Origin of the sequence: Streptococcus cuniculi (assembly GCF_001921845.1) — a bacterium.
Classification (GTDB): domain Bacteria; phylum Bacillota; class Bacilli; order Lactobacillales; family Streptococcaceae; genus Streptococcus; species Streptococcus cuniculi.
Genome location: NZ_MSJM01000006.1, coordinates 57,672 through 173,014, shown reverse-complemented (window position 1 = coordinate 173,014; position 115,343 = coordinate 57,672). Strand labels below are relative to the sequence as shown.

103 protein-coding genes, 1 tRNA gene, 2 other RNA genes and 3 pseudogenes (2 of these 109 cut by a window edge) are annotated in these 115,343 nt (G+C 44.0%); 22 read left to right on the top strand and 87 right to left on the bottom strand.

Translation table 11 applies throughout. The annotated features are described in order from the left end of the window. The 17 genes from BU202_RS07810 to BU202_RS07730 all read right to left on the bottom strand — a co-directional run. Positions 1–106, bottom strand: the start of a protein-coding gene (locus BU202_RS07810) for a hypothetical protein (RefSeq protein WP_075105233.1). 428 nt of this gene lie to the left of the window's left edge; only the first 106 of its 534 coding nucleotides appear in the window; its start codon is at positions 104–106; the stop codon falls past the left edge of the window. Between the two features lie 66 nt (positions 107–172). After that, complete coding sequence (locus tag BU202_RS07805; RefSeq protein ID WP_075105232.1) at positions 173–892, bottom strand: PASTA domain-containing protein; 720 nt, start codon at positions 890–892, stop codon at positions 173–175. Between the two features lie 35 nt (positions 893–927). Then, complete coding sequence (locus tag BU202_RS07800) at positions 928–1,233, bottom strand: PASTA domain-containing protein (RefSeq protein ID WP_075105231.1); 306 nt, start codon at positions 1,231–1,233, stop codon at positions 928–930. Between the two features lie 165 nt (positions 1,234–1,398). Continuing rightward, complete coding sequence (locus BU202_RS07795) at positions 1,399–2,067, bottom strand: fructose-6-phosphate aldolase (RefSeq protein ID WP_075105230.1); 669 nt, start codon at positions 2,065–2,067, stop codon at positions 1,399–1,401. A gap of 113 nt (positions 2,068–2,180) precedes the next feature. Then, entirely contained in the window at positions 2,181–2,546 is a 366-nt protein-coding gene (locus BU202_RS07790) for a PTS glucitol/sorbitol transporter subunit IIA (RefSeq protein ID WP_075105229.1), read from the bottom strand. Between the two features lie 81 nt (positions 2,547–2,627). Next, a complete protein-coding gene (gene srlE / locus BU202_RS07785; protein ID WP_075105228.1) occupies positions 2,628–3,620 on the bottom strand; it encodes a PTS glucitol/sorbitol transporter subunit IIB in 993 nt (330 codons plus the stop codon). Positions 3,621–3,637: 17 nt separating this feature from the next. Continuing rightward, entirely contained in the window at positions 3,638–4,180 is a 543-nt protein-coding gene (srlA, locus tag BU202_RS07780) for a PTS glucitol/sorbitol transporter subunit IIC (RefSeq protein ID WP_075105227.1), read from the bottom strand. 25 nt (positions 4,181–4,205) lie between these two features. After that, positions 4,206–4,682 carry a transcriptional regulator GutM gene (locus BU202_RS07775; protein ID WP_075105226.1) on the bottom strand — a complete coding sequence of 159 codons (477 nt, stop codon included), beginning with the start codon at positions 4,680–4,682 and terminating at the stop codon, positions 4,206–4,208. A 13-nt stretch (positions 4,683–4,695) separates the two neighbouring features. Continuing rightward, a complete protein-coding gene (locus tag BU202_RS07770) occupies positions 4,696–6,531 on the bottom strand; it encodes a BglG family transcription antiterminator (protein ID WP_075105225.1) in 1,836 nt (611 codons plus the stop codon). A gap of 10 nt (positions 6,532–6,541) precedes the next feature. Next, positions 6,542–7,342: an SDR family oxidoreductase gene (locus BU202_RS07765; protein ID WP_075105224.1), complete on the bottom strand. Its 801-nt coding sequence runs from the start codon at positions 7,340–7,342 to the stop codon at positions 6,542–6,544. 297 nt (positions 7,343–7,639) lie between these two features. Beyond that, a complete protein-coding gene (tkt, locus tag BU202_RS07760; RefSeq protein ID WP_075105223.1) occupies positions 7,640–9,610 on the bottom strand; it encodes a transketolase in 1,971 nt (656 codons plus the stop codon). A gap of 142 nt (positions 9,611–9,752) precedes the next feature. Then, positions 9,753–10,814 carry a zinc-binding dehydrogenase gene (locus tag BU202_RS07755; protein ID WP_075105222.1) on the bottom strand — a complete coding sequence of 354 codons (1,062 nt, stop codon included), beginning with the start codon at positions 10,812–10,814 and terminating at the stop codon, positions 9,753–9,755. Between the two features lie 10 nt (positions 10,815–10,824). Next, positions 10,825–11,877 (bottom strand): galactitol-1-phosphate 5-dehydrogenase, encoded by a 1,053-nt coding sequence (locus BU202_RS07750; protein ID WP_075105221.1) that lies wholly within the window; start codon positions 11,875–11,877, stop codon positions 10,825–10,827. 62 nt (positions 11,878–11,939) lie between these two features. Next, positions 11,940–13,217: a PTS galactitol transporter subunit IIC gene (locus BU202_RS07745; protein ID WP_075105220.1), complete on the bottom strand. Its 1,278-nt coding sequence runs from the start codon at positions 13,215–13,217 to the stop codon at positions 11,940–11,942. A gap of 28 nt (positions 13,218–13,245) precedes the next feature. Then, complete coding sequence (locus BU202_RS07740; protein WP_075105219.1) at positions 13,246–13,539, bottom strand: PTS sugar transporter subunit IIB; 294 nt, start codon at positions 13,537–13,539, stop codon at positions 13,246–13,248. Positions 13,540–13,559: 20 nt separating this feature from the next. Next, the gene (locus BU202_RS07735) at positions 13,560–14,036 is read right to left on the bottom strand and encodes a PTS sugar transporter subunit IIA (RefSeq protein ID WP_075105218.1); all 477 of its coding nucleotides are present in this window, start codon (positions 14,034–14,036) and stop codon (positions 13,560–13,562) included. Between the two features lie 26 nt (positions 14,037–14,062). After that, positions 14,063–15,991, bottom strand: a complete 1,929-nt coding sequence (locus tag BU202_RS07730; RefSeq protein WP_075105217.1) for a BglG family transcription antiterminator — start codon at positions 15,989–15,991, stop codon at positions 14,063–14,065. Between the two features lie 261 nt (positions 15,992–16,252). On the opposite strand from BU202_RS07730, the gene BU202_RS07725 reads away from it, so the two are divergent. After that, positions 16,253–18,631, top strand: a complete 2,379-nt coding sequence (locus BU202_RS07725; protein WP_075105216.1) for a phosphoketolase family protein — start codon at positions 16,253–16,255, stop codon at positions 18,629–18,631. Between the two features lie 213 nt (positions 18,632–18,844). On the opposite strand, the gene ulaG is transcribed toward BU202_RS07725, so the two are convergent. From ulaG to BU202_RS07670, 11 genes are all read right to left on the bottom strand, one after another. Further along, positions 18,845–19,936 carry an L-ascorbate 6-phosphate lactonase gene (gene ulaG / locus BU202_RS07720; RefSeq protein ID WP_075105215.1) on the bottom strand — a complete coding sequence of 364 codons (1,092 nt, stop codon included), beginning with the start codon at positions 19,934–19,936 and terminating at the stop codon, positions 18,845–18,847. Between the two features lie 151 nt (positions 19,937–20,087). Beyond that, positions 20,088–21,779, bottom strand: coding sequence for a BglG family transcription antiterminator (locus BU202_RS07715; RefSeq protein ID WP_075105214.1), 1,692 nt, complete (start codon positions 21,777–21,779; stop codon positions 20,088–20,090). Between the two features lie 136 nt (positions 21,780–21,915). Then, entirely contained in the window at positions 21,916–22,632 is a 717-nt protein-coding gene (locus BU202_RS07710) for an L-ribulose-5-phosphate 4-epimerase (RefSeq protein WP_075105213.1), read from the bottom strand. Next, on the bottom strand, positions 22,633–23,496 hold the full coding sequence (locus BU202_RS07705) for an L-ribulose-5-phosphate 3-epimerase (protein WP_075105212.1): 864 nt from the start codon (positions 23,494–23,496) through the stop codon (positions 22,633–22,635). Positions 23,497–23,499: 3 nt separating this feature from the next. Next, complete coding sequence (locus BU202_RS07700) at positions 23,500–24,165, bottom strand: 3-keto-L-gulonate-6-phosphate decarboxylase UlaD (RefSeq protein WP_075105211.1); 666 nt, start codon at positions 24,163–24,165, stop codon at positions 23,500–23,502. A gap of 416 nt (positions 24,166–24,581) precedes the next feature. Continuing rightward, entirely contained in the window at positions 24,582–25,067 is a 486-nt protein-coding gene (locus tag BU202_RS07695) for a PTS sugar transporter subunit IIA (RefSeq protein ID WP_075105210.1), read from the bottom strand. Between the two features lie 71 nt (positions 25,068–25,138). After that, entirely contained in the window at positions 25,139–25,417 is a 279-nt protein-coding gene (locus BU202_RS07690; RefSeq protein WP_075105209.1) for a PTS sugar transporter subunit IIB, read from the bottom strand. 121 nt (positions 25,418–25,538) lie between these two features. Next, entirely contained in the window at positions 25,539–26,990 is a 1,452-nt protein-coding gene (locus BU202_RS07685) for a PTS ascorbate transporter subunit IIC (RefSeq protein WP_075105208.1), read from the bottom strand. 315 nt (positions 26,991–27,305) lie between these two features. Further along, complete coding sequence (locus BU202_RS07680) at positions 27,306–27,827, bottom strand: YjbQ family protein (protein ID WP_075105207.1); 522 nt, start codon at positions 27,825–27,827, stop codon at positions 27,306–27,308. Continuing rightward, positions 27,824–28,522, bottom strand: coding sequence for a triose-phosphate isomerase (locus BU202_RS07675; protein ID WP_075105206.1), 699 nt, complete (start codon positions 28,520–28,522; stop codon positions 27,824–27,826). The genes BU202_RS07680 and BU202_RS07675 overlap by 4 nt, the downstream gene beginning before the upstream one ends. A 4-nt stretch (positions 28,523–28,526) precedes the next feature. After that, positions 28,527–29,366 (bottom strand): class II fructose-bisphosphate aldolase, encoded by an 840-nt coding sequence (locus tag BU202_RS07670; RefSeq protein WP_075105205.1) that lies wholly within the window; start codon positions 29,364–29,366, stop codon positions 28,527–28,529. A gap of 144 nt (positions 29,367–29,510) precedes the next feature. On the opposite strand from BU202_RS07670, the gene BU202_RS07665 reads away from it, so the two are divergent. Beyond that, a complete protein-coding gene (locus BU202_RS07665) occupies positions 29,511–30,452 on the top strand; it encodes a sugar-binding transcriptional regulator (protein WP_075105204.1) in 942 nt (313 codons plus the stop codon). A gap of 59 nt (positions 30,453–30,511) precedes the next feature. Here the strand turns inward: BU202_RS07665 and BU202_RS07660 are convergent, their stop codons facing one another. Continuing rightward, positions 30,512–31,861, bottom strand: a complete 1,350-nt coding sequence (locus tag BU202_RS07660; protein ID WP_075105203.1) for a glucose-6-phosphate isomerase — start codon at positions 31,859–31,861, stop codon at positions 30,512–30,514. Positions 31,862–32,151: 290 nt separating this feature from the next. Here BU202_RS07660 and BU202_RS07655 point away from each other — a divergent pair, with 290 nt between their 5' ends. Beyond that, on the top strand, positions 32,152–33,876 hold the full coding sequence (locus tag BU202_RS07655) for a G5 domain-containing protein (protein WP_075105202.1): 1,725 nt from the start codon (positions 32,152–32,154) through the stop codon (positions 33,874–33,876). A 624-nt stretch (positions 33,877–34,500) separates the two neighbouring features. On the opposite strand, the gene ffs is transcribed toward BU202_RS07655, so the two are convergent. From ffs to leuS, 7 genes are all read right to left on the bottom strand, one after another. Next, an RNA gene (gene ffs, locus BU202_RS07650) (signal recognition particle sRNA small type) lies at positions 34,501–34,590 on the bottom strand. Between the two features lie 35 nt (positions 34,591–34,625). Beyond that, on the bottom strand, positions 34,626–35,153 hold the full coding sequence (gene tadA / locus BU202_RS07645) for a tRNA adenosine(34) deaminase TadA (protein WP_075105201.1): 528 nt from the start codon (positions 35,151–35,153) through the stop codon (positions 34,626–34,628). Positions 35,154–35,199: 46 nt separating this feature from the next. Continuing rightward, complete coding sequence (locus tag BU202_RS07640) at positions 35,200–35,934, bottom strand: amino acid ABC transporter ATP-binding protein (protein ID WP_075105200.1); 735 nt, start codon at positions 35,932–35,934, stop codon at positions 35,200–35,202. A 9-nt stretch (positions 35,935–35,943) separates the two neighbouring features. Further along, on the bottom strand, positions 35,944–36,603 hold the full coding sequence (locus tag BU202_RS07635) for an amino acid ABC transporter permease (RefSeq protein WP_075105199.1): 660 nt from the start codon (positions 36,601–36,603) through the stop codon (positions 35,944–35,946). A gap of 8 nt (positions 36,604–36,611) precedes the next feature. Then, positions 36,612–37,418 (bottom strand): amino acid ABC transporter substrate-binding protein, encoded by an 807-nt coding sequence (locus BU202_RS07630; protein ID WP_075105198.1) that lies wholly within the window; start codon positions 37,416–37,418, stop codon positions 36,612–36,614. A gap of 13 nt (positions 37,419–37,431) precedes the next feature. After that, on the bottom strand, positions 37,432–38,571 hold the full coding sequence (locus tag BU202_RS07625; protein ID WP_075105197.1) for a trans-sulfuration enzyme family protein: 1,140 nt from the start codon (positions 38,569–38,571) through the stop codon (positions 37,432–37,434). Between the two features lie 395 nt (positions 38,572–38,966). Beyond that, positions 38,967–41,468 (bottom strand): leucine--tRNA ligase, encoded by a 2,502-nt coding sequence (leuS, locus tag BU202_RS07620; protein WP_075105196.1) that lies wholly within the window; start codon positions 41,466–41,468, stop codon positions 38,967–38,969. A 142-nt stretch (positions 41,469–41,610) separates the two neighbouring features. Between leuS and BU202_RS07615 the strand changes: the two genes are divergently transcribed. Continuing rightward, positions 41,611–41,973 (top strand): hypothetical protein, encoded by a 363-nt coding sequence (locus BU202_RS07615; RefSeq protein ID WP_075105195.1) that lies wholly within the window; start codon positions 41,611–41,613, stop codon positions 41,971–41,973. A gap of 25 nt (positions 41,974–41,998) precedes the next feature. On the opposite strand, the gene BU202_RS07610 is transcribed toward BU202_RS07615, so the two are convergent. The 8 genes from BU202_RS07610 to BU202_RS07575 all read right to left on the bottom strand — a co-directional run bounded on the left by BU202_RS07610 (position 41,999) and on the right by BU202_RS07575 (position 50,269). Beyond that, a complete protein-coding gene (locus tag BU202_RS07610) occupies positions 41,999–43,093 on the bottom strand; it encodes a glycerol dehydrogenase (RefSeq protein WP_075105194.1) in 1,095 nt (364 codons plus the stop codon). A 20-nt stretch (positions 43,094–43,113) separates the two neighbouring features. Then, entirely contained in the window at positions 43,114–43,782 is a 669-nt protein-coding gene (locus BU202_RS07605; protein ID WP_075105193.1) for a fructose-6-phosphate aldolase, read from the bottom strand. A 12-nt stretch (positions 43,783–43,794) separates the two neighbouring features. After that, a complete protein-coding gene (locus BU202_RS07600) occupies positions 43,795–46,236 on the bottom strand; it encodes a glycyl radical protein (RefSeq protein WP_075105192.1) in 2,442 nt (813 codons plus the stop codon). A 134-nt stretch (positions 46,237–46,370) separates the two neighbouring features. Further along, positions 46,371–47,672, bottom strand: a complete 1,302-nt coding sequence (locus BU202_RS07595; RefSeq protein WP_075105191.1) for a PTS sugar transporter subunit IIC — start codon at positions 47,670–47,672, stop codon at positions 46,371–46,373. A gap of 16 nt (positions 47,673–47,688) precedes the next feature. Then, complete coding sequence (locus BU202_RS07590) at positions 47,689–47,994, bottom strand: PTS sugar transporter subunit IIB (RefSeq protein ID WP_075105190.1); 306 nt, start codon at positions 47,992–47,994, stop codon at positions 47,689–47,691. A gap of 19 nt (positions 47,995–48,013) precedes the next feature. After that, complete coding sequence (locus tag BU202_RS07585) at positions 48,014–48,331, bottom strand: PTS lactose/cellobiose transporter subunit IIA (protein WP_075105189.1); 318 nt, start codon at positions 48,329–48,331, stop codon at positions 48,014–48,016. A gap of 187 nt (positions 48,332–48,518) precedes the next feature. Next, the gene (locus BU202_RS07580; RefSeq protein ID WP_075105188.1) at positions 48,519–49,508 is read right to left on the bottom strand and encodes a sugar-binding transcriptional regulator; all 990 of its coding nucleotides are present in this window, start codon (positions 49,506–49,508) and stop codon (positions 48,519–48,521) included. A gap of 14 nt (positions 49,509–49,522) precedes the next feature. Beyond that, a complete protein-coding gene (locus tag BU202_RS07575; RefSeq protein ID WP_075105187.1) occupies positions 49,523–50,269 on the bottom strand; it encodes a DeoR/GlpR family DNA-binding transcription regulator in 747 nt (248 codons plus the stop codon). A 120-nt stretch (positions 50,270–50,389) separates the two neighbouring features. Between BU202_RS07575 and BU202_RS07570 the strand changes: the two genes are divergently transcribed. Beyond that, entirely contained in the window at positions 50,390–51,166 is a 777-nt protein-coding gene (locus BU202_RS07570) for a glycyl-radical enzyme activating protein (protein ID WP_075105186.1), read from the top strand. Positions 51,167–51,419: 253 nt separating this feature from the next. Here BU202_RS07570 and BU202_RS07565 read toward each other — a convergent pair whose 3' ends face one another. Next, complete coding sequence (locus BU202_RS07565) at positions 51,420–53,312, bottom strand: M13-type metalloendopeptidase (protein WP_075105185.1); 1,893 nt, start codon at positions 53,310–53,312, stop codon at positions 51,420–51,422. 217 nt (positions 53,313–53,529) lie between these two features. Between BU202_RS07565 and BU202_RS07560 the strand changes: the two genes are divergently transcribed. From BU202_RS07560 to BU202_RS07545, 4 genes are all read left to right on the top strand, one after another. Next, positions 53,530–54,255, top strand: a complete 726-nt coding sequence (locus BU202_RS07560; protein ID WP_075105184.1) for a metal ABC transporter ATP-binding protein — start codon at positions 53,530–53,532, stop codon at positions 54,253–54,255. Next, positions 54,252–55,103, top strand: coding sequence for a metal ABC transporter permease (locus tag BU202_RS07555; RefSeq protein ID WP_075105183.1), 852 nt, complete (start codon positions 54,252–54,254; stop codon positions 55,101–55,103). The genes BU202_RS07560 and BU202_RS07555 overlap by 4 nt, the downstream gene beginning before the upstream one ends. A gap of 10 nt (positions 55,104–55,113) precedes the next feature. Then, positions 55,114–56,046 carry a metal ABC transporter substrate-binding protein gene (locus BU202_RS07550; protein WP_075105182.1) on the top strand — a complete coding sequence of 311 codons (933 nt, stop codon included), beginning with the start codon at positions 55,114–55,116 and terminating at the stop codon, positions 56,044–56,046. 287 nt (positions 56,047–56,333) lie between these two features. Next, entirely contained in the window at positions 56,334–56,990 is a 657-nt protein-coding gene (locus BU202_RS07545; protein WP_075105181.1) for a metal-dependent transcriptional regulator, read from the top strand. A gap of 41 nt (positions 56,991–57,031) precedes the next feature. Here the strand turns inward: BU202_RS07545 and dtd are convergent, their stop codons facing one another. Together dtd and BU202_RS07535 are read right to left on the bottom strand one after the other, a co-directional pair. Beyond that, positions 57,032–57,475, bottom strand: a complete 444-nt coding sequence (gene dtd, locus BU202_RS07540) for a D-aminoacyl-tRNA deacylase (protein WP_075105180.1) — start codon at positions 57,473–57,475, stop codon at positions 57,032–57,034. A gap of 8 nt (positions 57,476–57,483) precedes the next feature. Further along, positions 57,484–59,685: a RelA/SpoT family protein gene (locus BU202_RS07535; protein ID WP_075105179.1), complete on the bottom strand. Its 2,202-nt coding sequence runs from the start codon at positions 59,683–59,685 to the stop codon at positions 57,484–57,486. A 118-nt stretch (positions 59,686–59,803) separates the two neighbouring features. On the opposite strand from BU202_RS07535, the gene BU202_RS07530 reads away from it, so the two are divergent. After that, entirely contained in the window at positions 59,804–60,340 is a 537-nt protein-coding gene (locus BU202_RS07530) for an STM3941 family protein (protein ID WP_075105178.1), read from the top strand. Positions 60,341–60,362: 22 nt separating this feature from the next. Here the strand turns inward: BU202_RS07530 and BU202_RS07525 are convergent, their stop codons facing one another. From BU202_RS07525 to BU202_RS07505, 6 genes and pseudogenes are all read right to left on the bottom strand, one after another. Next, entirely contained in the window at positions 60,363–61,106 is a 744-nt protein-coding gene (locus BU202_RS07525; protein WP_075105177.1) for a 16S rRNA (uracil(1498)-N(3))-methyltransferase, read from the bottom strand. Next, positions 61,107–62,054 (bottom strand): 50S ribosomal protein L11 methyltransferase, encoded by a 948-nt coding sequence (gene prmA / locus BU202_RS07520; protein WP_075105176.1) that lies wholly within the window; start codon positions 62,052–62,054, stop codon positions 61,107–61,109. A 137-nt stretch (positions 62,055–62,191) separates the two neighbouring features. Then, positions 62,192–62,653: an NUDIX hydrolase gene (locus BU202_RS07515; protein WP_075105175.1), complete on the bottom strand. Its 462-nt coding sequence runs from the start codon at positions 62,651–62,653 to the stop codon at positions 62,192–62,194. Between the two features lie 137 nt (positions 62,654–62,790). Beyond that, positions 62,791–62,889 (bottom strand): annotated as a pseudogene (locus BU202_RS10475) (50S ribosomal protein L11 methyltransferase); the annotation flags it as partial. A 10-nt stretch (positions 62,890–62,899) separates the two neighbouring features. Beyond that, positions 62,900–63,808 (bottom strand): annotated as a pseudogene (locus tag BU202_RS07510) (GIY-YIG nuclease family protein). A gap of 2 nt (positions 63,809–63,810) precedes the next feature. After that, positions 63,811–64,281 (bottom strand): DUF3013 family protein, encoded by a 471-nt coding sequence (locus tag BU202_RS07505; RefSeq protein WP_075105174.1) that lies wholly within the window; start codon positions 64,279–64,281, stop codon positions 63,811–63,813. An 86-nt stretch (positions 64,282–64,367) separates the two neighbouring features. On the opposite strand from BU202_RS07505, the gene BU202_RS07500 reads away from it, so the two are divergent. The 3 genes from BU202_RS07500 to BU202_RS07490 all read left to right on the top strand — a co-directional run bounded on the left by BU202_RS07500 (position 64,368) and on the right by BU202_RS07490 (position 66,028). Next, positions 64,368–65,654, top strand: a complete 1,287-nt coding sequence (locus BU202_RS07500) for a replication-associated recombination protein A (protein WP_075105173.1) — start codon at positions 64,368–64,370, stop codon at positions 65,652–65,654. A gap of 100 nt (positions 65,655–65,754) precedes the next feature. After that, positions 65,755–65,950: non-coding RNA, 6S RNA (ssrS, locus tag BU202_RS07495), on the top strand. 5 nt (positions 65,951–65,955) lie between these two features. After that, a tRNA-Lys gene (locus BU202_RS07490) sits at positions 65,956–66,028 on the top strand. Between the two features lie 148 nt (positions 66,029–66,176). On the opposite strand, the gene BU202_RS07485 is transcribed toward BU202_RS07490, so the two are convergent. The 24 genes from BU202_RS07485 to argR all read right to left on the bottom strand — a co-directional run bounded on the left by BU202_RS07485 (position 66,177) and on the right by argR (position 89,884). After that, positions 66,177–67,256 (bottom strand): LPXTG cell wall anchor domain-containing protein, encoded by a 1,080-nt coding sequence (locus BU202_RS07485; RefSeq protein ID WP_075105172.1) that lies wholly within the window; start codon positions 67,254–67,256, stop codon positions 66,177–66,179. 132 nt (positions 67,257–67,388) lie between these two features. Continuing rightward, complete coding sequence (gene glf / locus BU202_RS07480; RefSeq protein ID WP_075105171.1) at positions 67,389–68,492, bottom strand: UDP-galactopyranose mutase; 1,104 nt, start codon at positions 68,490–68,492, stop codon at positions 67,389–67,391. A 98-nt stretch (positions 68,493–68,590) separates the two neighbouring features. Beyond that, on the bottom strand, positions 68,591–69,187 hold the full coding sequence (nrdG, locus tag BU202_RS07475; protein WP_075105170.1) for an anaerobic ribonucleoside-triphosphate reductase activating protein: 597 nt from the start codon (positions 69,185–69,187) through the stop codon (positions 68,591–68,593). Then, complete coding sequence (locus tag BU202_RS07470) at positions 69,184–69,687, bottom strand: GNAT family N-acetyltransferase (protein WP_075105169.1); 504 nt, start codon at positions 69,685–69,687, stop codon at positions 69,184–69,186. The genes nrdG and BU202_RS07470 overlap by 4 nt, the downstream gene beginning before the upstream one ends. Positions 69,688–69,776: 89 nt before the next feature. Continuing rightward, positions 69,777–69,914, bottom strand: a complete 138-nt coding sequence (locus BU202_RS10560; RefSeq protein WP_089503456.1) for a hypothetical protein — start codon at positions 69,912–69,914, stop codon at positions 69,777–69,779. Beyond that, positions 69,892–72,102 carry an anaerobic ribonucleoside-triphosphate reductase gene (nrdD, locus tag BU202_RS07465; protein ID WP_075105168.1) on the bottom strand — a complete coding sequence of 737 codons (2,211 nt, stop codon included), beginning with the start codon at positions 72,100–72,102 and terminating at the stop codon, positions 69,892–69,894. Before nrdD ends, BU202_RS10560 begins: the two co-directional genes overlap by 23 nt. A gap of 148 nt (positions 72,103–72,250) precedes the next feature. Then, a complete protein-coding gene (locus tag BU202_RS07460) occupies positions 72,251–73,795 on the bottom strand; it encodes a quinol oxidase (RefSeq protein WP_075105167.1) in 1,545 nt (514 codons plus the stop codon). Positions 73,796–74,056: 261 nt separating this feature from the next. Next, positions 74,057–75,307 (bottom strand): bifunctional folylpolyglutamate synthase/dihydrofolate synthase, encoded by a 1,251-nt coding sequence (locus BU202_RS07455; protein ID WP_075105166.1) that lies wholly within the window; start codon positions 75,305–75,307, stop codon positions 74,057–74,059. A gap of 284 nt (positions 75,308–75,591) precedes the next feature. Further along, positions 75,592–76,521 carry a helix-turn-helix domain-containing protein gene (locus BU202_RS07450; RefSeq protein ID WP_075105165.1) on the bottom strand — a complete coding sequence of 310 codons (930 nt, stop codon included), beginning with the start codon at positions 76,519–76,521 and terminating at the stop codon, positions 75,592–75,594. 599 nt (positions 76,522–77,120) lie between these two features. Next, positions 77,121–77,438 (bottom strand): DUF1292 domain-containing protein, encoded by a 318-nt coding sequence (locus BU202_RS07445; protein ID WP_075105164.1) that lies wholly within the window; start codon positions 77,436–77,438, stop codon positions 77,121–77,123. Between the two features lie 10 nt (positions 77,439–77,448). Then, positions 77,449–77,868, bottom strand: a complete 420-nt coding sequence (gene ruvX / locus BU202_RS07440) for a Holliday junction resolvase RuvX (protein WP_075105163.1) — start codon at positions 77,866–77,868, stop codon at positions 77,449–77,451. Further along, the gene (locus tag BU202_RS07435) at positions 77,868–78,134 is read right to left on the bottom strand and encodes an IreB family regulatory phosphoprotein (protein ID WP_075099514.1); all 267 of its coding nucleotides are present in this window, start codon (positions 78,132–78,134) and stop codon (positions 77,868–77,870) included. The genes ruvX and BU202_RS07435 overlap by 1 nt, the downstream gene beginning before the upstream one ends. Positions 78,135–78,312: 178 nt before the next feature. Next, on the bottom strand, positions 78,313–78,711 hold the full coding sequence (gene spx, locus BU202_RS07430) for a transcriptional regulator Spx (RefSeq protein ID WP_075105162.1): 399 nt from the start codon (positions 78,709–78,711) through the stop codon (positions 78,313–78,315). Positions 78,712–78,902: 191 nt separating this feature from the next. Further along, on the bottom strand, positions 78,903–80,048 hold the full coding sequence (gene recA / locus BU202_RS07425) for a recombinase RecA (protein ID WP_075105161.1): 1,146 nt from the start codon (positions 80,046–80,048) through the stop codon (positions 78,903–78,905). Between the two features lie 34 nt (positions 80,049–80,082). Next, positions 80,083–81,285 (bottom strand): competence/damage-inducible protein A, encoded by a 1,203-nt coding sequence (locus BU202_RS07420; RefSeq protein ID WP_075105160.1) that lies wholly within the window; start codon positions 81,283–81,285, stop codon positions 80,083–80,085. Positions 81,286–81,369: 84 nt separating this feature from the next. Next, complete coding sequence (locus BU202_RS07415) at positions 81,370–82,041, bottom strand: CPBP family intramembrane glutamic endopeptidase (RefSeq protein WP_075105159.1); 672 nt, start codon at positions 82,039–82,041, stop codon at positions 81,370–81,372. Beyond that, positions 82,014–82,412 carry a helix-turn-helix transcriptional regulator gene (locus tag BU202_RS07410; protein ID WP_075105158.1) on the bottom strand — a complete coding sequence of 133 codons (399 nt, stop codon included), beginning with the start codon at positions 82,410–82,412 and terminating at the stop codon, positions 82,014–82,016. Before BU202_RS07410 ends, BU202_RS07415 begins: the two co-directional genes overlap by 28 nt. 87 nt (positions 82,413–82,499) lie before the next feature. Continuing rightward, positions 82,500–83,051 carry a DNA-3-methyladenine glycosylase I gene (locus tag BU202_RS07405; RefSeq protein WP_075105157.1) on the bottom strand — a complete coding sequence of 184 codons (552 nt, stop codon included), beginning with the start codon at positions 83,049–83,051 and terminating at the stop codon, positions 82,500–82,502. 11 nt (positions 83,052–83,062) lie between these two features. Then, entirely contained in the window at positions 83,063–83,653 is a 591-nt protein-coding gene (gene ruvA / locus BU202_RS07400) for a Holliday junction branch migration protein RuvA (RefSeq protein ID WP_075105156.1), read from the bottom strand. 13 nt (positions 83,654–83,666) lie between these two features. Next, positions 83,667–85,595, bottom strand: a complete 1,929-nt coding sequence (gene mutL / locus BU202_RS07395; protein ID WP_075105155.1) for a DNA mismatch repair endonuclease MutL — start codon at positions 85,593–85,595, stop codon at positions 83,667–83,669. A gap of 281 nt (positions 85,596–85,876) precedes the next feature. Continuing rightward, positions 85,877–86,323: a DUF3021 domain-containing protein gene (locus BU202_RS07390; RefSeq protein WP_075105154.1), complete on the bottom strand. Its 447-nt coding sequence runs from the start codon at positions 86,321–86,323 to the stop codon at positions 85,877–85,879. Further along, positions 86,320–86,763, bottom strand: coding sequence for a LytTR family DNA-binding domain-containing protein (locus BU202_RS07385; RefSeq protein ID WP_075105153.1), 444 nt, complete (start codon positions 86,761–86,763; stop codon positions 86,320–86,322). The genes BU202_RS07390 and BU202_RS07385 overlap by 4 nt, the downstream gene beginning before the upstream one ends. 138 nt (positions 86,764–86,901) lie before the next feature. Then, positions 86,902–89,433, bottom strand: a complete 2,532-nt coding sequence (gene mutS / locus BU202_RS07380) for a DNA mismatch repair protein MutS (RefSeq protein ID WP_075105152.1) — start codon at positions 89,431–89,433, stop codon at positions 86,902–86,904. Positions 89,434–89,443: 10 nt separating this feature from the next. Then, positions 89,444–89,884, bottom strand: a complete 441-nt coding sequence (gene argR / locus BU202_RS07375) for an arginine repressor (RefSeq protein ID WP_075105151.1) — start codon at positions 89,882–89,884, stop codon at positions 89,444–89,446. A 111-nt stretch (positions 89,885–89,995) separates the two neighbouring features. Between argR and argS the strand changes: the two genes are divergently transcribed. Further along, the gene (gene argS / locus BU202_RS07370) at positions 89,996–91,684 is read left to right on the top strand and encodes an arginine--tRNA ligase (RefSeq protein ID WP_075105150.1); all 1,689 of its coding nucleotides are present in this window, start codon (positions 89,996–89,998) and stop codon (positions 91,682–91,684) included. A 39-nt stretch (positions 91,685–91,723) separates the two neighbouring features. Here argS and BU202_RS07365 read toward each other — a convergent pair whose 3' ends face one another. Further along, entirely contained in the window at positions 91,724–92,251 is a 528-nt protein-coding gene (locus tag BU202_RS07365) for an ABC transporter permease (RefSeq protein WP_075105149.1), read from the bottom strand. 117 nt (positions 92,252–92,368) lie between these two features. Then, complete coding sequence (gene malQ / locus BU202_RS07360; protein ID WP_279626018.1) at positions 92,369–93,892, bottom strand: 4-alpha-glucanotransferase; 1,524 nt, start codon at positions 93,890–93,892, stop codon at positions 92,369–92,371. Between the two features lie 280 nt (positions 93,893–94,172). Between malQ and BU202_RS07355 the strand changes: the two genes are divergently transcribed. From BU202_RS07355 to pulA, 6 genes are all read left to right on the top strand, one after another. Next, complete coding sequence (locus tag BU202_RS07355; RefSeq protein ID WP_075105147.1) at positions 94,173–95,426, top strand: extracellular solute-binding protein; 1,254 nt, start codon at positions 94,173–94,175, stop codon at positions 95,424–95,426. Positions 95,427–95,620: 194 nt separating this feature from the next. Next, positions 95,621–96,913, top strand: coding sequence for a carbohydrate ABC transporter permease (locus BU202_RS07350; protein ID WP_075105146.1), 1,293 nt, complete (start codon positions 95,621–95,623; stop codon positions 96,911–96,913). Between the two features lies 1 nt (position 96,914). Continuing rightward, complete coding sequence (locus tag BU202_RS07345; protein ID WP_075105145.1) at positions 96,915–97,757, top strand: sugar ABC transporter permease; 843 nt, start codon at positions 96,915–96,917, stop codon at positions 97,755–97,757. A 417-nt stretch (positions 97,758–98,174) separates the two neighbouring features. After that, complete coding sequence (locus BU202_RS07340; protein ID WP_075105144.1) at positions 98,175–98,957, top strand: DUF1189 family protein; 783 nt, start codon at positions 98,175–98,177, stop codon at positions 98,955–98,957. A gap of 9 nt (positions 98,958–98,966) precedes the next feature. Further along, the gene (locus BU202_RS07335) at positions 98,967–99,950 is read left to right on the top strand and encodes a LacI family DNA-binding transcriptional regulator (RefSeq protein ID WP_075105143.1); all 984 of its coding nucleotides are present in this window, start codon (positions 98,967–98,969) and stop codon (positions 99,948–99,950) included. Between the two features lie 18 nt (positions 99,951–99,968). Beyond that, positions 99,969–102,017 carry a type I pullulanase gene (gene pulA, locus BU202_RS07330; RefSeq protein WP_075105142.1) on the top strand — a complete coding sequence of 683 codons (2,049 nt, stop codon included), beginning with the start codon at positions 99,969–99,971 and terminating at the stop codon, positions 102,015–102,017. Positions 102,018–102,084: 67 nt separating this feature from the next. Here the strand turns inward: pulA and nrdI are convergent, their stop codons facing one another. The 8 genes and pseudogenes from nrdI to BU202_RS07290 form a co-directional block, all read right to left on the bottom strand. Next, positions 102,085–102,549: a class Ib ribonucleoside-diphosphate reductase assembly flavoprotein NrdI gene (gene nrdI, locus BU202_RS07325; RefSeq protein ID WP_075105141.1), complete on the bottom strand. Its 465-nt coding sequence runs from the start codon at positions 102,547–102,549 to the stop codon at positions 102,085–102,087. Between the two features lie 96 nt (positions 102,550–102,645). Then, positions 102,646–103,512 (bottom strand): annotated as a pseudogene (locus BU202_RS07320) (YitT family protein); the annotation flags it as partial. 61 nt (positions 103,513–103,573) lie between these two features. After that, positions 103,574–105,325, bottom strand: a complete 1,752-nt coding sequence (gene aspS / locus BU202_RS07315; protein ID WP_075105139.1) for an aspartate--tRNA ligase — start codon at positions 105,323–105,325, stop codon at positions 103,574–103,576. Between the two features lie 287 nt (positions 105,326–105,612). After that, positions 105,613–106,524, bottom strand: coding sequence for an aldo/keto reductase (locus BU202_RS07310; RefSeq protein ID WP_075105138.1), 912 nt, complete (start codon positions 106,522–106,524; stop codon positions 105,613–105,615). An 11-nt stretch (positions 106,525–106,535) separates the two neighbouring features. After that, the gene (locus BU202_RS07305; protein WP_075105137.1) at positions 106,536–107,549 is read right to left on the bottom strand and encodes a glycosyltransferase family 2 protein; all 1,014 of its coding nucleotides are present in this window, start codon (positions 107,547–107,549) and stop codon (positions 106,536–106,538) included. A 75-nt stretch (positions 107,550–107,624) separates the two neighbouring features. Next, on the bottom strand, positions 107,625–110,024 hold the full coding sequence (locus BU202_RS07300) for a glycoside hydrolase family 3 C-terminal domain-containing protein (RefSeq protein WP_075105136.1): 2,400 nt from the start codon (positions 110,022–110,024) through the stop codon (positions 107,625–107,627). Positions 110,025–110,275: 251 nt separating this feature from the next. Continuing rightward, positions 110,276–110,755 (bottom strand): GtrA family protein, encoded by a 480-nt coding sequence (locus BU202_RS07295; protein ID WP_075105135.1) that lies wholly within the window; start codon positions 110,753–110,755, stop codon positions 110,276–110,278. A gap of 53 nt (positions 110,756–110,808) precedes the next feature. Further along, on the bottom strand, positions 110,809–113,706 hold the full coding sequence (locus tag BU202_RS07290; protein WP_075105134.1) for a glycoside hydrolase family 3 protein: 2,898 nt from the start codon (positions 113,704–113,706) through the stop codon (positions 110,809–110,811). Between the two features lie 257 nt (positions 113,707–113,963). Between BU202_RS07290 and BU202_RS07285 the strand changes: the two genes are divergently transcribed. Both BU202_RS07285 and BU202_RS07280 read left to right on the top strand, forming a co-directional pair. Continuing rightward, complete coding sequence (locus tag BU202_RS07285) at positions 113,964–115,193, top strand: Fic family protein (RefSeq protein WP_075105133.1); 1,230 nt, start codon at positions 113,964–113,966, stop codon at positions 115,191–115,193. Between the two features lie 23 nt (positions 115,194–115,216). Continuing rightward, on the top strand, positions 115,217–115,343 hold the beginning of the coding sequence (locus tag BU202_RS07280) for a LytR/AlgR family response regulator transcription factor (protein WP_075105132.1). 587 nt of this gene lie beyond the right edge of the window; the window shows 127 of its 714 coding nt (coding positions 1–127); its start codon is at positions 115,217–115,219; its stop codon lies beyond the right edge, outside the window.

Below are 115,343 nucleotides of genomic sequence, written 5' to 3'. Positions count from 1 at the left end.
TAGAAGATGACGAGCTATCGCTTTCTGTAGCCTTATTCGTTGAACAAGCTGTTAAAGCTGTTACTGTCAACAGACCAACTAAAATAGGGAACAATTTCTTTTTCATGATAGCCTCCTTTGGCTTTTCTACTTCTATCCTGCCCTAATCTCACCAAATTGTCAAGAGTTACCCTTATTTTCTCTTCTTGAACGGAAAGAGTTTCGGAACTTGTTGGACAAAGGCGGGTACTTCAAGTTTTTTAGCCCGTGCTTGTTGAGCCTTGATGCGACTGTCTGCCAATCCTGACCCTGTCAGATAGTGCAATTTGACAAAACTGCCCTTGGGGACAGCTGATAGCAGGACATTCGGTTTAGGATACATGTCAAGGACAGTATTGACCTGCTGATGCGCATACCTAGCTTTTCCCTGTACGGCAAGCGCAACCGGCTTTAACCCTAGCGCTTTTAAATGTTCTTGCGCTTCTTCCAAGGGAAGCCCGACTAGATTTGGCAGGGAAATGGTGACATCACTCGCCACAATCACCTCTGGGGTCACATAGTAGAGTTTGACCAGAGTTCCTGGCTCCAGATTGCCTGATTTAGGAACCATTGCCACCACTTCGCCCGCCTGCTTGTTGGCATAGCGCTGATGGGGCTTGGCAAGAATCCGTGTGACCACAAAGCCTAGCTCCTCCAGATGGTTCTGGGCTTCTGCGATGTCCATGTCCACCATATTGGGCAGGCGCACGAGACGATTTTTCTTCTGGTAATTCTGCTCCAAGACCTTATCCACCAGCGGAACAACCGCATGAACTGCCTCACCAATCACCCGTGTTGTATCTGGAATCACATCAAAAATCTTTGCGACTTCCCCAATCATTTTTCCCTTGACTGGTAATTTCTTTTTCGCCATTTACTACCTCTTTTTCCTAGTCTATCTCGTCAGTATCAACGGTGGAAAAAGCCGATTTTCTTACTTTCTTCCACTACTTCCTTATCTACATAATAGAGCTTGACCAAACCTTTTTTCTCTACCCAGTAAGGAGCGTAATCGACCACTTCGCCATTGCGTTTCTTGGCGTATTTGCGCTCGGGCTTGACCAAGACCGCACTCACACGAAAGCCCATGTCCGTCAAGTGTTTCTTGGCTTCCGCCACATCCAACTCAAGGACATTTGGGACTTCTTTTTTACCGATATGGTCAATCCCATTTAAGATGGCACTTCCTGCCAGCCACAACCATGATTCCAGCATCGCTTTTCTCCTCATTCTTTCTCTATTATCATTATAAGGTTTTCAGACTAAACTTTCAAGAAAGAGCAAGTGGGATAGAACGTGCGTTTTCTTCGCCTAGTTCTACGTTCAAAAAAATGTGAAACAAAAAAGGTCGTGGCAACACTAGCCCGACCTATGGATTCATCAAACCTGTTTCCGCCCAAACGCTTCGTCCCAATCTCTTTCAAAATCCGCCACTGCCTTGTCAATGGAAGGGTGGGCGAGCAATTGATCCAAGACATCGGTGCCTAGAGTGACAAAGCCTGCTCCTGCATGGACAGCATCCAACACCTGTCCGACCTGCTTGAAGCTCGCAGCTAGAATTTGAGTGGAAGATTGAGTGCGCTCAATTTCCTGTTGAACATGGGCAATGAGTGAGGTGGCATCCCCATTTAAGACCGAAATACGATTGACATAGGGAGCTAGGAAATCTGCGCCGCTTTCAAGGGCTAAAAGAGCCTGCATTTCGGTGTAAATCGCCGTCGCAGTCACCCCTAACTTGGCTTTTTTAAGAGTTTGTATCACCTGTAGTCCAGCCTTCGTGACAGGCACCTTGATAAAGATTTGGTCATCAATGCCTTCAATAAGACGGTGGGCATCGGCCAACATTCCCTCATAATCTTGAGCAACGACTTGGACATGGAGGCTCCGCTCAAAACCAATCAACCGGCGGATACCTTTCATGTGTTCAAAAAAGTCCAGTTGCCCCTCTTTCTTGAGGATACTGGGATTGGTCGTCACACCTGACACAGGCAGATAGGTCAAATACTCTTTGATTTTTTCCTGATTAGCAGTATCTAATAGTAGTTTCATCGTTTTTTCCTTTCAAAATAACATAAAAAACAAGATAGAGGCTGGTACAATGTCCAGCCTTGTTATCTTTTGTGGTAGTGTTTGTGAGACATGCAGTAGGTGACGTTTGATGGCTAGGCCACCAATTCAATCACGCTGCCTTCTTTGAGCGCAGGGATTTCTCCAGCTTCCACATGGAGGGTACCTGGAAGAGAGCCTTCGCAAGAACCATCAAAGGCAATGGTAATGTGTCCTAGGGCTGACAAATTTTGCTCCACGACATTCCCCACTGCTGTGACGGGATAGACTGCGCCGTCAATGACCAAGCGCACACCTGGGACGATAGACCCTGACAAATCCTTGTTACTAATCTTGTAGCAGTAATCAGCCAAATCAGCTGGCGCTTCCATCCCGAATAAAATGAGCATATTTGCTTCTTCAATCATGTTTGGAGCCTGTTCTCCGATACTTACAATCTTTGTTTCAAAAATTTTTGTCATTCGTCTATCTTCCTATTCTAATTCTATTATTTGTCGTTCACTGTAAAGTCTATCTTCTATAAAGTCAAGTGCTGACGCGTATTAGCTATACAAACCAAAACTTGCCAACCAAGCTACAATCACACGTGGCACACCGTTCAAGAAACGAGAGTAGAGAACAGATGGTACCCCTACCTCAACGGTTTCTGCTTCTGCCTCTGATAAGCCAAGGGCAACCGGGATAAAGTCACAACCATTTTGCGTATTGATGGCAAAGAGCGCTGGAAGAGCCATTTGTGGAGGGATATTTCCTTTTCCAATTTCCACACCGATCAAGGTACCGATGATTTGGCTGATAACCGCACCAGGGCCTAAGAGTGGAGAGAGGAATGGAAGTGAGCAGATAAATCCGATAATCACCAAGCCCCAAACATTTCCTGCGAGTGGTACCATGAGTTTTGCAAGCCAATTTCCGACACCTGATCCTTGAATAATCCCGATTAAGAGAGATACAAAGGCCATGAATGGCAAGATGGTGTTGAGCATGGCTTGAATCGCTTCACGGGCTGCTTGGTTAAAGGTTGCAACGACCTTACCAGCTCCCATACCGATACGGGCGATAAAGCTCGATTCAGCACGTTGCTCGGTAATCTTTTTAGAGGTATCATAGCTAGGCTTTTTGACCTCAATTGCTTGAGGAGCTACTGCAACAGCTTCTGAACCGTCTGCCAAGCTAATCTGATCCACACCGACATTTGATACGTAGATGTCTTCGGTGATGTATTGGGCCAAAGGACCACTTTTTCCTGTTGGCACCACGTTGATGGTTGGAATACCTTTCTTTGGATAAATACCACAGCGAAGCGTTCCACCACAGTCAACAATCGCAAGGGCAATTTCTTCATCTGGAATCGATGTTTTAAAACCATTGACTGGCTCCATACCTGTCAATTCTGCAATCTTGTCCACAATGGCTGGCTTTTCACCGCCACCTGTAATGTAGATAAATTTGTGCTTTTCTTCTGTCGGGGTAATCACCAAGGGACCACCATAACCGCCACTACCTTTTACAACTTTAATGCTCTTGTATGTCATTGTCTCATCCTCTTTTCTTAGTCAAATGTCTTTTTAAGGGTAATTCCTTGTTGTTTTGCAACATAGGCAGTTGTAAAGTCTGTCACCCAACCACCGATAAAGTTCATCACCAAACCAACCAATAGATAGCGGATGGCTAATTCTGTCTGGTTGAGACCGAGCGTTTGGATACCTGTTGCAATGCCGAGATAGACAAACAATTCACCCGGATTGATATGAGGGAAGACCCCATTTGAGGTATGGCAGAATTGCATTTGCGCTGCGACAAAACCTGGTTTGTAGTATTCAGGCAAGAAGCGTCCCATGCTGATGGCCATTGGATTTCCAAGCATAAAAGCGGAAATAAATGGCAAAATCATGTAGCGAGTGACTGGATTTTTCGCAGAAACCTGTGCTAAGCGATGGACTTTTTCTTCCCCAAGAAGCGCAATCACCGTATTCATGGCTACCAAGAGCATGAGCACCACAGGAACAATTCCTGTCATCCAGCTAATGAAGGTCTCGCCACCCAATTGGAAGAGTTTGATAAACCCTTCAGCAAATTTTACAACATATTCCATAATAAACTCCTTTGTTTATTGATTATTATTTTTTTAATTGAAATTTGATTCGTGCCGAAAGCATTTTTAAGCGAGTGCCGAGGTCCATGACAGGGGCGAATTTTGGGACATCTCGATACTCACCCGCTTCAGACCGGACAAATACTTCCCGCGCATCTTCAATCGCGATTTGTAATAGTTTATTTTCTTTTCGCACAAGAGGGTTGTAGCTATCCAGATAATGAATGTCTTGCCCCACATAGTCTGGCATCTCCTTAAAACGAGCTGCAACCGTTACGCCCTGCATTCTACGAGCGTCAAGGACCTGCCCTTTTTGATCCACCGCCATCATGACAATGGTGCCTGCCTTGATACGACCGCTCCTACGACCGATGGCCACCCGTCCTTTTTTTCTCAGTTCTGAATAGGTCTGATTGAAGTGCTTGATTTGGCGCAAGCCAAAGATGATTTGGAAGATGTAAGCCGCAATCACAACTGCCCCTAAGATATACACACTATCCATTGTTATTCCTTTCTTACTTGCTCAAACGAATGGTGTCAGACGAATGAGACAATCCTAGCCGTTCCTTGATATGGGTTTCGCTACTCATGCGGAAGGTATTGTCAAAGATTTTAAAGAGTAAATCCTGATTAAAATCATCCAACTCCATCGGCACAAATAGAAGAATGAAATCCCGAATGCTCTGCCCGGCTCTGGTTTTCACTGAAAATGGAAAATCCGCTGCTACGACCACAATCAATTGATTCAGACTGGCGTCTGTCAGATGCGGAAAGGCATAGCCGTCTTCTGAAATGGCTGGATTTTTGGCTTCCTTGGCCTTCAATTTCTCAACTGCTTCGCTTGAGATAAGGCCTTGACTTTCCATCACTTTCAGTAAGTTCTCAATATTTTCCTCGTAGGTCACTTGCTCATCAAAGACAAGATTGATGACACGACTATACATCTCAATCTTCCGTCCCAAAACCGTCCGCTCCAAGGCCTCCCGCTCGGCTTGATTCTCCTTAGTCACAAGCGAAAGAGACAGGAAAGGCTGAAAGAGCGTTTGGCTGTACATCAGATTATCCGTGAAAATCAGGTCGTAGTGCTTGTTTAATTCTTCGTAGGGAAGATGGTTGACAAAGTCGAGAAAATCAAGTTGCACCGCCTCCCCAAAAATCTGACGAATCTGCGTTTCAACCAGATAATTGAAAGATTGTCCCGACTGCGTAATGACCGCAACCCGACCGATTAAGGGCTTGCTTTTGCGTGCCATGAGCAATTCCATCCAGGCTGCTAAGAGGACCACCTCTTTTTCGGAAACAGCCACTCCTGTTATCTCCACCACACGGTCGACAAAGAATTGAGACACGATTTTTGAAAATGAGCTTTGAATCAACTGTTCCCGCAAACTGACTTCTTCAAATCGCCATTTCATGACACTACGATTGAGCATGTAGACCAAATGCCGCTGCAAGACCTGACCGCTTTCACGAATATCCAGAGTGATGCCAAATTCCTGAACCGTCTGACGCAGGATGGTTTCTGCCATTTCAAGAATTTCAATTCGCGCAATTTCTGCTGGAAGCAGCCCCAACTGCATGGGAAAGGTCAAAAATATCTGCTCTGCCTTGGTCAATGGCCGCTCCATAAAGTACGATAAAATGTCGTAGAAAATAGCTGGCAAATCAAGGGATTGCTGGCTGGTAAACCAAGTAAAGTCCGCCTCGTCCAAGGGATGATGACGGCGTAACACCGTTAAAAGCAAGGTCGAATGAAAGGTTCGCTCGACATCAATGGGAAAACGATGATGCTGCACAAAGTCTGTATAGGTTTCCATGAGATCTTTGGGAAGCTCTAGCTTGGTTTCCAAATAATCCATGACCTCGTAGAGATAGAGCAAGCGCTTCGCCAGCTCCGACCCCACCAGCTGGATACCAACACCCGTCTTAGACACCAATTTCAACTGATAGGTTTCCAAGACCATTTTCATCCGGTTGATGTCGCGGCTTAGGCTGCGCCGACTGATACCGACTTCGTCTGCTATCGTATCTGCTGACACATAGCCATCTGCCTCTAAGAGAATCCGAAAGAAGATTGCCTGGCGTTTATGGAAAGAATTCAAATCTGTAGAAAGGAGCAAGTCCTCTGTGACCAAGACCTTAAAGGCCTCTTCATCATGAATCCTAAGCGATAGCTTACCCCCTACTTCTTGTATCGAAAAGATATGATCGTAGCTATATAATAGTGATTCAATCAGTAGTTTAAGGGTACGTCTAGAACATTGAAGACGGTCACTTAGCACCTCATAGCTAACACTTGCATGAGATGATAATTGATATAATAATGCCTTTTTATTTAATTCTAGACTCATAATCCCTCTTTTATCCTCTTGTTTTTCCGCCTGCTACGTTTGTGGTGACACCCGTGATATAGCTTGCACGATCAGATAAGTAATAGCATACCAAGTCTGCCACTTCGCTCAAGCGACCGCTGCGTCCCAATGGAATGGTACTGGTGTTGCTGTAACCTGCGCGTAATTCCTCAACCGTTTTTCCACGTGTATAGGCAAGAGCTTCTTCATAAGAAAGAGTACGCAGTCCAGTTGCTTCCATGATTCCTGGGGCAATACCCACCACACGAATACCGTGTTTGGCCAGTTCTTTTGCCCATGAACGAGTGAGAGAATAAACCGCACCCTTTGTCGCAGCATAGATACTCTGTCCTTCGCTACCTTCTAAACCTGCTTCTGAAGCCATGTTGATGATGACACCTGATTTTTTCGCTGCAAGGATACGGGCAACTTCTTGCGATACAAAGAACAAGCCCTTGAAGTTGATATTGACCATCTTGTCAAATTTTTCTTCATTTAGCTCATATTGTCCAGCTTCTTCAGCCACATCGACCAGGAGGCTTGGAATATTGATTCCTGCATTATTGACCAAACCATCTACGGTACCAAAATGTGCGACTACCTTAGCAACCGCTTCTTTGACCGCTTGATGACTGGTCACGTTAGTTTCCACAAACAACAAATTCTCATGGCTCACATCTGAGTCACGAATATCGAAGTTTGCGACCTTTGCCCCTTGTTCCAACAAGCCTTTGACAATCGCAAGCCCAATCCCTGAGCTTCCGCCTGTCACTATGTACACCTTGTCACGAATCGTTAACCAATCCGACATTTTTTCAACCTCCGTTATCTTTTATTCCCTTTGAAAATCCCGATCAGTCTTCGTTTACCTGTCTGATATTGATTTTCTTTGAGTATTGACTACACACTCATTATAAAACGGAAGCGCTTTAAACTTAAGGACACGATTTTTTGAACCGCTTGCAAGATATGTCCATAAGTTCAACCTGTCGGTCTGTTTTGAAATTATTTTCTTTTATTTTATCATGTCATGAAAGTTTTTTGATTCTTTGTGGTTAAAAAAAGACAGCCATTCGACTGTCTTTCATCTTATTTTGAATCGTATATCTTACAATCCTTTGACTGTTTTCACGACATTTTCAACGGTAAAGCCATATTCTTCAATGACTTTAGCTGCTGGTGCTGACGCTCCAAAGGTATCAATACCAAGCACCGCACCGTCTAGGCCGACATATTTGTACCAGCTTTGAGTGGCACCCATTTCAATGGCTACACGACGGCGAATAGCATTTGGTAAGATTTCTTCCTTGTAGGCTGCGTCTTGCGCATCAAAGAGTTCTGTTGACGGTACGCTGACCACACGAACCTTGATGCCTTCTGCTGCAAGCTGTTTAGCAGCTGTAACTGCCAAGTTGACTTCTGAACCTGATGCAAGAAGAATAGTGTCAAATCCTGCTTCTTCATAGACCACATACGCACCTTTTGCTACCTTATCAAAGTCTGTTCCTTCTTCCACAGTCAAGTTTTGACGGGTCAAGGCCAAGACAGATGGTGTAGATGGGCTTGTTAAAGCTAAATACCAAGCAGCTTGTGTCTCACGCGCATCTGCTGGGCGGAAGACATTCACGTTTGGCATCGCACGAAGTCCTGCCAAGTGCTCGATTGGTTCATGAGTTGGACCGTCTTCTCCAACTGCAATGGAGTCATGAGTAAAGACATAGGTCACTGGAAGTCCTTGAAGGGCTGACAAGCGAATCGCTGCCTTCACGTAATCAGAGAAGACCATGAAGGTACCACCATAGACACGAAGATTGCTGTGGAGCGCCATACCATTTAAGATAGCTCCCATCGCAAATTCACGCACACCAAATTGGATATTTCGATTCAATGGATGCGCCGCATCTTGCAAGCCTTCACCCTTGATGAAGGTCATATTTGAATGAGACAAGTCTGCAGAACCACCAAAGAAATGTGGGAGAACTGCCGCTGCTGCATTAATTGCATCTTGACTTGAATTACGGGTTGCTTGTGAGAAGCCTGTCTCTGGTGTCGGGAAATCACTTGGTTTCAATTCTACCGCATCACGACCTTCTAAGACAGCACTCACTTCTTCTGCTAACTCTGGATAAGCTGCTTTGTAGTCTGCGACCAATTTTTCCCATGCTGCATAAGACGCTTGACCACGATCCGTAACTTTTTCTTTGAAATCTGCATAAACTTCTGCTGGGACTTCAAATGGGGCATAGTTCCAGTCCAAGGCCTTGCGTGTTGCTTCTGCTTCTTCTGCTCCAAGTGGGGCACCGTGCACAGCATTTGTTCCTTGTTTATTTGGAGAACCATGTCCGATGACAGTTTTCACTTCGATAAGAGAAGGTTTACCAGCAGCTTTTGCAGACTGAATCGCTTGATCAATAGCAGCCACATCTGTTCCGTCAGCGACAAACTCTGTATGCCAACCATAGGCTTCGTAACGAGCACGAACGTCCTCTGTTAAGGCATCATCTGTCCCACCATCCAAACAGATATCATTTGAATCATACAAGACAATCAATTTATCCAACTGTTGCAGACCAGCATAGGAAGCTGCTTCAGCAGACACACCCTCCATCAAGTCTCCGTCTCCACAGATAACATAGGTATAGTGGTCAAAAATTGGATAGCCATCTTTGTTGTATTTTGCGGCCATGAAGCGTTCTGCTTGAGCCAAACCGACTGCGGTTGAAATCCCTTGACCAAGAGGACCGGTGGTAACATCTACACCAGCAGTATGGCCAAACTCAGGGTGACCTGGTGTTTTAGAACCCCATTGGCGGAAATTCTTGATTTCGTCCATGCTGACTTCTTCAAAACCTGATAGATGTAGAAGAGCATAAATCAACATAGAGCCATGACCAGTTGACAAGACAAAACGGTCACGGTTAACCCAGCGTGGATGGGCTGGATTGATGCGCATATGCTTGGTAAATAGGCTGTAGGCCATTGGAGCTTGTCCCATCACCGCTCCTGGGTGACCTGATTTCGATTTTTCAATGGCGTCAATACCAAGGAAACGAATCGCGTTGACTGATAAGTGTGACATATCTTCCTCCTCTTAAAAAAGTTATTCTAGTTCTATTATAGCATAAAGCGTTTTCTTTGTTACATATAAGTTCAATATTTGGACCAATTTTCAAATAAGAAGGGCGGAGAGCACACTTTGTCCCCCGCCTTAACACTTCTTTTTAAAACTCCCCAGGGTTTGATTCAATCATGACTTTGAATTCTTTTCCACCCATAACTGCTTCAAATGCTTGTCTCCATTCCTCTAATGGGAACTTTTGAGTAATCATTTTGTCAATATTGATGGCACCTTTGTTTAAGAGGTGGATCGCAATTGGCCAGTCAAATGGATTTTGTGAACGGCACCCTACGTATTCAATCTCACGTTGAATAATAGATTCTGTATCTAATTCAATGTACTTCTTCGCAAAAAGTCCTACTTGAACAAAACGACCACGTTTTTTGATGAGCGGCAATACCTGATTGACTGCTGGAGCAGCCCCTGAAGCATCGTAAGCCTTATCAACGCCATAACCGTCTGTATAGTGATGCACAATAGCCGCTAGATCTTCTTTTTGTGTATCTACGACTACGTCTGCTCCCAATTCTTTTGCAAAGGCTAGGCGTTCTGCATCTTGGGTAATACCAGTCATGATGACAAAGGCACCAATGTCTTTTGCAATTTGTAACAAGAACAAGCCGATTGGACCAGGTCCCATAATAATGATTTTATCATGCAAGCTGAGTTGGCTCTTTTGATACATGGCATGCACACAGCAAGCAAGAGGTTCGGTCATTGCCGCTCCCTCATAACTGAGCGAATCCGGTAAAATGTGAACGCTTTCTTCGCGGGTCAAAACATACTTGGCCATGGAACCATTCTGTTGAGTTCCAATCCCCTTACGCTTCATCGCCAAATTATACAGCTTATCATGTGTATAAATATCTGTACTTGTTTCAAAGGTTGTCTCACTAGTGACACGATCGCCTACCTTAACCTTGGTTACTTGATCGCCAACCGCTACAACCTGACCGGAAAATTCATGTCCAAGAACGACAGGCGTTGCAGGATTATTGTACTCTCCTTTAAATGTATGGATATCTGAACCACAGATTCCTGTAAAGGCTACTTTGATGAGAACCTTATCTCCTTCAGCCTTTGGAACATCTAATTCTAAGAAATCCATCTTATCATAGCCGGGTTCTGTTTTAAAGACCCCTTTCATTTTATCTGGAATGGTCATGTTCGCCTCCTTATTGATCCTCTTCAGGGAAAATCATTACTTTATTATAGGATTCTTCCCGATTCACTGTTAGGTTAAATGCTTTCTGAATCTCATCAAGTTTAAATCGGTGGGAAATCATCTCTTTCAGATTAATTTTACCTGCTTCAATAAACTCAACTGAGTGTGTCCACTCTTTACCAGGGAATGGCGCAGAGTAAGAATTCCAGAAGCCTTTTACTGTGTATTCTCTTCTAAAAATATTTTCAAAGGCACGCTGGCGCAATAAGACATCTGTATAAGCGATACCTTGGTAGCCAATCTGTCCACCTTTTCTGGTAATTAAGAGACACTGCTCTTCGGTTATCTTCGAGCCGGCACATTCTAAGGCAATGTCAACACCTAAGCCATTGGTCAATGTGGCAACTGCTTCCTCTAAGGATTCTTCTAAAGGATTAATCGTATCCGTGACACCATATTTTTTAGCTTCTTCTAATTTGTTCGGGTCAATATCGATACCAATAATCCGTTTAACCCCTGCTAGGCGAAGCCATTGAACACTCAAAATACCAATCGTACCTAATCCAAATACTGCTACTTGATCACCGACCTGTGGATCCAATCCCATGACCCCATGGGCTGCTACCGCAAGTGGTTCAATCATAGCAGCTTCTTCGTAAGAGATTTTTTCTCCAATATTCAAGACATTGGTCTCTGGTACTACCACGTATTCCTCAAAACCACCATAGTAGTGAGAACCAATCATTCGATAATCTTCACACAGTTGATATTTGCCCTCACGGCAATAGATACATTTATTGCAAGGTAAAAAAGGTACAATCGCTACACGATCTCCAACAGATACCTGCTCTACTTCGTCACCTACTGCTTCTACTTGGCCTGAGAATTCATGTCCCATGACCATGGGTAAGTCATATTTCCACTCGCTTTGCATTTTATGAATATCAGAGCCGCAGATTCCTGCGGCTTTGACTTTTACTAAAACTTCATGTGAATGTGGAGTCGGCTTATCCATTTCATGGATTTCAAAATGGTTTAATTCTGTCAGCAATGCTGCTTTCATCGTTTTCCGCCTTTCCCTTTTATCACAATACTCACAGTCGCATCATCGTCCTATTGACTAGATTACAAAGCTCCTGAGAATAATTGTGCCAATTTCAAGATGAGCCAGTTAAGGACGTTACCACCCATATCAAGACTTGATACAAGAGTCGCTCCTGCTGGGAATTCATACACACCACGCATCATTTCTGTATGTTCTGGCGCAAAGTTTGTTGCCATATAAAGTGCAAATGTAATAACGATAGCACCTGTAATCACAGATTGAATGATGTTACCTTTACGGCTAGCTACGATAAGTGATACGTAGAATGGGATTGTTGCCAAGTCACCAAATGGAAGAACCTTGTTTCCTGGCAAGATAATCGCAATCAACAAAGTGATTGGTACAAGCAACAAACCTGTTGCAAGGTTAGCAGGGTGACCAGTTGTAAGGGCAGCATCCATACCAAGGTAGATTGTGCGGTCGCTGTTACCGTTACGTTTTTGCAAGAAGTCACGAGCTGCTTCTGAAATTGGAATCAATCCTTCCATCAAGATTTTAACCATACGAGGCATCAAGAACATAACTGCTCCCATGTTGATCCCCATTGTGATGATACCGCCGACATCATATCCACCAAGAGCTGCAATAGCTGCACCGATAATGATACCCATCATCATTGGCTCACCAAAGATACCGAATTTTTCTTGGATAGTATCTGCACTAACATCCAGTTTATTTAGACCTGGGATTTTACCAACAAGGATTCCTACAGGAATACCAATCAAACCAAAGGCATCAGTAGAACCAGTTGGAAGGCTGACACCTTCTAATCCATAGAATTTTTCAACCATTGGAGCTGTCCAGTCTGCAATAAGCAAGCAGGCAATTTCATAAAGGACACCACACAAGATTGAGAACCACCAGTTACCACCTGTTACGATGTAACCGGTTGCAGCAGCGGCGATAAAATGCCAGTAGTTCCACAAGTCAATATCGAGCGTCTTAGTGGTCTTCGTGAACAACATAATCAAGTTCACAACCACACAGATAGGAATCATGATGGCAGAAACTGGAGCTGCCCATGCTGCTGCCGCCGCTGAAGGCCAACCAGTATCGATAATATTCAATGATACCCCAAAGTTTTCAACCATTGCTTGTGCCGCAGGGCCCAAGTTGCTAGACAGAACACCGATAACAAGGTTAATCCCAATGAAACCAATCCCTACTGTCAAACCTGACTTCAATGATTTTCCAAACGGTAGTCTGAAAATCAACCCTACAATCGTCAACATGATTGGAAGCATAACAGATGCTCCTAATCCAAGAATATACTGAACAACGTCGTTAATAGCACTCATTGTTTCATCTCCTTTTATTTTGTTATTTTTATCCTAAAATTGAACGTGCAGCTTCTAAGACTTGTTCGTCTACTTTATCTGCATTGATACCTGTTAAGTATCCCATCGCTTTGATGGCTGGAATACTAAATTCACCTGGTAGAAGAGTTGTTGTGATCAACATGTCTGCATCTGCTTCTCTTGCTTTTGCTTCTGCAATCTTGATTTGAATAATATCGACATCAATGTTGTTCGATTTAAACAAATCTTCTACACGTTTCATTACCACTGTTGATGTAGCGATTCCTGCACCACATGCAACCAATACTTTAAGTTTAGCCATAAGCTGTTCTCCTTTATATGTTATAAATTATTATTTTTTACGATAGTCAGTAGCTGCTCTGTTGTTTCAGCAGCTAAGAGTTGGGCTAATAAATCTGGATTTTGTAATAAGCCCATCAACGATTGAAGCATCTCTAACTGAGCATGAGGCTGGTTCAGGCCAAGCACAAATACGATATTGGCTGCAACTGTTTGACTCAAGTCCTCCATACTCTTGAACTCAACTGGCTCTGTGTTGGTGATGACTGCCACAAATTCCTTATGGACACATTCAGCATCCGTATGGGGAATCGCCACTCCAAAATTCTCCAATTGAATCCCCGTTGGAAACGTCTCTTCTCGCCGTTGTACACGCTCTAAGAAATCTTCTCGTACATACCCTTTTTCAAAAGCAACCGTTGAGACTTCTGTGAACAATTCCTTGTTAGAAGAATAGTGTTTCTGTGTAAAAACCAACGACTCATTCAGATAATCAGATAACTTAATAGCTTCCGTCATTGTTTCAATCTCCTTTGTTATATTTCCTACAGACAATCGATGAAATCAGCTTGATTTTCGATGGCATGCAAGGTATCAATGTAGTCTGTACTATCAATTTTTGAGTATAAACTAATCAATGCTTTCTTATATAATTCCTCATCTTTTTCTGCAATCGCTATCAGCACCACAACCTTAATCATATTTTGCCCCCATAAGATGGGTTTATCGAGGGTCATGATGACCAGTTGGGACTCTGCTACAAAAGCAGGATCAGCATGAGGTAAGGCAATTCCCGTATACACGCTGGTACTTCCCAGCTTTTCTCTCGCTAGGACTGATTCTAGGAAACGCTTGTTACGCTGATTTCGTAGCGATGTTTTTCCAACCATTTTCCGAATGCAGTCTTCCACAGATTGACAGGACTGATGAAGTAAAATATTGGTCTGTAACAAATCTCGAATCACTGATTTTGAGAAACTCGTGTTGTCGTGAATGGCAGACAACATGTTGCGGTTTCCCTTAGTCAAACTCGAGTAGGCGTGTTGGATAATCTCTAATTCCTCATCTGTCACAATTGGACTCACCTGGATATAGTCAATCGAAAATTGCTCTAAGTGGATGGAACTAATAATCAAATCCGCTTGCTGGAGCTTTTCTTCGGTCAATTCCCTCATATCCATGTTGACCAAATGATCAAAGTTGGAGATGGTACGACGCAAGGAACTCATAATCAATTCAGAAGTCGCTAGACCATGCGGACAAATCACATAGATGGTCAACGGTGTCGTCATCTTCTCCACTGAAATCTCAAAATAGATGGTGAGAAAGGCAATTTCTGCATCGAAGAACTCAACAGCATACTTTTCTGATAGAGATTTCGATGCGAGCCAGACAATATAATAGAGAGCACTGTATCTCGTCTTTATATTTTCTGTAATCTGATTTTTGATGTTGATGCCACTCTTCAGACGATAAATCATCGGCTGCGTATGATTGACCAACATTTGAAACAGGTGTTCATCCGATCGAAAATCAACACCGGATAGTTCAGATACTCTGGCAATAAACTGCTCAACCGTCTTTTTAAGATCCGATTGCTGAACCATTTCCGTTTCATACCCCACGGATAAAAGCGTGTAGCAAATGTTTCGAATCTCTGCATCTGTAATCAGATTCATGGCAATGCCCGTTGACTGACTAAGTAATTCTCCTGCGATGATGTAGACTTCGTATTGTTGAAGGTTTTCAACACCGACGCTCACATTCGACTCTACAATCGAATTTCCTTGAAGATAGCGCCTAGAACTGATGAGCAAATCCAAGACCAGATAGACTCGGTATTGTTCAGATGTTCTAAAATGATAGAAATTAGAAGATTTTTTGACACTTTCTACCACATTCCTAATCAGCTTAGCGGGGAAAAAGTGCGCTAGGCCTTCTTCATACTGCAAGCTACTCAAATCAAAATGTTGAATAATAAAATCTCGGAAAAATTTTCTAATATCCTCTTCTTGTCCAACCAGGGACACTCGACCACTCTTCTTCATAAGGGAGACGTGGTAAGTCTTTAAATACTGTTCCAGCCGTTCTAAGTCTCGGCGAATAGAGGCTTCGCTGATGAAATGACCGACAGACCAGTCCAGCACATCAATCGTGCCACTGCCCAGAATGAGTTCTTTTAATAAGTCGCATTCTCTATGAAATTGAGAATCTTCATCCATGCCATCGTGATTACTTTGTTCAACAAACTCCAAGATTTTTCTCTTATCATTTTGTCCAACCTGTAATCGAATGCCACGGCGTGGTGTTTTTTCTATCGTAACACCAAAAGATGACAGTTCCTCGTTAATAATCTGTAAGTCTGCATAAGCTGTTTTGGTTGAAACGGCATATTTAGATGATAAGTCCTGCGCTGTTACATAATCGTTCGCAGCCATGAGATCTCTCAGAATATTAATTTGTCTAGGATTCAAGTCAAACCTCCCCCTGTTACATGTATCATTATAATGTAAGCGTTTTTAGTATCAAAGTCAACTTACTTCCACATTAATCTGGAAGTAATGATATTATATCGGTTATTTTCAAAAACACAAATCTCAGGCCTTGATATTTCAACTTTTTCCTTTATTTTCTTTTTGTTTTCAAAAATATTTTCAGACTTTGACAGGGCTTACATAAGATGATATAGTTATCATGTGAAATAAAATACAATAATAGATAAAGGAGACTGAATCATGACACATTTATTTGATTCACCAGAATATCTTGCTAAAGTTGACGCTTGGTGGCGCGCTGCTAACTATATTTCAGCCGCTCAAATGTACTTAAAAGACAATCCTTTGCTCAAACGCGAAGTAGTCGAAAACGATTTGAAAGCTCACCCAATCGGACACTGGGGAACTGTTCCAGGTCAAAACTTCATTTATGCCCACCTCAATCGTGCAATCAATAAGTACGATTTAGATATGTTCTACATTGAAGGTCCTGGTCATGGTGGACAAGTCATGGTTGCAAATTCTTACCTTGATGGAAGTTATACAGAACTCAACCCTGATATTCCACAGACTGAAGAAGGCTTCCAAAAACTATGTAAGATTTTCTCATTCCCTGGAGGAATTGCCTCTCATGCGGCTCCTGAAACACCAGGTTCTATTCATGAGGGTGGAGAACTCGGCTATGCTCTCTCCCACGCTGCAGGAGCTGTTTTAGACAATCCAAACATTATCGCAGCAACTGTCATCGGAGATGGGGAAGCAGAAACAGGGCCATTGATGGCTGGATGGTTTGCAAATACCTTTATTAACCCAGTCAACGATGGTGCCGTTTTACCAATCCTTTATCTCAACGGTGGAAAAATCCACAATCCTACCATTTTAGAACGGAAAACAGATGAAGAATTGGCTCACTTCTTCAAAGGATTGGGTTGGAGTCCCATCTTTGTCGATGTGACAAGTTCAAACTTTGAAGCAGCCCATCAAGCGATGGCCAACACCATTGATAGCGCCGTTGAAATGATTCAAGCTCTGCAAGCAGAAGCACGCAAAGGAACTGCTGAAGAAGCAACGATGCCTGCTTGGCCAGTGATTGTTGCCCGTATTCCAAAAGGATGGACTGGTCCGAAAGCCTGGGAAGGTACTCCAATTGAGGGTGGATTCCGAGCTCACCAAGTACCAATTCCTGTAGATGCACACCATATGGAACATCTCGATGCCCTCCTTGACTGGTTGCATAGCTATCGACCTGAAGAATTGTTCGACGAAAACGGAAAATTACTCCCAGAAATTGCTGAAATCTCACCTAAAGGTGAGCGCCGCATGTCAATGAATCCAATCACCAACGCTGGTGTTATCAAACCGATGGATACTGCTGACTGGAAAAAACATGCCTTTGATATTGAAACACCAGGTGCAATCCTTGCGCAAGACATGATTGAATTTGGGAAATATGCTGCTGATTTAGTGGAAGCAAACCCTGATAATTTCCGCGTTTTCGGACCAGACGAAACAAAATCAAACCGTCTCAACGCTGTCTTTACTAAAACTAATCGTCAATGGCTTGGTCGTCGCAAAGAAAGCTATGATGAGTGGCTCAGCCCAGTTGGCCGTGTCATCGACTCTCAATTATCAGAGCACCAAGCTGAAGGACTTTTGGAAGGATATGTATTGACAGGTCGCCATGGATTCTTTGCTTCTTATGAATCATTCCTCCGTGTCGTCGATACCATGATTACGCAACATTTCAAATGGTTACGGAAATCCAAGACACACACAACCTGGCGTAAAAATTACCCTGCACTCAACTTGATTGCGACATCAACTGTATTCCAACAAGACCACAATGGCTACACCCACCAAGATCCAGGGATTCTCACTCACCTATCTGAAAAAACACCAGAATATATCCGTGAATATCTCCCTGCTGATACCAACAGCCTCTTGGCTGTCATGGACAAGGCCTTCAAAGATGAAGATGTCATCAACTTAGTCGTTACCTCAAAACATCCTCGCCCTCAATTCTACTCCGTAACAGAGGCAGAAGAATTGATTGAAAAAGGATATAAGGTCATCGACTGGGCATCAACAGTATCGGCAGATGAAGAGCCTGATGTGGTATTTGCTGCCGCAGGAACAGAACCAAACTTAGAAGCTCTCGCTGCTATTTCCATTCTCCACAAAGCCTTCCCTGACTTGAAGATTCGCTTCGTCAACGTTGTGGACATCTTGAAACTTCGCCATCCAGATCTCGATCCACGTGGCCTTTCAGATGAAGAATTCGATGCAGTCTTTACGACAGACAAGCCTGTCATCTTCGCCTTCCATGCTTACGAAGGAATGATCCGTGACATCTTCTTCAGACGTCACAACCACAATCTTCATGTTCATGGCTACCGCGAAAATGGTGACATCACAACTCCATTTGATATGCGTGTCATGTCTGAACTAGACCGCTTCCACTTGGCACAAGATGCTGCTCTTGCGACACTTGGCCAAGAAGCTCATGATTTTGCTGAAAAAATGGATCAAACCGTTGCCTACCACAAAGAATACATCCGTGAACACGGCGATGATATTCCTGAAGTACAAAACTGGAAATGGGAAAACATCAATCAATAGGATTCCCCAAAAACTCACTATGAATTAGTTTCTTCCTTATAAACAATCACCCCCCCTAGAAGGTGTTCTTCTAGGGGGGTGATTTGGTTACAAAACAGACAGCATTCAATGCCGCTCCATAGGCCGAGAATGCGTGGCCGTAGCTTAATCGTCTAAAAAACGAGTGAGGACAAGATTTTCCTCACTCGTTTCGTTCATAATGGAATTTACTCTTTATAGCAATGCCTTAAATTGGATATTAGAATCTTCTAAGAAGCAATCGTCAAATCCACGTGGGTGGTGGTATTCGATACGGTCTTGATCCATTGGATAGGTATATTTACCGCCCACTTCCCAGATAAATGGATGGAATTGGTATTGCAAGCGTTCTTTTCTCATCTTCCACAATTCTAAGATTTCATCTGTTGAAGCCATAAAGTTTGACCAGATGTCATAGTGGACAGGGATGATGACCTTGGCACGAAGATTTTCCGCCATCCGAAGCAGGTCAATGGATGTCATCTTATCTTGGATACCCAGTGGGTTTTCACCATAGTTATTCAAAGCAACATCAATCTTGAAGTCACGACCATGTTTGGCAAAGTAGTTTGAGAAATGAGAATCCGCACCGTGATAAACAGTTCCGCCCGGTGTTTCAAAGACATAGTTCACAGCCTTACGCGCCATTTCTTCGTCTGTTACCGCAAGTCCTGCCAATTCACCGTCTTGAGCGTCCGCCCCTTCTACTGGAAGGGTCACCAAGCAGGTACGGTCAAAGGATTCGACCGCATGAACTTTCATGTCCTTGATGTCAAAGCTATCGCCTGGTTTTACAATGATAATGCGCTCTTCTGGCACGCCCCATTTCTTCCAGATTTCCCCACATTCGTAAGGTCCGACAAATTTCACATGGTCCAATTTAGGATTGTTGACAATCGCTGCTGCTGTGTTGATGTCGATGTGGTCACTATGGAAGTGAGACACAAGGTAGTAGTCCAATTCATTGATGGCAAATGGGTCGATTACCATCGGTTGTACACGCAAGTTTGGTTGGAGTTTGCGAACCCCTGCCATATTGGCCATCTGGTGACCACGCACCATGTCTTTTACTTTTTTCGTTGACTTTCCACGCGCTGACCACAGGTCCATGACAATGTTTGCACCACCGGGTGTCTTGAGCCAGATACCGCAGTTTCCTAACCACCACATGGAGAAGTTGCCTTCTGGAACAACCTCTTCTTCAATTTCTTCATTGAGCCAAGTTCCCCACTCTGGGAAAGTGCTTAAAATCCATGATTCTCTTGTAATTTCATTGACTTTTGCCATGATATTTCCTCCTGATAGGCTTGTTTATAGCTTTAGTATAACGCTTTCATGTGTTCAAAAAAAGACCAAATAAAACACAGGCATGTGTTCAGTTTTGGACTGTCCATCATCGTTCTAATCTAAAAAAGCTGGGGCATTCCCCAGTTCTCTGTCAATATAAATCTTTTAAATGACTATCTTCAATCTTGGCGAGCAAAAGGTCATCCTGAATCAATTCTTGGATTTTTCCCGCGACTTCTTGAACATCTCGTTTCTTGGTCAGATAACGTGATAAGAGTTGTTCCAAATGCGGCCGAAACTGCTTGCTGCTTTCTTTCATGGTATGGTAGGTCAGAAAATGATTGATTTTCATCACATCCTCATAGGTCAAAATGGGCTGTACCTGTAAAACCGGAAAAGAAGCCCGCAGACTATCGCTGGTCGAAATCAATAAATCCATATCCAAAATATCTTCCACACTATGAAATTGTTCCGTGGTAAAGACTGCTTTGATACTATCTGGCGGCAGATAGGACTGGCATTGCTTATACAGCAACTTTTGAACCCCTACCCCTTCATCACAGACCAGATAAATTTCCTGAACCGTTGTCCCCTGTGTATGTTTATTTTTTAAGGCTCCGCCGATATGAATTGTAAAATAGGCAATATCGTCATCATTCATTCGGACTAACCATTCTTCTTCTAACGTATAGGAAGCCACCACCTTCACCGTCACAAACAAATCATTATATTTCTGTTTGATTTGCCTCGTCAATGGGTTGCGGGACAATATGCCATAGGTCTTCCGAAAGAGGAAGGCCTTGGCATGCATGACAAGATTGCGCATCAGGGTTTCCCGATGATCAATTTCAAAAGCTGAACAACGTAAAAATTCATCTACAAAACATTCTAAAGTTGCCTTAATTTCTGCAAAATCCTGACTATTGGTATGCAGATCCTTGTCCTTACGATACGACAAGAGGAGCATGGCAATTAGGGAAATCTCAATCTCATCGAGAACTACCTTAAAACGTTCCGCTAGTGATGCAGCGAGGTTTTGAGCAGCCTTATACTCAATCCGCTTACGAATCAAGCCAAATTCCCGCTTGATTTCTGCTTGTTCAGCCGGCTTCAAGGTCATGTTGCGATAGGCAAGGAGCAAGTAGGGCAAGACCTTTAACATAAACTCGATTTCATAATGATTGATTTTCTTCCCTAAATCCACCTCCAGTTGATTAACCTGCTCTGCCAGAAAAGCGACAATCTCTGGGCTAAACAACAACTCACAACCTTCAAAATACGGCACTTTTTCATTGAGAATGGTCAAAAATCCCTCATTAGGATTAGAAAAGACCTCGTAGAGCAGGGAGTGGATGTACTGAATTTTATTGAGCGGATGGCATTTGAAAAAATAACCCTCCGACTTGGTCGCATACAGATACACCTTGAATTGCTCCGTCTTCAACTGTGCCCGAATTTCGCTCAAATCATTCAAAACCGTGTTGCGTGAGACATCGGTCAGGGCCATCAGCTTTTCAATGGTCACGCGCTCGGAGGTAATAGCAATGTAAATGGTCATGAGCTGGATGCGCTCTTCCATGCTCATCGCATAACTATAAGAATCTACACTGTCTAGCAAATCTTGACAGGCCACCTTTTGCTCCTTGGTCAGTAAAATCCCCACCCTTGGAAAATTCACAATCGGCTCTATGGTAGCAGGAAGAGAGGTATTGATTTTTTCTAAATGATAATAGATTTTTCGTCTCGACTGCCCCATGGTGCGTGAAATCGCCATGACCGTCTCAGGATTTGTTAAATCCATTAAATAAGTCAGTAGTGCCACACTACTTTTATCAAGTAACATCTGCTCTCCTCTCCTTTATTTTATATGAATAGTGTACCATTTTTGTACTGCAAAATCCATCTGCTCTACATACTCTTTCTTAAAACCTACAAACAAAGAGAGGCAACCGATGACAATGATGATAGGTGACAAATTCTTAGTGTGCGTCGCCCTTTTGACCGTAGTAGGCATTTGGACCGTGCTTACGAAGGTAGTGCTTGTCCATGATGTACTTAGGAGCTGGCTCCACACGCGGGTTGATTTGCTCGGTAAAGCGATTCATTTTCGCCACTTCTTCTAGCACGACAGAATGGTAAACCGCCTGCGCTGGATCTTTGCCCCAAGTGAATGGACCGTGGTTGCGCACCACAATTCCTGGAACAGCGACTGGGTCAAGACCGCGCTTTTCAAAGGTTTCGATGATGACACTGCCTGTTTCTTTCTCATAGGCTGTATTGACCTCGTCAGCTGTGAGCGAGCGAGCACATGGGATTGGACCGTAGAAATAGTCCGCATGGGTCGTTCCGTAAAAAGGAATGTCACGACCAGCCTGCGCCCAGCCGACTGCTTCTGTCGAATGGGTATGAACCACCGCGCCGATTTCTGGCCAAGCCTTGTAAAGCGCCACATGGGTCGCAAGGTCTGAAGATGGATTGAGGGTCCCTTCTACGACATTGCCATCCAAGTCTGTCACGACCATATTTTCTGGACTGAGTTTATCATAGTCCACGCCAGACGGCTTGATGACAATCCGACCTAGCTCACGACAGACCTCTGACACATTGCCCCAGGTAAACTTGACCAAGCCGTGCTCTGGAAGAGCTACATTGGCCTCATAGACCCGCTGACGCATTTCTTCTAGTGATTTTGGCATTTACTTCAACCCCGCTTTCTCAATCAATGGGTAAAGGAAATCTTGAGCTTCTTTAATCGCAGCCCGTGTTTCTTCTACAGTTTCACAATTTTCAGACCACATTTCAATCAAGAATGGTCCTTGATAGTTGGTTTTCTTTAAAATAGCAAAGGTATTTTCCCAATCGACACAGCCCTGCCCAAAGGGCACATCACGAAATTGTCCCTTGGACGTCTCTGTCACAGCATAGGTATCCTTTAGATGAAGCGCTGCAATGGCTTGATGTCCGATGACAAATTCGCTATATAAATCATTGTGCCAAGCAGAAAGATTACCTGTATCTGGATAGACAAAGAGGTACGGCGAGTTGATTTCGTGCGCCACGGCCAAGTATTTTTCAATGCTGTTGATAAAGGGATCGTCCATGATTTCAATGGCCAGCATAACTTGAGCCTGCTCCGCCCAATCACAGGCCTTGCGCAGATTTCTCAAGAAACGCTCACGCGTCTCTGGTGATTTTTCCTCGTAGTAGACATCATAACCTGCCAGCTGAATGACCCGCACACCCAAGTCCTGCGCCAATTCAATACACTTTTGCATGGTTTCAAGGGATTTGGCTTCAAGGGCAGGGTCATTTGAGCCAAGCGGATAGCGACGATGGCCTGAGAAGCAGATTGTTGGAATGCGGATGCCTGTTTGGTACATCGCCTTGACAATCTCCAAGCGTTCTTCCTTGGTCCAGTCCAGACGAGCCAGACGGTCATCACTTTCATCTACCGACATTTCCACAAAGTCAAAACCTAGGTCTTTGGCAAACTCCAAACGCTCTAGCCACGTAAAGTGCTTGGGCGTCGCCTTTTCATAAATTCCAATCGGTCTAGCCATAGCCTACCCCCAAATGCGGCGGATTTCATCCTTGAAGGCACGCGCTGCCGCTGCTGGTTCTGCCGCTTCTGTAATTCCACGACCAGCGATAAAGGTGAAGACATCCACTCCTTCAAAGAGTTTCAAGGTATCCACATCAAGCCCACCTGTGACAGACACACGGAAGCCCATATCAATCAATTTTTTCACCTTGTTCAAGTCTTTTTCCCCCCACGTTTCACCTGCAAGCAGGGCGTCACGAGATTGGTGGTAAATCGCTTGAGAAATGCCTGCATCGAGCCACATTTGGGCATGTTCATAGGTCCAATCACCGTAGAGTTCCACTTGGATTTCTCCCTTGTCACCACGGACTTCTTGGATAGCTTTAAGAGCTGCTTTCATGGTTGGAATGGTCGCTGAACAGATACAGGTCATCCAGTCTGCACCACGCACGGCATTGTTTTTAGCAACCGTACCACCTGCATCTGCACACTTGGTATCTGCGACAATGATTTTATCTGGGAAGAGGCTCCGAAGCACTTCCACCAACTCGCTTCCCACTTGTAGCAAGCAGACGGTTCCTGCTTCAATCACATCCACCTCATGGCCAACAGATACCGCAGCCTTAATGGCACCTTGCAAATCGGAATGGTCAAGCGCAACCTGTAAATTTGGAATATGTTTTATCATACGAATCTCTTTTCTATATTTTTATTTTTTGATGGTTATAAACCGCAAACGACGTGAGCGATGTCTGATTTTTGACGCTCTTATATCATGTTATTTGAATGCGAGCTAAAATCTCGGAAAATAGACGAGCCTCCCTAGAAATACGATTTCTTCGGCCGTCTCCCTAATTTTCTATCGATTTTTTAACGCTCTTATATCATGCTATTTGAATGCGAGCTAAAATCTCGGAAAATAGACGAGCCCACCTAGAAATACGATTTCTTCGGCTGTCTCCCTAATTTTCTGTCGATTTTTTAACGCTCTTATATCATGTTATTTGAATGCGAGCTCAATCTCGGAAAATAGACGAGCCTCCCTAGAAATACGGTTTCTTCGGCCGTCTCCCTAATTTTCTGTCGATTTTTGACGCTCTTATATCATGATTCCAAATCAAGACCTTCTAGGTAGGGGCTATTCTTAGACTCTTCTACCATCGCAAGCACTTCTTCTTCTGACTGGCAATTGACCAAGCGCTCAATGGAATTTTCCAATTCAAAGAGGGCAATGATTTGCGGAATGGCAACAGAGGTATGAATATCGGAGCTTGTTGCAGCAAGGGTCAAAAGAACGCTGACTTCCTTACCATCTGGAAAGACAACAGGCTTGGTCAAGGTAATGAGAGAAAAAGCGTCTCGCATAACACCTGCTTCTGGACGTGCATGCGGCATCGCCATTCCCGGCATCAAGATATAGTAGGGACCGTATTCATTGGTGGATTCGATGATGGCGTGATAGTATTCTTCTTTCACCGCCCCGCTTTCAATCAAGGGATTTACGGCCAAGCGTACTGCTTCTTCCCATGTTTCTGCTGTCAAGCCAAGACGAATCGACTTATTTTCTGTAAAGGCTTTTTTCAAATTCATGTGTGTTCTCCTTCTCTTTTTCTATCAAAGAGGCTGGAAACCTACAGCCCCAGCCTCCAAGAATGGCTCATTTATAGAACTTCTTGCAATTTTGTCTTGATTTCGTTGTCGTCCATGAGGTTATCAAGACCAACTAATTTTCCATTGGTACGACCTTGCAATTCATCAATCAAGTGAACTGAAGCAATCACAATGTCATACCCTGCTGCAAGACCTTTTGCCTCACCGACACTACAAGAATTGACTGTGAAATCACTTTGTCCCAGATTACGAAGGGCATTTTCCACCTTCATTTTGATGACCATGGATGAACCCATGCCATTTCCACACGCTGTCAATACTTTTACCATTTTCTTTTCCTCCTGATGTTAGGGTTAATTTCTGAAAAATACAACTTATACTCTATACAATCATCGTCTGACCAAGCAAGGTGAGTTCACAAGGCCAGACGTGGATGTTTGACGAGTATCCTTATTCTTGAGCTTCCCCACGATAGTAGGCTTCCTTATCTTTTGCCTTAGCAAATTGAATCTGTGGAATAGCAAGGAAGAACAAGCAAACCAAGACATAGCCAATGATGCCAAGAGATTTGAAGAGATAGCCAAAGCCTAACCATGGGAATTCAAAGTCGATGTTTCCATGGTAACCGCCGTAGGCTGCCAAATCAAGCAGGGCAACGCAGGCAGCACCGAGCGCAACTTGAAGCACCCCTGAAATAAAGGATAGGATAACCGCTGCTTTCCAACCACCACGTTTATCCGCATAAACTGCAATCGCTGCATTATCAAAGAATACTGGAACGAAACCTGTGATAATCAAGACTGGATTTTTAAAGACAACCAAGAGAACAATTGTAATCAGCTGACCAATCAAACCACAAGCAAAACCTGAAAGCACCGCATTTGGAGAACCAAATCCGTAAGAAGCTGCCACGTCCACCGCTGGGAATGACCCTGGAAGGAGCTTGCTTGAAATCCCTTGGAAAGCGTTTGTCAATTCCGTTACGAACATCCGCACCCCTTGCATCAAGACAAAGAGGTAAACAGAGAAAGTAAAGGCTGTTTGAATGATATACATATAGAAGTCTTGTTTTGCTGGATTAAAAGGTGCACCTGAAGTAATGACTTCTTTATTTGCCATCACATCTGGACCCAAGACTAACAGAATCGCACCAAAGAACACCAACATCAAGGTTGCAGAAGCAACTACTGTATCATGGAAGATAGACAAGAATTTTGGTAATTTCAAATTGTCCAAATTTTCTTCTTTCTTACCAAGTTTTCCAGCAACTTTATCTACAAACCAAATAGCAAATTGCTGTTGGTGACCGATGGCAAATCCTCCACCACCTGTCAAACGTTGAGTGGCTTCAACGGTCATATTGGAGCTAACTGCCCAGTAAAGACCACAAATTACACCAATGGCCGTGATACCATAGCCATTTCTCAATTGAGGAATAAGGAAAAGTACCATGAGCGAGATTGTCGCTGCTTGTTGCACCATGATATGGCCTGTGATAAACAAGGTCCGGACTTTGGTGATTTTACGGAAAGCAACCAGCAAGATATTAACACCAAAACCAATCAAAAGCGCTGTTGTTGCTGCCTTGACAAAGTCTGGGAACATTTCCTGAATCTTGGTATTAGCTGCTGCCAATCCAAAGTAGGGGTCAATCACTGCCGCACCGATATTGAATTTGAAGTTGAGCGCTGCAAGGATCGGACGGAAGGTGGTAACCAAGCCCCCTGCTCCTACGTTCAAAATCATGTACCCGACAGTTGCTTTGACAAAGCCTGCAAAGATATCATGCCCTGGCTTTTTCAAGAGAGCATAACCGATAAGGACCAATAGTCCGACGAAGAAGGCTGGATTCTGCAAGATATTTTGCGAGAACCAATTGAGAATAGTATTCAAAATCTCCATTCTGAACTCCTCTTTTCTTTATTTTTTGTTTTTTCTACTTTCATTATAGCTTTTGTAAACGCATACAAAAAGACCAAATAAAACACAGGCTTGTGTTCACGTTTGGACTGTATCGGCTTATCTTTTTCTGGACACAAAAAAGAGGCTGGGACATAAGTACCCAACCTCCTTATTTTTATAATTTGAGCAGCTTGACGTATATATTAACAGTCCAGTGGACTGTTGATACCCGAGCCTAGAAACTAGAGAGCGAGGACTGCACAATCGATTTCTACAAAATCACGATTTCTGTCCCACTCCCCAACATACGATACCTTATTCCCCAAACACCGTGACCTGGCATTTACGCACACGTTCCCGCGTTTTATCGTAGTCGACAAAATAGAAATAACCTGTGCTACCGACCCCCAAATCACCTGCGGTTACATCGACCAATTGGCTAGAGCCAATCAAGGTTGCCTTGAGATGACTATCACCATTCCACAAGGCGCGACGGTCACCATCTGGTAAATATTCCGCCGCATTCGGCCAAGCCTCTACGCATTTATAATGCTCTTCCCCAGGATAGATATACGTGTCTGCACTCGTATGATCTGGAATAATTTTTTCCAATACATGATTCAAATCGACTTGCAAAAATTCATCACCCTCATCGGTATAATCATGGACAAATTCTTCAAAAAATATAGCGCAGGTCGTATGGGGCGAAATCATGGCTAGTAGCCCATTTTCAATCCCGCTTTTTTTGACAATATCTCTCAATTGTGGCGTAATATCGACATAAGTCGCTTTTCCCGCCTCTGTTTCTACTGTAAAGGTTTCTTTGTAAATCTTCATGCTTTTTCTCTCCATGCCTTGTCTGCAGCTTTCACCATATCTCGTAACATTTGATGGGGATTTTCTGCCTCTGTAATCCCACTCGTACAACCAGAACCATCTGCTCCTAATTCAATCACACGATAGATGTCCTCTGGTTTGCTGATTCCCGCTGCTTGCATGACGAGGGTCGTTGGCGAAATCGCCTTAATGGCTTCATTTGTTGCAGTAACGTAGGAAGCATCACTGGTATTGCCTGTCCCAATCAATTCTGTTGGTTCACAAAGGATAATGTCTGGCTCTAGGGTTGCAATGGCCTTTGCTTCCTGAAGCGAGTTGGCACAGACAATCGTCACCATGCCCAACTCATCTGCCCTCTCAACTGATTTAACCAATTCATCAAAACTCAAAGGGCGTTCTGCATGATTCAAAAAGGTGGCTCTTGCTCCTGCTGCATAGACCGAATCCGCTAACACATGCCCCATTCCACGACCTGGTTTGATTCCATCGATATGTTGAGCCGAGACAATCGCCTGATCTGTATGCGCTGCAACGCCACGAATATCTGCAAACGGACTCGTCATAAAGACCGAAACATCTGGGTATTCAAGGGCCAATTCTTCTGCAACCTTTGCAAAACCTTCCAACTCTTCCCCATAAAGGTAGGATTTGGGATTAAACATGAAAAATGGTGCTTTTACTGCTACTTTACTCATCTAGCTACTCCTTTACTGCTTTCGTACCAAATACATCATAATAGTGATCCAACATCGCTCCCATCGCCTGATCCGCAACCTGTTTTAGACCAATGTAATCCTGCGGTGCTTTATCTTGAATGGCTTCAAAGGCCGACACGATAAAGTCAGTATAGATGTTAATCTTCGTAATGCCCTCATGCGCACAGCGGCCAAGATTGTCATCACCTGATGAAGACCCCCCGTGCAGAACCAGCGGAACAGAGGTCAACTCCGCAATTTCATGCAAGCGCTCAAAATTGATCTTCGGTACCCCTTTATAAATACCATGAGCTGTCCCAATGGAAATGGCTAAGGAGTCCACATGTGTCTGATCCACAAAGTCTTGCACGTCTTTGACTTCTGTATAGACAGAGTCCGTTACCTGAGCGGCTTCTGACGTATCATTTGCCCCCACATGCCCCAATTCTGCTTCCACCACCACGCCCCGTGCATGGGCGTATTCGACCACTTCCTTGGTCAAGCGCACGTTTTCCTCAAATGACTGCTGCGACGCATCAATCATAACAGAAGTAAAGCCAAGCTCAATCGCGCGTTTGATAAAATCAATGTCTTCTCCGTGGTCCAAATGAAGGACAATCGGAACGCTGACCGATTCTGCCATACAATTTCCAATCGCTGCCGCCTCTTCTAAGGACAAGATAGACTGGTGAGACTGGGCATAGGCAAGCAGCAACGGCAGCCCCCTCTTTTCAGCCGTTTGAACAAAGGCTCTCGCCGAATTTAAGTCAATAAAATTGGCATGAGGAATAGCAAATCCCTGCTGCTTTGCCACTTGATACATCTGTTTCGAATTTGTTTTCATCTTACTCCTCCTCTATGACTAGAAGTTTTGCTTTCTTTTAGTATAGTCCCTATCTTTTCATTTGTAAAATTATATTTCGGAAAAACTTTACAATTGTAAAATCATGAGGTAAAATAAAAAGAGAAATCCTGGAGTAGTTTACATATGAAGAATCGTCACCAACTCATCTATCAAACAGCTTTATTGTATTATAAAGAACAAAAAAATCAGTCAGAGATTGCGAAACAATTGCAGCTGAGTCGCCCCACGGTTGCCCAACTGTTAAAAGAGGCCCTGCAACAGGGCATTGTGCAAATTACAATCTCTCCCAAAGCCAATCCTAATATCGAACTGAGCCAGCGACTCACCGAAAAATACAATCTTCAAACCGTGATTATCACCCCTACTAAAAGCTCTGAACACCATACCAAAGTCGCCTTAGGGGCTGCGGTCGCTGAATTTGTAGAGCAGTATGCCCACTCGCTATCGTCCATTGGTATCGGTTGGGGCTCTACCTTATATGAATTTGTACAGGCTGCTAAAAACATGCCCTATCCCCACCTCAATATTGTCCCTTTAATGGGCGGTGCCAATGTTGAATTACTCCACCTCCATTCCAATCACCTTTGTTTTCGACTAGCCGAAAAATATAGCGCTACCGCTAGCTATTACTATGCCCCTGCCATCGCAGACCACCCCCTCCTCAAAAAGGAACTCATGCGTTCTTCTCTCATCAAAGACGCACATAAAAAAGCGCTCGCAGTAGACCTTGCCATCGTCAGCATCGGCAATCCTCGCGAGTCCTCTACCTACCAACAACTCGGGGTGGTCACCCCAGAAGATGAGGCCGACATTATTGAAAAACAAGTGGTCGGTGATGCACTAGCGAGCTTCTATGACAAGGAAGGAACTATTTTAGAAACTAGCCTGACAAAACGAATGGTCGGCATCACGCTGGACGAGTTGGAAATGATGAACGAAGTTGCCATCATCGCATCTGACCTCATCAAAGCTCCCAGCTTATTCGCTCTCTTACGCAAGGGCTGTGTTGACCACCTGATTATTGACGAAAGTATTGCACACTATCTCGCAGAGCAAGACTATTAATGCCATTTATACAAGAAAAAACCAGCCGATTGGCTGGTTTTCATGTTACGATTTATTGATTACAAACGTGCGTTTAATGCGGCACCGAGTTCTTCAAAACCTGGTTTTCCAAGAAGGGCAAACATGTTCTTCTTGTAGGCTTCTACACCTGGTTGGTCAAATGGGTTCACCCCATTGAGGTAGCCTGAAAGGGCAATGGCCAATTCAAAGAAGTAGATGGTATAGCCTAGTGTAAACTCATCTTGTTGTGGAAGAGTAACAAACATATTTGGTACGCCACCATCGGTGTGGGCAAGAAGGACACCGTCAGTTGCTTTTTTGTTGACGAAATCTACATCTTTTCCTTGAAGGTAGCCAAGACCATCCAAGTCTTCTGCCATTTCTGGAATCAAGATATTTTTTCTTGGTTTGTCTACACGGATTACTGTTTCAAAGAGGTTACGGTAACCTTCTTGGATAAATTGACCAAGTGAGTGCAAGTCAGTTGAGAAATTCGCTGAAGTTGGGTAAATACCTTTTTGGTCTTTTCCTTCTGACTCACCAGCCAATTGTTTCCACCATTCGCTAAAGTATTGCAAAGATGGCTCATAGTTAGCCAAGATTTCTGTTACGTATCCTTTTCTGTAAAGGATATTGCGCACAACCGCATATTGGTAAGCCTCGTTTTCAGCAATCTTATCAGACGCATAGTCCTTACGAGCTGCATTTGCACCTTCCATAAGGGCTGTGATGTCTGCACCTGATGCTGCAATCGGCAACAAGCCTACAGCAGTCAAGACAGAGAAACGTCCTCCAACATTGTCTGGCACAACAAAGGTTTCCCAACCATTTGCATCTGCTTCCACTTTTACAGCTCCGCGCTCACGGTCAGTCGTTGCATAGATTCGTTTGTTTGCTTCTTCTTGACCGTATTTTTTCACGAGCAATTCTTTGAAGACGCGGAAGGCAATCGCTGGTTCAGTCGTTGTACCTGATTTTGAAATCACGTTGACAGAGAAATCCTTGTCTGCTACATAATCAACCAAATCAGCCAAGTAGCTAGATGAAATAGAATTTCCTGCGTATAGAATTTGTGGCGCTTTGCGCTCTTCCTTGCTTTGCAAGTTTACAAAAGAAGTATTCAAGAAATCAATGGCTGCTTTTGCACCGAGGTAAGAACCACCGATTCCGATCACAACGAGTACATCGCTATCTGATTGGATTTTGGCTGCCGCTTCTTTAATACGAGCAAACTCTTCTTTGTCATAGTTTTCTGGTAAATCAAGCCAGCCAAGCATTTCAGCTCCTGCTCCAGTCCCCTTACGCAAGTCTGCATCAAGCGCTGTGACTTGGCTTTGTAAAAAGTCCAATTCTGTTGGAGCAACGAATTGTCCCAAGACTTTTGAATAATCAAATTGGATATGTGCCATTATAAATCCTCCATTTTTTCTACATACTTAATGATAACGCTTTATTGGATTTTTTTCAAGGAAATTCTATATTTTCATCCATTTTCATAAAACGAAGCGAAGATTTTTCAAAAAAATGCGAAAAAATCACATATTGCCATTTCCTCCAACTCCCTCTTATTTTCCTAGGAACAGTCCAACTGTAAGCAAAAATATTTTCAAAGCATAAAAACATTGCCTATCTTAGAAATTGCTATTTTATTTTTCGACTGACATGTTAGAATAGAGATGTTGAAAGGGGTTACAAAAAGATGAAAAGTAGAATCATACTGGCTGCAACAGCCATTATCTGTAGTGCTTTAGGTAGAGAAGTCGTGTTGGCTGACGAGACGATTCCAGAAAAAGAAGGCTATGTGCTGGATTTCCACGATGAGTTTAACGGCGATTCACTGGATACCTCCAAATGGACCGACTATTACTTGCCACATTGGACTGCCAATCCTGAAAATGCCAAAGCCAACTATCGTTTTGAAGATGGAAAGCTCGTTCAGTTTATCGCAAAAGACCAGAAACCCTGGTCACCAGAGTTAGACGGAACCGTCAAATCAAGCGCCATCATGAGCTTTAATAAAAACTGGATTCACAACTTCAGCAATAGCCAGCAGATTTTAAGCGACCAGAAAGAATGGGTCGGCTATGCAACGACCTACGGTTATTTTGAACTACGGGCGAAATTTTCAAACGTGGGTGGCGGTGGCCACCAAGCCTGGTGGATGGTCGGCCTCCAAGATGATACAAACGATTGGTTCCAGTCCAAGCGGACAGGGGAAATCGATGTTATTGAGACCTTTTTCAGTCGATCAGATACCTGGCGAATTGCTTCCTTTGGTTGGAATGATCCTTTCTTTTCACCGCAATGGTATCTAGCAGAAGATCCTATCCCTCACGGTGATCAGACTGCTGAATACCACACCTATGGCTTGGATTGGTCACCTGATTCCTTGAAGTTTTACTATGACGGAACTCTCTATAAGGAAATCAAGCAGGCACCTGACTATCCAATGGGAACCATTTTAAACATCTATACCGATGCGGGATCTGGTAAGGGAAATGATGTCTATCCTAAAGAATGGGCCATCGATTATTTCAGGGTCTATAAAAAGAAAGAAGGCTATGAACTGCCAAAGAAAGCGATTATCAACCGAGATAGTCAAGCCTACTTTGCCATCGACAGTAAGGATGACAAGGTCTATGTCACGACAGATAGCAGCCAACAGACTGCATGGAAATTGATTCCCAAAGGGCCTTACTACCTCATCCAAAATACCAAAACAGGGGAATATCTCAATATCGAATCTGAAAAGCCCTATGTCGAACACTCTATCCTCCCAGAAACAGCCTATAGCGCGCAATGGTCATTGGAAGAAATAGATGGACATATCCGCTTTGTCAATCGTTGGAAACCGACCGTTGTGATTCATACTGAAAACCAACTGGGCTATTTAGAGGCTAGCGAAATGCAGCCAAATGCTTGGAGAAGCCAGTGGAAAATGGAAGACGAGGTGGCAGATGCACCGCTTCCGACACCTGTTATCACGACAAATGAAGAAGTGACCACAAGTCCGATTCCTTTCAAGGTCGTCCGGACTGCCAATCCTCACTTACCAGAAGGAGAAGAAAAGGTTCTTCGTCCAGGCAAGGAAGGACTACGCACGCTTGTTGAGCTGGTCACGTTGACAGATGGGGTAGAAACCAAGAGGGAAATCATGTCCGATACCGTCACAGCAGAGCCAATTGACCAACTAGTTGAATACGGTCCAAAGGCAGCTACTATCAGCACAGACAAAAACAAGCAGGAAACACCTGTCAATCCCCTCGCAAGCAGTGAAGACCCGACTCCCCCTGCACAACCGTCAACGCAAAGCCAAAAACGCATTCTCCCTCGTACAGGCGATACCCACCATTGGTTCCTTCCTGTCAGTTCTGCGATTTTCCTACTGGGTCTAATCCTAGCCAACTACAAACAGCAAAAATAGGGCAGCACTTCTACACCACTTGCCAGTCTCCTTGTGGACAATCTACTCCATTTTGTATCTTCCTCCAAACATCATGGCGAGCAAGGAGATTGACAAGAAGAGGTTGGGACAAAAGTCTCCCACACCCTTAAATTTTATAGCTTTAACAGTTTGACGTATATATTAACAGTCCAGTGGACTGTTGATACCTGAGCCTAAAAACTAGAGAGCGAGGCTTGTCTCTGGGTTTAATGCTCCAGTGGAGCATTGAAGAGAACAGAAAGTTGTGAGCAACTTATCCATGACGTTGATAAATCAACATTCTATTAGAAGAGGCTAGCGAATAATTCTTCGCTAGCCTTATTTCCAACCTTCCACAATTCTCAATTGTGGAAGCTAGTCAACTTGGGGATATCAACAGTCAGGGGAGTGACTGTTGATACCCGAGCCCAGAAACTAGAGAGCGAGGACTACAAAATCGATTTCTGTCCCACTCCCTCTTTTAAACTAGTGTCACATGATGGGTGTCACGACCTTACAGCAATAGAAACAAGGATGGCCGAGTTTCACTCCAGCCCAATGAATATCTTATATATGACAAAAGAAAAGCCATGAACATCATTGATTTCATAGGCTTTTTTATTGACTAACAAAAAGAGCACACACCCGACATCGCTTAGGGCTGCTGGATTCCTCCCCTGACCCGCTTCACGCACAGATGTTGCTCCATCTAGTATTCTATCATAAATCGAAACTTGGTGCAAGTATTCTCAGTCCCTCACAGTGGTCTGCGCCTGTTGAGCCTGCTTGAGTGCCTTCTTTTTCTCGCGTCCTTGACGAAAAAAGGTCTGCATGATACGGGCGCATTCCTCTTCTAAAATCCCTGTCTCAACCGCAACACGATGGTTGAGCCGCTCGTCCTGTAAGATATTATAAAGACTGCCTGCGGCTCCAAATTTCTGATTGGGCGCGCCGTAGATGACCTGCGGAATCCGTGCGAGACCGATTGCGCCACTACACATAACACAGGGCTCGATGGTCACAAACAGGGTCGTATCCAGCAGTCGCCAGTTTTCTTCCTGCTGATTGGCTTCTTGAATGGCCATGATTTCCGCATGTAGAATCGCCTGATTACGCTCCTCACGCGCATTGTGCCCCCGTCCGATAATGACGCCGTCTTTGACAATGACACATCCAATGGGAATCTCATCTTTTGCTAAGGAACGCTCTGCTTCTTTTAAGGCCTCCCGCATGAACTGCTCTTTTTCTTCCTGACTGTAGCTACATTTTGTTTCCATGTCAGTATTATAGCAAAAAAAGGCTCAAGCTCCAACTAGGGATAGGCTAGTGGTGAATCCGAGACAAAAATTGCCTGGTTCGTTCTTCTCTGGGAGAATCAAATATTTCTTCAGGACTTCCTTGCTCGACGATCTGACCGTTTTCCATAAAGACCACTCTATCTGCAACTTCACGGGCAAAACTCATCTCATGGGTCACCACAACCATGGTCATCCCCTCCTTAGCTAACTCGACCATGACCTGCAAGACTCCACCGATAAGTTCTGGATCAAGGGCCGAGGTCGGCTCATCAAAGTAGATAACCGCTGGGTTGCTGGCAACCGCCCGCGCAATTCCCACCCGTTGCTGTTGACCGCCTGACAGTTCACTCGGGTAGGCGTGATACTTGGCAGCAAGCCCTACCTTGTCAAGAGCTTTTCTACCGATTTGCTCTGCTTCCTCCTTGCCATAGCCATGGGCCATGATGAGGCCTTCGGTCACATTTTCCAAGGCTGTTTTATTGGCAAAGAGGTTATAATTTTGAAAGACAAAGCCCGTATGCTTGCGAATCTCGGCAATCTCTTTTTGACGAATATGAGCTAGGTCATAGGTCTCTTCGCCAAAGATCAACCGACCACTATCTGCCCGCTCTAAAAAATTCATACAGCGGAGCAAGGTCGTCTTTCCTGACCCTGACGGACCTAAAATGACCGTCACCGTGCCTTGTTCCACCTGTAAATCCACCTCCTGCAAGACCTTGGTGTCCCCAAAGGACATGCTTATCTTCTGTGCTTCTATCATCTTGCCCCCTTAATAAACTTTCAGTTTCTTTTCACCATAGGTTTGCAACTTGGTTAATACCGTTGAAAACAGCAAATAGATTAGCCCCACCTCGCAATACAAGGCAAAGGGTTCGTAGGTCCTTGCCGCAATTTGCTGGGTCGCCATAAACATCTCTAACACTGTGATGTTCGCAGCTAAGGATGTATCTTTGACCAAGCTGATTAAAGAATTGGACAGGGGAGGAAAGGCCACTCGAAAGGCCTGAGGCAAGACAATGCGCCGCATGGTTTGGGAGAAAGTCATCCCCACACAATATCCCGCTTCCAGTTGCCCTTTCGGAACCGACTCAATCGATGCCCGAATCGTTTCTGCCGCATAGGCTCCTGTGTTGACTGAAAAGACGAAAACAGCTGATGGAAAGGCATCTAATACCAGCCCCAAATTTGGCAAACCGTAGAAAATGACATAGAGTTGCACCAAAAGGGGTGTGCCGCGAATCAACCAAATATAAAACCGAGCGAGCTGTTTCAGCACCGGAATCTGGGCAATTTGCACCAGGGCTGTCAACACTGCAATCAGTAAGCCAAACACGAAAGAGAGGATTGTTAGTGGAATCGTCACTAACAACCCTGGTATCAGTATCTGGCTAAAAGAATCAAGAATAATTTGCCATAGTCTATCTGTCATAATGACCTCTATTTTTTCACTTGTGATACATCGTCACCGAAATATTTCTTGGATAATTCTGTCAGTACACCTTCATCTGCCAATTCTTTCAAGGCCTGATTGATTGCCGCAACCAAATCATCATTACCTTTAACAACTGGTAGAGCTGTCTCCTGCGCATCTTCTGATAGGGCCGCAACTTTGACAGGAGCATCTGGATGTTGCTTGATATAGTCCAGATAGGCGACATTATCATTGATGGTCACATCCACGCGTTTTGAAGCCAGCAATTCAATCGCTTGTTGGAAACCGTCGACACCGACAATTTCTGCACCGTTACTTTTGGCAACTTCCGCCCAGTTACTGGTCAAGCTGTTGGCTGATTTTTTCCCCTTGATATCACTAAAGGCTTTCGTTGTCGTATCGTCCTTGGACGTAATCAAGGCTCCGTAGATGTAGGTATAGGGCGTTGAAAAATCGTATTTTTCCTTGCGTTCATCGGTCACCCCAACCTGGTTGGCAATGATGTCAAAACGACCCGCATCAAGACCCGCAATAATTGAGTCCCACTCTGTTTCGACAAATTCTGCCTTGACACCGAGCTTTTCAGCCACTTTTTCAGCGACTTCGACATCGTAGCCGACTAACTTTCCGCTCTCATCATGGTAAGTATAAGGGGCATAGGTTCCTTCGGTTCCCACTTTCAACACCCCTTTTTCCTTGATTTGCTCAAGCAAGGAGCCTGCTGGAGCAGACTGTTTTTGTGAAGTTGAGCCACATGCGACAAGTGAGACCGTCGCTACAATCCCTGCAATCCATACTACTAGTCTTTTCATACCTGTTTCTCCTTTATTTTCTAGCCTTGTCAAAGGCGTGTGCTAAATCCTCTATCAAATCTTGACCTGCTTCAATTCCGACTGCCAAGCGTAGCAAATTTTGACGAATGCCGATGCGCTCTTGCAAGTCTGTACTGTAAGATTCATGCGTCATGGTTGCGGGGCGACAGATGAGAGATTCGACACCGCCCAAACTGACCGCAAACCCAAAGAGTGTCAAGGATTGGACAAATACTTCCAAATCATAAGTTTCCTCATCCAGTACAAACGACACAACCCCACCATGTCCACTTGCTTGTTGCTCTTGAATGGCATGCCCGGGATGGTGTGAAAGACCTGTGTAAAAGACTTCTACCCCCTCTTGTTGATCCAGATATTCTGCTACCAACTGGGCATTTTCTTGGTGCTTTTCTAACCGCAAAGGCAACGTCTTAATCCCTCTTGATAAGAGAAAGGCATCAAAGGGACTGAGAATGGCTCCTAATAATTTATGCGCTAGCTTGAGCTGGGGATAGAGATCCTCTCGATTGGTGACGACTAACCCTGCTAGAATATCCGAATGGCCTGCATAATACTTGGTCGCTGAATAGACGACAATATCTGCCCCAAAATCCAGCGGGCGTTGTAAATAAGAGGTCATAAAGGTATTGTCTACAATCACCAGCAAACCTTGTGCTTTGGCACGACCAATCACCTTTTCTAAGTCTGTCACCTGAAGAAGTGGATTGGTCGGCGTTTCTAGAAAGACCGCTTTTATATGGCTTGCCACCTGTGAAAAGTCATACTGGTTGAAATCCGCGACCAGTTCATAAGACAGATTGCGGCTTTCAAATAATTCATTGACAAACTGCCATGTCCCTCCATAGACCGTGTCTGAAATGAGAATGCCATCCCCACTCTGTAACAACTCAAAGGCAATGGCTGTTGCTGCCATCCCCGTTGCGGTTGCTAAGGCATAACGAGCACCTTCCAAATCAGCCACTTGTTGTTCCAAAGCAGTCCGTGTGGGATTGGCGCTCCTGCTGTAGACAAAATCTCCAAATTGCTGGACGCCTTCCTGTAAAAAGGTGGATGAAAGATAGACTGGATAGGTGACAGCACCTTTTCCTGTATCATCGACTTGACCGTGAATCGCCTTTGTACTGTATTCCATAACACCCTCCCTGTTGTTGATGGTTTTTATGATACCATGCTCCCTGCTTCTTGACCAATACATTTTTTCTATCACCGTGATTAGGGAATTTTATGATATAGTCAAATGAATGAACTTTCAGACAAGGAACGAAAGACGCAGACAGTACTGGAGTACGGCAAGTCGAAAGTGACGATGTATCAAAGTTCATTCAAAAGACTATAGCACCTAAAAATGCCGTCCTTACATCCTTTTTTCAAGACAGAAAAAAACTAGCCTCGCCATCAGACGAAAGACTAGTTTAATGCTTATTTTATCGTGGATTGAGAAAGGAATCGGACCAGACAAGGAGCCGCAGATAGAACTGCCCTTCATCAAAACGACTGAACGATGTCTTAACCTTTATTCAATTCACTTTATTTCACAACGATATTGACCAGTTTGTTTGGTACAGCAATGACTTTGACGATGTCTTTTCCAGCGATTTCTGCTTGGACTTTTTCATCAGCAAGCGCTGCTCTTTCCAAGTCCTCACGAGAAAGGTCCTTGGCAACGACCAGCTTGGCGCGAACCTTGCCCTTGATTTGGACAACGATTTCAATCTCGTCTTCAACCAAGAAGGACTCATCATAACTTGGCCATGACACGTAAGAAATGCCGTCTGTTGAGCCCGTCACGATTTGCCAGAGTTCTTCTGCCAAGTGTGGTGCAAATGGAGCCATCAGCTGGATAAAGCCTTTGGCATACTCGACATAGAGCACCTCTTCTTTATTGGCACTATTGACAAAAATCATGAGTTGGGCAATGGCCGTGTTGAACTTGAGCGTCTCAATCTGCTCGGTCACCGCCTTCACCGTTTCATGGTAGACCTTGTCCAAGTTGCCATTGTTTTCTGTGACGATTTCTTTTGAGGTAATCAAGCGATAAACACGGTCGAGGAATTTGCGGCTACCTTCTAGCCCTTCTTCGCTCCAAGCGATGGACGCATCAAGCGGCCCCATGAACATCTCATACACACGAAGGGTATCTGCACCGTACTGTTCAACGACATCATCTGGATTAACCACATTTTTCAGGGATTTAGACATCTTGGCGGGAGCTTGCTCCAGTTCTTCTCCTGTTTCAATGTTAAAGAAGGAACCGTCCCGTTTTTCCACCTTGTCTGTGGCCACGAGAGCGCCGCGACTATCCCGGTAACTTGTCCCCAAAATCATTCCTTGGTTAAAGAGCTTTTGGAAAGGCTCTTTGGTTGGCACCACGCCGATGTCATAGAGGAATTTATGCCAGAAACGTGCGTAGAGCAGGTGAAGTACCGCATGCTCCGCCCCACCGATATAAATATCCACAGGCAACCAAGCCTTGAGCAAGTCTTCGTCTGCCAGTTTTTCTGCATTGTGTGGGTCAATGTAGCGGAGGTAATACCAGCTTGACCCCGCCCATTGTGGCATGGTATTGGTCTCACGGCGACCCTTGACACCATCTTCACGAGTGACTTCTAGCCAGTCCGTCAAGTTAGCAAGCGGGCTTTCTCCTGTGCCAGACGGCTTGATGTCGCTTGTTTTTGGTAAGACCAGTGGCAAGTCACTTTCTGGAACAGCTGTTGAGGTCCCGTCTTCCCAATGGATAATCGGAATTGGCTCCCCCCAGTAACGTTGACGGCTGAACAGCCAGTCGCGTAAGCGATAGGTCACTTTCTCCTCGCCGACACCGTGCTCTGTAAGCCAAGCAATCATCTTTTCAATCGCATCTGCCTTGTTCAAGCCATCGAGGAAGTCAGAGTTGATGTGTAGACCGTCCTCTGTATAGGCTTCCTTGTCCACATCGCCCCCTTCGATGACGGCCACAATCGGCAAGTCAAAGGTTTTGGCAAATTCCCAGTCGCGGCCATCATGGGCAGGAACCGCCATAACCGCACCAGTTCCGTAGCTGGCTAGCACATAATCCGCAATCCAAATCGGAATTTCCTGACCATTGACAGGATTGATGGCATAAGCACCTGTCCAGACCCCTGTTTTTTCCTTGGCAAGGTCAGTCCGTGCCAGGTCTGATTTGAGGCTGGCTTGGTGCTTGTAGTCTGCTACCGCTTCAGCCTGTTCAGCCGTTGTAATCGCATCGACCAACTCATGCTCAGGCGCAAGCACCGCAAAACTTGCTCCAAAAAGAGTATCTGGACGCGTTGTAAAGACGGTGAACGTTTTATCGCTTCCCTTGATGGCAAAGGTGACATTAGCGCCACGTGATTTACCAATCCAGTTGCGCTGCATGTCCTTGATAGACTCTGGCCAGTCTAAGTCTTCCAAGTCATTGAGCAGACGCTCCGCATAAGCCGTGATTTTCAGCATCCATTGGCGCATCGGTTTTCTGACAACAGGATAGCCCCCACGTTCAGAAGTGCCGTCAGGCAAGACTTCTTCATTGGCAATGGCTGTTCCCAGCTCTTCGACCCAGTTCACTGGAACTTCCGCTTCATAAGCCAAGCCTTTTTCATATAATTTCGTGAAAATCCACTGGGTCCACTTGTAGTAATTCGGATCGGTCGTGTTGACCTCACGGTCCCAATCATAAGAAAATCCAAGCGCATTGATTTGGCGTTTGAAATTGGCAATGTTTTGCGCCGTAAACTCCGCTGGATCATTTCCCGTATCCATTGCATACTGCTCCGCAGGCAGACCAAAAGCGTCCCAGCCCATTGGATGAAGGACATTGTAGCCCTGCGCACGCTTGTACCGGCTCAAAATATCTGTCGCTGTATAGCCTTCAGGGTGGCCAACGTGAAGCCCTGCCCCACTTGGATAAGGGAACATATCAAGGGCATAGAAGTTTGGTTTTTCTTTATCCGTACCTGTTTTGAAGGTGTGATGTTCTGCCCAGTATTTTTGCCACTTAGGCTCAATCACTCCATGGTTATAAAAGGTCATAGCTATTTCTCTCCCATTTTGTATGATAGGTCTATTATATCATGTTATCAAGCATTTGCGGCAGGAGATGGGATAGAAAATACAGGAATTTCTTGATTTCTCTTTTTGAAAGCGTTATACTAAAATAAAAAGGAGACAGCGGATGAAAAAAGAATTGTTTTACTATTGGGAAAATTTTTGCCGGCTTAATGCTCTCCTCTTCGCACTAACCGCTCTCACCCTGCTCTTGTTTCCACCACTAAATCCACCCCTACACTTCTCTAACTTCGCCAATCTTTTTACCTTTCCTCTTGTCGTCAATAGAAAAATGAAAACCAAACTCCGCTATCGATTTTTAATAGCTATTGGTCTAGTTTTCATTCTTGGTTTCATTCTTGAACCGATTTGGGAAAAGATTCCAGCAAAATCGCTTCATCCAACCCCACTCTTCTACTTCCTAGCCAGTCTCGTACTAGGCGCATTGGCGCTGGGGAATTATGTCTATCAAAAACGCAAAAAGGGCTAATGCCCTTTTTTGTATATCCTAACGATTACTTGTCCAAGTTTTTCACATATTGGTCCACCGCAAGGATTGCCTGAGCGATATCCTCTGCTGAAATAGCAAATGGCATTTGATGAATGGTCTCTCCTTCAATTGTCGCCTGTTGCCCAACCCGAAGTAAATCATCATAACTCGCATTTTCTAAATGCAATTCTGCCAAGGTAGTCGGCATTTCAATGGCTTGATAGAAACGAATATAGCGATTTAATTCCTCAACGGGCCGCTGTTCAAGAAAGAGTTGTACCAAGGTTCCGTAGGCCACTTTTTCCCCATGTGTCAAATGGTGGATGTCGCCTGTCAGCGCCGTAAAACCATTATGAATGGCATGGGCTGCTGCTAGGCCAGCGCTCTCAAAGCCAAGCCCGCTAAGTAGCGTATTGGCCTCAATGACACTTTCTAAAGCAGGGGTAACTACCTGTTGTTCACAGGATTTCATGGCTTCTAGTCCGCAGGCAAACAAGGTCTGCTCACATTGTCTAGCAATCGCAAGTCCTGCTAAACTCTGGCCTTCCCCCAACATCGTTTTTCCACCTGCTTGCTGAACCGCACGCGCCTCAACCCAAGTCGCTAGACCATCTGCAATACCTGAAGCGAGCAAGCGTTTAGGAGCGCCTGCAATCACTGTTGAATCAACCAAAACAAGGTCGGGATTCTTCGCATAGAACATGTATTTCTCAAAGGCTCCCTCATCTGTATAAATGACAGATAAGGCAGACGTTGGCGCATCTGTGGAAGCAATGGTTGGGGCAATCACAACAGGCAACTCTAGGATATCCGCAATCGCCTTAGCACTATCGATGGTCTTGCCACCCCCTAGACCGATAATCATGTCTGCTTGATGTTCCTCTGCAAGCGTCACAACGCGCTTGATTTCATTTTCAGAAGCCTCTCCGTTGAATGCTGTATGAAAGACACGCATGCCATAACAAGCTAGATACGAAATAAATCTCTTTCCTACTAACTCTAAGACAAGAGTGTCACACAACAACAACGGTCTACTCCCTAATTCGAGTATATGTTTCGCATTTTCAAAGAGAGCATTTTCTCCTTGAATATACCGCGATGGGCTTGCAAATAGTTTCATACAACATCACCTCTTTCATCTCAAATGTGATTCCGTCCCTGTGCAACCTGCCAATCGTTCGCAAAATCATCTACCGCCTTAGCAATGGAAGGCATTGCAAAAGCAGCCTCAAATACATCACAACCTGCCGTAATCGCTTGTACCCCACAAGCAAAGGCGCGGTTTACCTGCGCAACATTTTTAAAAGATGCTGCTAAAATCTTACTAGAAGATCCTGACTGATCAATGGCTTGTGCCAATTGACATAAGACTTCTTCCGGATCAATATTTAGATTTTCCATTCGGTTATAGTAAGGCGCAAGATAATCTGCTCCAGCCTCTATGGCTAGCAATCCTTGAAACGTGGTGTAGATAGCCGTGGCAGTAATCCGCACCCCCTCTTCTTTCAAGACCTTCATCGCCGCAAGTCCGTCTGTCGTGACAGGGATTTTGACATAGATGTCATCGCCAGCCTCCTGCCGAATCTTGCGTGCGTCACAAAGAATTCCCTCATAATCTTTTGCTACGACTTGAACATGAATAGAAGCTGAGGGACCAATCACTTCTCGTATCTCTTGAATGCGTTTAAAAAAGTTGAGCTGCCCTTCTTTTTTTACAATGGTGGGATTCGAAGTCACCCCCGCAAGCGGGAGGACCTTCGCCCATTTTTTGATGTCATCAAGATTTACTGTGTCCAGCATAAATTCCATATAAAACCTCTTTTACAATGTATGTTCCGTCCGTCCAATAATATCATCTTGTGTCGCTTTGGAAAGCACATTGAAGAAGGCTGAATATCCTGCTACACGTACAATCAAATCCCGATGTTTTTCTGGATGTTTTTGCGCATCTATCAACGTTTCACGCGATACAACATTATATTGAATATGATAGCCATGAAGACGATTAAAGAATGTACGAAGAAGGGCAATCAATTTTTGCTTATCTTCTTCTTTCGCTAATGTCTGTGGGTTTACCTTTTGATTGAGGAGAACCCCACCTACAATTTCATCAGTTGGTAATTTTGAAACAGATTTCAAGACAGAAGTCGGACCTTTTTTGTCCATATTATGAGACGGCGAGCAACCTTCAGCTAATGGTGTTCCTGCATTTCGACCATCTGGAGTAGCCAGCGTTCCACGACCTTGGCCGACATTTGCTGAAATGGACGATGTTCCAGAATAGCGGATGCCTCCGATGGGACCACGACCATAACGGGTATTTGGATATTTCGCAATCTCATCTACATAGATGTCATAAGCATCACAGATTAACTGATCCGCGTAATCATCGTCATTTCCGTATTTAGGAGCTTCATAAATCAGCATGTCTTGGATTTCTTTACCGCGTTCACCTGCATAATCTGTCTCTAAAGCATGCCAAAGTTCTGCTGGTGTTAAGCGTTGTTCTTCAAAGACAAGTTTCTTAATGGCAGCCAATGAATCTGATAGATTCGCAATCCCAACTTGCAATCCTGAAATGTAATCATAGATAGCGCCACCTTCTTTTAGATGCTTGCCTCGTCCGATACAATCGTCTGTCAAAGCAGAGCAAAGAATATCTGGCACTTCTCGCTCTAGTGAAAGATCAATAGCATTTTCCACCACCACACTCATCCGAGTCAAATGGCGAAGTGTTTGATCCCAAGCTGCTTGCAATTCATCAAAACTCTTCATGTCTTGGAAATGTCCAAAGCCTGGTGCAAAACGTTTCCCCGAAGCTGGATCGATTCCATCATTCATCGTGATGAGGAGCACCTTCGGAAAGTTCATATAGCTCATACCTGTACAGCGATAGCCCCATTTCCCAGGAACAGCTGTCTCAACACAGCCAATCGCACTATAATCGTAAGCATCTTCTTCTAATACTCCCTTTTCAATAAAGGAAGGAATGATAATCTCATCATTATTAAAAGCTGGCATCCCAAAACCAAGTTTCATCACTTCGATACACTCATTCATAAAACGGGCATCGAGACCAGCATGATAGCGAACGGTTAAATTTGGTTGTGGCAAGTGCGTTTGAGCTACTGATTTTAACACCAAATAAGATAAGGGATTCACAGCATCTTTCTTATCCCGTGTCTGACCACCAATGGTCACATTTTGATACAAGGGACTACCTGCTGATGAGAATGTGTGGGCTTGGCTACGTACTTTATTAATCGTAATCGTTTTGATCCAGAGATTTGTCAGACGCTCCACGATACTATCTTGCGTTTCACGACCAGATTCCAAGTCAGCTTTTACATACGGGTACATATATTGATCAAAACGACCATAGGATAGCGAGTGCCCATTTGATTCGATTTGGAGAATACATTGGATAAACCAAACCGACTGGACTGCTTCTGCAAATGTAGTCGCTGGCTCATACGGTACTTTTGAACAAATAGCAGCAATTTCAAGCAACTCTTTTTTCCGTTTCGGACTTGCTGTTTCAGCTAATTGCTGAGCCAGTTTGACAAAGCGTTCTGCGTATGTTTTAACCGCGTCAACGACAATAAAAATCGAGTCATAAAAATGATATTTGTCAATACTTGCTGGATCGGTCAAATCCAAGGCTGCTTTTGCTGCCTTTGCCTTTTCTTCAAAGCCCTTCAAACCATACTCCAGCAATTTTTGGTAATTGACCGCTAAGTGGGCATCTCCAGAGTTCATCTTGCCTTCCATGCCAAAGAAGCCTGTTTCCATATAAACCTGCGTCTCCTCAGGAAGCAATACTCCAGCTCTCGAACGCAAATTATTCTTTTCCCAGAAAGGAGCAATACTGCGTAGCTGTTCTTTTGTTTCTTCTGTGATGTAAAACACATCGCCATCCCGCTTTTCAAATAAGTCTAGCTCATTTAAAACGAATTCTAAGGTATACTCAGGGAAAATAGGAGCATCTTTGTTGGAAGAGGCCTGATTCCCAACAATCATCGTTTCATCTTCGATATAAAGCGTCATATTTTCCAAAATTTCCTTTAGCATATAGGCACGCTTTAAGACATTTGGTTTCTCTTTATGCTCCTGATAGGCTTTTGTGGCTAAAACAGCCCGTTCTGCATCAATATAAGGATTTTTATTGAGAACATCCTCCCGATACTTGTTCATTCGTTCTGTTAGGCTGCCAAAATACTCCGTTTTGATGCTAGTGCTAGCAACTTCTACCCTTGTTTTCATGATACTTTCCTTTCTTTCGAAAATATTTTTATTTCGTTTGTAAGTAAATTGTACTTTGTTAGCCTCTTTTTTGTCAATAAAGAAGAGGTAAGTCAGAAAAACACACTCAAATCTGCACATCTGTGCAGTAGTTTTTAGGCAGAAATCCCCTGTTCATTCTTATAAGCAATCGTATCTTGTACTTTAAAGAATGGAAAATAAACAATGGTAGACACCAACAGAATCAGCAACTGAACGACTGCTCCCTGCCAGCCAGCAACCATGAAACCAGAAATAATGGCCGGAGTGCTCCAAGGTAAGGTTACTCCAGAAAATGGAGCCATAAATCCAATGGCAATCGCACTATAGACAATTACTGCTGCTAAAATAGGAACCGCTAAAAACGGAACAAACATGACAGGATTCATCACGATTGGAAAACCAAAAACAACTGGTTCATTCACGTTGAATAAGGCTGGAAATACTGCAACCTTACCCAAGGCCTTGTACTGTTTTGACTTTGCAGCAAACAACATGGCTACTACAATACCAAATGTAATCCCAGAACCCGACATGATTAAAAAACTATCTAAAAATTGTTGAGTGACAATATGGGCTCCATCTTTTACGGATAAAGTACCCGCAGCGAGCATGGCTTTGTTGGCATCTAAATTAGATAGCAATAGGGCTGTGACAACACCATTGACAACCGATTGTCCATGGACACCGAACCACCATAAGAAGGAGATGAAAAAGGCGATTCCAATCGCTCCATAAAGAGAGCCTGTCAAGCCTTGAAGCGGCACTTGTAGCACATCATAAATCATCTCAATAAAGGTTCCGCCACCGGTCACTAACTTCGAGATGATATATACAATCATTGAAAGCAAGAAAATCACAAATGCAGGAATCATAGCTTCAAATTGCTTGGAAATAGCCTGGGGTACTTGTTCAGGCATCTTGATGACAATATGACGTTGAATAAACATCGTATAAATCGCGCCTACCACTAAGCCAATGATAATGGCACCGATAATCCCCTGACCTCCAAACCACACTTTTGTAATCGCATCTCCAATTGCCTCTCCTTGTTCAGGAACATAAGAGGATCTCAACAAAATGAAAAATGCAGACAAGGACAACACCCCAGCTGGCAATGGTTCTACACCACTGTTTTTTGCATAGGAATAACCGATGGAAAAACAAGAAATCAAGCCCATAATAGCAAACGTTCCGCTATAAACCTGCATAAAAGGCTCCGTCCATTCTGGACCGAATACGCCTGCGATAGCTTGGTTTAAACCTTCAAAGGGAAGCTGCCCCATAATCAGAAAGATACTCCCAACTACCGTCAGCGGCAATATCGCTAGCATCCCATCTTTCAGAGCAATAATCCCTCGCATATTGACAAACTTCATAATCGGACCAATGATTTTTGTCGTATCAAATTTAGCCATGACACACCTCTTTTCTTTATTTCATCAGATCTAGTGCTAATTGCAGCACCTTTTTCCCATCAAACATTCCATAGTCCGCCATTGGAATCACAGCGATTGGAACGTGATGAAGATCACAAATTGCTTTGGATTTCTCTAGCGTATAAGCAACCTGAGGTCCAAGCAAGGCAACATCTAATTGAGGAACATGGTCTGCCATCTTCGCTTGTGAAAATGCTTCTATTTCTGCATCAACACCAGCCTCTTTTGCTGCTATTTTCATATTATTGACAAGCATCCCTGTTGAAAATCCTGCTGCACAAAACAATCCAATTTTTACCATTTTCTATTTCTCCTAACGCTTAACTTGCTAATTCTTTTCTCAATTCAATAATTTCCTTAATCAGATTAATCTCTGTAATACTGGTCATGAGATGATCCTGAGAGTGCACAAACAAAGCTGTAATTTCTGTTTTTGTTCCACCCGCTTCCTGAGCCAAAAACTGGGTCTGCATATTATGGGCTTCTAGCAGAGCTGTATCAGCTAGCGCCATCTCATTTTCACTTTCTGCAAATCTCCCGTGTTTTGCATGGTTCAAGGCCTGATAAATGTGCTGTTTGGCATCTCCTGCATTGAGAATCAAGCCCATAATAATGTGATCAGGTACAATAACTTCCATTTCCTTACCTCTTCTTGTTTTTTCTTTTAAAACGCTTTCATTTATACTATATCACCAAGACAAAACCTCGTCAATACATTTGTGCTTATTTATATTTATTGCGACTTTTGTGCAAAATAAACCAAATAAAAACTGCATCTAAAGAACCAGACAGCAAATGCCTACTGCTTCAGATACAGTCTTTTTATTATTCTATTTCATTGGAGAACGTAAAATCTCCATCCAATTCTAAAATCTGTAAAATCGTACGATAATCGGTCACGAGATGGTTGATATATCCCTGGCGCAGTACGGCAAGAATCCCACCTGCCTTATGATCTCCATACGCAATCGCGACAGAATTGGGCACTTTACAAAGCTCCTTGAGGGAAATGGCTATGGTGCGATCAGCCATTTCATCCGCAATTTCTCTTCCTTGCTCATCTAAAAATCGACAACACGTTTCCCCGACTGCTCCACTTTGATCAATCCGTTTAAAATCTTCATCTGTAAGCATATCTAACCATTGCCTGTTGTCTTTATCTGCTCGACCTCCTATGCCTACAATTGCAATATCTAAAGTTTTCCAGTTGTCAATAATCTCTTCGAAATACTTAGAAGTTCGAATCCCTGCTGCTAACTCCTTACTTTCTTGCACAATTGTCGCATTGACAAATGAGCAATCCCCATGAAATTTATGAGTCAACTCATACATCAATGTATTGACATGGTAGCGAGCATTGATATGACTAGGTCCACCAGCTAAAGGATAGAAGTGCACCCCTTTCATCTGGCGCGGCACCATTTTAGCCACAACATTACTGAGCGTTTTCCCCCAGGAGATTCCCACTTTACTGTGGTTTTTGAGAAGACTCCGTATCATAGAGGCCCCCGCTATAGCAATCATATCCTCTAACGATTTTTCAGAAGAAGCAACGCTGGATACAATCTCAACATTTTTAAGGTGGTATTTTTCTTTTACATAATGTTCTAAGTGAAAGAGGTCCGTGTCAAATTCGCGAATTTCAATCGTGACAACCGCCTCTTCTCGAGCTTTCGTTAACATGCGGCTAATCGTTGTTCGATAAATGCCTAATTCTTTTGCGATTTCCGCTTGATTTTTTCCTTCAATATAGTATAGATATGCTACTTTCGCTAACTGTTTTCTGCTGTTTTCTGCTATCCCTCTTCTACCCATCTGTCTTCCTCCAGCTACCTTACTTTTTCAACTCGAACTCCTTGTTGTTGTAGTAGTTCCTCTTTCTCAATCGGTATCTGATCGTCTGTAATGACAAGGCCCACTTCTGCCGTACTAAACTGACTCACCGTCCCTCGTTTACTAAATTTGGTTGAATCGGTCAAAATAACCACTTCCTCAGCTACACGAGCCATCTCTTTGACCACCTCAGTTCGCATCAAATCTTTTCCAGTAAAGCCTTCTTCATCTGCAAACCCATCTGTCCCAATAAAGGCCTTTTTGACATGAAAAAAAGAAATCATTTCTTTTAAAAGAGGACCAACTGTCACCTGAGAATTCTTTTGATATTCGCCTCCCAGTAGCATGACATTACAGGAATCATAGGAACGAATATAGTCCGCAATGAAATACGAATTCGTAATAATCGTGACGTTTCGTTTTTGTTGGCAAATTTGTTCCGCTAACAGAGCACAGGTAGAGCCTGATTCAATCATAATGGTCTCGTTATCCTGTATTAACTCCACTGCTTTTTGGGCAATTTTTCGTTTCTTGTCATGGTGAAACGATAAGCGGACATTCAAATCATCTCCACTGTTTAAAACCGCATAGCCATGCTCACGATGCAGCAAGCCTTTGCTTTCTAATTTATCTAAATCTTTGCGAATCGTCACTTTTGAAACCTTCAACAGTTCCGATAAGGTATTGACATCTATTTTCTCATGTGTTGATACAAGTTTTATAATGTGGTCTAATCGTTCCATAGCTTCACCCCCGTTCTATTTTAACAAATTTTATCCAATAAACAAAATAAAATAAACTTACGTTCGTAATTGATTTAATTTCGTTTTGTTGTTATAATGAAAAAGAAAAGAGGAATTGCGATGAATACGACTAAAGGCATTATTTTTAATATTCAACATTTTTCTATCCATGATGGTCCTGGGATTCGAACAACTGTGTTTCTAAAAGGTTGCCCCCTACGCTGCCCATGGTGCTCAAATCCTGAATCGCAACGGCGGCGACCAGAACCAATGCTTGATGCAACCACCAAACTTCCGATGACAATGGGGGAGGAAAAAACGGTTGATGAAATCATTCAAGAAGTCTTAAAAGACCGAGAATTCTATGAAGAATCAGGAGGTGGCATGACCTTATCTGGAGGAGAAATATTTGCTCAATTTCACTTTGCAAAAGCAATTTTACAGGCTGCAAAAGCAAAAGGGATTCATACGGCTATTGAAACAACTGCCTTTGTTGATCACAAAAAATTCGTGGATCTTATCCAATATGTTGATTTTATCTATACCGACCTCAAACACTATCACACCATCAAACATCGAACTGTTACAGGTGTTGAAAACCAGCTTATCATCAAAAACATTCATTATGCCTTCTCAATAGGAAAAGAAATTGTCTTACGAATCCCAGTCATTCCTAATTTTAATGACTCCTTAGAAGATGCAGAGCAGTTTGCCAGTCTATTCAATGAACTCCACATTGATCAAGTCCAGTTACTGCCCTTTCATCAGTTTGGCGAAAACAAATATCAGCTACTCAATAGAACCTACGAGATGAGCCATGTAAAAGCCCTCCACCCAGAAGACCTCTATGACTACCAACAGGTCTTTCTCAATCATCATATCCATTGTTATTTCTAAACAGCACATTAAAAAAGGGGGCTATCCCCCCTTTTTTATAGTCTTTTAAATGAACTTTAATACATCATCACTTTCAACTTGCCGTACTCATACTCAATGAAAATCAACAGCAGACTAGGCGACGCCGATGCAGATAGAGCCGAAGCTCATCAAATCAAGTCAACAAGGTCTGCTTTTTGATTTTTGAAGAGTATCAAGTACGTCCGCGTCCCAGTTCCTTTTCTGAAAGTTCATTCATTTGACTATAGTTTACTTACCAAATCACCACGCGGTCTTCGGGCTTGCGCCACATGCCGTCTTCTTCTGTGACCTCAAAGGTTTCAAAGAATTCTGCAAAGTTTGGCACTTGGAGGTTGACACGGAGTTTGGCTGGTCCGTGGACATCTACACTTGCCAAGAGCTGCATGTACTCTGTCCGTGCTTTCATGCGCCAGATACGACCCCAGTTGGTGAAGAATTGTTCTGCTGAGAAATCTTCATCTCGTTTTGCCGCCTCAAGCGCTGCTGCAAGACCGCCTAGGTCAGCGACGTTTTCAGAGACAGTCAACTTGCCGTTGACCTTGGCACCATAAGAATCTTGCCCCTCGAAAAGATCCACCACTTTTTGCGTTTTTTCCTGAAAGGCAGCGTAATCTTCTTCTGTCCACCAGTTTTTGAGGCTACCATTTTCATCAAAGGAAGCTCCGTTGGTGTCAAAGGCATGGGAGATTTCATGGGCAATCACAGCTCCAATACCCCCATAGTTTTCAGACGATGTCTGCTCAAGTGAGTAAAATGGTGCTTGCAAAATCGCCGCTGGGAATACGATTTTGTTCTGTTGTGGGTTGTAGTAGGCATTGACCATGTGCGCTGGCATGCCCCACTCGCTATCATCCACCGGTTGATTCCACTGGCTCCACGAATGCTTGATAGAGAGTTCTTTCAAGAACTGAGCATTTTCAAGCAGAGACTTACTCTCATCAATGACCTTGTCATAGTAGCGCTCTGGCAATTTTTCAGGGTAGCCAATATAAGGCTTGATAACACCCAATTTAACAATAGCCTGCTTCTTGGTTTCTTCTGTCAACCAATCATTCGCTGCTAGACGCTCTTTATACACCTCAATCATGGTCGCAATTTTTTGCTCGACATCTGCTTTTGCTTCAGGCGAGAATTTCTCCCCTGCATACCACAAGCCCAAGGCTTGGTTAAATGGTCCTTCAGCCAGATAAAAGGCTGCTTTTTCCTTGCTTTGTGCTTCTGGAGTGCCTGACAAAGCGCGACCATAGGCTCCTGACAAGACACGAATCTCATCGGTCAAGTAAGAAGCGACAGAAGCAACTGCACTCACAATCAAGTTAGCCTTCAAATACTCCCAATTTTCTTCGCAGTAAAATTCTTTTGCTGCCTCCCAGAAACGAGGATTTTCAACGATAATCTTGTCTGGGACTTGTCCGATGACTTGTGTAAAGAAATGTTCCAGAGGAAGGGTCGGAACGAGGGCTGCAAACTCCTTGAAATCATAAGGATGATAGAGTTTGAAATACTCTGACTTGTCTTCGTTAGAAAGAACAATTTTTGCCTCACGCGCATCCTGGTCTTCTATTTTATCCAACAAATCAGTGATTTCCTCGTCTGAAAAGTCAAACTTGCGGAGCAAATCGGTCTTAGATTTCCGCCAAAGGGCTAAGAGCTCTGCTTTTTGCGGATGGTCTTCGGCATAATAGGTCGTATCTGGCAAGATAGTGCTTGGCTCTCCTGCCCAGAGGACATTGGTTTTAGCATCCATGAAGTCTGGGGCAATGCCAAACGGCATGCTATTTGGTTTTCCTGCCAATTCAAAGGCTGCCATTTTTTCAGTAAAATCTGCAAAAGACTGGAGATTCTTGTATTCTTCAATCAAAGGAAGGGCTGGTGCGATACCCGCTGCTTCTCTTTTTTCATGGTTAGCTGCGAGACGGTGGTATTTGACAAAGTTTTGAAGTACACTCTCTTCAGGCATTTCTTCTCCTTTCAACCACTTGTCTGTCGTTGAAAGCATCAAGTCTTCAATCTCATCACGCAAATCAATAAAACCACCTGTCACCGGTTTATCGCTTGGAATGACAGCCGTTTCTGCCCATTTTCCATTGATTGCTTCATAAAAATCATCTTGTAAACGTACCATAAGGGACCTCTTTTCTAAATTTCTATCTACATGATAGCAAAAAGAATCAGAATTTGCAGACATTTAAATAGCTTTTCCTTGATTTTTAAGAAAAAGAGCGTAACAGCTTACATGTCTACCCTCTTTGCAATTTCAAAGCGAGAAATTTTTATTTTTTACAAAATTAACTTGACTTAATTTTTAAATTAAGGTATATTAAAAATCGAGGAGTGTAAAGATGATTGAAATAAAAAATCTAAGCGTCAGCTATCACAACGTGCTAGCCTTAGACGCAGTTCAGTTAACCATTCAAGGTCCTACTATTACAGGTATTCTGGGACCAAACGGAGCAGGTAAATCTACTCTGTTAAAAGCGATGCTTCATATTATTGACCATGAGGGTCAAACGATTCTTGACGGCAAGGACATCCGCAAACAGCGGGGCAAGATTGCCTACGTCGAGCAGAAAGCCGCGATTGACTTTAACTTCCCGATTAAGGTGAAAGAATGTGTCTCCTTAGGACTTTATCCTAAAATCAGCCTATTTCAACGTTTCAAAGAACAGGACTGGTCCAAGGTCGCACGGGCCCTTGAAATTGTCGGAATGTTAGAGTACGCTGACAAGCAAATCAGCGAACTCTCAGGTGGTCAATTCCAGCGAGTGCTAATTGCCCGTTGCTTGGTTCAAGAAGCCGACTACATCTTTTTAGATGAACCGTTTGTGGGCATTGACTCGGTCAGCGAAACGATTATCATGACCACGCTGCGCAATCTCAAAAAATTAGGAAAAACGATTCTAATCGTCCATCATGATTTGAGCAAGGTCACTACCTATTTTGACCAAGTGCTCTTACTCAATCGTCAGGTCGTAGCCTTTGGAGAAACGGACCAAACCTTTACCAAAGACCATCTCAAAGCGACCTACGGCGACCATTTGATACTCATGGAGGATAAGAAGAAATGATTCAAGAATTTATCGAGGGATTGCAAAGTTTTCACTTTCTGCAAAATGCGGTGGTAACCGCCATTGTCATCGGTATTGTCGCTGGCGCAGTTGGCTGTTTTATTATCTTGCGGGGCTTGTCCCTCATGGGAGATGCGATTTCCCATGCGGTATTACCAGGCGTTGCCCTCTCTTATATTTTAGGCATTAACTTTTTTATCGGTGCGATTGCCTTTGGCTTACTCGCATCGGTCATGATTACCTACATCAAAGGAAACAGTATCATCAAGAGCGATACTGCGATTGGTATTACCTTTTCTGCCTTTTTGGCCTTAGGGGTCATTCTCATCGGTGTCGCAAATAGCTCGACCGATTTGTTCCACATTTTGTTCGGAAATATCCTTGCGGTACAAGATATGGATAAGTGGATTACGATTGGCGTTGCTGTCGTCGTACTCTTCTTGATTTTCCTCTTCTTCAAACCGCTCTTGATTACCTCCTTTGATCCCTTACTTGCAAAATCTATGGGCATGCCTGTTAATGCATACCACTACCTACTCATGATTTTGCTGACCTTGGTTTCGGTCACAGCTATGCAAAGTGTCGGAACCATTCTCATTGTTGCCATGCTGATTACCCCAGCCGCTACTGCCTATCTCTATGCTAGCAGTCTGAAAACCATGATTTTCCTATCGTCCACTTTGGGAGCTCTTGCTTCTATCGTAGGACTTTTCCTAGGATATAGTTTTAACATTGCTGCAGGATCTAGTATCGTGCTGACATCAGCCACCTTCTTTTTGATTAGCTTCCTCTTTGCCCCCAAACAAGGCATCTTGATGCGCTATTTCAAAAAGCCGTCTCATACATAAGGAGAAATTGATGAAGAAACTTTCTACCCTAGCGGTTGCTTTGCTTGCAATCGTAGGCCTTGCAGCCTGCTCGAGTCCTTCAAAGGACACTAAATCAGACACTTCCAAATTATCCGTTGTCACCACTAACTCCATTATTGCCGATATGACCAAAAATATCGCAGGGGACAAGATTGATTTGCACAGTATCGTTCCCGTTGGGCAAGACCCGCACGAATACGAGCCCCTACCTGAAGATGTGAAAAAGACATCAAATGCAGACCTCATTTTCTACAATGGGATTAACCTTGAAACTGGCGGAAATGCTTGGTTTACAAAATTGGTCAAAAATGCCAATAAAGTAGCCGACAAGGATTACTTCGCTGTCAGCGACGGTGTTGAAATCATCTATCTGGAAGGAGAAGATGAAAAAGGCAAGGAAGACCCACATGCCTGGCTCAACCTCGAAAACGGGATGATTTATGCCCAAAACATCGCCAAACAATTGATTGCAAAAGATCCTAAGAACAAAGAAACCTACGAGAAAAACTTGGCTATCTACCTTGAAAAACTCGCAACTCTGGACAAGGAAGCCAAAGAAAAATTCAACAATATCCCTGCTGAGAAAAAAATGATTGTCACCAGCGAAGGCTGTTTCAAATACTTTTCAAAAGCCTATCAGGTTCCATCTGCCTATATCTGGGAAATTAACACCGAAGAAGAAGGAACACCTGACCAAATCAAACACTTGGTTGAAAAATTACGCGAGACCAAGGTGTCAGCCCTCTTTGTCGAAAGTAGTGTCGATGATCGTCCGATGAAAACTGTCTCAAAAGACACCAATATCCCAATCTATGCTAAAATCTTCACCGATTCTGTCGCTGAAGAAGGCGAAGAAGGAGACAGCTACTACGCTATGATGAAATGGAATTTGGATAAAATCGCTGAAGGCTTAGCTAAATAGTTTATGGGATGAATTCGACGGAGGGAACATCATCAAAGACCCTACCTATTGATACGATTCTACTTGCTAGAACATCAGCCTATAGACACCTTTATATCTTCTCTCTTTGGTGAATGATTCGTGTCCGTTGGAACCATCCATATATTTTTATCAAACTCCTAGTGCTATAGCTACCGATTAGCCAACTAGGGGTTTGATTTTTTTATGAGCTTACAGAAAAATTCATAACGTTTACTTTTCTTTCAGATTTTTGTTATACTAGATGAAGAAAAAGAGAGGACACCCCGATGACACCTAATAAAGAAGATTATTTAAAATGTATCTATGAAATTAGCACGCGCACGGAGAAAATCACCAACAAGGAAATTGCCGAGCGGATGCAAGTGTCCCCACCTGCTGTCACCGAAATGGCCAAGCGCATGATTGAAGAAGAATTGATTCAAAAAGATAAGAAAGCAGGCTACCTCCTCACTCCTCTCGGTCAAAAAATGGTCGCACGGCTTTATCGCAAACACCGCTTGATTGAGGTCTTCCTTCTTGAACACCTCGGCTATACCAGCAACCAATTGCACGAAGAAGCCGAAGTCCTAGAGCATACCGTATCAGACTATTTCATCGACCAGCTCGATCATTTTCTCGGCTCTCCCAAGACCTGTCCGCACGGGGGTACCATTCCTCCCAAGGACCAACTCTTAGAAGAGCAATACCAAGACACCCTAGAAAAAGTCACAAGTCCCGGAAATTACCGATTGGTGCGTATCAACGACTCCTTTCCCCTACTCCAGTTTCTGGAGCACATCAACCTCACGCTAAATGACAGCTTTGCCGTAAAGCAAATCGATACCTTTACCCAGAGTATCCTCATTCAATGCAAAGAAAAAACGATTACGATTCCGTTTGCCATTGCAAATGAGCTGTATGTCGTCGCAATAAAAGACCTGTAACCTCTTGTTCAGAAAGAGGCTTCAGGTCTTTTTCTTATGTTTTATTTATTCTTTGTATCTAACACAATGGTCACTGGCCCGTCATTGGTAAGGGAAACCTGCATGTCTGCGCCAAAGATACCTGTCTCAACAGGAACAAAGGCACGCAGGGCTTGGTTCAGCTCCTCATAGAGGGCCTTAGCAAGGTCTGGCGCAGCGGCTCCTGTAAAGGCTGGACGGTTGCCCTTTTTCGTATCCGCAAACAAGGTAAACTGCGAAATCGAGAGAATCTGCCCTGAAACATCTTGAACAGAGCGATTCATCTTCCCCTCTTCATCTGAAAAAATCCGCATATTGGCTATTTTCCTTACGGCATAGTCCACATCTTCCTTACCATCATCAGGTCCGACACCGACCAAGAGGAGCAAACCTTGTTGAATTTGACCGTAAAGCTCTTGCTCAATTATGACAGACGCTTCTCTTACCCGTTGAATGACTATTTTCATCTACACACCTACCCATTTGTTCGTTTGACCGAGTATACTTCTGGTACAGACTTGATTTTATCGACCACGCTGGTCAAGGTTGCCAGATTGGGAATCCCAAAAGAGACGTGAATAGTCGCAAATTTCATGTCCTTGGTCGGCTGGGCATTGACAGAGGAGATATTCTTACTGGAGTTGGTCAAGACCTTCAAGACATCGTTGAGAAGACCTGAGCGGTTGAGACCATAAATATCGATATTGGCCATGTATTCCTTGCTGGACGGCTCATCTTCCCAAGACACATCAATCAAGCGCACTTCGTAATTTTCCTGACTTTTCAGGTTCATACAATCTGCGCGGTGAACCGCTACACCACGTCCCTTGGTAATGTAGCCTGTAATCGCATCTCCAGGGACTGGATTACAACATTTGGCCAGGCGAATCAAGAGACCAGATGCTCCTTCGATGACAACACCGCCCTCGTGGCGAATTTTTAAGCTGTCCTTATTGTCCTGCTTGACCTCACCACCGTTGACCAATTCGTCCGCAACAGCTTTTGCCTTGGCCCGCTCTGCCTCCCGCCGCTCTTTTTCTGTCAGGCGATTGAAGATAGACATGGCTGAAATTTCTCCAAAACCAACAGCCGCAAAAAGCGCCTCATCGGTCTTGTAGCTCGTTTTTTGTAATACATCGTCTAAGTGCTTGCGGTCCAGATATTGGTTGGCCACATAGCCATTTTCCTGTAGGAGGTTCTGAATTAGCTCACGCCCCTTGGTAATCGACAATTCCTTGTCTTGATTTTTGAAAAACTGACGAATCTTATTGCGGGCTTTGTGGGTTTTCACCAGATTGATCCAGTCACGGCTCGGACCAAAGGAATTGGCGCTCGTGATAATTTCAACTTGGTCGCCTGTTTTCAACTTGGTCGTCAAGGGTACCATCCGACCGTTGACCTTGGCACCTGTCGCTTTTTCTCCGACCTTGGTGTGGATTTCATAGGCGAAGTCAATCGGCACCGAATCCTTAGGCAATTCTCTGACCGAACCGTCGGGTGTGAACACGTAAATCCGCTCGGTGAAAATATCATCCTTGACAGAGTCCACAAAGGTCTGCGCATCACCAGCATCCGCCTGCAACTCAATCAAGTTATTGATCCATTTGAGCTCTTGCTGACTAGCTGTCGCCTTGCCACCACGCTTGTAGGCCCAGTGCGCTGCCACCCCGTATTCTGCCACTTGGTGCATTTCTGCGGTCCGAATCTGAAATTCAATCGGTCCTTTTGGACCATATACCGTCGTGTGAATCGACTGATAGCCATTGGCCTTGGGATTGGCAATATAATCCTTAAATCGACCGGGCATGGGACGCCACAGCTCATGGATATAGCCCAACATAGCGTAGACATCGCTCGGAGTTTCCATGATGCAGCGAATGGCAATCAAGTCATAGAGCTGGTCAAAACGCTTCTTCTTGTCGTGCATTTTCCGATAAATCGAATAAATATGCTTGGGACGACCATAGATATGCCCGTGGAGATGGTGTTCGCTCGCAAATTCACGAATCTTATCGACCACCTCATTGACTAGGGCTTCCCGTTCCCTGCGCTTTTCGGTCATGAGGTGCGTAATCTTGTAGAACTCCGTCTCGTTCAAATAGCGAAAGGCCATGTCTTCCAATTCCCACTTGATAGAAGAAATCCCCAAACGGTGGGCTAGCGGCGCATAGATTTCCATGGTTTCACGTGAAATCCGCTCCTGCTTGTCCTTACGCAAATGCTTCAAGGTCCGCATATTGTGCAGGCGGTCCGCCAATTTGACCAAGATTACCCGCATATCCTTGGACATGGCAATCAACATCTTACGATGATTTTCTGCCAACTGCTCTTCGTGGGATTTGTATTCGACCTTCCCCAGTTTGGTCACTCCATCCACAATCATCCGCACGTCAGAGCCAAACTCTGCTTCCATCTCATCGAGCGTCACATCGGTATCTTCTACCACATCATGAAGAAAGCCACAGGCAACCGTTACCGCATCCAGCTGCAATCCTGCCAAAATCCCAGCCACCTGAATGGGGTGGATAATGTAAGGCTCGCCTGATTTGCGGAACTGCTGACTATGCGCTTCTACAGCATACTCCAACGCCTTGCGTACAAAGGCCACATCTTCTTCTGGCATATACTGGGCCGTCAGAGCAATGACATCTTCTCCTGTTAGATTGATTTCTTTCATATTCTCTTCCTTTTCCTGCCGTCTATTGTTCCTATTTTACCATTTTAGCTAAAAAAGAAAAAGGCTCAAACCCTATCTTTATGCTATAATAAATAAAAATACTCTAAGGGAGAAAGTCATGAACCAACCAATCATTGTGACAAGTAAGAAAAGCCGCTATGGCGTATTGAGTATCCTTTCCTTATTTATGACCTTGATATCAGGCCTCTGTATCTTTGCCTATTCTAGTGAGCTACACATTCCCATTCTGTCCTTGATGTTCATTTTGGTCGGTGTGATGGGAGTTGCTTTTTTCGGCTGGTCCTTTGTATTTTATACAAAATGTATCTTTGCTAAACAGCTCCCTCCCATTCTCACCGTTGATGATAAGGGCATAACAGACAAGTCTTCTGCCATTTCAATCGGCTTTATTCCGTGGGAGGATATCTCCTATATCCACCTCCAACCCCACCTCAATCAGACCTACATCTCTGTTACCCTAACAGACAACGATAAGTATTTGGCTAAGATGAATGCTTTTCAAAAATATAGTTCTAAGGCAAACCTCAAAATGGGTTTTCCCTTGGTCAACATCGTTTTGACAACTAGCAGCCAAACTCCTCAACAGGTTTACTATGCGATTCTTCATCAATATGGGGATAAGTTTATACAATAAAAACTTGCATATGCAAGTTTTTTTATTGTTGCATTTCTAAAGCAAAGCTCACCACTGATAGAGCATAGAGAGGAGCGGTCTCTGCCCGCATAATCCGTGGACCAAGCCCGACCTTGTGGGCACCCTTTGTTTCAAATTGTGCGACTTCATCAGGCGACAATCCACCTTCAGGACCAAAGATAAAGAGTATCTGATCACCATTTGAACTCTTTGAAAGAGCCTCGACCAAAGTAGCCCGCTCTCCTGCCTTGGCAGATTCCTCATAGGCGATGAGAATCGTATCAAACTGATTAAGCATCGCTAGAAATTCCGCCTTACTTGCAAACAAGTTCACCTCAGGTACTCGATTGCGCTTGCTCTGCTCTGCTGCTCCCAAGGCGATTTTCTGCAATTTTTCAACTTTCTTTGCAATCTTCTTGCTGTCCCATTTGACCACCGACCAGTCTGCTGGAAAGGCCCAAAGTTGACTAGCCCCTAGCTCTGTTGTCTTTTGAGCGAGAAATTCTAATTTATCTCCCTTGGGAAATCCGCAAGCAATGGTCACATTTACTGGCAATTCAACCTGATCTGGCAATTCCTCGATTAGTTCAAAGCGATGGTCATTTTCATCAGCCACACGCGCCAAGCGCTTGATGCCGTCATCAAAGACAAGTACCACTTGGTCATCTTTTGCCAGCCGCATGACCTGAAACATGTGTTTGACGGTATCCTTATCCTCGATGACGACACTTGATTTGGCCTCACCTTTTACAAAATACTGTTGCATCTAGCCTCCTATGACACCTGAAATATCATGCGTTTTTTTCAATACAAGGGCATTCCATTCTCCTTGAATCATCTGAGTTTCAAGGAAGAATCCTGCACGATAAGCTGCTTCTAAGACCATATCCAACTTGTCCGCAATAATCCCGCTCATGATGAGATACCCCTCGTCTTTGAGTAAGCGATAAGCATCCTCTGTCAAATGCACCAGGATATCAGCCAAGATATTGGCCACAATGACATCTACCTCCAGCTCTACACCACGAAGCAAATCCCCTGTCTGCACCGTGATATTGTCCGTATGCGCATTGAGATCAATGTTTTCCTGCGCGACGCGCACCGCCACTTCATCAAGGTCATAGGCATAGATTTCACCTGCACCTAAAAGAGAACTCGCAATCGAAAGCACACCGCTTCCTGTTCCCACATCAAGCACTCGCTCGCCTCCCCGCAAGACCTGCTCAAGGGCAAACAAGCTCATCTTGGTGGTCGGATGCGTACCTGTCCCAAAGGCCATACCAGGATCTAAGCGAATAACCTTCTCACCCGCTGTTGCCTCATAATCGGTCCAAGACGGCACAATGGTCAAATCGTGGGTAATCCGTGCTGGTTCGTAATATTTCTTCCAATTGTCCGCCCAATCTTCTTCGGCCAATTCTTTTGAATCAAGAACATAATCGCCCAATGTCACTCCAGATTTAGCCAGTCTTTCAAGACCAGCTTGAAGGTTCTCCGTAACTTCAGATAAGTCTATAGTATCAGGGTAATAGGCCGTGATTGCAATCATATCGGACTGCTCCACTTCGGGATAAAGTTCACCAAAGCGATCCTCCTGACCAATATAATCAGCAGAGTCCGCAATCGCAACCCCCTGACTGCCAGTTTCAATAAGGAGGTTAGAAACCGCCTCCTCAGCCTCACGCAAAATGTGAATGGTAAGTTCGTTCCACATATAAGATACAAAGGGACGCTCGCGTCTAGGCAGTTTTATCTTTTTTCCTAGAAAATTAGTCCCGTGTTCAGTTTAACCCTTTATATTAAACTGAACTCTCCTTTCTATTTCATTTTTGCCTTATAAAAATCTTGTCCTTAGATCTCGTCTATCATTTTGTCTCGTTTAGATTCTTGACTCATCCAATCCCTCAATCGTCCTTTCAAACTCTCGTAGACTTGATCATCTGACAGGAAATATTCAATCGGCATCATCTTCCATCCCTGTCCTTCATCCCCAAAAACAATCTTGTCGATTTGGTCTTGAGAAATCTCTCCCACCATAAAAACGGAGTCTTTGGTCAAATCAATCAGACCTGGATAGGCCTTTACCCAGCCGATACTTTCTTTAGAAATCGTGATACCCAATTCTTCAAAAACTTCACGTTGAACACATTCAAAAGGAGTTTCATTGCCTTCTCGTCCACCACCAGGTAAATCCCATGTATTTGGATAAGGAATCGTAGGAATATCATCACGTAAGACAGTCAAAATCTGGTCATCTTTCAGCAAAGCAATCTTTGAACCCGAAAAATTAAAACGCTTATCAAGTAAATTCATCCATAACCTTCAATTCTATGCCAATGGCACCGTATTTTTTAATTTGCTCAGGAGAGTAATCGCTAATGAAGCATACACTTTCCCTTGTTCTTTTGGGTAAATAGCTACACTTGCTAACCAGCCTTCTTTTTGAATTAGTCGGCAATCGCAACGCCCTGCGCGCCCAGCTCAATCAAGAGATTCGACACCATCTCCTCGCCTTCTCGCTCAAGCTCTACCCGTAATTCCTGCCACATAGTTTCTCCTTTACTCGTTTATTTCTTGCTCTTCTAGTTCTTTTAAAGTTACACCCACCTGATTTTTCCACTCTGTCCGCCCGTTTGCGCTCATTCCCAAAACAAACATAGCTGCTGTTGAAGCACTATTAAACAGCTGATTTTGCTGCAATATACCTTCTTGAATGACACCTTTCTTTGCCAGCTCTTCTCTTAGCTCTTGCACGGATTGAGAAAGATGCGGGGCAGCAATCAGATCCACCATACTCCCTTTTAAAACCACAAAGCCTTCTGCAGTTCGTTTGCAAGTTGCTCTCATTTCCTGCTTAGATTTCTTTGTCTTTCGTCTGAGATAGAGTAGCTGGGCATCATCTTGAATGTTCTCAGAATGAACAATCTCTGGCTGGATAATGGGCACAAATAGTTTGTAGCCTAACGTACCGATAATCATGAGTGCATATTCAATGATTTCATCTAATTCTGCCTGCTTTTCCTCGGTTACATGACCTGGATTGGGTTCGTTGCCATTTTTGACCACAAAACGTCACGCTTCCTTTGCAAGATTGGTGAATGAATTTTCCAAATAGCTAATCTCTGTCGGCCCAAAAGAGTTATTTTGTGTCGTCAAAATAATCACATCGTTGAAATAATCTGCATGGGAATCTCTGGTATGCTCCTGCACACGCAACAGAACACCCTCTCCATTTTTTCGAGTGGTTGCTTGGCCAATATAGGTAATGTCCTTCTGGGTCTCATCATCCTTACCAAACAGAAAATAAATCCCACTCTGCTTGAGTTCGTCACGCTCCTTTAGACTAGCAAGTTGAATGCGAGGAATTTTATACAAGACTCCTGTCCAGTTGGACAAGGTGCACTTCATGCGTCCTGTGACATCTCCATCCATCAGAAAAATATTGATATTTTTACTCCGATGAGCCATGGCTAATACCTCGGATACGGGTGAAAATCGCTTTCCTCAAGAGCTGCTCTGCCATTTTCAAAGGCTTCCTGATCCCAAGAAATCGCAAATTCTTCTGTCTCATCATCTCCTAAAAAGTCCATGAGGTCATCCAATCCTTTTTCTGCTGTCTCTGCTAAAAACTGGACAAAATAGGCGATAAACTCGCTGGACAAGCCTTTTTTCTGCTCATAGGGAATACTCACCAAGTAGTCCTCCTCCTTGACCCTTGACTTCAAGGGATTGTAAAACAAGACCGCTTCTTCAAAGAAAATGTCGTCTGTCGTCGCATTTCCCTCATCATCGACCGTTTCAATGCCAGCGCTGTTTTCTACTTCCAGCAAAAAAGCGACCTCGACCGCATGGTTTTTCTTGTCCCAATTGATTTCAAAATCATAGGGAAACTGTTGCTCCATAGTCTTATCCAATACATCTAAAAATCCGTACTTGCTCATCTTGCCTCACTTTGCGTTATTTATGATAGAATATATAGATAAGTGTACCATAAAACCAGCTAAAAAGATAGAAAGGATGAAGCCACATGATCGATAACCTCGCTCTTAACATGCGCCCCAAAACGATTGATCAAATCATCGGACAGCGCCACTTGGTCGGAGAAGGAAAAATCATCCGCCGCATGGTGGAAGCTAAACGCCTGTCTTCCATGATTTTGTACGGCCCACCAGGGATTGGAAAGACCAGTATCGCAAGCGCCATTGCAGGAACCTCCAAGTATGCCTTTCGCACCTTCAATGCCACTGTTGACACCAAAAAACGCCTCCAAGAAATCGCTGAAGAAGCCAAATTTTCAGGAGGATTGATTCTACTTCTGGACGAGATTCATCGCCTAGACAAGACCAAACAAGATTTTTTACTGCCTTTGTTGGAAAATGGCAATCTCATCATGATTGGAGCCACCACAGAAAATCCTTTCTTTTCCGTGACACCTGCTATCCGCAGTCGCGTTCAGATTTTTGAGCTGGAACCTCTCTCCAATGAGGACATCAAGACAGCCGTTCAGACTGCCCTGTCAGATTCCGAGCGTGGATTTGACTTTCCGGTTAGCCTAGACGGTGATGCGCTGGATTTCATCGCCACCAGCACCAACGGAGACCTGCGTTCAGCCTTTAATTCCCTCGAATTAGCCGTTCTTTCAACACCCGAAAACAAGGATGGCATTCGCCATATCACCCTTGACACGATGGAAAATAGCCTGCAAAAAAGCTATATCACCATGGATCGAAACGGAGATGGACATTACGATGTCCTCTCTGCCCTGCAAAAATCCATTCGCGGAAGTGATGTCAATGCCAGTCTCCACTATGCCGCGCGTTTGATTGAAGCTGGAGATTTGCCCAGCCTTGCCAGACGGCTCATGGTCATTGCTTACGAGGATATTGGACTTGCCAATCCTGATGCCCAGATTCACACGGTGACCGCCCTTGAAGCAGCTCAAAAAATCGGCTTCCCCGAAGCCCGTATTCCCATTGCCAATATCGTGATTGACCTCGCCCTATCCCCCAAGTCCAATTCTGCCTATCTTGCCATGGATCAGGCTCTTGCGGATCTCAGGAAAAACGGCCACCTCCCCATTCCGCGCCACCTCCGCGATGGGCATTACAAGGGCAGTCAAGAATTGGGCAACGCCCAAGACTATCTCTATCCCCACAATTTCCCCGAAAAGTGGGTAAACCAACAATATTTGCCAGATAAACTCGTCCATCAGCACTATTTTGAGCCAAACGAGACTGGAAAATACGAGCGAGCCCTCAAATTGACCCAGGAAAAAATCACCGAACTAAAAAATCGAAAAGCCCAAAACCCTTGATAGAGTAGGCAAAAACCCCGCTCGCTATGATAACGCTTTCTTTTTTGCGAATTTTCTCTTGATTTTTTTTCAAAATATGATAAGATAAATACATAGATAAGAACTGCTGTGGTATACGAATTCATACCTATGTGTTGACCGACTATTTTTGTATTACTAGGGAAACAAGTGTTTTCTAACAGTATGCAGGCCGTCTCACACGGAAGCGACTGAAGTTAGAAACGAGTTACCCACCTGCTACTTACTGTGCGGGATCAATACAATTCATGAATCACCGGTACCAATACAGCGTTTTTCTTTTCCTTCCTTAGCTCAGCTGGCAGAGCAGCGGACTCTTAATCCGTGGGTCGTAGGTTCGATCCCTACAGGGAGGATGTTCGCATATCTCCGAAAGCCTTGTACTGCAAGGCTTTTTTGGTATTTTCCTCTCAAACGATCATAAAAAAGAAGGACCTAAGTCCTTCTCACACCTACTTCTCTTTGACTTAAATCGAAATACCAATACCATTCTATATTCAGCCATTAACACTCAACTTTTTTAGACTTTCTATTTTTTGCAATGACAACTAAGAGACTAGATAAGGTCAACGTCACCATTCCATATATTGCAAGAGTGGTTGCTTTCTCACCTGTACGCGGTAAAATACGTGTAGCTACTGGCTTTCCTTCTGCCGTCTGGTTAGGAGCTGAAAACGATGTTGAGGATGTTGACTGATCCGGTAAGACTGAAGTAGCTGTACTGGTGCTATTACTTGTGCCAGTACTAGTAGAAGAAGGCATTGTATTTGATGATTGAACAGTCGAATTAGTTGAAGTCGTTACTCCTGTAGAAGGAGTAGAAGTATTGTGCCCTTCAAGTGCAGCTAAACGTTTCTCGACTTCCTCCAACAGAGGAGTAATATCTGGTACAAAGCCTGTACCTATACTGTAGCCGTAGCGCTGAGATGCCGTCAAAATATCTTGTTCCGATTTATTCGGATCCTTCAAAATCGCCTCATACTCAGCCATTTGCTCTGCATCTCTAACCTTTTTAGCTTTCATGTACTTATCATTACGCTCTTTTTTCTCCACTAAGAATTCCTTTATCTTGGTCAAAATAAACTTTTCTTGATCTGGAGATAGCGTCTCATCCATATTATCATCGGTATCCGTTACACCGTATCTATCCAATATGGCTTGAGCTTCTTGTAACGTATCTTTCGTCAATAAAGGAAAATCTGCAGTCACTTGCCATGCACCTGTACTGGCCCCTTGGGCCAATTGTTGAACGAAACGTTTCTGCAACTTATCAGATTCTGAAATGCTAGGATTTTCTTTCACAAGCTCATAATCTTCTTTTGCTTTCTGGGCCTCTGCTCCAAATCCTTCAGCAATTTCTTTCAGAAATTCACCATAAAACACATGATAGTCCTTCACCAATTGAGCCTGTATAATCTCTGACAACTCTTGTTCTGTTAAATTTGTATATCCACCAGAACTTATATGGAAATCTGCCATTTGCATTGATCTAGTTGTAGGAGCACCTGCCTCCGCAAAAACAGTCTGAGTCACACCGATGCTAAATATTCCCAGACACGCTAATAAGGTAACATATCGCTTCATTATAATTTTCTCCTGATTTATGTAATGCCTAGATTTCATTATAATATATCCTGCCTAAAATAACAAGCCTACTATTCATATTGAACACAAAAACACCAGACCGCTCAACAACCAGTCTAGTGTTTTTTCTACTTATTCCCCAAACTCCGCTTCTACAACTTCAAGCGCGCGCTCGATGACTAGATGCATATCGTAATACTTGTAATCTGCCAAACGACCGCAGAAAATGACCTTGTCCTTCAGGCTTTCTGCTTCTTTGGCATAGTTGGCAAAAATGGCATTGTTTGCTGCATCGTTGATAGGATAGTAGGGTTCATCCCCTTTTTTCCAATCGGCTGGATATTCCTTGGTGACGACCGTCTTTTCTTGGGTTCCAAATTCAAAGTGCTTGTGCTCAATGATCCGAGTATAGGGTACTGCTCTTTCTGTGTAGTTGACCACAGCATTTCCTTGAAAATTATCTGTGTCCAGCACCTCGTGTTCAAAGCGAAGCCCGCGGTAGTCCAACTCCCCATGCTTGTAGTCAAAATACTGGTCAATCATGCCCGTAAAGACCACCTTGTTCGCCTGCGCCTCCCATGCTGACCTCTCTTCAAAGAAATCCACCCCAAGCTCCAACTCAATTCCCTCTAGCATTTTTTCGATGATGACATTATAACCACCCTCTGGAATCCCTTGGTAGCGATCATTGAAGTAGTTATTATCAAAGGTAAAGCGAACTGGTAGACGTTTGATGATAAAGGGTGGCAAATCTGTCGCAGAACGTCCCCACTGCTTTTCTGTGTAGCCCTTAATCAGGATTTCATAGACATCTTTTCCAATCAATTTCAGGGCCTGCTCCTCTAAATTCCGAGGCTCTGTATCCTGTAAATGCTGGGTTTGCTCCGCAATTTTCTCCTTGACCTCTTGAGGTGTTTTCGTACCCCACATGGCATAAAAGGTATTCATATTGAAGGGCAGATTATACAACTTCCCTTGATAATTGGCAACAGGAGCATTGATATAGTGGTTAAAGGTCGCAAATTGATGGACATAGTCCCAGATTCGTTTATTGGATGTATGGAAAATATGCGCCCCATATTTATGGACATTGATGCCCTCTATCAACTCACAATAGATATTGCCTCCGATATGGTCTCGCTTGTCAATCACTTTTACTTTTTTTCCACGCTTGGTCGCTTCATAGGCAAATACTGCTCCAGACAAACCTGCTCCAACAATCAGATAATCGTACATCTCTTCACTCTCTTCCCTAGTCTAAGCATTCTACTCGTCAAAAAATCCTCTGCCATTTTCTTCGAGCATAATGGTACCATTATATCATAATTTGGAGACTATGGTTCATCCCGTTTGATTTGTTCATACTGATTCGTTCCGTCCTGCAATTTCTCCCAAATCACGACTTGATTTTGGGCTAAAGATTTCTGCACATCGATGATGCGCTGGTTGGACGATCCCCGAAATTGCAACATGAGATTGCGTTTTGTGCGGTCGTAACGTCCATCGACTAGGATGTCAATATGGCGCAGCAATTCCAACTTATCCGGCGTCTCCAGCATCATTTCCTCCCAGGTATAGCCCGTCCAAGACCAAATGTCCTTATCAGGCAACTCTCTTCGAATCCGCTTGACCAAGGGAAGCAAAATTCCCGTATTCAAAAACGGCTCACCACCTAGCAGGGTCAGCCCCTGTACATAAGGATGAGCAAGGTCTTGCATGATTTGCTCCTCCAGCTCCTTGGTGTAAGGAATGCCTGCCTTAAAAGACCAAGTGGCCACATTATAACAGCCCTCACAATGAAACATACAACCTGCGACATAAAGGGAATTGCGCACCCCTTCGCCATCCACAAAGTTAAAGGCCTTGTAGTCAATAATCCTTCCCTGACTCAATTCTTCACTTTTCCACTCTTGTGGTTTGGGATTATTCATAACTCCTCCAAGTCAATCCAGTACCGCTCCGTCTCCCCAACTTGATTTTCCAACTGTCCACCTTGGGAGAGAATGGTTCTGCGACTGGCTTCATTATCCACATGGCAGGTCAAAAGCACCCGAGAAATATTTTTTCTCTTTGCTTCCAACAATCCTAGACGCAACTGCTCCTTGGCATACCCCTTTCCTCGCTCGCTAGGACGGATACTATAGCCAAGGTGACCGCCGTGATTAAGCAAGTGTTCATTGAGTCGCAAGCGCAGATTGACAAACCCCAGCGCTCTGCCTGTATCATCGAAGGAGACATACTGGATAAAAGGCACAAATCCAGCTGAAAGTCCCAAGCCCATCTCAGCAGCAGCGTTGGTTTCAAGCCACTCTTCATACTCAAACTTCTCTCCACCAAAAAAGCCATCCGTGGCACTCTTAGCCGTACGAAATTCTTCCACCATCTCTAGAATCGCCACTTTATCCGCCAAAGTCGGTCGTCTCAATTCCATAGCCTACTCCTTACTTATGATGTAAAGGCTGGGACAAAATCCCCAGCCTCATTCATGTTGATCGTTCAGACAGGTTGAGCTGTCCCATCTTATTTCCCTTGTTTTTTTAAAAATTGTTCCCGCAACTGGGCAATCTTGTCTGTTTTCTTGAGGCCACCTTTGGAATGTTTCTCGTGGTAGCGTGTTACAAGGGCTTTGCCCTTATCATCTAGTTGATACTTTCCCATTTTCATCTCCTTTTATATATATTGTTGAACCGTTCATGTGTTTGACACGCGCAGCAATTTCCTTGTGACGGCCATTGACCATAGGTCTAGCCTGTGGATTGCCCAAATAGCCACAGGTCCGCTTGACCACATCGACAGTCTTTGGATCCGTATTGCCACAGTTTGGACACTTAAAGCCCCGTTCAGTCGGTGTAAAGTCCCCCTCAAAATGGCATTCATAACAGCGATCAATCGGAGTATTGGTTCCCAAATACCCCACACGGTCATAGGCAAAGTCCCAGACAGCTTCCAAGGCCTTAGGATTTTGCTGCAAAACAGGATATTCACAATAATGGATAAATCCACCTGTCGCACCCGCTTCTGGATACTCTTTTTCAAATTCTAATTTTTCAAACGGAGTTGGATTCTTGCTCACATTATAATGGAAGGAATTGGTATAGTATTCCTTATCCGTAATATCCTTGACCAACCCAAACTTTTCTCGGTCTAAACGGCAGAAACGGTCTGTCAGACTTTCAGATGGTGTTGAATAAATCGAAAAATGCACATCATACTCATCTGACCAAGCCCCGACACGCTCTTTCATCATCCGAACAATGTCCAAGGTAAACTCTTTGGCTGCTGGATTGGTCTCCCAATCGCTACCATAAAAGACAGTTGCGACTTCATAGAGACCAATGTAGCCGAGAGAAATCGTCGCACGGCGGTTGGTGAAAAGTTGCCCTACCTCATCGTCCTTGCCCAAGCGCTTGCCAAAAGCACCATACTGGTACAGAATCGGTGCATTGGCTGGACGTGCCTCCATGACACGGTGCATGCGATAAACCAAGGCGTCCTTGGCAATCCCCATCCGTTCCTCAAAAAGATCCCAAAACTTGAGCATATCTCCGCCAGATTCCATGGCAATCCGCGGAAGATTGAGGGTCACGACACCGAGATTCATTCGGCCAGAATTGACTTCTTCGCCATTTTCATCCAACCAGCCCTGTAAGAAAGAGCGACAACCCATCGGTGCTTTAAAAGAGCCCGTCAAATCAATAATCTTATCATAGGACAAGACATCAGGATACATCCGCTTAGTCGCACATTCCAAGGCCAGCTGCTTGATGTCGTAGTTAGGACTACCTTCTTCCAGATTCAAGCCTCGTTTGAGGGTGAAAATCAATTTTGGAAAAATAGCCGTCCGCTCTTCACTCCCCAAGCCCTTGATCCGAATCCGTAAAATCGCTTTTTGAATCTCCCGCTCAAACCATGATGTTCCTAGACCAAATCCTAAGGAAGTAAAAGGTGTCTGACCATTTGAGGTAAATAAGGTGTTAATCTCATACTCCAAGGACTGCATGGCATCATAGATGTCTTTTTGGGTCTTTTCACGGGCATACTCTTCCTGCTTTTCAGGCAAGACCCACTCTCTTGCGTCCTTCAAGTGCTTTTGATAATTCAACTCGGCATAAGGTGCCAGCAACTCATCTACACGGTCTGCCGTACAACCTCCATATTGGCTGGAGGCAACATTGGCAATGATTTGTGAAATCTGCGCCGTCGCTGTCTGAATCGACTTAGGACTTTCTACCTCGGCATTCCCAATCTTAAAGCCATTGGCCAGCATCCCCTTGAAATCAATCAAGCAGCAATTAGTCATGGGCGTATAGGGACTGTAATCCAAGTCATGGAAATGAAGATCCCCTTTCTGGTGGGCGTTTGCCACATGGGCTGGCAGGAGCTTGAGCCCAATAGATTTGCCTACGATACCTGCCGTCAAATCCCGCTGGGTATTAAAGACATCACTATCCTTGTTGGCATTTTCATTGACCACCGTCTGATCTTTGGTCAAGAGCTTTTCAATCGTAAAATTGATGTCCATGGCTTGATGGCGCTCAAAATCCCGCTTGGTGCGATACTGAATATACAGTTCTGCTAATTCATACAAGTGGGCTTTCAACAATTCCTGCTCGACAATGGTCTGGATTTCATAAATCTGAATATCCTGATGAAAACGCCGACCAATCTCCGCTAGCACTGCCTGAGTCACTTGATCAAGGGCCGCTTGCGAACAAGGGTGTGCCATCTCATCATTGGCCCGACCAAGCGCCGCCAAAATCTTCTCCGCCTCAAAGGCTACTGTCCGCCCGTCTCGTTTTAATACTAAAATTTCTGGTACAATAACCCGTTCTGTTTGTACTACCATTTCACATTCTCTCCTTTCTCTGTCTTTCTATAGTGTATCACTTCGCTATCATAAAATCAACATCTAGTAGCAAAATTGTAATTTTTTAAAAAAACACACAATATATAGATTGTTTTATAATAAAAAATGACTGCTTACACAATCATTTTCATTCTTTTTTCTCGTATAAAGTCAACTGACTAGTTCCCAAATCTACTTTTTCGTAATTGCTTTCTATGTTCGATTTTACTCTATCCAACAGAGCCACCTGCGTATTCACAACGATATACCGCGCCTTGTTCTTGTTCAAATCAAAGGTCAGACCATCCTGATTGGCTTTGGAATCTAGGTAAGGCGTAGCTGTCAAAATTTCTCCTGCTGAAAGACGCTCGCTCTGGAGATAGATCTGAGCGCTATCATCCCATGCATAGATTGTATCTGAACTTTCAGAGTTCTCCTTAATATAGCGAGACACTTCTTGACGTTCCTGCATCACATCGTTCGTCATAACATAGGTAACAACTGGCTTCACTACTAAGAGGAGCAGCACAGCAAGTAATGGTAGATAGATGTGAGATTGGAGGTAGGAATAATGCGCCATCTTTTTCGCTAAAAATTCTTCATTGGAAACGCTAGAAGATAGCTCAATCAAGCCCATGATAAAGCCGTAGGGCAAGAGGATAACCAAATGGCTCAACTCAAAGTGTCCATCTGCTATTAAAAATAGGAGCTGGACTGCAAAAGCCATCACAACAAGGACCTTGAAATACACCCATTTCCCCTGTCCCATTGACACGAATAGCTGCAAGAGATTCTTTAAAAATCCTGATAGGAGCAAGAACAAAAAGATTTGAGCCAGCGTCCAAAGGATACCGCTATATGAAATATTCAAGGCAAACTCATAGAAGAAAGTCTGTTGAATAGCCGCTCCCAACACTTGCTCTACAAAGGTGTAATACCCCACAGAATAAACGATTAGAAGAAAACCAAAGATTGTCGCTAAGGCCTGATAGACACCCCTTGCGAACTGTCGCTGGTTCGTATTATAAATGGTCAATACAAGGCTGGAAACTACCCACAACAAGATGCTCTTAGGATAGATTAAAAAAGCAATCGCGCCGTATACTCCATATAAAATGAACCCTTCATCCCGAGTTGCTCGTTCAAAATACCGTAACAAAAACCATAGACCTGCTATTACAAACGGTAAGGCAAACAAGCTGGCTTGGACACCGCCAACGCTCAAGGCTAGGATAAACAAGTAAAACCAGGTTTGTAATCTCGAGCTGACACGGCTTGATTGGCTGAAGTAACTGCAGATTTTATAAAAATAAATCCCTGCTGCTGAAAGCACAAGCCAGTGCAAGACAACCAGCCCAAGTGTTGTCCCAAATGAAGAACCAACATATACTAATAAATAATAGAGCACTCCACTCGTACCAAAAAATTGACCGTAGGGACTCTGACCTGCGTGCATCGCGAATCCTGCATACAAATCCTGTGATTGCATGTTTGTCGCAAAGGAGGTCAACAAGGGATTGGCAACACTAAGCAAACTCAAAACTAAGCTCCACAACAAAGAAGGCATCACCTTGGTCTTTGGCATATGGTGCTGAAATTCTTCATTAAATAGTGGTTGTCTACTCTGGCGAACACGACGACCGCGTCTTGAATAGCTCTCTGAACGACTGTATGTCACTTCTGTCTCTGTCATTGGATTCTCCTTACACAATTCATTTTATTATAACAAAAAGTATACCGTCTGTCATTTCTTATTTCGCTGGTTTACGATTCGAGCATACTGCTCTAATTCCCGAAAACGATGATAGGCTTGCCGTTGGAACTCCTCTAAAAAGATAGCTATTTCTTGATCTGTCATACCTATCTATTCGTAAAAGAATTCTCTCATGCGAAGCCAAACACTTTCCAGTCCTTTAAATGTGTGTGGTTATCCTAACAACAGTACCCACTTTTTCTAACTGGCGAAAACGTCTTTCCACTGACGCCGAACCTCTGAAATAAAATAGAGCGACCCTGTAATAAACAGTACCTCGTCTGATGAAGCAGTTTCTTCCCATTCTTTGATAAATTGCCTATAATCTGCCTCGTAATGCAGTTCTTCGGGACAATCCATCTCATTGATACCACCGTCATAGGCAAAGCCTGTTAGTACCAATCTAGCCTGTGGCACATTTTTTTCGAGATACTCCAACATTTCTCGAAAATCTTTTCGTTTCAAAGCTGAAAAAAGAATCGTTACTCGTTCCGCTGAAAGAGACTGGATAAATGCTACCAATCGTTCAATGGCAGGAAGATTATGGGCTCCATCCAAATAGATTTGTCCCTGCTGTCCCACTTTTTCTAAACGCCCTGCCCACGTCGTTGTCTCTAGTGCCCGACGCACCATCTCCATGTCGATTGAAACGTTTCGCTGTTCCATCAGGAGAAAAAAGGCCTGTAAAGCAAGAGCTGCATTTTCTTCCTGATGCTGCCCAACCAAGCCTAGCCTTAGTCTCTCAAGCCTTTGTGTCGCATTGGTAAAGAGGCCATTCTGGAGGGAAAAATCCACCCCCTCACAGTAGATTGGCGCTTCTTGTAGCCTAGCCTGCCTACGGCAAATCTCTACCGCAGAAGATGGCAATGGGCCAATGAGTACAGGAACGCCTGGCTTTATAATACCTGCTTTTTGCTCCGCAATCGCTTCTAAACGATGACCGAGCAAGTCCTGATGATCCAAACCAATAGAGGTAATCAAGGTCGCTAAGGGCTCCACTACATTGGTCGTATCCAGCAATCCACCGATTCCAACTTCAACCAAAGCAAAGTCCAACCCCTGGTCCTTAAAATAAAGAAGCATGATGAGGGTCATCACTTCAAAATAGCGAAAGGGTTCATAGACCCGCTCCACCTCTTGTTCCAAAGCAAAAATCTGCTCCGCCAATTTCTGGAAGAGGGCTTCTGGAATCGGCCGACCGTTGATACAAATCCGGTCATAAATCGTGACCATATGTGGAGAAACAAATGTTCCAACCCGAAAGCCTTGAGCGAGCAACAAACTGTTTAAAAAGGCTATGGTGGAGCCTTTTCCATTGGTACCTGCCACATGAACGACGGGCAAGCCTTTCTCGGGATGACCCAGCAAATCAAGAGCATATTGGACTTTCTCCATCTTATAGCGGTAAACTTTTCCCTGCTTAGTTTGTAACCATTTCTCTAGTCTCGTCATCTTTACCTCCATCAACGCTTTCTCTATATAGTCTTTTGAATGAACTTTGATACATCGTCACTTTCGACTTGCCGTACTTCAGTACTGTCTGCGTCTTAAGTTCCTTGTCTGAAAGTCCATTCATTTGACTATAGTATCAACTTTAACCTAAAAAATCAAAAAAGAATGGCGGGTTATTTCACCCACCAATCAGACCAATCGACTGCGACACTATAATGAACTGTCTTCAAGATTCTTACCTCCTTTTCCTTTGATGATCTTAGTATAATAGACCATCAAAAGAATCAACAGGACAAAAATGTCATAAATTCACTGGTATCGCGTCGCCACTGTGCATGCAGTTGCTCCATCAAGTGTAGATTTCCCATCAATTTAGCAAATACCATCGCTTCTTTACAGTAGCTAGAGGCTCGGTTGACATCGCGGTGAACCAAGAGTTCATATTTCCAACGAAGCATACTAAAAATCGGATATTTTTGAAAATCTTGTGTAATCTGCATAATCTGATCAAGCCCCTGAAACAAGGCTGGAATAGGGTCACAGATTTCCTTGGCTCCCAGCACACGAATCGTTGCAAACATGACATTTCTAAGGACAAAGAGATCCTCTGGCTCCATCAGCATGACTTGTTTGGGCAACTCTGCCACCAGCTTTAAAAACATCTTCCTGCTATCAGACTTCTTCCTCAGATTGGACAGATAGGCATGCTCCATAAAAAGATGGATAACCAATAAATCATTCACATCATATTTTCGTTTACGTTCAATCCGCGGGATATGTTTCTTGACAATCTCCCTGCCGAATATGTCTGACTTGGTCTCTAATACATCAATGGTTGACTGCAAGGCATCAATGGCAACCCGTTCTATATCTGGTAATTGGTCATAAAATCGGTCATAAATTTGTTTCAGCTTGCCATTTCGCTTGTCAATTAAATCTGCCCGATTATATGTAGGAGTACGTAAAATATCGTATTTGAGCTTCACGTACTGATCTGGCAAATCAATATAATCAGGCATCAGCTCAAACAAAGATAAACCCAATCGATGCGCAATAAAAAATATTTTAGTCAAAGTGGGCTTCGATATCCCATGTTCAATCCGTGTCAACTGGCGTACGGTCAACTCCCGCTCGTCATCGCAAAACTGCTCTCTGGTCCAGCCACGTTCCTCTCTCAATCTCCGAACTTTCTCTCCAAATCCTTCCTTCTTCATACTTCATCACACTCCTAGAAATATCTATATATTATACCAAAAATAATAAAGCATGACAATTTTCATCTCCGACTGGTAACAGGCAACCTTGGGACAAAAAAATCTACGATTGGAATATCCAATCGCAGATATGGGTTGCTATTCATCAAGCAGATTTTTCTAGAGCAGAGCTAAAAACATCCACCGGAATACTCGCTCTTTCTAGTTTCTTGGAGCGAGGCTAAAAACGTCCCCTCTGGTTTACCTGTCCTTTCGAATTTCTGGGGACAGGGCTAAAAACATCCACTGGAATACTCACTCTTTCGAATTTCTTGGAGCGAGGCTAAAAACGTCCACCGGAATACTCGCTCTTTCGAATTTCTAGGAGCGAGGCTAAAAACGTCCCCTCTGGTTTACCTGTCCTTTCGAATTTCTGGGGACAGGGCTAAAAACATCCACTGGAATACTCGCTCTTTCTAGTTTCTTAGAGCGAGGCTAAAAACGTCCACTATGGTTAACCTGTCCTTTCGAATTTCTGGGGACAGGGCTAAAAACATCCACTGGAATACTCGCTATTTCTAGTTTCTTAGAGCGAGGCTAAAAACGTCCCCCGGACGTTTTTACTCCTCCATAAAGCTGTTGAAGACTTCTTCAATCATATCCCACTCAGCAGTTGCGTCTTCTGGGATTGGTTGGAGGTCACCTTCGGTGCCGTTTTCGTTTTCAATGTATGAGTAGGCTTGGATTTCTACCTCACCGTTTTCATCTTCTTCTGCGCTGGCAGGAATCAAGAGAACGTAATTTTTACCAAACTCTTCTTGTCCGTCAATGGTCAAAAGAATTTCAAACAAGGTCTCATTTCCATTATCGTCTACTAGGGTGATAAACTCGCGTTCATCGTGGTTATGATCATGATCATGTTCGTGGTTGTGTGCCATGTGTTACTCCTTAAAATGTTCTATCTAAATAATTTTGTAAAATGAGTTGTGCAGCTAACTTATCAATCACTTTCTTGCGTTTGCCGCGACTGATATCTGCCTGCTCAATTAACATGCGCTCTGCGGCGACCGTTGTCAGCCGTTCATCCTGATACTTGACTGGCAAACCGTATCGTTCTACCAAACGGTCACCATAGGCTTGACTAGCCTCAACGCGTGGCCCGCTGGTATTGTTCATATTTTTCGGTAGACCGACAACGAATGTGTCCACCTTATATTCTTGGACCAGCTCTGTCAAGCGTTCAAATCCAAATTCGCCCTTCTCCTCGTCAATCGGAATAATTTCCAATCCTTGCGCTGTAAAACCAAGAGGATCCGAAATCGCTACTCCAACCGTTTTGGAACCTACATCTAATCCCATTATTCTCATCAGAGGTCAATCCCATTTCCCTTCAAATAAAAACGGACCAATTCTTCTACGATTTCATCGCGTTCATACTTACGAATCCGGTTCCGCGCATCATTGTAACGAGGGATATAAGCTGGATCTCCACTCAATACATAGCCTACAATTTGGTTAATTGGATTGTAACCTTTCTCATCGAGAGAACGGTAGACATTTGTCAAGGTTTCGCTAATTTCTTGTTTATTGACATCATCCAAACGAAAACGAACAGTTTCTTCTGTGAATCCCATACTTACACCTTCTTTCCTTATTCTATTACCTTTATTATACCATATTTAGTCTATACTATCAATGATTCGACCTTATATTACCGGCTTTTGCAGGCTCGATGTTATCCGCAACAAATTCCATTATCTGCGACAAAAAAAGTTTGACCAAAAAATCAAACTTTTCTCTCTAGTGTGTACCTTATAGAGCTGCACGCAGACGAGCTTGCGCATTCTCTACATTGCGTACAGAACGGGGTAGAAAAGCACGGATGTCGTCTTCTTTATAGCCTACCTGGAGGCGTTTCTCATCGATTAGGATGGGGCTTTTTAAAATACGTGGATTTTCCGTAATCAATTCAATCACTTCATTGACACTCAAATCCTCAATATCGCAGTCGAGATTTTTAGCATAGCGATTTTTAGAGGATACAATACTTGCAATCCCGTTTTCAGTCTTCGTCAGAATATTTAAAATCTCTTCTTTGCTGATAGCTTCTTTTCCTAAATTATGCTCGTTGTATGATAACTGGTGAGCATTGAGCCAGTTTTTCGCTTTTTTACAACTTGTACAGCTGGAAACTGTATAAATTTTAATCATGTAGTCTCTCCTTTGCTACATTTTCTTAAACACATTATACTCCATTATACCATAGAAAGGCTTCAGTCTAAAGACCTATTTTTCACTTTTTACCTCATTATTTTGTAAAATTTGATAAAAATATTCGTAAAACGGGGTGTTTTTATACAAAAAAGGCGAGAACAAATCTCCACCTCTTTCTCTTTATGCTTTTAATCTTCTAACTCAATCCCGCCGTCCAAATCAAGAACAACATCTTGAATGTCTGCTGGAACTTCTGTCTTTTCAGCAACTGCTGCAGACTCTGTATCTTCAATCAAGCCATAGTGAACGCGGATCTTGCGATCGATTTCGGCAAATACTTCTGGATTCTCTTCCAAGTATTTCTTAGCGTTTTCTGAACCTTGGCCGATTTTCTCATCGTTGTAGGAATACCAAGCACCGGCTTTTTTAATGATGCCAAGATTGCTACCGATCTCAATCAATTCACCCGTTTGTGAAATTCCATGACCATACATGATTTCGACAACTGCTTCCTTGAAAGGAGGAGCGACCTTGTTTTTAACGATTTTAACCTTGGTCTCTTTTCCGACATTGGTATCTTTTTGATCACCACTACCCTTAATTTGAGTATTTCCACGAACATCCATACGGACAGATGCATAGAATTTCAGCGCACGTCCACCAGGCGTTGTCTCAGGATTTCCAAACATCACACCAACTTTTTCACGCAATTGGTTGATGAAAATCGCAATCGTTTTGGTCTTGTTAATTGAAGCGGACAACTTACGCATAGCTTGGCTCATCATACGCGCCTGCAAACCAACGTGGCTATCCCCAATCTCACCATCAATCTCCGCACGAGGTACAAGGGCTGCAACCGAGTCAACAACCACGAGGTCAACGGCACCTGAATCAATCAACTTACCAGCAATTTCAAGTCCTTGCTCACCAGAGTCTGGTTGAGATAAGAGCAACTCGTCAATATTCACACCAAGCGCTTGGGCATAGGCCGGGTCAAGTGCATGCTCCGCATCGATAAAGGCTGCAATACCACCTTCTTTTTGTGCTTGGGCAACTGCATGAAGAGCCACTGTCGTCTTACCTGAACTTTCAGGACCGTAGATTTCGATAATCCGTCCCTTTGGATAACCACCAGCACCCAAGGCAATATCGATGGATAAACTTCCTGAACTCATGACTTGTACTTTTTGTTCTGCCCGCTCTCCGAGGCGCATAATCGCACCTTTACCAAAATCTTTTTCAATCGTTTTTAGAGCGTCATCTAAGGCTTTCTTACGTTCATCACCAAATTTTTTGGTAATATCTTCTAATTTTTTACTTGGTTTCTTTGCCAATTTTCCTTCTCCTCTAGTTGTCGTTATTTGTTCATTATAGCAAATTTTTATGGTTTAACAAAATGTTACGCATGGTATTCAGGGCATGTAAACATGCAATATGGCGCATGTGTTGCTCCGTATAGCCACCTAAGTCTACCTCGGTGACAGTTAGCTGGCCATGTACCGATACAGCGATGTAGTAGGTCGCCATCACATTATCTGCCTGTGATTCTGGCTTTAGTTCTCCTAGCAAAGCAAGTCCCACATCTGCCTTGGAATCTTCACAGATAAAGGCTGCCAATTCTTGAGCCTTCTGAACATCCACCCTTTCATCACTCACTACTAGACCTCCCTTAAAGAGTTGACGATTCTGTAAAGAAAGTGTCAGGTCTGCTTGGAGTAAGCCAGCGGTTAGGTTTTCCACCATGGCAAAACGAAGACCTTGCTCTTCTAGTTCACGGGCCACAATCTTAGAAAGGCTATTGTCATCTCCATAGCCATAGAGACAGGTAGCAAGATGGTCTCGGGCTAGGATTTCTTGCTCTAAGCAATCGAGTTTCTGTTTGGCTGTTTCTTCATCTTCTGCCTTTGTAGACAAGCGCAAGGTGACTTCACCTGTCTTGGCATAGGGTGCCAGAGTTGGATCCGATTGATTTTCAATCACATCCGCCAAAATCGTCACCAACTGACTTTCGCCAATCCCAAAGAAGCGTAGCACACGCGAGTACAACTTTTGGTTTGAATGAAGCAATAAGGGCTGTAAACTTTCTGTAAACATGGCTTTCAACTCGCTGGGTGGGCCAGGTAGCACGACGTAGGTCACTTGATTTTCTTCTATCAAAGCTCCAACTGCTAAACCTGCTGGATTTTGAAGTGCCCTACTTCCTTCGACCAGCTGCGCTTGGCGCTCGTTATTGGGAGTACGCACGCGTCCTTTTCTACTGGCAAAAAAGCGGTCTAACTTGGCCAAAGCGGTGGAATCAAAGACCAAATTTTTACCTAGAAACTTAGCTAATGTTTGCTTGGTCAGGTCATCTTCGGTCGGCCCTAGCCCTCCGCAAAGAACGATCAAATCACTGCGCTTACTCGCAATATCTAGGACAGACAAGAGACGCTTTTCGTTGTCACCAACTGCGGTATGAAAAAAGACATCGATGCCTAACTCGGCGAATTTTTCTGATAAAAATTGAGCATTGGTGTTGACGATTTGCCCCGTCAGAATCTCCGTTCCAACTGCAATCAACTCTGCTTTCATATAAACCTCCTCATCTTATTATTCGTAAAATATTTTCTTGATTATAACATAAAAAGAACCGGATTGGTTCTTTGATATTTATTCTCATAGCAAGAATGCCGTAACATTATTAAAGATGTGTAAACAGGAACTAAAATAAATATTTTTATTCGTTCGTAAGAAAAGAATTCCCCAGATAATTCCAGCTGGTAGATGCAACAAAACCGTCAGTAATTCAGAAGTTTGTAAACGTTGGGCATGGTTGAGTACAAATAAGACAGCAGACACCACTATAGCAACTGTTTTTGAACATTTTTCTGACAATCTACCTACTAAAAATTGTCTAAAGAAAAATTCTTCCACCAAGGGACCTGCTACTCCCAGTATTAGAATACTGATGATAGGAGAAAAATGATTAAACACAAAAGCAACAGTATTAGGGTTAGTAGAAATCAATTCTAAATTGAAAACTGAAGTCAACGTCACGACCAGCAGTGAAAAGAGCGTATCAGCTAAACTTGTTACGATAAAACCAAGCACTAGGATTCCTAAAGATTTGGTTTTATGTGTCCTAATCCATTGCCACTTCTGCCGTAATTCTTCCCTGTAGGCAACGATTCCTAGCCAGCATAAAAGGATATAGAGAACAAATTGAAAGAAGATACGTTGTTCTGAAGTGAGAGAAAACAAACTGCCAATGACTCGATTTCCTCCCATCACAAACATCACACCATATAAAACCGTAAAAACTACAACCGACTTTCTCTGTTTTTCCATAAGGACACCTTTTTCTTGATGAATCTTGAAATATCCAATAGAAAAAGGATGAAAATAGCGCCCGCAATCACATAAGCATAAAAGTTGCTATCATGACTGAATAAGAGCAGTAGCACGAGAATGAGGCTGAGCAGGGCATATTTGAGAAGTAAGGTCTTCTTGGAATGACTTGGCGCTTCAAGCCCAATCAAGGCATCAAAGGACATACCATAGAGCTGACTCAGTTCTTTTAGGTAATCAGCCGCTGGAAGGGTGCGCGCATTTTCCCAATTGGAGATGGTTTGACGGCTGACCCCGAGTTGCTCTGCTAGATATTCCTGAGAATGACCTGCTTCTAGTCGCTTGTTTTTTATCACTTGACCTATTGTCATATTTCCTCCTCAGTTTACAGTAGCAAGTGAAGCCTGTCGAGACCAAATCCTTTTACAAGGCACGTCAAAATGCTTTTCCGTGGGACTTTAATGGTACTCACAATCCACTTCATGATCATTTACAAGTCCTGTAGCCTGCATATAGGAATAGGCGCAGACGGGACCAACAAAGGTAAAGCCACGTTTTTTCAAATCTTTGGACAGTTGTTCCGACAAGTTCGTCTTGCTAGGCGCTTCTCGATAGTTCTTTACATGATTGTCAACTGGTGTAAAGTTAACCCAAGACCAGAGATAGTCTGCAAAGGTGCCGTATTCTTCCCGAACCTTGAGAAAGGCTTGCGCATTTTGTCGCGTAGCAAAAATCTTAGCCCTGTGCCGGACGATGGCTGGATTCTCCAACAGGCTTTCCAGTTCACTGTCTGACATCTGGGCAACTGCGAGTACATCATAATCATGAAAGGCTTGGCGAAAACCTGTCCGTTTATTGAGAATGGTTTCCCATGATAGTCCCGCTTGGTAGCTTTCTAGGCATAGGAGTTCAAAGAGAACCTGATCTTCTTTGACAGGTCGTCCCCACTCTTCATCATGGTAGGCTACATATAAGGGGTTATTTTCTTTGACCCAACCGCATCGTTTCATGGACGTTGCTCCTATTTCATTAACATCTTGAGGGCCGACTTGATATAATTTTCAGCAGTATCCGTTGTTCCTTCAAAGAATTTCTTGATTTTCTTCAATTCTGCTGGACGATAGCCCAAGGCCTCCATGGCTTCCATGGCTTCATCAAGCGCAGTATTGTCAGATTCCTCAACAGCTAGGCTTGGCACTTCAGCCTGCTCTGACAAGACAAACTTGCCTTCCAAATCGAGCACCATTTGCTGGGCGGTCTTTTTCCCGATTTTGGGAAACTTGGTCAAGTAGGTAATGTTTTTCTGCTCAATCGCCCGCACCAAGCCATCATTATCATCGACTGCAATAATGGCAAGCGCTGTTGTCGGACCAATCCCTGACACAGAAATTAGGCTCAAAAAGACGGACTTTTCTGCCTCTGTCCGAAAACCGTACAAGAGATGCGCATCTTCTCGAATGACCTGGTGGGTATAGACCGTCACCTGCTGATTCATGGCGCCTGAGTAGGCATAGGGATTGGCCACTTGCAAGATGAAGCCAACACCTCCAACCTCAACCACAATATATTTTGCGGTGATTTTTGTTAGGATTCCTTTGATATAATCGTACATATTCTCTTTCTCTCTAATATTTACCCAACTCACGTAGGCTGGTATGATTTTCTTGAATGCGACGGAACATTTTTTCCATATCGGATGTCGTAAAATGAACCAAGACTGGCCGCCCATGCGGACAATTATAGGGATTTTTACAGGTCGCTAATTGCCGTAACAGATGGCGGGCCGAATTATCATCCAGCGAATGATTGGCTTTAATCGACCGTTTACAAGACATCATAATAGCCAGTTCTGCTCGGTAACGCTTGATGGATACCTCATCTGTCAACAAGAGCATGTCGCACATCTCATAGACGGCAGATTCAATCTCGTCTTCTTTCATCCAAATCGGATGTTCGCGCAGAATGAATTGGTTGACACCATACTCTTCTAAGTTGACACCGACTTGACACAAGGAATCTAATTTCTGCTTGAGCGACAGGGCATCATTTGCAGGGAAGTCAAAGATATAGGGCACTAAAAGTTGCTGGGAAGAATTGTCGACATTGCCAATGCTGTCACGGTATTCTTCATATTTGACCCGTTCTTGGGCTGCATGCTGGTCAATAATATAAAGACCTGATTTTCCTTGTGCAAACAGATACGTGCCGTGCATTTGTCCGAAATATTCTAACTCTGGGAAGGTTGAGCTTTCTTCGTTTTCTAGGCGATCGGCTAATTTTGCCAACTCTTTTTTTCCAAGATTTGGATGTTCTTGATCATCAGAGACCATCTCTTCTCGCTGGGCAAATTTGATATTGACAGGTTTGTCAACTTCCTTGTCAACTGGTTTGACAGGCTCAAATTCCTTGATTTCCTCAGCAACTGTTTCTGGTTTGACAAAGAAATCCTGCCGAACGGTATCGTAATAAAGATTGGTTTCTTTTAATGGTAGGGTGACTTGCTCCGTCTTGACCTTGGTTCTAGTGCTTGATTTGGCTAAATTCTCCAACGCATCTGGAATTAAATCCTGCTCCTTGAGTGCTGATGAAATTGCCTCACGAATGAGGGTCATCAATTCCTTTTCTTTCGAAATCCGCACTTCCTGCTTAGTCGGATGAACATTGACGTCCGCCAAATAGGGATCAATCTGAATGTCAATCACCGCAAGCGGAAAACGACCAACCATCAGTTTGCTGCCATAACCATCTAAAATCGCACGGTTGAGCAAGAAATTCTTGATATAACGACCGTTGATGAAAATGCTGATATAATTGCGATTGGCCCGTGTCAGCTCTGGTAACGAGACGTAGCCAGACACCTGAAAATCCAAGTCCTCCGCTGCAATCTCAACCATTTTTTTAGCGGACGCAATCCCGTAAACACCTGAAATGGCTTGGCGGAGATTCCCCGTCCCAGCCGTTTGAATTAATTCGCGCCCTTCATTTACCAAGCTAAAGGCAATCTCGGGATGGGCAAGACTCAAGCGATTGACCACATCCACAATGTGAGACAATTCTGCCTGCTGACTTTTGACATATTTGAGCCGTGCAGGTGTGTTGTAGAAGAGATCTTCTACAGAGATTCGAGTACCGATAGGTCGGCTCATGACTTCTTCCCTGGTCACCTGCCCTGCTTCAGCTTCTAAAACAAGCCCGTGAGGTGCCACTTCTGTGGCGGTCTCCACTCGAATCCGACTGACAGAGGCGATGGAGGGTAGAGCCTCCCCACGAAAGCCTAGTGTCCGAATGCGGAACAAGTCTGCCTGACTTTTGATTTTACTGGTTGCATGACGGCGCAAAGCAAGAGACACCTCGCTTGGTGCAATTCCTTCGCCGTTGTCGCTTATTTCAATTTTTTTTAATCCTGATTCTTCGATACTGATGCTAATTTGACTAGCTCCTGCATCGATAGAATTTTCCACCAATTCTTTGACCACACTAGCAGGACGCTCAATCACCTCTCCTGCTGCAATCTGATTGGCAAGGACTTCTGGTAGTTCAATAATTGTTGCCATACTGTATCCCTGTCTTTCTAATGACCCTATTATACCATAAAGGGAAACAAAAAAGCAGGTAGAGGAAATCTACTCTGCTATTTACTAAGATTGATCTTTATCATCAAAACACGCTATTTTCTGGACTTTTTGGTAAATCGAATGACAAGATAAGAAAGAAATAGTGTTGTTGCCCGCTGCAATCAAAACTCTGAAAAGAGCGCATGATTTTCTTATCCATATTCCTCTCCTTTTGTTAAATTATTTTTATTATAGCGAGGTTTTAATAGAATGGCAAACTGCTATTTCCCCAAGCCTTGATTGATGGCTGTGATGTGTTTTTTCATGGATTGATAATTGATCCAAAAGATTAGGGCATAGATGATGACAAAGATACTTTCAAAAAATAGAATCCAGATGAGATTGATTGGAAACCAGCCTGCAAGAAGACCCAGAGAGGTGAAACCAACTGCGGTTAGAAGAAAATGCACAAACGTCATCTTAGCCAAACTCCACTCCTGTTTGAAAATGCGATCTGCTATCTGAAACAGTAAACCAATCGCAGCCCAGATAAGAACGGAAATCACCATAACCTCCACAAGGTTGAAATGGCTAAGATAGTAGCGACCCATAGTGGATAGGGGATTGAGCGGAAGATAGGTCCCGTGTCCAAAACAGGCGGACATGATGAGTGAAATGATTAGCCCAATGCTAATGCCGAGACTAGCGGAATAAAGATAGTGTTTCATAGGTGTAGAGCCTCCTTTATGTTTTTTAGATAACGACGGGATGAATAGGTCACGTCTTTATTGTTTAAGACAAGTTTGACCAAGCCATTCGGGGTCAATTGCAGGTGATTTAATTGCTTTAGATTGATGATTTCTGATTGGGAGATTTGTAGGAAATATTCCGGCAAGATCTCCTTGACCTGATACAGTCGCAGGGAAGATTGGTAGCAAATACTGCTCGCCTTGACCTGTAGGATACGATTTTCCAGATAGAGTCTGGCGATGTCACTCCATTCAAGGAGATAGACCTCTTCTCCCTTTTTCACCGTCAGGCTTGTCGGGCGTTTATCCATCTGTTTGGCATAGGTAACCAAGTCTGAAATCGCTGGGGTCAGCTCCCTTGCTTCAATCTGTACCTGATCTTCTGCAAAAGCTGGGTTGATAGCTACTCTTACTTTCATAAGAACTCCTTTCTTGCCTTTATTAAACACCATTTACGAGTGGATTTCAATAGCAGTTGCCTATGTGGTGGGATTCGATGTTTATGTGGTTGTTTTACAAAGCTATGAAAAAAGCTAGGTTTCCCTAACTTTTTGATTTTATAATAATTTCTTCAACTCCGCTAGGGCATTCATGGCTTCCAGCGGTGTCATGGTGTAGACATCCAACTTCTCTAGTTGCTCTAGTGCTGGATGAGGCGCTGCAAAGAGGTCCAATTGCCCGACGGACTCTGGTGGAGCCGGTTTTTCAGCAATCTGGGGAACTTGAACTTGATTTTCCAGAGATTGCAAGATGGTATCTGCTCGCGCTAACAATTCATCAGGCATGCCAGCAATTTTCGCTACGTGGATTCCGTAAGACTTGTCAGCAGGACCTGCTGCAATCTTGTGCAAGAAGGTCACCTGACCATCATTTTCCAAGGTCGATACATGGACATTCTCTAAGTGAGAAAGCGTATCACTCAAGTCCGTCAGCTCGTGGTAATGGGTCGCAAAGAGGGTCTTGGCTCCAATGCGGTCATGAATGTACTCGATAATCGACTGGGCCAGGGCCATTCCATCATAGGTCGCCGTTCCGCGTCCCAACTCATCAAAGAGAATCAATGAGTGCTCGCTAGCCAAACGAACGGCCTTATTGGCCTCCATCATCTCGACCATAAAGGTAGACTGCCCGCTGACCAAATCATCTGCCGCCCCAATCCGTGTGAAAATGGCATCAAAAATCGGCAAGGTCGCTTGTTCTGCTGGTACGTAAGACCCCATTTGCGCCATGATAACTATCATGCCTAGCTGACGCATATAGGTTGATTTACCGCTCATATTTGGCCCTGTAATCAGCTGCATGTTGGTCGTCTCATCAAGGACAATCGAGTTGGGAATATAGGTCTGCTTGCCCATGACCTTTTCAACAACCGCATGCCGTCCCTGCTCAATGGTCAACTGGCGGCTCTCCGTAAACTGGGGACAGACATAGCGCTGGGTTTCTGCCACAACGGCGAAGGATTGCAGGACATCAACCGTCGCAACGATTCGTGCCAAGCGTTGCAGGCGACTGATGTACTTTTCTACTTCTTGGCGGATCCGCATGAAAATTTCATACTCCAGATGAGACGATTTATCACGCGCTTCGAGCATCTGTCCTTCAATTTTTGCCAACTCCTCCGTACCATAGCGTTCTGAATTTTTCAAGGTTGCTTTACGGAAAAAATGGTCTGGGACATTGTTCAGATTGGAATTGGTCACGTGGAAATAGTAACCGTCTTTTTTATTGTAATCAATTTTCAGATTGTTGATACCAGAATTAGCTCGCTCCTTGGCTTCAATTTCAGCAATCCAGCCTGTTCCTTCTCGCATGACCAGACGGTATTGGTCCAAGGTCTCATCAAAACCTGTTTTGATAATGTTTCCGTCTGTAATCGCACCTTGGGCATCTGGGTCGATTGCCTCACTAATCAGAGCATGGAGTTCGGGAATAGAATCTAAGCCTGCAATCAAGGGAGCAAGGGCTGGTTCATCCATCTGCTCTAAAATAGCCCGAATCGCAGGAACATTCTCCAGCGTTTGAGCCAGTTGGAGCAAGTCCTTAGGCAAGGTTTTTCCAAAGGAGACACGACTAGCCAAGCGCTCAATATCATAGACGCCTTTTAAGCTCTCAATCAAGTCGCTACGCTCAAAGAAGTAATCAAGAAAAACCTGTACCACGCGCTGGCGTGCTTCAATTTTCGTCCGGTCAATCAAGGGACGGTCAATCCACGAACGCAGCAAGCGCAAGCCCATCGCAGTCTTGGTTTCATCAAGAAGCCAGTAAAGACTGCCGTGCTTCTTGCCTGTCCGAGCATTTTCCAGTAAATCAAGACTGGACTTGGTGGCATAATCCATTTGCAGGTAGTCCTTGATCTCATAATGCTGTACCTTTTGCAAATGCACCAAGTGACGCAACTGGGTCCGCAGGACATAACTGAGCAGTTTTCCCGCAGCATTTTTTTCGACCTCAATCAAGGAAGAGTCAATCAATTGTACGTCATCTGCTACCGCATCCTCATAAGACAGGAGAAGATTCATCTGACTGGTCAGCACCTGCTCTTCCTCTTCTGACAACTGATAGCCAATGACCAATTCACGGGCCCGCAAATTACGAATTTCCCCGCATAGGCTCATAAAATCATCCAGACTGGTCACAAAGAACTGACCTGTCGCCACATCCATATAGGACAAGGCATAGGTCACACCTTGGCGCTCAATTGCCACCAAGAAATTGCTCTCAGACCCGATTTTTGATGAATCTACAACCGTTCCAGGAGTGATGACTTGCACCACTTCCCGCTTGACAACGCCGACCGCTGTCTTAGGATCTTCCATTTGCTCTGCCACTGCGACCTTGTGTCCCAAATCAACCAGGGTATCAATGTATTGCTGGGCCGCATGATAAGGTACCCCTGCCATCGGAATTGGATTTTCCGCATTGCGATTACGGCTGGTAAGAGCCAACTCCAAAATCTGCGCAGCCTCTACCGCATCATCATAAAATAGTTCATAGAAGTCACCCATACGAAATAGCAAAAAAGCATCTGGATAGTCTGCTTTTATATCCAGATACTGTTGCATGCCGGGTGAAATTTTTTCTTTTGTCATCTCGCCCCTCTCAGTCTAAATAAGAATTGATTTCCGCTTCCACCTGCTTGGCCGCCTCTTCATCACGACAGATGACCAATAAGGTATCTGCCCCTGCTAAGGTCCCCAAAATGGTCGCAGGCTTTTCAATATCAATGATATTGGCCATTAAAGCTGCTTCTCCCAATTCTGAATGAAGCACTAAAATGAAACTTGCTCGTTCTACCTTATAGGCATATTGGGCTAATAACTGGCTAAAAGCCATTTCTTCTTCATTTGCTGGCAAGCTATAGTAGGAACTGCCATTTTCGTGCATTTTTACAAGCCCCAATTCCCGCAAGTCCCGCGACAAGGTGGTCTGGGTCACGGAAACCCCGTGCCGTTCAAGTCCCTGCTTGATTTCTGCCTGGGTCCGAATCTTTTCTTGACGAATCATGGTTTGAATTAACTGTTGTCGTTCTGCTTTATTCACTCGTCTACCTCTAACTGTATCATTAGGAATATTATAACAAAATTTAGCCGTTTTCTCATGCGTAAAAGCAGAAATATGTTAAAATAGAATGAATAACTCTGGAGGTTTATTATGAATCAAAAAATGCTTGTTGCTGAAAAACTCGCAACTGCCATTCCTAGTCTCGATTTAGAAGCTATTTACGCACTATTAGAAAAACCAAAATCATCTGAAATGGGAGATATTGCTTTCCCAGCTTTTTCATTAGCAAAAGTCGAGCGCAAGGCGCCTCAAGCCATTGCAGCTGACATCGTTGAAAAACTTGACACCAACGGATTTGAAAAGGTCGTAGCAACTGGTCCTTATGTCAACTTTTTCCTAGACAAGGCGGCTATTTCACATGCAACCTTGACCCAAGTCATCGAAGAAAAAGAGCAATATGGACAACAAAAACGTGGTGAAGGACAAAACATCACGATTGACATGTCTAGTCCCAACATCGCAAAACCCTTCTCAGTTGGTCACTTGCGTTCTACGGTTATCGGAGATGCCCTTGCCAATATCTATGAAAAAATGGGCTACAAGGCGCTTCGTATCAACCATTTAGGCGACTGGGGCAAGCAGTTTGGTCTCTTAATCGTTGCCTACAAGCTATGGGGTGATAAAGCTGCTGTTGAGGCCAATCCGATTTCAGAATTGCTCAAGCTCTATGTCCGCATCAATGCAGAAGCTGATGAAAACCCTGAACTAGATGAAGAAGGACGCAAATGGTTTAAGAAATTAGAAGACGGTGACGCAGAAGCCCTTGAACTCTGGCAATGGTTCCGCGATGAGAGTTTGGTTGAGTTTAACCGCATCTATGACAAGTTAAACATCAACTTTGACTATATCCAAGGCGAAGCCTTCTACAATGATAAGATGGACAAGGGAATTGAGATTCTCAAGGAAAAAAATCTCCTGCAAGAATCAAAAGGGGCTATGATTGTCGACCTTGAGGACTACAATCTCCCACCAGCCCTCATCATGAAATCAGACGGTGCAACCCTCTACATTACACGTGATATTGCAACAGCCCTTTACCGTAAAGAACAGTACAACTTCGTCAAAAATATCTACGTCGTGGGGCAAGAACAAGCCAACCACTTCAAACAGTTGAAAGCTGTTCTCAAGGAAATGGGCTTTGACTGGAGCGATGATATGCTCCACATCGCCTTTGGTTTGGTGACAAAAGACAAGAAAAAATTGTCTACTCGTAAAGGAAACATCATCCTCTTAGAACCAACCCTTGACGAAGCCGTCTCTCGTGCCCTTTCTCAAATCGAGGAAAAAAATCCTAATTTGGAAAACAAAGAAGCGGTCGCAGAAGCGGTCGGAGTCGGTGCTGTGAAATTCTTTGACCTCAAAACAGACCGCGAAAACGGCTATGATTTTGACTTGGAAGCCATGGTATCCTTCGAAGGTGAGACGGGTCCTTACGTCCAATATGCTTACGCACGGATTCAATCCATTCTTCGCAAAGGCAACTTCACGCCAGCAGTGGACAATCAGTATCAGTTGACTGATGCTGAAAGCTGGGAGATTATCAAACATCTCCAAAACTTCGCAAGCGTCATTGAAAAAGCAGCAGACAAGTACGATCCGTCCTTGATTGCCAAGTACGCGATTAACCTTGCCCAAGCCTTTAACAAATACTATGCACACACCCGCATTCTCGATGAAAGTCCTGAACGTGACAGCCGCCTAGCTTTGGCTTACGCAACAGGACTTGTTCTCAAAGAAGCACTCCGCCTCCTCGGCGTTGAAGCACCTGAGAAGATGTAAACAATAAACTCCTTGGAAATCCAAGGAGTTTTGCTTTATTTAAATATCTGTTGCTGTCTGTTCCATAGATGGTTTTTCTTTTGGTTTGCGAACCAAGAAGAAGACGGTCAAACCAAAGAAAATCGCAAAGAGGACGATACGAAGGATGTAAGCTCCTAGAGCTGTTGCTTCCGTAGTTTTACGCAATAACTCTTCTGTATACATAGCCCCAACGCCCTTTGCACCAATGTAGCCATAGGTAGCGGCGATTAAAGTTCCAAACAAATAGCCAATATAGGTATAAGAAGCTGTCTCGTTTTTCTTTTGGAACAAGAAGACGATTGTCACGATAATCAAAGCTAACAGTAGAATTGTCAAGGCTTTGTTGATACCGTTGGTACTAAATTCGATACTTGCCCGCATAGCATTGACTAACTCATCTACATTAACCCCAGTACCTTGCAGACTAGCATAAGATGCTCTGACGGCTTCTTCATCAAACTTGCTGAAGAAGGCTCCCCAAACCCCTAGCAGACTTGCAATCCCAGAAAGAGTGGCCAAAATATATAAATGAATTGGTTTTTTCATAATACATCTCCCTTGTATGATTGTTTTGTTACAACCAATTATACTCCTTTATTTTTGGCTTGTCAATCGATTTTTTGAAAAAATATCAAGCGTTCTCTCTGTTTGTTTTCCTTATGTCTACTGTTTCACATTCTGGCGGCGGTAGGTAGTCGTCAAGTCAAGCAGGTTGGCTTCAACTTCTGGGGTTAGTTGGTCGGCTGTCATGCGCCATGTCCAGTTTCCACCTAGTGTATTTGGCAGGTTCATCCGTGCTGAACCATCCAATTCGAGCAAGTCCTGCATGGTCGCAACGGCCATAAAGGCAACTGAACCAAATAGCATACGGAGCATGGCATGGTTGACAGACTCCTCAGGACGACGATTGCTGTAAGCATCTAAATAGGCCTTGGCTTCATCGCTCACTTCCTTTTCATACCAGCCACGAATGGTGCTATTATCATGCGTTCCTGTGTAGGCAACGACATTTCGGCGGTGGTTGTGAGGAATCTCGATACTGTCTCCATAAGGGTCAAAGGCAAATTGCAAGACCTTCATACCTGGGAAACCTGTCGTTTCGCGCAACTCAATCACCTTGTCAGTCACAGAACCCAAGTCTTCTGCGATGATGTTTAAATCTCCCAAGGCTTCCTTGATGGCTGCAAATAGCTCAAAGCCAGGTGCTTCGACACGGTAGCCATTGACAGCCGTTGTCTCTCCTGCTGGAATTTCCCAGAAAGAGGCAAAGCCAATAAAGTGGTCAATCCGCACCATATCGTAGAGCTTGAAGCTCTCCCGCAAGCGTGCAATCCACCAAGAAAAGCCGTCTGCCTTCATAGCATCCCAGTCATAAATCGGATTGCCCCACAACTGACCAATCTCTGAAAAGGCATCTGGCGGGCAACCTGCAACCACGCTTGGCCGTCCCTCTTCATCCGTCTTAAAGAATTGTGGGTTGGCCCACATATCAGACGAATCGGCTGCGATATAAATCGGCATATCCCCAACAATCTCAATGCCACGGTCGTTGGCATAGGTTTTTAGAGCGCGCCATTGACGGAAGAAAAGATACTGGGTCAGGCGGTGGTAGTCAATTTGTTCTGCCAACTGCTCACGATAAGCGGCAAGGGCTGCTGGTTCTCTTCTGCGAATGGCATCGTCTTCCCATTCTGTCCATGCTTTGAGCCCAAAATGTTCCTTAATGGCCATGTATTCCGCAAAATTATCCAACCAGGAAGCCTGTTCTTCTAAGAAAGCCTGATAGTCTGCTGGCAAGCCCTGTGCTTTCATGCGGGCAACAACCTTTTCTAAGACAGGACGGCGACCATAGAAAATCTTGGCATAATCAACCTCTGCCGGATTTTCGCCAGAGTCAATCCCTTCTACTTCGTGGGCTTCTAGCCACCCCTCTTTCATCAAGATATCAAAGTCGATAAAATGAGTATTTCCCGCAAAGGCTGAAAAGGACTGGTAAGGTGAGTCGCCATAACTCGTTGTCCCCAGTGGTAAAATCTGCCAATAGCGCTGCTTGGTTCTGACCAAAAAATCCACAAAATCATAGGCCGACTGGCCAAAGGTTCCAATCCCGTATTTTCCTGGTAATGAGGAGACGTGGAGCAAGACTCCGCTTTGCCGTTCTTTCATATGTTCACTCCTTTTGTAAATGTAGTCCTTGTTTGCCTCATATTCGAGCAAACGTTTGCTTGTTCACATTATATAATGTTAGCGCTCACAAATCAAGCCCTATTTGACAAGAATCTATGTTTTTTCTATGTTTTTATGCTGATGGACTAACTATTGGATGGTGAGAAAAATTTTTAAAAAAATTTCAAACAAAGGACTTGCAAACGCATTCATTTTGCGATATAATAGTTTCGAAAAGCAAACGTTTGCGTTATTCGTAGACGTTTCTCACCATATTATAATTATTCTTGGAGGGGATAATATGAAACACAAATTGATCAAGAGCGTTGCTCTTCTTGCTGCTACAACAAGCGTCCTTGCGGCTTGTTCTTCAAACAAATCAGCTTCTAATGATTCGTCTGCTGATGGAAAATCATTGACAGTCTATGTTGACCAAGGATACAAAGAGTACATTGAGTCAGTAGCTAAGAAATTCGAAGAAGACAACGGTGTCAAAGTTACTGTCAAAACAGGTGATGCTCTTGCAGGACTTGATAACCTTTCTCTTGACAACCAATCAGGTTCAGCTCCTGACGTTATGATGGCACCATACGACCGCGTTGGTAGCCTCGGTTCAGAAGGTCAATTGTCAGAAGTCAAACTCGCTGAAACCAGCATGACAGAAGACACAACCAAAGCGCTGGTAACAAACGGTGGAAAAGTCTACGGTTCACCAGCCGTTATCGAAACACTCGTTCTTTACTACAACAAAGACCTCATCAAAGAAGCTCCAAAAACATTTGCTGACCTAGAAGCAATGGCAAAAGACAGCAAATATGCCTTTGAGGGAGAAAATGGTAAGACAAGTGCCTTCCTTGCTGACTGGACAAACTTCTACTACACTTACGGACTTCTTGCTGGATACGGTGGCTATGTCTTTGGTGACAATGGTACCAATCCAAAAGACATCGGATTGAACAACGAAGGTGCCGTCAAAGCGATCGAATACGCGAAAACATGGTACGGTCAATGGCCTCAAGGTCTTCAAGACACGTCTGCAGCCGCTAACCTTATCAAGACCCAATTCACTGAAGGTAAAACTGCAGCTATTATCGATGGACCATGGCAAGCTGCTTCTTACAAGGAAGCAAAAGTGAACTACGGTGTCGCAACGATTCCAACTCTTCCAAATGGTAAAGATTACCAAGCATTCGGTGGTGGTAAAGCATGGGTTATCCCAGTTGGATCACAAAACCCTGACATGGCACAAAAATTTGTAGACCACTTGACAGCAACTGACCAACAAAAAGCCTTGTACGACATGACAAACGAAGTTCCTGCAAATACAGAAGCTCGTGAATATGCAGTCGGCAAAAACGATGAGTTGACAAGTGCCGTTGTAGCCCAATTCGCTGCTGCACAACCACTTCCAAACATCTCTGAAATGAGTACCGTTTGGGAACCAGCTGCAAACATGCTCTTTGAAGCTGCAAGCGGTAAAAAAGATGCTAAAACAGCTGCAAATGATGCTGTGAAATTGATTGAAGATACTATCTCACAAAAATACGGCCAATAAGCAGACTGACGGATGAAACGTAAGACAACTCCTACGTCAAACTGTTCAAGCTATAAAATGTAACGAGGTCGGGAACTTTTATCCCAACCTCTTTTATTCAAATCTTATACTCAAGAAACAGCAGTATCAGACAGCACTATACGTGTTTATCCTGCTGTTTCTAGTGTATCGCTTACTAGAAAGGAAATTTTAGGATGACCCAACAAAACCCTAGTAAAGCCCTGCTCTTGTCCTTGATTCCAGGTCTTGGACAAATCTATAACAAACAAAAGGCAAAAGGCTTTATTTTCCTCGGTGTAACAATTGCTTTTCTCCTTTACTTGGTCACCATTGCTTCGGGGGAAATTGCCAATCTTATCACACTTGGAAGCCAGCGTGGGCGTGATAATTCCCTCTTTATGCTGATTCGTGGTTCCTTCCACCTCATCATTATTGCGGTATATCTCTTCTTTTATGTCTTGAATTTGAAAGACGCAAAAGATACCGCAAAACGTTGGAATAGCGGCATTCCTGTCACCACAACACTAAAGGGCATGTTTCAAAATATCTATGAGAATGGTTTCCCCTATCTCTTGATTATTCCATCTTATATCGCCATGACCTTTGCGATTATCTTCCCTGTTGTGGTAACGCTCTTGATTGCCTTTACCAATTACGACTTCCAACATTTACCACCAGGTGCCTTGTTGGACTGGGTCGGTCTAGCCAACTTTTCTAATATCTGGCAATTGAGCACCTTCCGCAGTGCCTTTGGTTCTGTCTTATCATGGACCATTATCTGGGCCCTGTGTGCTTCAACTGCGCAGATTGTCATTGGTATTTTAACCGCGATTGTTGCCAACCAACCTTTCATCAAAGGAAAACGCATCTTCGGTGTCATCTTCCTGCTTCCTTGGGCGGTTCCTGCTTTCGTGACCATCTTGACCTTTAGCAACATGTTCAACGATAGTGTCGGTGCCATCAATACACAGGTCCTCCCATTCTTGAGTAAGTTCTTGCCGTTCATCGACAACTTCCTCATTCCATGGAAAACAGATCCCTTCTGGACAAAAGTCGCTCTGATTATGATGCAGGCTTGGCTTGGTTTCCCTTATATCTACGTATTGACCTTGGGAATTTTGCAATCCATTCCAAACGATTTGTACGAGGCAGCCTATATCGATGGTGCTAGTCCTTGGCAGAAATTCCGCAGCATCACCTTCCCAATGATTTTGGCAGTTGCTGCACCAACCCTCATCAGTCAGTACACCTTCAACTTCAACAACTTCTCCATCATCTACCTCTTTAACAACGGTGGACCTGGTAGTGTCGGTGGGGGAGCTGGTTCAACCGACATCTTGATTTCATGGATTTATAAATTGACCACAGGAACATCTCCTCAATACTCTATGGCAGCAGCCGTGACCTTGATTATTTCCATGATTGTCATCAGTATCTCCATGATTGCCTTCAAGAAATTAAATGCGTTTGAAATGGAGGATGTATAAGATGAAACTTTCCGTAAAATTTAAACGTCGCCTCAGCCAGACCTTGACCTATCTCTACCTGATTGTCTTGTCTATCGTCATCATCTATCCACTCTTGATTACCATTACTTCTGCCTTCAAATCAGGGAACGTCGTGGCCTTCAAGTTGGATGGAAATATCAACTTTACCCTCGAGAATTTTAGCAAACTTTTCAGCGAAACCCTCTACGGCACTTGGTACCTCAATACCTTGATTATCGCCCTCTTGACAATGGTGGTCCAAACCAGTATAGTGGTACTAGCAGGATACGCTTACAGCCGTTATAACTTCCTCGCTCGTAAACAAAGTTTGGTCTTCTTCTTGATTATCCAAATGGTGCCGACCATGGCTGCCCTTACAGCCTTCTTCGTGATGGCCTTGATGCTCAATGCGCTCAACCAAAGCTGGTTCCTCATCTTCCTTTATGTCGGTGGAGGAATCCCGATGAACGCTTGGTTGATGAAAGGCTACTTTGATACGGTGCCAATCTCTCTTGATGAATCTGCAAAACTAGACGGTGCTGGACACTTCAGACGTTTCTGGCAAATCGTTCTTCCTCTCGTTCGTCCGATGATTGCGGTACAAGCACTCTGGGCGTTTATGGGACCGTTTGGCGATTACATCTTATCTAAGTTCTTGCTTCGTGAAAAAGAATACTATACCGTTGCCGTCGGTCTACAGACCTTTGTCAGCGATGCGAAAAATTTGAAAATCGCATACTTCGCAGCTGGTGCAATTCTCATTGCTTTGCCAATCTGTACCTTATTCTTCTTCCTCCAAAAGAACTTTGTATCTGGTTTAACGAGTGGTGGTGACAAGGGATAATCTTTTGTCCCACCTTTTCTTTTGGGTATGGAGTGAAATCAAGAGTTGATACTCAACAGATACTAACATTTTCACTTTTTTGATATTTTCTTAGGAAGTGCGGGCGCAAGCAACCTTCTGCGAAGTTTCATTGCTTATTTTTGAGTCCGAGGTCTCAAAAATCCCGTTCTTAGCAACCACTTTGCGTTTGCTAAGAATTCCACTACAGCGAAAATATCAGTTTTAGCTCACTTCGTTCGCCACTTGTCTAAATGTGGAGCCTAAAAACTAGAAAATGTGGATATGTGTATCGCTACTTAACACTTAAGAAACGACTAGACATTATCATTCAATCTTTCAGTTTTTGTTGTCTACTCAGTAGGACAAATGAACGACGTCATCAAGCAAAACTGGAAAGTAAAAGAAATGAGGACACCTATGTTACCTTACCCCTTTTCTTATTTTTCAAGCATTGTCAAACCGCAAAAAATGTTTGCCAATCGGCATGCCATGAACCTTTGGCAACGTCTGTTTACAACGGTCTTTCTGATTGCTCTCTTGGTCATTCCCTCGTCTTTGCAGACCGTGCAATTGCGCACTTACCCGCTAGAGAACTTCATCGATGGGATTTATGCCCCTTTAACGGAGCAGATAGTAGCAGACTTGGCGGAGCATCATCAGTTTGCCGATGGACGATTGACCTATACAGGAACGGCCCGCTATCCAGACGTAAGGTTCGGAAAAGAAATGCCTCAAGGGGCTGATTTTACTTATCAATTTGACACTGACAAGCTAACCATTCGTAAGGGCGACACAACCCTTGTTGAACTGCCCTATCACGGTTTTGAAGCAAGTAGCTTTAGGGATAAACAGGCCTTAACCGCTACGATTTCACAGGCTTGGTATCAGCAGAACCGTCTGCCGATTAGCCTGACCATCACCCTCATTTCCGCTCTTCTCTTGGGGGCAAATCTGCTCTTTATTGTCCTTGGAGCGACCTTCTTTCTGTATCTCACGAAAAAATCAACACTCTTTCATCTCCGGTCGGTCAAAGAGTGTTACAATCTAGCCCTCAACTGTCTCGGTTTGCCAACGATTGTGGCTTGCTTTGTCGGTCTATTTGGCCAAACGGTGACAACGGTGATGACCGTGCAAAATATCTTATTTGTTCTGGTCTTACTGTGGGTCTTTTTCACAACAAAATTTCGGGATTATGCTTAGGAGGTTTGTATGCGTGCTACCATAAAAGATGTTGCAAAACTAGCAGGGGTTTCCCCCTCAACTGTCACTCGTGTGATTCAAAACAGCTCTGCTATTAGCCAAAAGACCAAAGATAGTGTCCGCAAGGCCATGGCAGAACTCAACTACCATCCCAATCTCAATGCCCGTAGCCTGGTCAGCAGTTATACCCAGGTCATCGGCCTCGTTTTACCAGATGATTCGGATATTTTCTATCAAAATCCCTTCTTTCCAACTGCTTTGCGAGGGATCTCGCAGGTGGCAGCTGACCACAATTATGCCATTCAAATCAGCACGGGAAAAGATGAAGAACAGCGGCTGGAAGCCATTTCTCAAATGGTCTACGGCAGGCGGGTAGACGGCTTGATTTTCCTCTACTCTAAGCCAGATGATCCGCTGGTGCAACTAGCCATTCAACACAAGTTCCCATTTCTCATTTTGGGAAAGGCCGCATCACCTTTTATCTCACTGGTCGATAATGACAATATTCAGGCAGCCTTTGAAGCGACAAGCTACTTCATCCAAAAAGGGTATCGCAATCTCGCTTTTGTAGCCGGAAATAAAGAACTGGTCGTGTCTCAAGACCGCTATAAGGGCTATAAGAAGGCGCTCAAGGCCTACAATATTCCCCTTGACGACAGCAAGGTCAAATTTAGCTCTGGTTTCCTCTTAGAAGACAGCAGTTATAAACTCATGAAAAAACTCATGAAGCAAGAACCAGATGCCATTGTCACGACCGATACCATGGTGGCAGAAGGTATTCTGCACTACCTCAATGAAATCAACGTACATCTTCCGATTATTTCCTTTGACTCTGTCAAGCCGAAACTTTCAATCGATGCCTACGTAGATGTTCATGCCATCCAACTAGGGCGTGTCGCCTGCGACACTCTCTTGCAAATTATCAATGATAGCAAGGAAGATAAGCAGATTTGCTATCGCCGTGTGATTCCACACACGATTACTGAACTTTAAGAAAGGAGCCATTGGCTCATGGCCTTACGACAATTTAAAGCCTATCTTGATGATGAGGCAACGATTCGCATTCTTCTTGAAAAACGCTTCGATCATCCAGATATGACCTTTCACATTGCCTCAAGCAATGGCGAAGAAGAGCTGGTTATCCACAACCGCACCGAAGAAAATCAGACGGTGACCTATCAGCTCGCTAGCCTTCACCCCCTTCAGCTAACGGGCAATTATACCATTTACGATCAGGATCGAAACAAAACGGAACTAGCCTACGGACAGATTGTCCGCTCAAGCCTCTTTGAGCAGACCTTTACCTACGACGGGCAGGACTTAGGCTCCCACTACAGCCCGACCGAAACCCAGTTCAAACTCTGGGCGCCGATTTCAAAGGCAGTCTTTTTGGTCCTTGACGGTACCCCATACGCTATGAAAAAGCAGGCAAAAGGTGTCTGGCAGGTGGCGGTAGCAGGTGACTTTGACGGATTTAGCTACCACTACCTCCACAAGGTCAATGGAGAATGGCTCTCGGTCCACGACCCCTATGCCCTGTCCTCAAAAACGAATGCAAGCGATAGCTACGTCATCAATCTAGAAAAGCTCGCAACTCCTCGTCGCGCAAGTACACAACTCCCACCCGCACAAGCCATCATCTATGAAATGAGCGTCCGCGATTTCTCTCAACAAGCCGTTGCGAATTTCCAGCACGCCGGGCAATTTCTTGGCTTGATTGAATCACCCCAACTAGAAGAACAGCCCCTCGGCATGGACTACATCAAAGAACTCGGTGTGACCCATATCCAGCTCATGCCTCTCTATGATTTCGGTAGTGTCGACGAGAATTATCCACAGGCTGTGTATAACTGGGGTTATGACCCTGTGCAGTACAATGTCCCTGAAGGTTCTTTTGCCAGCAATCCAGACGATCCTTATACACGGATTAGCGAATTGCAGACTGCTATCCAAGCCTACCATGATGCGGATATTAGCGTGATTATGGACGTTGTCTATAACCATGTCTACCACGCTGAAGAGTACGCCTTTGAGCGCATTGTCCCTGGCTATTTCTATCGTTATCAGGAAAACGGCCTCCGCACAGACGGTACCTTCTGTGGCAATGATGTCGCAAGCGAACGCAGTATGGTCCGCAACTACATCAAGCAATCCCTCCGCCAATGGACCAGCCTCTATGGATTTGATGGCTTCCGCTTTGACCTGATGGGGATTCTTGATGTGGAAACCATGAACCAAATTGAAGCAGAACTTCGTGCCCTCCACGACAATATCTACTTGTACGGTGAGGGCTGGAAGATGGCAACAGGTCTTGAATTTGACCAACTTGCCCACCAATACAATGCTGAAAAACTGCCGACACTAGCCTTTTTCAACGATGACTACCGCGATACCTTTAAGAAAATCCTGCTGAATCCGAAGCGCTTAGTGGACAAACAGCTTCATGAGAAGATTCAACATCTACTAACAGGAAGCCGATTCAGCCACTTCCTCAGTCCAGCCCAGTCTGTCAACTACATTGAGTGCCATGACAATGCGACGGCCTTTGATTATTTCCACATCGAAAACCCTGACTGGACACCGCATCAGCAGAAACGCGCAGCCAGCTTTGGGCTCCAGCTGATTCTGATTTCCCAAGGAATGGCCTTTCTCCACAGTGGACAAGAATTTTTCCGTACCAAGGACGAAATCGACAATACCTACAATATCCCAGACAGTATCAACCGCCTCGATTGGACACGGGCGCTTCGCTACCGTGAGCATGTCCAGTTTATCCGCGAGTTGATTGCCTTCCGTAAGGAACACCCAATCTTGAGCCAGGGTGATTATAGCACGATTCAGGAAACGTGTGATTTCTATTGGCTGACCGAGTATGTCCTACGCTATACCGTCACATCCAATGATGAGAGCATTCAATTCATCATCAACTTCTCAACGAGTGACTTTCACTATGAAAAAGAAACGACCCAGACGGTCCGCTTCAGCTTCCCACCAATGCTAGAAGACAGCAATCAGATTACGATTGCTGGTCAGAGTATGTGTGTTTTGAAAGAGAATTAAAGAAAAAGTTCTAACCAGTTGAGTGTAAACTGGTTAGAACTTTTTTCTTATAGTGAGGGTTCTGTTTCTAGTCAACAACCGTTGCCATCAAGTCCATAATCTTTTTCCCAACTCGCTCAACGTCATTATTGAGACCGCGGAGTTCAAAATTATCAAGGACTGGAAAGCCGAAACGTTCTGCGTATTGCTTGGCTGTTAGGCAATATTGGTTGTTGAAATTACGATTGCCAGATCCGACAACCCCGAGACACTTCTCCACATTCTGTCCATGGGCAATGAAATCTCCCAAAGGAGTTGTCAAAATCTCGACATCCCCATTGTCCACGCCATTGCCACCTTCTAAGTAGGTCGGCAAAAAGGCCACAAAAGGAGCGTCCAGTTCATAAAAAGGAATGTCCTGCTTGACTAAATCCTTGACATGGACCTGCTCCACCTGCAAATCAGACTGAAACTGTAAAAAGGTCGTCAAGCGTTTGACAAAACTCTCGGTATTGCCACTTAGGCTGATATAAACAAGGTATAATTTCTTCATCTCTTCTCCCAACAAAAAAACACAACATATAGAATTTATAAACCATTATATATCTATATGTTGTATTTGTCAATCTAATCCTACACGTCAGAGAGGTTATTCATCCGCCTCGACAAATCGTCCGATAATGTTCACATTATCCGCAACAGAGACGAAGGCCGTCTTGTCTGTTTTCTTCATAATGGCCTTGAAATCATTGAACTCAGCCCGTGTAATAATGGTAATCAGGACGGTCTTTTGTTCGTGATTGTAAGCACCTTCTGCACCATTAATAATGGTCACTCCGCGATGTAATTTCTTTTGAATCATCTTGATGACACGATTGGGATGACTGGTGATAATCATAGCCTGCATACGCTTTTGCTTGACATAGATGACATCCGTCATCTGGCTACACACAAAAAGAGCAATCATCGAGTAGAGGGCGTATTTCCAACCGAAGGTGACACCTGCAGCCAGCATAATCAAGACATTGACAAGGAAAGAAATACTTCCCACTTGTCGACCCGTCTTTTGCCGAATCAAGATGCTGATGATGTCCGTTCCTCCACTAGAGACGTTATTGCGCAGGGCAAAACCAATCCCTGTCCCCAACATGAGACCTCCAAAAATCGCATTGACCAAGGGGTCTGTCGTCAGGGTGATGTGGGGCATGAACTGGATAAAGAAGGAACTAAACGTTACCGTGATAAAGGTGAAAATGGTAAATTTATTTCCAATCTTATACCAGGCGATGATGAGCAAGGGAACGTTCAACCCGTAGTAGACCAGCGCAAGAGGAATTTCAAAGCCCCAGTAGGTCACAGAGACCGCAGATACAATCTGCGCAATCCCTGTCACCCCTGAAGAGTAGACATTTCCCGGCTGGAAAAAGAAATTGACGGCGATACTGGATAAAATCCCGTAGATAATCGAGCCTGATATACGCTCTGCATAGCGCTCTCTTGAGACACTCGAAATCACAGACCAAAAGCGATTGCGTCTCGCCTTTCTCAGAAATTGAATCCGAAGTTTTCTAAAATACCTATTCATTGGTTGTTTGGATATGAAGTGCTAATTCTTCTAATTGGCTATCAGCCACCGTGCTTGGTGCCTGAGTCATCGGGTCGCTCGCCTTGTTGTTCTTAGGAAAGGCAATGACTTCACGAATGTTGTCCTTACCTGCTAGAAGCATGACTAAGCGATCCAAACCAAGCGCAAGGCCACCATGTGGCGGGAAGCCATAGTCCATAGCTTCCAAAAGGAAACCAAACTGCTCGTGAGCCTGTTCGGCGCTAAAGCCAAGAGCTTTAAACATGCGCTCTTGCATCTCTTTTTGGTTGATCCGCAGGCTTCCTCCGCCCAACTCGTAACCATTTAAAACAATGTCGTAGGCAACGGCACGAACACTTGCCAAATCCCCCTCTAAATGATGGGCAGACTCTTCTGTCGGAAGTGTAAATGGATGGTGGGCACTCATGAAACGATTTTCTTCTTCTGACCATTCAAACATCGGCCAATCCACAATCCACAAGAAGTTAAACTTGCTTTCATCAATCAAGCCCTGTTCCTTAGCAAGACGAGTCCGAAGCGCTCCGAGTGTATTGTTGGCTACTTCTAGCTCATCAGCAACAAACAAGACTAAATCATTGTCTGCCAACTGTAAACTTTCTGTCAACTTATCTGCAATAGTTGTCAAGAACTTGGCAATCGGACCAGTCAACTCTCCATTTGCAACTTTGATCCAAGCTAGACCTTTTGCACCGAATTGTTTGGCGTAATCGGTTAATTTATCAATATCTTTACGTGAGTAGTTGTCTGCTGCACCTTTAACGACAATAGCTTTGACAGCCGCTGCTTCTGAAAAGACTTTGAAGTCAACTTCCTTGACAAGTTCTGTCAAGTCTTGCAACAACATCTCAAAACGGGTGTCCGGCTTATCACTACCATAAGCATTCATGGCATGGTCATAACTCATTCGAGGGAAAGGCAAGCTGACTTCGATTCCCTTGGTTTCTTTCATGACACGCGCAAGCAAACCTTCTACCATGTCTTGGATTTCTAACTCAGACAAGAATGAGGTTTCCAAGTCAACTTGTGTAAACTCGGGTTGACGGTCTCCACGCAAGTCTTCATCGCGGAAACATTTCACGATTTGATAGTAGCGGTCAAAACCAGCATTCATCAACAATTGCTTGGTAATCTGCGGACTTTGTGGAAGAGCATAAAAATGTCCCTTGCTGATACGGCTTGGCACCAAGTAATCACGCGCACCTTCTGGTGTCGACTTGGTCAACATCGGTGTCTCAACATCGATAAACTCAAGCTCATCTAGATAATTGCGAATGCTATGTGTCACCGCAGCCCGCAATTTAAAGTTTGCTAACATTTCAGGACGACGCAAGTCCAAGTAACGGTAACGAAGACGCGTATCGTCACTTGCTTCAATGCCATCTTTAATCTCAAACGGTGTTGTTTTAGCTGTATTTAAAATGGTCAAGCTAGACACTTGCAATTCAACTTCACCCGTTGGAAGAGCAGGGTTTGCCTGTTCACGCGCTACGACTTGACCTGTCACTTCAAGGACAAACTCGCTGCGCACCTTTTCAGCTTGTGCCATCACATCACCTGATACCGTCTCAGGATTGATGACCAACTGCATGATTCCTTCGCGATCACGCAAATCAATGAAAATCAAGCCACCCAAGTCACGACGGCGACCAACCCAACCTTTCAAAGTAATTTCTTGACCGATGTGTTCTTTCCGAACACGCCCCGCATACATCGAACGTTTCATATTTTCCTCTCTCCGGATAGCATGGAGTAGCCTAGCTCCCCCACCTATTCTTGGTTTTAAAATCTTTCCGTTTTCATTTAGTAGTAGCAAGATGAGCTACCGATGCCATAAATGAAAACAGAATGACTATACACCTAACTATTCTATCATAAAAGCCAATAATTCGGGAACAATTCGAGTGAATTTTCTCGAAAATCCTTGCTGGATAGAAAAAAGCCAGGCAAGCCTACCCGACCTTGTTCATACTTCCAGTTTAGACAGCTTGATACAGACGCTATCGCTTTCTGCTATGGTAGCGTATTTCCCGCGCTAGTGTAAATCTCGTACCATTCTGGTCGCGTGAGGTTTACTTTTTCTGCTTCTGCAATCTTTGCGAGCCGTTCTGGATTCATTGACCCTACAATGGTCTGAATCTTGGCTGGATGACGCATAATCCACGCAACAATGATTGCTTCACGTGAAACATGGTATTGACTCGCTAAGCGCTCAATAGTCTGATTCAACAGCGCATAGTCTGGATGATCGACAAAAATTCCTCTTTGCAAATCAATCAAAAACGGTGACCAAGCCTGAATAGTGATGTTTTTCAATCTGCAATAATCTAAGACGCTTCCGTCTCGGACTGTTGCAGCCTCTTCTTTCATATTGACATGGAGACCCGCATCAATCAGCGGTGTATGGGCAGGCGAAAACTGCAACTGATTGACCACCAATGGGTCTGCCAAATAGGACTGGAGCAACTCAATCTGGTAGGCATTTTGATTGCTGACACCAAAATAGCGGACCTTACCCGCTTTTTTCAAGTAGGTAAAGGCTTCTGCCACCTCTTCTGGCTCCATGAGGGCATCGGGACGATGCAGGGCTAGGACATCGAGATAATCCGTCTCTAAACGCGATAAAATGCCATCAACAGAAGCTATAATATGCTCTTTTGAAAAATCAAAATAGCCCTTACGGATACCGCACTTGGATTGGAGCATCAAATGCTCACGCCCAATCCCTAAGCCTTTTACAGCTGCCGCAAAACGACGCTCTGACTCACCGCCACCATAAATGTCGGCATGGTCAAAAAAGGTGATACCTTGGTCCAAAGCGGTCTGTACAACTGCCTGCGCTACCTTGTCATCCAAGCTCGCCATACGCATACAACCTAGCGCAATCCGCGATACCTCAAGGCCCGTCTTTCCTAATTCCTGCATGTCTTCTCCTATCAATTAAAACCGTAAATGCTCTTTGCAATCTTGTAAACAGCATTGGAAATCTTCCGCCCTGGATAACCGTATAAGTTGGTCAATTGTCCCAGTAACCCACTGCGCACAATCTTAAAGAGGGCTGGATTCTGTTCTTGAATATATTGCCACAGTTCTTGTTTTTTCAACATGTGTTCAGCTGTTCCCCCTCGATTGAGCAAGGCACAAGAAATAATGGTCGTGATTTCCACATGGTTGAGCAAATAGCTGCGCAAATCAGGCTGCGTAATAGCATCTAAGTCCAAACTATCGACCAAAATGCGATTGACCTTAAGCTGCTGGTCAATCCGCTTAATCATGACGGATTCATTGACCGACTGGTCATTTCGCCCGATAAAGTAACGGTAAAAATCAACCGGCAGATAATACATGGTCTCAACTGCTTGGAGTGGTGTAAAGACGAAAATATTGTCCACATAAAAGGTATGCTCTGGTAAGACCAACCCCACTTCTCTCAATAACTCGGTCCGATAGATGAGTGAGTGCATCATCATATATTGCCCCTTTGAAAAGGCACCGACATCGTCCCAAGTGAACACACGGTCGGTTGGTAGGACATTCTGGTAATTCATGCTTTTTTTCCGAGATTGCCCTTCTTTTTCATAGACGAAATTCGAGATGAAGGCATCGACTGTCTGTCCTTGACTGTCTAAGTTTGCCAAGGTTTCAAGAATTTTGAGATAAGCTCTCGTATCCACCCAGTCGTCACTATCAACCACTTTGAAATAACGCCCCTTAGCTTCTCGAATGCCGGTATTGACCGCGCCACCGTGGCCCTTATTTTCCTGATAAATCGCACGGACATTCGCATACTTAGCTGCCAGCTCTTCTGCGATTTCTTGCGTGCGGTCGCTCGAGCCATCATTGATAATCAATATTTCCACCTGATCGCCACCAACGACCAGTGATCCTACACAGTAATGTAGATATTCTTGCGCATTATAGCTAGGAATTGCAATACTTAATAAGGTCATCTCCTACTCCCTATCAACGAATCATGAGGTTAGGTACTTCGTCCCAACCTCATTTTTAATTATTTTACCATAATTTTAAGAAAGTTGCTTTTGGTAGCCTTGTTTGGCACGGAAGGCCTTCCACAATTGGCCGACACCTTTCATAAAATGACCATTGACAATCACCAAGATTGCTGCCACCATCTGCTGGTCAAGCATGCCACCTGTCATTTTGGCAAGGGCTCTGAATGGCATATTATAGAGGAAGAGCAGGTTGAGGTCTGGTTTGCCTTTTTGCTCTGCTTTTTTCAGTAAATGATGCAAGAGTTTGTAAACAAGACGGGCTAAGCCACTCTTAGCATACTGCATCTTAGACAGCGGATCATTCAGACGGAGTTCTTGGCCTACCTGCCAGGATTCCACAGGTATTGGTCGACCAAGCAGACGGGTAAATTCCTCATCTGTAACCTGTAGCACCTGCCCTGCTTGATAGCTGTCAAGCCCTGTCAACTCTGGTAAGTGTTCCGTCGTGGCTTCTTGTGTGATTTCTGCAACCAGACGAATATCAGAGACGCTAGCGCCTAGATACAGCTGGTAAGTGCCGCCCTCGATTTCAAAAGCATTGGTCACCGTATTGAAATAGCGGAAGGTCTTATCATCAAAGGAAAGGTTCACTTCTGTTGACTGCCCTGCTTCGAGATACACTTTGGCAAAGCCTTTTAATTCTTTTGACGGACGGAAAACACGGGCATCTTCTTTGCCAACATACAACTGCACCACTTCTGCACCCGCACGTTCACCAGTATTGGTCACCGTCATGGAAAGGCCTGTCTCATGAATGCGCAAATCGCCATAGGCAAAGGTCGTATAAGAAAGTCCGTAGCCAAATGGGTATTGGACAGCCGTCTGAGTCGTGTCAAAATAACGATAGCCAACATACAATCCCTCACGGTAGAGAGCATAGTCCCCCTCAGCAGGGAATTCTTTTGACGATGGCACATCTGCTAAAGCAATCGGATAGGTTTCGCTCAATTTCCCGCTTGGGTTAACAAGACCAGTCAGCGCATCCAGCATGGCTCTTGCACCGGCCTCACCTGACAGATAGCCATGCACCACCGCCTTGACATGCTTATCCCAGCTCATGTCCACAACAGAGCCTGCGGATAAAACAACGACAATCTTTTCGTGGATAGCCGCCAGTTTTTCAAGGAGGTGGAGTTGGTTTTTCGGCAGCTGTAGATGTGTACGGTCTAGTCCCTCACTCTCACTGATTTCATCCAAGCCCATGTAATATAAGACCGTATCCGCTTGTTGAGCCAAGGCAAGAGCTTCTGTCACCAAGGCTTCATCAGGCTGGTCAATCCGCTGATAGCCCTGTGCATAGCCGACATAGGTTAGAGGATAGTCCTTCATGGCCTCTAGCGTATTGTCGACCTGCCGTGCATTGATTAAGGAAGAACCTGCACCCTGGTAACGTGGATTTTTAGCAAATTCACCAATGACGGCTACCGTTTTTTCTGCTTGAAGCGGCAGCACCTGATCCTCGTTTTTCAAGAGGACAATGCTTTCTGCGGCTGCCCGTCTAGCTAGTTGATGTTGCTTGTTGACATCGATACTGCGCTTTTCCTGAGCAGCCAAGTCTAAGACGACCTGTAAGAGCTCATCGACACGCTCGTCTAGAACACTTTCAGACAAGCGACCAGACTGCACAGCATCGATCAATTCCTTTTGTCCTACAGTAGTGGTTCCCGGCATTTCAAGATGACTGCCATTTTCAACCCCTAAAACATGGTCATTTGAACCGCCCCAGTCTGACACGACAAAGCCTGTAAAGCCCCACTCATCCCGCAAGATGTCCCGTAACAAGCGTTTGTCTTCGTTGGCATAGATGCCGTTAATTTTGTTGTAGGCAGACATGATGGCCTTCGGATTGCCCTCACGAACGGCGATTTCAAATCCTGTCAGATAGATTTCGCGCAAGGTACGCTCATCCACAATCGAGTCAGAAGCCATGCGGCGGAGTTCCTGACTATTGACCGCAAGGTGTTTTGGCGTTGCTGCTACACCTTGGGATTGCAGACCCCGAATCATGGCCGCCGCCATTTTCCCTGCCTGATATGGGTCTTCAGAGTAATATTCAAAATTGCGTCCACACAAGGGATTGCGCTTGATATTGAGACCAGGACCCAGTACCACATGCACTCCCAGACTGCTCGCTTCAGCTCCTAGTGCTGCCCCCACTTCCTCAACGAGCGCTGGATCCCAGCTATTGGCAAGAGTGGCTGCTGTCGGAAAACAGGTCGCAGGAACAGAAGCATTCAAGCCTAGATGGTCCCCGCTTCCTTCTTGCTTGCGAATCCCATGCGGTCCGTCTGATAAAAAGACGGACGGAATTCCTTTTTCTGGAAAATCCTTGGTTTCCCAGACAGACTTACCCGCCATCAAGGCCGCTTTTTCTTCTAAGGTCAACTGCTCAATAATCGCACGATGTTTCATACATTTCCCACCTATTTCTATTCTACTAAGCCTATCATATCAAAGAATATCAAGGATTAAAACGCTTTCTTCATAAATTGACAAGTTTATGGCATAATCTGTTGAACGGAAAGAGAAATGATATCCGAACATTTCCTTACTCATCAAAAAAAGACCCCTCACTACTGACATAGTGATGGGCCTTAATATTGCTATGAGCAATCTTCCTAGTGCCTATAGTGTAAGCCATCTGGTAAAATTTGTCAAGATTCCTACTTCATAATCACAAATTTCATCATTGGGTAGTTGACAGCGACCTGAACCAGGATATTGACCCAGTTGGCAGCAGTTTGTGCCCAGCCTAGACTCAAGCCCCACGAGGTGAATACTTGGGTCGTATAAGGTGGCAAGACAATCGACAAGATACCTGCCACGATGACGGTTAGGATATACCAATGGAGGGTTTTGGAAATATCATTTTCTGCGCCGAACACTAGTTTTCGCTGGACGATATAGTTGACAACCTGCGCGGCAACATAGGCTAATAGGAACGATAGAAAGCCGTTTAAGCCACCATTGTCCACTGAATAATGGAAGATTAACCAATGAAAATCTTGTCCTGAAAAGGCCGTAAAGAGAAAGTTTGTTGACAACCACAAGACCGCAAAATTCGTTATCGTTGCGATATTGGACAAGACATTAAACTTAATAAATTCCCATAAATCAGGATGTTTGGCAATCCACTCTTTCATAGTTCTCCTTCTAAAAGAGAGGAGGACCACCCGTCCTCACTACTCTTATTTCATTATGCTACTTCTTTTTTCTTTGCAGTTAGCTTCACAAGACCAAGACCGACTAGAGCAATCAAGGCAATGTTTGCTGTTACAAGGACAACCAACCACCATTTTGTTTTTGGTTTGTAAATATCAAATGCAGCTGAATGTGCAATGGTATAAAGGATATTTTTGCTTGCTTGACGAAGGGCTGCAACCCCTTCTTTAGTACCTGTAGAGAGAGCTGTTGGATCATCGCCTACAGGGGTCAACATCAAGTCGCCACCATTGCGAATCGCTTGGTCTGGGCTCATGTAATTCTGACCATCAAAGTCGGTAATCACCATTCCGCGGAAGCCCCACTCATCACGAAGGACGGTATTGAGCAAGTCACCATTTCCGCCAGCCCAAAGGGTACCGATACGGTTGAAGGAAGACATGATAGCTGTTGCGCCACCTTCTTTGACTGGAATTTCAAAGGCTTTGAGGTAGACTTCACGAATGGCTTGTTCATTTGACCAAGTTGCCACACCTTCACGGTTGTCTTCTTGATCGTTAAGGGCAAAGTGTTTGGTAAAGGTGTACACACCATTTTCGAGCGCTTTTTTCACCAAGGCAGAGGCCATTTTACCTGATACGACTGGATCTTCTGAATAGTATTCAAAGTTTCGACCTGAGAATGGTGAACGATGAATATTCACTGCTGGTGCATATAGTCCTACGATACCATGAGCCAAGGCTTCTTTGGCAAAGGCATCTCCCATTTCTTCAGCAAGGTCTGTATTCCAAGTAGATGCCACGACAACCTCAGAATTGTATTGGATTCCTTTGATTCCTTGGAAAATCCCATTGATGCCGGCAGGTCCATCAAGGTCGACCACCGCTGGTTTGTCAACGGATTTGACCGCCACCGTTGCATAACCACCGTGACCAATCAAAGCCGTCATTTCAGCGACTGTCATTTGAGCCACTAATTTGTCCCAACGCTCATCCTCATAGTCTGCCCCTACAAGGTCGACCAGACGAAGGCCATTCTTTTCAGCTTCTACCTTATCCACAGGTGTTTCAGCATCGGCATCGATACGGAAGTTGGTCCGTTCGACTTCTTTTGCAATAGCATCTGTCGCTTCTTTGTCCTTGGTGCGCTCGGTCGGAAGCGTACCTTCCCAATCGTCACGAGTGACATACTTGACGTCACCTACTGCGTATTCAAAGGCATTTGTTACTTCTGCTTTATCGGATGTCCGTTGTTTGCGGACTTCTTTTTGGGCAACCGTATAAGTCTTCGAATCAAGCACATCATGGGCATTGTTCATCAGTTTGATGTCGTAATTTCCAGCATCTAGGACGTAGGCTTTTTCAGTCTTATCATCGTAAGAAGCGAGATCGTCACGGTCAAAGCGAATCGCTAATTCTTCACTCTTACCAGGCTCAAGCACTTCTGTCTTGTCAAATCCAGCAAGGACAACATGAGATTTTTCGATTCCACCAGCTGTATATGGCGCTGTATAGTAAACTTGTGCCACGTCCTTACCAGCAACATCACCTGTATTGGTCACCTTAACGGTCACTTCAATCTCATCACCATCTTCTTTCATGCCAGTGATTTCTTGCTTGAAGTTCGTGTATGATAGACCATAACCGAATGGATACTGAACCGCTTTTTGATACGCTGCTTCATCCATTTGACCTGTCGCATTGTCTACAAAACGAGTTTCATAGTAACGATAGCCGACATAGATACCCTCTTGGTAATTCACGAATTTATAATTAAAAGTTTGTGGCTCTTTAGCACCCCACGGAGTGTTCTCATAAGTGATATTCGTGTAAGAGAAATCTCCAGTATTGTAGTAGGTTGGCGCAGAAGCCATATCATAGGCATAGGTATCCACCAAGCGACCTGACGGATTGACCTCACCTGATAAGATGCGGGCTACACCATCAAGACCCGTTGAGCCTGGCCCACCAATCCAAAGAGCTGCGTCCACTCCCTCATCTTCTAGGAAACCAAGCTCCATTGCATTAGAAGAGTTGACCAAGACTACGACCTTATCAAAGTTTTTCTTGACCGTTTCAAGCATGTCTTTTTCGACATCTTGCAATTCCAAATAATGCTTGTCTTCTTGACCATTTTCATAGTCTTTCATGGATTGTGGGAGGTCTGCTCCCTCACCACCGTTACGTGAAATCACGACAAGAGCTGTATCGGAGAAGGCTTTAGCATTTTTCAACAAGTCTTCAGAATAGGCATCTTGACTTGGTTCATAGATATTATAATCCCCACCATTGAGCGAGAAGATGTTGGTTCCTTCTTTTTTAGGTAAATGCTCTTTGTAAAAATCTGTTAATTCTGCATTGACTGCAAAGCCTGCATTTTCAAGTCCTTGTTGTAAGTTAATATTTTTGGACTCATCTGCCGCACCAGATCCAGATCCACCGTAGGTAACCGCTACAGAAGAAATACCAAACACGTTGACTTTTGAGGATTTTTCAAGCGGCAAGGTCTTGTTTTTATTCTCTAGAAGAACAGTTCCTTCTTCCTGAATCTTTGTAACCAACTGTTTTGAAACAGCTTCTGCATCCTTGATTTTTCCTTCATCTGCATAGGACGGCGCAAAATAGGTGTCAATCACATTTACAAACATATTGACTGCATAGTTAGCACCCACAATCGCGATACTTAGTAGCGATAGCAAGCCCATAGCAATCTTGCTCTTGAGCGTTTTCAATGGTTTATGGTTCACAATGCGATAAATCGCAGCTGCCAGCAAGGCCACAACGGCAATGGCTGCGACAATCAAGGTCGTTTTTGCCATGCTTGTTGCATCCCATGATTGATAGGATTTGGCATATTCGTCAGCGGCTACTGGCATACTCACCAATGTACTCGCTACTGCGAAAGCGAATCCTGTTTTCTTCCAAGTCTTCATAAGACCCTCCTACTATTGCTCGGCTTGAAAGCCTTTTCTTTTGTACACCCCTACTTTACCAAATGACACAAGTTGTGAAAACCCTTTCTTCATAATCTGTCATTTTGGTTGCATAATTTGCATGTTTCTGTTCCATCATCTCTTTTCTAGCTTTTAGTTTTCTCTATTATTCATATTTCATGATTTTTATTGAATAAAAAAGAAAAAAGTGTTACTATTTTTAATATATCGCATTATTTTATAAATAGGAGTTAAAGATGGCCTATAAAGAGTTAAAAATCATCAAATATCAACAATATGATGCACAGGAAGACGAATATCAACGAAGACTAACTAGTTTTGGTGTCATTAAAACGGAAATGTTTCCCTATCTTATGCAGAGGGGCAGTTTTAAAAGTCATCAATATCCCTTATTTGTCGTACCATTGTTAGAACTACAGTTACTATCACAAAAAATACAGGAAAATTCAACAAAAATTAAAGAAATCGCAAACTTACTCCCCCCTGTTGCTCATAATCAATTTTACACCGAACAGCTTTACAAAGCTGTCATCAATACCAACGAAATCGAGGGAATTAAGACCACACGAAAAGATGTTTCAGAAGCCTATCAAGCACTCCAGGAAAGTTCTCCAAAGGATATCCGTCTCCTATCTACCGTGCGCATGTACCACGATATTGCGGACAATCAATTACTCACTATTGACCATCTCTCAGTGATTCGAGATATCTACGATAAACTCACCGAAGGAGAAATCGATGAAGAAAACCAATTAGATGGTGAGTTATTCCGAGACAATATCGTCAGCATTGTTGATCAGCACAGTGGAAAAGTAGAGCACATTGCTCCATCGACTGAAAAACAAATCTATTTAATGCTGACAAGTTGGATTCAATTCATCAATGATGAAACCATTCCCTTCCTAATCAAAGCCACACTAGGACATTTCTTTTTTGAGAATATTCATCCTTTTTACGATGGAAATGGACGGACAGGTCGTTATATCTTGTCACGTTATCTAGCTCGAAAATTAGACATTTTTTCAGGCTTAGTCATCTCGCAAAAGATAAATGAAAATAAAAACAGATACTACAAAGCCTTCTCAACAACTGGAGATATTGATAATCGAGCAGAAGGGACCTTCTTCGTCCAGACCATGCTGGAATTGATTGAAGAAGGACAAAAAGACATTATTAACATACTGAAAGAGAAAAAAGCAATTCTTGATCATTTCTGGCAACGAATGAAAGAAAATCGTGACCTCGCGGAAATCCAAAAACACATCCTCTTTCTCCTGCTACAGTCAACCACCTTTGTCAATCATCCCAAAGAAGGCTTGACAGACCGTGCCATCATTGATATTCTAGCTTCGGATTTTCCTAGAAAAACCATCAAGGATAACATTACAAAATTAAGAGAAAAAGGGATGATTGTTCAAATCTCCCGCAAACCTAGCAGACACCAATTACTCATTACTGATGAATAAAATAACACATGGAAAGGACCCCTATGAAAATCGCGATTGTCGAAGATCAAAAAGTTGAACAAGAAAGATTGACCAAGTATATCAAGGACTACTGCCATAGCATCCAGCGGTCTGTAGAGATCACCTGCTTCAACGACGGCATTGACATCA

Excerpts from the sequence above, each read along its gene's own strand:
- srlA (WP_075105227.1), bottom strand. The coding sequence starts at position 4,180 with ATGGAATATGTTGTAAAATTTGCTGAAGGGTTTATCAAACTCTTCCAA.
- tadA (WP_075105201.1), bottom strand. The coding sequence starts at position 35,153 with ATGGAAACAAAATGTAGCTACAGTCAGGAAGAAAAAGAGCAGTTCATG.
- BU202_RS07795 (WP_075105230.1), bottom strand. The coding sequence starts at position 2,067 with ATGAAACTACTATTAGATACTGCTAATCAGGAAAAAATCAAAGAGTAT.
- BU202_RS07590 (WP_075105190.1), bottom strand. The coding sequence starts at position 47,994 with ATGGTAAAAATTGGATTGTTTTGTGCAGCAGGATTTTCAACAGGGATG.
- tkt (WP_075105223.1), bottom strand. The coding sequence starts at position 9,610 with ATGTCACACTTATCAGTCAACGCGATTCGTTTCCTTGGTATTGACGCC.
- BU202_RS07585 (WP_075105189.1), bottom strand. The coding sequence starts at position 48,331 with ATGGAAGTTATTGTACCTGATCACATTATTATGGGCTTGATTCTCAAT.
- BU202_RS07445 (WP_075105164.1), bottom strand. The coding sequence starts at position 77,438 with ATGGCACACAACCACGAACATGATCATGATCATAACCACGATGAACGC.
- BU202_RS07290 (WP_075105134.1), bottom strand. The coding sequence starts at position 113,706 with ATGAAGACTTGGAAGAAAACAGGATTCGCTTTCGCAGTAGCGAGTACA.
- BU202_RS07765 (WP_075105224.1), bottom strand. The coding sequence starts at position 7,342 with ATGTCGGATTGGTTAACGATTCGTGACAAGGTGTACATAGTGACAGGC.
- BU202_RS07710 (WP_075105213.1), bottom strand. The coding sequence starts at position 22,632 with ATGCCAAAATCACTAGAAGAAATGCGTCAGCGGGTCTATGAGGCCAAT.
- srlE (WP_075105228.1), bottom strand. The coding sequence starts at position 3,620 with ATGACATACAAGAGCATTAAAGTTGTAAAAGGTAGTGGCGGTTATGGT.
- BU202_RS07565 (WP_075105185.1), bottom strand. The coding sequence starts at position 53,312 with ATGGTACGTTTACAAGATGATTTTTATGAAGCAATCAATGGAAAATGG.
- BU202_RS07350 (WP_075105146.1), top strand. The coding sequence starts at position 95,621 with ATGACCCAACAAAACCCTAGTAAAGCCCTGCTCTTGTCCTTGATTCCA.
- BU202_RS10560 (WP_089503456.1), bottom strand. The coding sequence starts at position 69,914 with ATGGGAAAGTATCAACTAGATGATAAGGGCAAAGCCCTTGTAACACGC.
- BU202_RS07790 (WP_075105229.1), bottom strand. The coding sequence starts at position 2,546 with ATGACAAAAATTTTTGAAACAAAGATTGTAAGTATCGGAGAACAGGCT.
- BU202_RS07750 (WP_075105221.1), bottom strand. The coding sequence starts at position 11,877 with ATGAAAGCAGCATTGCTGACAGAATTAAACCATTTTGAAATCCATGAA.
- BU202_RS07550 (WP_075105182.1), top strand. The coding sequence starts at position 55,114 with ATGAAGAAACTTTCTACCCTAGCGGTTGCTTTGCTTGCAATCGTAGGC.
- BU202_RS07390 (WP_075105154.1), bottom strand. The coding sequence starts at position 86,323 with ATGAAACACTATCTTTATTCCGCTAGTCTCGGCATTAGCATTGGGCTA.
- BU202_RS07735 (WP_075105218.1), bottom strand. The coding sequence starts at position 14,036 with ATGACGGAAGCTATTAAGTTATCTGATTATCTGAATGAGTCGTTGGTT.
- prmA (WP_075105176.1), bottom strand. The coding sequence starts at position 62,054 with ATGTGGAACGAACTTACCATTCACATTTTGCGTGAGGCTGAGGAGGCG.
- BU202_RS07410 (WP_075105158.1), bottom strand. The coding sequence starts at position 82,412 with ATGACAATAGGTCAAGTGATAAAAAACAAGCGACTAGAAGCAGGTCAT.
- BU202_RS07470 (WP_075105169.1), bottom strand. The coding sequence starts at position 69,687 with ATGGAATTGAGACGACCGACTTTGGCGGATAAAGTGGCGATTCTAGAG.
- BU202_RS07690 (WP_075105209.1), bottom strand. The coding sequence starts at position 25,417 with ATGGTAAAAGTATTGACAGCGTGTGGAAATGGCATGGGTTCATCCATG.
- BU202_RS07435 (WP_075099514.1), bottom strand. The coding sequence starts at position 78,134 with ATGGGATTCACAGAAGAAACTGTTCGTTTTCGTTTGGATGATGTCAAT.
- BU202_RS07450 (WP_075105165.1), bottom strand. The coding sequence starts at position 76,521 with ATGAAGAAGGAAGGATTTGGAGAGAAAGTTCGGAGATTGAGAGAGGAA.
- BU202_RS07310 (WP_075105138.1), bottom strand. The coding sequence starts at position 106,524 with ATGCAGGAATTAGGAAAGACGGGCCTTGAGGTATCGCGGATTGCGCTA.
- BU202_RS07670 (WP_075105205.1), bottom strand. The coding sequence starts at position 29,366 with ATGAAAACAAATTCGAAACAGATGTATCAAGTGGCAAAGCAGCAGGGA.
- BU202_RS07600 (WP_075105192.1), bottom strand. The coding sequence starts at position 46,236 with ATGAAAACAAGGGTAGAAGTTGCTAGCACTAGCATCAAAACGGAGTAT.
- BU202_RS07595 (WP_075105191.1), bottom strand. The coding sequence starts at position 47,672 with ATGGCTAAATTTGATACGACAAAAATCATTGGTCCGATTATGAAGTTT.
- nrdG (WP_075105170.1), bottom strand. The coding sequence starts at position 69,187 with ATGAATAATCCCAAACCACAAGAGTGGAAAAGTGAAGAATTGAGTCAG.
- BU202_RS07345 (WP_075105145.1), top strand. The coding sequence starts at position 96,915 with ATGAAACTTTCCGTAAAATTTAAACGTCGCCTCAGCCAGACCTTGACC.
- BU202_RS07805 (WP_075105232.1), bottom strand. The coding sequence starts at position 892 with ATGGCGAAAAAGAAATTACCAGTCAAGGGAAAAATGATTGGGGAAGTC.
- BU202_RS07295 (WP_075105135.1), bottom strand. The coding sequence starts at position 110,755 with ATGAAAGAGTGGATTGCCAAACATCCTGATTTATGGGAATTTATTAAG.
- BU202_RS07560 (WP_075105184.1), top strand. The coding sequence starts at position 53,530 with ATGATTGAAATAAAAAATCTAAGCGTCAGCTATCACAACGTGCTAGCC.
- BU202_RS07610 (WP_075105194.1), bottom strand. The coding sequence starts at position 43,093 with ATGAAACTATTTGCAAGCCCATCGCGGTATATTCAAGGAGAAAATGCT.
- ruvA (WP_075105156.1), bottom strand. The coding sequence starts at position 83,653 with ATGTACGATTATATCAAAGGAATCCTAACAAAAATCACCGCAAAATAT.
- BU202_RS07515 (WP_075105175.1), bottom strand. The coding sequence starts at position 62,653 with ATGAATTTACTTGATAAGCGTTTTAATTTTTCGGGTTCAAAGATTGCT.
- BU202_RS07525 (WP_075105177.1), bottom strand. The coding sequence starts at position 61,106 with ATGCAACAGTATTTTGTAAAAGGTGAGGCCAAATCAAGTGTCGTCATC.
- nrdI (WP_075105141.1), bottom strand. The coding sequence starts at position 102,549 with ATGAAGAAATTATACCTTGTTTATATCAGCCTAAGTGGCAATACCGAG.
- mutS (WP_075105152.1), bottom strand. The coding sequence starts at position 89,433 with ATGACAAAAGAAAAAATTTCACCCGGCATGCAACAGTATCTGGATATA.
- BU202_RS07420 (WP_075105160.1), bottom strand. The coding sequence starts at position 81,285 with ATGAAAGCAGAGTTGATTGCAGTTGGAACGGAGATTCTGACGGGGCAA.
- BU202_RS07535 (WP_075105179.1), bottom strand. The coding sequence starts at position 59,685 with ATGAAAGAAATCAATCTAACAGGAGAAGATGTCATTGCTCTGACGGCC.
- argS (WP_075105150.1), top strand. The coding sequence starts at position 89,996 with ATGAATCAAAAAATGCTTGTTGCTGAAAAACTCGCAACTGCCATTCCT.
- BU202_RS07460 (WP_075105167.1), bottom strand. The coding sequence starts at position 73,795 with ATGACAGAGACAGAAGTGACATACAGTCGTTCAGAGAGCTATTCAAGA.
- BU202_RS07405 (WP_075105157.1), bottom strand. The coding sequence starts at position 83,051 with ATGAAACGATGCGGTTGGGTCAAAGAAAATAACCCCTTATATGTAGCC.
- nrdD (WP_075105168.1), bottom strand. The coding sequence starts at position 72,102 with ATGGTAGTACAAACAGAACGGGTTATTGTACCAGAAATTTTAGTATTA.
- BU202_RS07740 (WP_075105219.1), bottom strand. The coding sequence starts at position 13,539 with ATGGCTAAACTTAAAGTATTGGTTGCATGTGGTGCAGGAATCGCTACA.
- BU202_RS07485 (WP_075105172.1), bottom strand. The coding sequence starts at position 67,256 with ATGAAGCGATATGTTACCTTATTAGCGTGTCTGGGAATATTTAGCATC.
- BU202_RS07630 (WP_075105198.1), bottom strand. The coding sequence starts at position 37,418 with ATGAAAAGACTAGTAGTATGGATTGCAGGGATTGTAGCGACGGTCTCA.
- BU202_RS07570 (WP_075105186.1), top strand. The coding sequence starts at position 50,390 with ATGAATACGACTAAAGGCATTATTTTTAATATTCAACATTTTTCTATC.
- ulaG (WP_075105215.1), bottom strand. The coding sequence starts at position 19,936 with ATGGCAAAAGTCAATGAAATTACAAGAGAATCATGGATTTTAAGCACT.
- BU202_RS07635 (WP_075105199.1), bottom strand. The coding sequence starts at position 36,603 with ATGACAGATAGACTATGGCAAATTATTCTTGATTCTTTTAGCCAGATA.
- aspS (WP_075105139.1), bottom strand. The coding sequence starts at position 105,325 with ATGAAACGTTCGATGTATGCGGGGCGTGTTCGGAAAGAACACATCGGT.
- BU202_RS07655 (WP_075105202.1), top strand. The coding sequence starts at position 32,152 with ATGAAAAGTAGAATCATACTGGCTGCAACAGCCATTATCTGTAGTGCT.
- BU202_RS07545 (WP_075105181.1), top strand. The coding sequence starts at position 56,334 with ATGACACCTAATAAAGAAGATTATTTAAAATGTATCTATGAAATTAGC.
- BU202_RS07685 (WP_075105208.1), bottom strand. The coding sequence starts at position 26,990 with ATGGAGATTTTGAATACTATTCTCAATTGGTTCTCGCAAAATATCTTG.
- BU202_RS07625 (WP_075105197.1), bottom strand. The coding sequence starts at position 38,571 with ATGGAATACAGTACAAAGGCGATTCACGGTCAAGTCGATGATACAGGA.
- BU202_RS07605 (WP_075105193.1), bottom strand. The coding sequence starts at position 43,782 with ATGGAATTTATGCTGGACACAGTAAATCTTGATGACATCAAAAAATGG.
- BU202_RS07700 (WP_075105211.1), bottom strand. The coding sequence starts at position 24,165 with ATGATAAAACATATTCCAAATTTACAGGTTGCGCTTGACCATTCCGAT.
- BU202_RS07555 (WP_075105183.1), top strand. The coding sequence starts at position 54,252 with ATGATTCAAGAATTTATCGAGGGATTGCAAAGTTTTCACTTTCTGCAA.
- BU202_RS07285 (WP_075105133.1), top strand. The coding sequence starts at position 113,964 with ATGGCCTATAAAGAGTTAAAAATCATCAAATATCAACAATATGATGCA.
- pulA (WP_075105142.1), top strand. The coding sequence starts at position 99,969 with ATGGCCTTACGACAATTTAAAGCCTATCTTGATGATGAGGCAACGATT.
- BU202_RS07365 (WP_075105149.1), bottom strand. The coding sequence starts at position 92,251 with ATGAAAAAACCAATTCATTTATATATTTTGGCCACTCTTTCTGGGATT.
- BU202_RS07715 (WP_075105214.1), bottom strand. The coding sequence starts at position 21,779 with ATGTTACTTGATAAAAGTAGTGTGGCACTACTGACTTATTTAATGGAT.
- BU202_RS07675 (WP_075105206.1), bottom strand. The coding sequence starts at position 28,522 with ATGAGTAAAGTAGCAGTAAAAGCACCATTTTTCATGTTTAATCCCAAA.
- BU202_RS07770 (WP_075105225.1), bottom strand. The coding sequence starts at position 6,531 with ATGAGTCTAGAATTAAATAAAAAGGCATTATTATATCAATTATCATCT.
- BU202_RS07745 (WP_075105220.1), bottom strand. The coding sequence starts at position 13,217 with ATGAGTGCTATTAACGACGTTGTTCAGTATATTCTTGGATTAGGAGCA.
- BU202_RS07455 (WP_075105166.1), bottom strand. The coding sequence starts at position 75,307 with ATGACGAGACTAGAGAAATGGTTACAAACTAAGCAGGGAAAAGTTTAC.
- BU202_RS07695 (WP_075105210.1), bottom strand. The coding sequence starts at position 25,067 with ATGAATTTGAAAAAAGCCTTTACAGAAAATAAGTCGATTCGTCTTGGC.
- BU202_RS07705 (WP_075105212.1), bottom strand. The coding sequence starts at position 23,496 with ATGGCTAGACCGATTGGAATTTATGAAAAGGCGACGCCCAAGCACTTT.
- BU202_RS07800 (WP_075105231.1), bottom strand. The coding sequence starts at position 1,233 with ATGCTGGAATCATGGTTGTGGCTGGCAGGAAGTGCCATCTTAAATGGG.
- BU202_RS07305 (WP_075105137.1), bottom strand. The coding sequence starts at position 107,549 with ATGACCTTATTAAGTATTGCAATTCCTAGCTATAATGCGCAAGAATAT.
- BU202_RS07680 (WP_075105207.1), bottom strand. The coding sequence starts at position 27,827 with ATGAAGATTTACAAAGAAACCTTTACAGTAGAAACAGAGGCGGGAAAA.
- BU202_RS07340 (WP_075105144.1), top strand. The coding sequence starts at position 98,175 with ATGTTACCTTACCCCTTTTCTTATTTTTCAAGCATTGTCAAACCGCAA.
- BU202_RS07640 (WP_075105200.1), bottom strand. The coding sequence starts at position 35,934 with ATGATAGAAGCACAGAAGATAAGCATGTCCTTTGGGGACACCAAGGTC.
- BU202_RS07755 (WP_075105222.1), bottom strand. The coding sequence starts at position 10,814 with ATGACCATTCCAGATAAAATGAAAGGGGTCTTTAAAACAGAACCCGGC.
- BU202_RS07355 (WP_075105147.1), top strand. The coding sequence starts at position 94,173 with ATGAAACACAAATTGATCAAGAGCGTTGCTCTTCTTGCTGCTACAACA.
- spx (WP_075105162.1), bottom strand. The coding sequence starts at position 78,711 with ATGATTAAAATTTATACAGTTTCCAGCTGTACAAGTTGTAAAAAAGCG.
- ruvX (WP_075105163.1), bottom strand. The coding sequence starts at position 77,868 with ATGAGAATAATGGGATTAGATGTAGGTTCCAAAACGGTTGGAGTAGCG.
- BU202_RS07415 (WP_075105159.1), bottom strand. The coding sequence starts at position 82,041 with ATGGAAAAACAGAGAAAGTCGGTTGTAGTTTTTACGGTTTTATATGGT.
- glf (WP_075105171.1), bottom strand. The coding sequence starts at position 68,492 with ATGTACGATTATCTGATTGTTGGAGCAGGTTTGTCTGGAGCAGTATTT.
- BU202_RS07500 (WP_075105173.1), top strand. The coding sequence starts at position 64,368 with ATGATCGATAACCTCGCTCTTAACATGCGCCCCAAAACGATTGATCAA.
- BU202_RS07300 (WP_075105136.1), bottom strand. The coding sequence starts at position 110,024 with ATGAAACATCGTGCGATTATTGAGCAGTTGACCTTAGAAGAAAAAGCG.
- BU202_RS07575 (WP_075105187.1), bottom strand. The coding sequence starts at position 50,269 with ATGGAACGATTAGACCACATTATAAAACTTGTATCAACACATGAGAAA.
- BU202_RS07775 (WP_075105226.1), bottom strand. The coding sequence starts at position 4,682 with ATGGATAGTGTGTATATCTTAGGGGCAGTTGTGATTGCGGCTTACATC.
- BU202_RS07580 (WP_075105188.1), bottom strand. The coding sequence starts at position 49,508 with ATGGGTAGAAGAGGGATAGCAGAAAACAGCAGAAAACAGTTAGCGAAA.
- BU202_RS07385 (WP_075105153.1), bottom strand. The coding sequence starts at position 86,763 with ATGAAAGTAAGAGTAGCTATCAACCCAGCTTTTGCAGAAGATCAGGTA.
- BU202_RS07335 (WP_075105143.1), top strand. The coding sequence starts at position 98,967 with ATGCGTGCTACCATAAAAGATGTTGCAAAACTAGCAGGGGTTTCCCCC.
- BU202_RS07615 (WP_075105195.1), top strand. The coding sequence starts at position 41,611 with ATGAAAAAAGAATTGTTTTACTATTGGGAAAATTTTTGCCGGCTTAAT.
- BU202_RS07505 (WP_075105174.1), bottom strand. The coding sequence starts at position 64,281 with ATGAGCAAGTACGGATTTTTAGATGTATTGGATAAGACTATGGAGCAA.
- leuS (WP_075105196.1), bottom strand. The coding sequence starts at position 41,468 with ATGACCTTTTATAACCATGGAGTGATTGAGCCTAAGTGGCAAAAATAC.
- BU202_RS07530 (WP_075105178.1), top strand. The coding sequence starts at position 59,804 with ATGAACCAACCAATCATTGTGACAAGTAAGAAAAGCCGCTATGGCGTA.
- BU202_RS07725 (WP_075105216.1), top strand. The coding sequence starts at position 16,253 with ATGACACATTTATTTGATTCACCAGAATATCTTGCTAAAGTTGACGCT.
- BU202_RS07660 (WP_075105203.1), bottom strand. The coding sequence starts at position 31,861 with ATGGCACATATCCAATTTGATTATTCAAAAGTCTTGGGACAATTCGTT.
- BU202_RS07665 (WP_075105204.1), top strand. The coding sequence starts at position 29,511 with ATGAAGAATCGTCACCAACTCATCTATCAAACAGCTTTATTGTATTAT.
- mutL (WP_075105155.1), bottom strand. The coding sequence starts at position 85,595 with ATGGCAACAATTATTGAACTACCAGAAGTCCTTGCCAATCAGATTGCA.
- dtd (WP_075105180.1), bottom strand. The coding sequence starts at position 57,475 with ATGAAAATAGTCATTCAACGGGTAAGAGAAGCGTCTGTCATAATTGAG.